109 protein-coding genes, 1 tRNA gene, 1 other RNA gene, 1 riboswitch and 4 other annotated features (2 of these 116 cut by a window edge) are annotated in these 115,343 nt (G+C 42.2%); of the genes, 101 read left to right on the top strand and 10 right to left on the bottom strand.

What is annotated here, in order from left to right; translation table 11 throughout:
- A protein-coding gene (gene pheT / locus AUO94_RS02030) for a phenylalanine--tRNA ligase subunit beta (protein WP_058385694.1) crosses the window boundary here: on the top strand, positions 1-96 show its end. It extends 2,304 nt beyond the left edge of the window; only the last 96 of its 2,400 coding nucleotides appear in the window; its start codon lies off the left edge, out of view; its stop codon occupies positions 94-96.
- A gap of 445 nt (positions 97-541) precedes the next feature.
- On the opposite strand, the gene rnhC is transcribed toward pheT, so the two are convergent.
- Entirely contained in the window at positions 542-1,471 is a 930-nt protein-coding gene (gene rnhC / locus AUO94_RS02020) for a ribonuclease HIII (RefSeq protein WP_058385692.1), read from the bottom strand.
- 81 nt (positions 1,472-1,552) lie between these two features.
- On the opposite strand from rnhC, the gene zapA reads away from it, so the two are divergent.
- The 37 genes from zapA to AUO94_RS01835 all read left to right on the top strand — a co-directional run bounded on the left by zapA (position 1,553) and on the right by AUO94_RS01835 (position 44,631).
- Positions 1,553-1,813, top strand: coding sequence for a cell division protein ZapA (gene zapA, locus AUO94_RS02015; protein WP_058385691.1), 261 nt, complete (start codon positions 1,553-1,555; stop codon positions 1,811-1,813).
- A gap of 5 nt (positions 1,814-1,818) precedes the next feature.
- Complete coding sequence (locus AUO94_RS02010) at positions 1,819-2,355, top strand: CvpA family protein (protein WP_058385690.1); 537 nt, start codon at positions 1,819-1,821, stop codon at positions 2,353-2,355.
- Between the two features lie 56 nt (positions 2,356-2,411).
- The gene (gene polX, locus AUO94_RS02005) at positions 2,412-4,121 is read left to right on the top strand and encodes a DNA polymerase/3'-5' exonuclease PolX (protein ID WP_058385689.1); all 1,710 of its coding nucleotides are present in this window, start codon (positions 2,412-2,414) and stop codon (positions 4,119-4,121) included.
- 73 nt (positions 4,122-4,194) lie between these two features.
- Positions 4,195-6,555, top strand: coding sequence for an endonuclease MutS2 (locus AUO94_RS02000; protein WP_058385688.1), 2,361 nt, complete (start codon positions 4,195-4,197; stop codon positions 6,553-6,555).
- 23 nt (positions 6,556-6,578) lie between these two features.
- Complete coding sequence (locus AUO94_RS01995; RefSeq protein ID WP_058385687.1) at positions 6,579-6,992, top strand: DUF350 domain-containing protein; 414 nt, start codon at positions 6,579-6,581, stop codon at positions 6,990-6,992.
- A gap of 349 nt (positions 6,993-7,341) precedes the next feature.
- Positions 7,342-9,033 carry a long-chain-fatty-acid--CoA ligase gene (locus tag AUO94_RS01990; protein ID WP_058385686.1) on the top strand — a complete coding sequence of 564 codons (1,692 nt, stop codon included), beginning with the start codon at positions 7,342-7,344 and terminating at the stop codon, positions 9,031-9,033.
- Between the two features lie 139 nt (positions 9,034-9,172).
- Entirely contained in the window at positions 9,173-9,757 is a 585-nt protein-coding gene (locus AUO94_RS01985) for a fatty acid metabolism transcriptional regulator FadR (protein ID WP_058385685.1), read from the top strand.
- Positions 9,758-9,774: 17 nt separating this feature from the next.
- Complete coding sequence (locus AUO94_RS01980) at positions 9,775-10,548, top strand: enoyl-CoA hydratase (RefSeq protein WP_058385684.1); 774 nt, start codon at positions 9,775-9,777, stop codon at positions 10,546-10,548.
- Between the two features lie 20 nt (positions 10,549-10,568).
- A complete protein-coding gene (locus AUO94_RS01975) occupies positions 10,569-11,342 on the top strand; it encodes an electron transfer flavoprotein subunit beta/FixA family protein (protein ID WP_058385683.1) in 774 nt (257 codons plus the stop codon).
- Positions 11,343-11,469: 127 nt separating this feature from the next.
- Entirely contained in the window at positions 11,470-12,435 is a 966-nt protein-coding gene (locus tag AUO94_RS01970) for an electron transfer flavoprotein subunit alpha/FixB family protein (protein ID WP_058385682.1), read from the top strand.
- Positions 12,436-12,712: 277 nt separating this feature from the next.
- Positions 12,713-13,027: a thioredoxin gene (trxA, locus tag AUO94_RS01965; RefSeq protein WP_058385681.1), complete on the top strand. Its 315-nt coding sequence runs from the start codon at positions 12,713-12,715 to the stop codon at positions 13,025-13,027.
- Between the two features lie 50 nt (positions 13,028-13,077).
- A complete protein-coding gene (gene uvrC, locus AUO94_RS01960; protein WP_058385680.1) occupies positions 13,078-14,874 on the top strand; it encodes an excinuclease ABC subunit UvrC in 1,797 nt (598 codons plus the stop codon).
- Positions 14,875-14,921: 47 nt separating this feature from the next.
- Positions 14,922-15,096: riboswitch (Lysine riboswitch) on the top strand.
- 126 nt (positions 15,097-15,222) lie between these two features.
- Positions 15,223-16,452 (top strand): aspartate kinase, encoded by a 1,230-nt coding sequence (locus AUO94_RS01955; RefSeq protein WP_058385679.1) that lies wholly within the window; start codon positions 15,223-15,225, stop codon positions 16,450-16,452.
- A gap of 385 nt (positions 16,453-16,837) precedes the next feature.
- Entirely contained in the window at positions 16,838-17,452 is a 615-nt protein-coding gene (locus AUO94_RS01950) for a succinate dehydrogenase cytochrome b558 subunit (protein ID WP_058385678.1), read from the top strand.
- Positions 17,453-17,497: 45 nt separating this feature from the next.
- The gene (gene sdhA, locus AUO94_RS01945) at positions 17,498-19,246 is read left to right on the top strand and encodes a succinate dehydrogenase flavoprotein subunit (RefSeq protein WP_058385677.1); all 1,749 of its coding nucleotides are present in this window, start codon (positions 17,498-17,500) and stop codon (positions 19,244-19,246) included.
- A 22-nt stretch (positions 19,247-19,268) separates the two neighbouring features.
- Positions 19,269-20,039: a succinate dehydrogenase iron-sulfur subunit gene (gene sdhB, locus AUO94_RS01940; RefSeq protein WP_058385676.1), complete on the top strand. Its 771-nt coding sequence runs from the start codon at positions 19,269-19,271 to the stop codon at positions 20,037-20,039.
- 246 nt (positions 20,040-20,285) lie between these two features.
- Positions 20,286-20,753: an acyl-CoA thioesterase gene (locus AUO94_RS01935; RefSeq protein WP_058385675.1), complete on the top strand. Its 468-nt coding sequence runs from the start codon at positions 20,286-20,288 to the stop codon at positions 20,751-20,753.
- Between the two features lie 74 nt (positions 20,754-20,827).
- Positions 20,828-21,280, top strand: coding sequence for a MarR family winged helix-turn-helix transcriptional regulator (locus AUO94_RS01930; RefSeq protein WP_058385674.1), 453 nt, complete (start codon positions 20,828-20,830; stop codon positions 21,278-21,280).
- Positions 21,281-21,296: 16 nt separating this feature from the next.
- Entirely contained in the window at positions 21,297-22,100 is an 804-nt protein-coding gene (racE, locus tag AUO94_RS01925; RefSeq protein ID WP_058385673.1) for a glutamate racemase, read from the top strand.
- Between the two features lie 76 nt (positions 22,101-22,176).
- On the top strand, positions 22,177-22,926 hold the full coding sequence (gene rph, locus AUO94_RS01920) for a ribonuclease PH (RefSeq protein ID WP_058385672.1): 750 nt from the start codon (positions 22,177-22,179) through the stop codon (positions 22,924-22,926).
- Positions 22,923-23,534 (top strand): XTP/dITP diphosphatase, encoded by a 612-nt coding sequence (locus tag AUO94_RS01915; protein WP_058385671.1) that lies wholly within the window; start codon positions 22,923-22,925, stop codon positions 23,532-23,534. Before rph ends, AUO94_RS01915 begins: the two co-directional genes overlap by 4 nt.
- A 138-nt stretch (positions 23,535-23,672) precedes the next feature.
- Positions 23,673-23,746, top strand: a tRNA-Arg gene (locus AUO94_RS01910).
- 218 nt (positions 23,747-23,964) lie between these two features.
- Positions 23,965-25,965: an acyltransferase family protein gene (locus AUO94_RS01905; protein ID WP_058385670.1), complete on the top strand. Its 2,001-nt coding sequence runs from the start codon at positions 23,965-23,967 to the stop codon at positions 25,963-25,965.
- 235 nt (positions 25,966-26,200) lie between these two features.
- Positions 26,201-26,500, top strand: a complete 300-nt coding sequence (locus AUO94_RS01900; RefSeq protein WP_058385669.1) for a TIGR04104 family putative zinc finger protein — start codon at positions 26,201-26,203, stop codon at positions 26,498-26,500.
- 57 nt (positions 26,501-26,557) lie between these two features.
- Positions 26,558-27,568 carry a tetratricopeptide repeat protein gene (locus AUO94_RS01895; protein ID WP_237150166.1) on the top strand — a complete coding sequence of 337 codons (1,011 nt, stop codon included), beginning with the start codon at positions 26,558-26,560 and terminating at the stop codon, positions 27,566-27,568.
- A 102-nt stretch (positions 27,569-27,670) separates the two neighbouring features.
- Positions 27,671-28,957 (top strand): trigger factor, encoded by a 1,287-nt coding sequence (gene tig / locus AUO94_RS01890; protein WP_058385668.1) that lies wholly within the window; start codon positions 27,671-27,673, stop codon positions 28,955-28,957.
- A 174-nt stretch (positions 28,958-29,131) separates the two neighbouring features.
- Positions 29,132-30,403, top strand: a complete 1,272-nt coding sequence (gene clpX / locus AUO94_RS01885; protein WP_058385667.1) for an ATP-dependent protease ATP-binding subunit ClpX — start codon at positions 29,132-29,134, stop codon at positions 30,401-30,403.
- Positions 30,404-30,630: 227 nt separating this feature from the next.
- Positions 30,631-30,867: a hypothetical protein gene (locus tag AUO94_RS01880; RefSeq protein WP_058385666.1), complete on the top strand. Its 237-nt coding sequence runs from the start codon at positions 30,631-30,633 to the stop codon at positions 30,865-30,867.
- Between the two features lie 84 nt (positions 30,868-30,951).
- Positions 30,952-33,279, top strand: coding sequence for an endopeptidase La (gene lon, locus AUO94_RS01875; RefSeq protein WP_058385665.1), 2,328 nt, complete (start codon positions 30,952-30,954; stop codon positions 33,277-33,279).
- Positions 33,276-33,857 (top strand): ribosome biogenesis GTP-binding protein YihA/YsxC, encoded by a 582-nt coding sequence (gene yihA, locus AUO94_RS01870; protein WP_058385664.1) that lies wholly within the window; start codon positions 33,276-33,278, stop codon positions 33,855-33,857. The genes lon and yihA overlap by 4 nt, the downstream gene beginning before the upstream one ends.
- A gap of 400 nt (positions 33,858-34,257) precedes the next feature.
- The gene (hemA, locus tag AUO94_RS01865; RefSeq protein WP_058385663.1) at positions 34,258-35,631 is read left to right on the top strand and encodes a glutamyl-tRNA reductase; all 1,374 of its coding nucleotides are present in this window, start codon (positions 34,258-34,260) and stop codon (positions 35,629-35,631) included.
- Between the two features lie 84 nt (positions 35,632-35,715).
- On the top strand, positions 35,716-36,546 hold the full coding sequence (locus tag AUO94_RS01860; RefSeq protein WP_058385662.1) for a cytochrome C assembly family protein: 831 nt from the start codon (positions 35,716-35,718) through the stop codon (positions 36,544-36,546).
- 17 nt (positions 36,547-36,563) lie between these two features.
- Complete coding sequence (gene hemC / locus AUO94_RS01855; RefSeq protein ID WP_058385661.1) at positions 36,564-37,493, top strand: hydroxymethylbilane synthase; 930 nt, start codon at positions 36,564-36,566, stop codon at positions 37,491-37,493.
- Complete coding sequence (locus tag AUO94_RS01850; protein ID WP_058385660.1) at positions 37,486-38,187, top strand: uroporphyrinogen-III synthase; 702 nt, start codon at positions 37,486-37,488, stop codon at positions 38,185-38,187. The genes hemC and AUO94_RS01850 overlap by 8 nt, the downstream gene beginning before the upstream one ends.
- Positions 38,184-39,167 carry a porphobilinogen synthase gene (hemB, locus tag AUO94_RS01845; protein ID WP_058385659.1) on the top strand — a complete coding sequence of 328 codons (984 nt, stop codon included), beginning with the start codon at positions 38,184-38,186 and terminating at the stop codon, positions 39,165-39,167. The genes AUO94_RS01850 and hemB overlap by 4 nt, the downstream gene beginning before the upstream one ends.
- Positions 39,164-40,450, top strand: a complete 1,287-nt coding sequence (gene hemL / locus AUO94_RS01840; RefSeq protein ID WP_058385658.1) for a glutamate-1-semialdehyde 2,1-aminomutase — start codon at positions 39,164-39,166, stop codon at positions 40,448-40,450. The genes hemB and hemL overlap by 4 nt, the downstream gene beginning before the upstream one ends.
- A 1,274-nt stretch (positions 40,451-41,724) precedes the next feature.
- Positions 41,725-41,947: a binding site (T-box leader), on the top strand.
- A gap of 50 nt (positions 41,948-41,997) precedes the next feature.
- Positions 41,998-44,631, top strand: coding sequence for a valine--tRNA ligase (locus AUO94_RS01835; protein ID WP_058385657.1), 2,634 nt, complete (start codon positions 41,998-42,000; stop codon positions 44,629-44,631).
- Positions 44,632-44,865: 234 nt separating this feature from the next.
- Here the strand turns inward: AUO94_RS01835 and AUO94_RS01830 are convergent, their stop codons facing one another.
- Together AUO94_RS01830 and AUO94_RS01825 are read right to left on the bottom strand one after the other, a co-directional pair.
- Positions 44,866-45,663, bottom strand: coding sequence for an ATP-grasp domain-containing protein (locus AUO94_RS01830; RefSeq protein ID WP_058385656.1), 798 nt, complete (start codon positions 45,661-45,663; stop codon positions 44,866-44,868).
- Positions 45,660-46,523: an ATP-grasp domain-containing protein gene (locus AUO94_RS01825; protein WP_058385655.1), complete on the bottom strand. Its 864-nt coding sequence runs from the start codon at positions 46,521-46,523 to the stop codon at positions 45,660-45,662. Before AUO94_RS01825 ends, AUO94_RS01830 begins: the two co-directional genes overlap by 4 nt.
- A gap of 70 nt (positions 46,524-46,593) precedes the next feature.
- Here AUO94_RS01825 and AUO94_RS01820 point away from each other — a divergent pair, with 70 nt between their 5' ends.
- Positions 46,594-47,781 carry a bifunctional folylpolyglutamate synthase/dihydrofolate synthase gene (locus AUO94_RS01820; RefSeq protein WP_058385654.1) on the top strand — a complete coding sequence of 396 codons (1,188 nt, stop codon included), beginning with the start codon at positions 46,594-46,596 and terminating at the stop codon, positions 47,779-47,781.
- Positions 47,782-47,827: 46 nt separating this feature from the next.
- The gene (locus AUO94_RS01815; protein WP_058385653.1) at positions 47,828-49,531 is read left to right on the top strand and encodes a sensor domain-containing diguanylate cyclase; all 1,704 of its coding nucleotides are present in this window, start codon (positions 47,828-47,830) and stop codon (positions 49,529-49,531) included.
- A gap of 41 nt (positions 49,532-49,572) precedes the next feature.
- On the opposite strand, the gene AUO94_RS01810 is transcribed toward AUO94_RS01815, so the two are convergent.
- The 3 genes from AUO94_RS01810 to AUO94_RS01800 are packed head-to-tail and all read right to left on the bottom strand — an operon-like array spanning position 49,573 to position 52,370.
- Positions 49,573-51,387, bottom strand: coding sequence for a hypothetical protein (locus AUO94_RS01810; RefSeq protein WP_058385652.1), 1,815 nt, complete (start codon positions 51,385-51,387; stop codon positions 49,573-49,575).
- Positions 51,388-51,445: 58 nt separating this feature from the next.
- Positions 51,446-52,018 carry a PulJ/GspJ family protein gene (locus AUO94_RS01805; RefSeq protein ID WP_082707489.1) on the bottom strand — a complete coding sequence of 191 codons (573 nt, stop codon included), beginning with the start codon at positions 52,016-52,018 and terminating at the stop codon, positions 51,446-51,448.
- On the bottom strand, positions 51,966-52,370 hold the full coding sequence (locus AUO94_RS01800; RefSeq protein WP_058385650.1) for a type IV pilus modification PilV family protein: 405 nt from the start codon (positions 52,368-52,370) through the stop codon (positions 51,966-51,968). Before AUO94_RS01800 ends, AUO94_RS01805 begins: the two co-directional genes overlap by 53 nt.
- Positions 52,371-52,684: 314 nt before the next feature.
- Between AUO94_RS01800 and AUO94_RS01795 the strand changes: the two genes are divergently transcribed.
- From AUO94_RS01795 to pheA, 25 genes are all read left to right on the top strand, one after another.
- Entirely contained in the window at positions 52,685-53,092 is a 408-nt protein-coding gene (locus AUO94_RS01795; protein ID WP_058385649.1) for a hypothetical protein, read from the top strand.
- The gene (locus tag AUO94_RS01790) at positions 53,085-54,488 is read left to right on the top strand and encodes a VanW family protein (RefSeq protein ID WP_058385648.1); all 1,404 of its coding nucleotides are present in this window, start codon (positions 53,085-53,087) and stop codon (positions 54,486-54,488) included. The genes AUO94_RS01795 and AUO94_RS01790 overlap by 8 nt, the downstream gene beginning before the upstream one ends.
- A 22-nt stretch (positions 54,489-54,510) precedes the next feature.
- Positions 54,511-56,169: a GspE/PulE family protein gene (locus AUO94_RS01785; RefSeq protein WP_058385647.1), complete on the top strand. Its 1,659-nt coding sequence runs from the start codon at positions 54,511-54,513 to the stop codon at positions 56,167-56,169.
- A gap of 4 nt (positions 56,170-56,173) precedes the next feature.
- Positions 56,174-57,214 (top strand): type IV pilus twitching motility protein PilT, encoded by a 1,041-nt coding sequence (locus tag AUO94_RS01780; RefSeq protein WP_058385646.1) that lies wholly within the window; start codon positions 56,174-56,176, stop codon positions 57,212-57,214.
- 1 nt (position 57,215) lies between these two features.
- Entirely contained in the window at positions 57,216-58,427 is a 1,212-nt protein-coding gene (locus AUO94_RS01775; protein WP_058385645.1) for a type II secretion system F family protein, read from the top strand.
- A gap of 133 nt (positions 58,428-58,560) precedes the next feature.
- The gene (locus AUO94_RS01770) at positions 58,561-59,016 is read left to right on the top strand and encodes a prepilin-type N-terminal cleavage/methylation domain-containing protein (protein WP_058385644.1); all 456 of its coding nucleotides are present in this window, start codon (positions 58,561-58,563) and stop codon (positions 59,014-59,016) included.
- Between the two features lie 39 nt (positions 59,017-59,055).
- On the top strand, positions 59,056-59,982 hold the full coding sequence (pilM, locus tag AUO94_RS01765) for a type IV pilus biogenesis protein PilM (RefSeq protein ID WP_058385643.1): 927 nt from the start codon (positions 59,056-59,058) through the stop codon (positions 59,980-59,982).
- Between the two features lie 2 nt (positions 59,983-59,984).
- On the top strand, positions 59,985-60,716 hold the full coding sequence (locus AUO94_RS01760) for a PilN domain-containing protein (RefSeq protein ID WP_058385642.1): 732 nt from the start codon (positions 59,985-59,987) through the stop codon (positions 60,714-60,716).
- Positions 60,713-61,507, top strand: coding sequence for a hypothetical protein (locus AUO94_RS01755; protein ID WP_058385641.1), 795 nt, complete (start codon positions 60,713-60,715; stop codon positions 61,505-61,507). Before AUO94_RS01760 ends, AUO94_RS01755 begins: the two co-directional genes overlap by 4 nt.
- Before the next feature lie 511 nt (positions 61,508-62,018).
- Positions 62,019-62,774 carry a prepilin peptidase gene (locus AUO94_RS01750; protein ID WP_058385640.1) on the top strand — a complete coding sequence of 252 codons (756 nt, stop codon included), beginning with the start codon at positions 62,019-62,021 and terminating at the stop codon, positions 62,772-62,774.
- A gap of 310 nt (positions 62,775-63,084) precedes the next feature.
- Positions 63,085-63,693 carry a Maf family protein gene (locus tag AUO94_RS01745; protein WP_058386922.1) on the top strand — a complete coding sequence of 203 codons (609 nt, stop codon included), beginning with the start codon at positions 63,085-63,087 and terminating at the stop codon, positions 63,691-63,693.
- Positions 63,687-64,379, top strand: coding sequence for a RadC family protein (gene radC, locus AUO94_RS01740; RefSeq protein WP_058385639.1), 693 nt, complete (start codon positions 63,687-63,689; stop codon positions 64,377-64,379). The genes AUO94_RS01745 and radC overlap by 7 nt, the downstream gene beginning before the upstream one ends.
- Positions 64,380-64,472: 93 nt before the next feature.
- A complete protein-coding gene (locus AUO94_RS01735; protein WP_058385638.1) occupies positions 64,473-65,501 on the top strand; it encodes a rod shape-determining protein in 1,029 nt (342 codons plus the stop codon).
- Positions 65,502-65,514: 13 nt separating this feature from the next.
- On the top strand, positions 65,515-66,399 hold the full coding sequence (gene mreC / locus AUO94_RS01730; protein ID WP_058385637.1) for a rod shape-determining protein MreC: 885 nt from the start codon (positions 65,515-65,517) through the stop codon (positions 66,397-66,399).
- The gene (gene mreD, locus AUO94_RS01725; RefSeq protein ID WP_058385636.1) at positions 66,396-66,926 is read left to right on the top strand and encodes a rod shape-determining protein MreD; all 531 of its coding nucleotides are present in this window, start codon (positions 66,396-66,398) and stop codon (positions 66,924-66,926) included. The genes mreC and mreD overlap by 4 nt, the downstream gene beginning before the upstream one ends.
- Positions 66,927-66,948: 22 nt before the next feature.
- Positions 66,949-67,614: a septum site-determining protein MinC gene (gene minC / locus AUO94_RS01720; RefSeq protein ID WP_082707487.1), complete on the top strand. Its 666-nt coding sequence runs from the start codon at positions 66,949-66,951 to the stop codon at positions 67,612-67,614.
- Between the two features lies 1 nt (position 67,615).
- A complete protein-coding gene (gene minD / locus AUO94_RS01715; protein WP_058385634.1) occupies positions 67,616-68,416 on the top strand; it encodes a septum site-determining protein MinD in 801 nt (266 codons plus the stop codon).
- A gap of 61 nt (positions 68,417-68,477) precedes the next feature.
- Positions 68,478-69,413 (top strand): nuclease-related domain-containing protein, encoded by a 936-nt coding sequence (locus tag AUO94_RS01710; RefSeq protein ID WP_058385633.1) that lies wholly within the window; start codon positions 68,478-68,480, stop codon positions 69,411-69,413.
- Positions 69,414-69,614: 201 nt separating this feature from the next.
- Positions 69,615-69,696 (top strand) — a sequence feature (ribosomal protein L21 leader region).
- Between the two features lie 14 nt (positions 69,697-69,710).
- On the top strand, positions 69,711-70,019 hold the full coding sequence (gene rplU, locus AUO94_RS01705) for a 50S ribosomal protein L21 (protein WP_058385632.1): 309 nt from the start codon (positions 69,711-69,713) through the stop codon (positions 70,017-70,019).
- A gap of 2 nt (positions 70,020-70,021) precedes the next feature.
- Positions 70,022-70,351 (top strand): ribosomal-processing cysteine protease Prp, encoded by a 330-nt coding sequence (locus AUO94_RS01700; protein ID WP_058385631.1) that lies wholly within the window; start codon positions 70,022-70,024, stop codon positions 70,349-70,351.
- Positions 70,352-70,364: 13 nt separating this feature from the next.
- Positions 70,365-70,655 carry a 50S ribosomal protein L27 gene (gene rpmA / locus AUO94_RS01695; RefSeq protein WP_058385630.1) on the top strand — a complete coding sequence of 97 codons (291 nt, stop codon included), beginning with the start codon at positions 70,365-70,367 and terminating at the stop codon, positions 70,653-70,655.
- Positions 70,656-70,801: 146 nt separating this feature from the next.
- Positions 70,802-71,317, top strand: coding sequence for a Spo0B domain-containing protein (locus AUO94_RS01690; protein ID WP_058385629.1), 516 nt, complete (start codon positions 70,802-70,804; stop codon positions 71,315-71,317).
- 1 nt (position 71,318) lies between these two features.
- Positions 71,319-72,608 carry a GTPase ObgE gene (gene obgE, locus AUO94_RS01685; protein WP_058385628.1) on the top strand — a complete coding sequence of 430 codons (1,290 nt, stop codon included), beginning with the start codon at positions 71,319-71,321 and terminating at the stop codon, positions 72,606-72,608.
- A 16-nt stretch (positions 72,609-72,624) separates the two neighbouring features.
- Entirely contained in the window at positions 72,625-73,077 is a 453-nt protein-coding gene (locus AUO94_RS01680; protein WP_058385627.1) for an ACT domain-containing protein, read from the top strand.
- A gap of 15 nt (positions 73,078-73,092) precedes the next feature.
- Entirely contained in the window at positions 73,093-73,956 is an 864-nt protein-coding gene (gene pheA, locus AUO94_RS01675) for a prephenate dehydratase (protein WP_058385626.1), read from the top strand.
- A 93-nt stretch (positions 73,957-74,049) separates the two neighbouring features.
- Here pheA and AUO94_RS01670 read toward each other — a convergent pair whose 3' ends face one another.
- Positions 74,050-74,583, bottom strand: coding sequence for a transcription repressor NadR (locus AUO94_RS01670; RefSeq protein WP_058385625.1), 534 nt, complete (start codon positions 74,581-74,583; stop codon positions 74,050-74,052).
- A 124-nt stretch (positions 74,584-74,707) separates the two neighbouring features.
- On the opposite strand from AUO94_RS01670, the gene ruvA reads away from it, so the two are divergent.
- The 16 genes from ruvA to dtd all read left to right on the top strand — a co-directional run bounded on the left by ruvA (position 74,708) and on the right by dtd (position 91,373).
- On the top strand, positions 74,708-75,304 hold the full coding sequence (ruvA, locus tag AUO94_RS01665) for a Holliday junction branch migration protein RuvA (RefSeq protein ID WP_058385624.1): 597 nt from the start codon (positions 74,708-74,710) through the stop codon (positions 75,302-75,304).
- A gap of 18 nt (positions 75,305-75,322) precedes the next feature.
- Positions 75,323-76,321, top strand: a complete 999-nt coding sequence (gene ruvB / locus AUO94_RS01660; protein WP_058385623.1) for a Holliday junction branch migration DNA helicase RuvB — start codon at positions 75,323-75,325, stop codon at positions 76,319-76,321.
- Positions 76,318-77,400, top strand: a complete 1,083-nt coding sequence (queA, locus tag AUO94_RS01655; protein WP_058385622.1) for a tRNA preQ1(34) S-adenosylmethionine ribosyltransferase-isomerase QueA — start codon at positions 76,318-76,320, stop codon at positions 77,398-77,400. Before ruvB ends, queA begins: the two co-directional genes overlap by 4 nt.
- On the top strand, positions 77,397-78,539 hold the full coding sequence (gene tgt / locus AUO94_RS01650; protein ID WP_058385621.1) for a tRNA guanosine(34) transglycosylase Tgt: 1,143 nt from the start codon (positions 77,397-77,399) through the stop codon (positions 78,537-78,539). Before queA ends, tgt begins: the two co-directional genes overlap by 4 nt.
- 42 nt (positions 78,540-78,581) lie before the next feature.
- Positions 78,582-78,857, top strand: a complete 276-nt coding sequence (gene yajC, locus AUO94_RS01645) for a preprotein translocase subunit YajC (protein WP_058385620.1) — start codon at positions 78,582-78,584, stop codon at positions 78,855-78,857.
- Positions 78,858-78,978: 121 nt separating this feature from the next.
- Positions 78,979-79,287: a post-transcriptional regulator gene (locus AUO94_RS01640; protein WP_058385619.1), complete on the top strand. Its 309-nt coding sequence runs from the start codon at positions 78,979-78,981 to the stop codon at positions 79,285-79,287.
- A 282-nt stretch (positions 79,288-79,569) separates the two neighbouring features.
- A complete protein-coding gene (gene secDF / locus AUO94_RS01635; RefSeq protein WP_058385618.1) occupies positions 79,570-81,846 on the top strand; it encodes a protein translocase subunit SecDF in 2,277 nt (758 codons plus the stop codon).
- Between the two features lie 76 nt (positions 81,847-81,922).
- Positions 81,923-82,312 carry a LapA family protein gene (locus AUO94_RS01630; protein ID WP_058385617.1) on the top strand — a complete coding sequence of 130 codons (390 nt, stop codon included), beginning with the start codon at positions 81,923-81,925 and terminating at the stop codon, positions 82,310-82,312.
- Between the two features lie 84 nt (positions 82,313-82,396).
- Positions 82,397-82,687, top strand: a complete 291-nt coding sequence (locus tag AUO94_RS01625; protein WP_058385616.1) for a hypothetical protein — start codon at positions 82,397-82,399, stop codon at positions 82,685-82,687.
- Between the two features lie 694 nt (positions 82,688-83,381).
- Positions 83,382-83,714 (top strand): hypothetical protein, encoded by a 333-nt coding sequence (locus AUO94_RS01620; RefSeq protein WP_169793153.1) that lies wholly within the window; start codon positions 83,382-83,384, stop codon positions 83,712-83,714.
- 133 nt (positions 83,715-83,847) lie between these two features.
- Positions 83,848-85,962, top strand: a complete 2,115-nt coding sequence (gene recJ / locus AUO94_RS01615; RefSeq protein ID WP_237150165.1) for a single-stranded-DNA-specific exonuclease RecJ — start codon at positions 83,848-83,850, stop codon at positions 85,960-85,962.
- Positions 85,953-86,465 carry an adenine phosphoribosyltransferase gene (locus tag AUO94_RS01610; protein ID WP_058385613.1) on the top strand — a complete coding sequence of 171 codons (513 nt, stop codon included), beginning with the start codon at positions 85,953-85,955 and terminating at the stop codon, positions 86,463-86,465. The genes recJ and AUO94_RS01610 overlap by 10 nt, the downstream gene beginning before the upstream one ends.
- 91 nt (positions 86,466-86,556) lie before the next feature.
- Positions 86,557-88,110 (top strand): glycosyl hydrolase family 28-related protein, encoded by a 1,554-nt coding sequence (locus AUO94_RS01605; RefSeq protein WP_058385612.1) that lies wholly within the window; start codon positions 86,557-86,559, stop codon positions 88,108-88,110.
- Positions 88,111-88,135: 25 nt separating this feature from the next.
- The gene (locus AUO94_RS01600) at positions 88,136-88,660 is read left to right on the top strand and encodes a type 1 glutamine amidotransferase domain-containing protein (protein ID WP_058385611.1); all 525 of its coding nucleotides are present in this window, start codon (positions 88,136-88,138) and stop codon (positions 88,658-88,660) included.
- Positions 88,661-88,740: 80 nt separating this feature from the next.
- On the top strand, positions 88,741-90,933 hold the full coding sequence (locus AUO94_RS01595) for a RelA/SpoT family protein (protein ID WP_058385610.1): 2,193 nt from the start codon (positions 88,741-88,743) through the stop codon (positions 90,931-90,933).
- The gene (gene dtd / locus AUO94_RS01590; protein WP_058385609.1) at positions 90,933-91,373 is read left to right on the top strand and encodes a D-aminoacyl-tRNA deacylase; all 441 of its coding nucleotides are present in this window, start codon (positions 90,933-90,935) and stop codon (positions 91,371-91,373) included. The genes AUO94_RS01595 and dtd overlap by 1 nt, the downstream gene beginning before the upstream one ends.
- Positions 91,374-91,552: 179 nt before the next feature.
- Here the strand turns inward: dtd and AUO94_RS01585 are convergent, their stop codons facing one another.
- Positions 91,553-93,124: an N-acetylmuramoyl-L-alanine amidase family protein gene (locus tag AUO94_RS01585; RefSeq protein WP_058385608.1), complete on the bottom strand. Its 1,572-nt coding sequence runs from the start codon at positions 93,122-93,124 to the stop codon at positions 91,553-91,555.
- Between the two features lie 112 nt (positions 93,125-93,236).
- Positions 93,237-93,475, top strand: a binding site (T-box leader).
- 56 nt (positions 93,476-93,531) lie between these two features.
- Here AUO94_RS01585 and hisS point away from each other — a divergent pair.
- The 4 genes from hisS to AUO94_RS01565 all read left to right on the top strand — a co-directional run bounded on the left by hisS (position 93,532) and on the right by AUO94_RS01565 (position 97,693).
- Complete coding sequence (hisS, locus tag AUO94_RS01580) at positions 93,532-94,812, top strand: histidine--tRNA ligase (RefSeq protein WP_058385607.1); 1,281 nt, start codon at positions 93,532-93,534, stop codon at positions 94,810-94,812.
- A 2-nt stretch (positions 94,813-94,814) separates the two neighbouring features.
- Positions 94,815-96,599, top strand: coding sequence for an aspartate--tRNA ligase (gene aspS / locus AUO94_RS01575; protein WP_058385606.1), 1,785 nt, complete (start codon positions 94,815-94,817; stop codon positions 96,597-96,599).
- A gap of 44 nt (positions 96,600-96,643) precedes the next feature.
- A non-coding RNA gene (gene ssrS / locus AUO94_RS01570) (6S RNA) lies at positions 96,644-96,826 on the top strand.
- A gap of 102 nt (positions 96,827-96,928) precedes the next feature.
- A complete protein-coding gene (locus AUO94_RS01565) occupies positions 96,929-97,693 on the top strand; it encodes a tRNA threonylcarbamoyladenosine dehydratase (RefSeq protein ID WP_058385605.1) in 765 nt (254 codons plus the stop codon).
- A gap of 128 nt (positions 97,694-97,821) precedes the next feature.
- Here AUO94_RS01565 and AUO94_RS01560 read toward each other — a convergent pair whose 3' ends face one another.
- Entirely contained in the window at positions 97,822-99,111 is a 1,290-nt protein-coding gene (locus tag AUO94_RS01560) for a replication-associated recombination protein A (protein WP_058385604.1), read from the bottom strand.
- Between the two features lie 330 nt (positions 99,112-99,441).
- Here AUO94_RS01560 and cymR point away from each other — a divergent pair, with 330 nt between their 5' ends.
- The 15 genes from cymR to mtnN all read left to right on the top strand — a co-directional run bounded on the left by cymR (position 99,442) and on the right by mtnN (position 114,255).
- Positions 99,442-99,858, top strand: a complete 417-nt coding sequence (gene cymR / locus AUO94_RS01555) for a cysteine metabolism transcriptional regulator CymR (RefSeq protein WP_058385603.1) — start codon at positions 99,442-99,444, stop codon at positions 99,856-99,858.
- Between the two features lie 14 nt (positions 99,859-99,872).
- On the top strand, positions 99,873-101,006 hold the full coding sequence (locus AUO94_RS01550) for a cysteine desulfurase family protein (RefSeq protein ID WP_058385602.1): 1,134 nt from the start codon (positions 99,873-99,875) through the stop codon (positions 101,004-101,006).
- Between the two features lie 13 nt (positions 101,007-101,019).
- The gene (mnmA, locus tag AUO94_RS01545) at positions 101,020-102,135 is read left to right on the top strand and encodes a tRNA 2-thiouridine(34) synthase MnmA (RefSeq protein WP_058385601.1); all 1,116 of its coding nucleotides are present in this window, start codon (positions 101,020-101,022) and stop codon (positions 102,133-102,135) included.
- 14 nt (positions 102,136-102,149) lie between these two features.
- Complete coding sequence (locus tag AUO94_RS01540; protein ID WP_058385600.1) at positions 102,150-102,809, top strand: tetratricopeptide repeat protein; 660 nt, start codon at positions 102,150-102,152, stop codon at positions 102,807-102,809.
- A gap of 24 nt (positions 102,810-102,833) precedes the next feature.
- On the top strand, positions 102,834-105,251 hold the full coding sequence (gene recD2, locus AUO94_RS01535) for an SF1B family DNA helicase RecD2 (RefSeq protein ID WP_058385599.1): 2,418 nt from the start codon (positions 102,834-102,836) through the stop codon (positions 105,249-105,251).
- A gap of 294 nt (positions 105,252-105,545) precedes the next feature.
- Positions 105,546-105,755, top strand: a binding site (T-box leader).
- 41 nt (positions 105,756-105,796) lie between these two features.
- Positions 105,797-108,421, top strand: a complete 2,625-nt coding sequence (gene alaS / locus AUO94_RS01530; RefSeq protein WP_058385598.1) for an alanine--tRNA ligase — start codon at positions 105,797-105,799, stop codon at positions 108,419-108,421.
- A gap of 89 nt (positions 108,422-108,510) precedes the next feature.
- Positions 108,511-108,777 (top strand): IreB family regulatory phosphoprotein, encoded by a 267-nt coding sequence (locus AUO94_RS01525; protein WP_058386921.1) that lies wholly within the window; start codon positions 108,511-108,513, stop codon positions 108,775-108,777.
- Between the two features lie 2 nt (positions 108,778-108,779).
- Complete coding sequence (gene ruvX, locus AUO94_RS01520) at positions 108,780-109,196, top strand: Holliday junction resolvase RuvX (protein WP_058385597.1); 417 nt, start codon at positions 108,780-108,782, stop codon at positions 109,194-109,196.
- A 13-nt stretch (positions 109,197-109,209) separates the two neighbouring features.
- Positions 109,210-109,518 (top strand): DUF1292 domain-containing protein, encoded by a 309-nt coding sequence (locus AUO94_RS01515; protein ID WP_058385596.1) that lies wholly within the window; start codon positions 109,210-109,212, stop codon positions 109,516-109,518.
- A gap of 125 nt (positions 109,519-109,643) precedes the next feature.
- Positions 109,644-110,768, top strand: coding sequence for an endolytic transglycosylase MltG (gene mltG / locus AUO94_RS01510; protein ID WP_156423923.1), 1,125 nt, complete (start codon positions 109,644-109,646; stop codon positions 110,766-110,768).
- A 90-nt stretch (positions 110,769-110,858) separates the two neighbouring features.
- On the top strand, positions 110,859-111,464 hold the full coding sequence (locus AUO94_RS01505) for an O-methyltransferase (protein WP_058385595.1): 606 nt from the start codon (positions 110,859-110,861) through the stop codon (positions 111,462-111,464).
- A 36-nt stretch (positions 111,465-111,500) separates the two neighbouring features.
- Positions 111,501-112,124 (top strand): uridine kinase, encoded by a 624-nt coding sequence (gene udk, locus AUO94_RS01500; RefSeq protein WP_058385594.1) that lies wholly within the window; start codon positions 111,501-111,503, stop codon positions 112,122-112,124.
- 76 nt (positions 112,125-112,200) lie between these two features.
- Positions 112,201-112,677 (top strand): transcription elongation factor GreA, encoded by a 477-nt coding sequence (gene greA, locus AUO94_RS01495; RefSeq protein ID WP_058385593.1) that lies wholly within the window; start codon positions 112,201-112,203, stop codon positions 112,675-112,677.
- Between the two features lie 131 nt (positions 112,678-112,808).
- Positions 112,809-113,483: a DUF1510 family protein gene (locus AUO94_RS01490; RefSeq protein WP_058385592.1), complete on the top strand. Its 675-nt coding sequence runs from the start codon at positions 112,809-112,811 to the stop codon at positions 113,481-113,483.
- Between the two features lie 67 nt (positions 113,484-113,550).
- On the top strand, positions 113,551-114,255 hold the full coding sequence (gene mtnN, locus AUO94_RS01485; RefSeq protein ID WP_058385591.1) for a 5'-methylthioadenosine/S-adenosylhomocysteine nucleosidase: 705 nt from the start codon (positions 113,551-113,553) through the stop codon (positions 114,253-114,255).
- Between the two features lie 58 nt (positions 114,256-114,313).
- Here mtnN and pssA read toward each other — a convergent pair whose 3' ends face one another.
- Positions 114,314-114,853, bottom strand: coding sequence for a CDP-diacylglycerol--serine O-phosphatidyltransferase (gene pssA / locus AUO94_RS01480; protein ID WP_058385590.1), 540 nt, complete (start codon positions 114,851-114,853; stop codon positions 114,314-114,316).
- Positions 114,854-114,949: 96 nt separating this feature from the next.
- Between pssA and AUO94_RS01475 the strand changes: the two genes are divergently transcribed.
- Positions 114,950-115,343, top strand: partial view of a phosphatidylserine decarboxylase gene (locus AUO94_RS01475; RefSeq protein WP_058385589.1) — the 5' portion only. The gene runs 380 nt beyond the window's last position; only the first 394 of its 774 coding nucleotides appear in the window; the start codon lies at positions 114,950-114,952; the stop codon falls past the right edge of the window.

Genomic DNA, 115,343 nt, shown 5'->3' with positions numbered 1-115,343 from the left:
GATCCAGAAAAAACATTAACGGATGAAGATGTTATCCGTGCACATGAAAAAGTATTAGCAGCTTTGACAGAAGCTGGAGCAGAGCTGAGAAGTTAACGGAATTTAATTGCAAGGTTAAAAAGGGGCTGTCCCAAAGGTCATGAACAATGACTTTTGGGTACAGCTCCTTTTGCGAGTTAAAGAACAGAATGATATCCATTGTGACGGACGTTTTCCGCGGGCATAGCTTCAACCGATTCGTCTTCAGTACCATCATCCATTTTGAAGCTAAAACAAAAGATTATTTCCGTAAAATGAAAGTAAAGACTAAAGCAGCTCTTGAGGATGAATCTGTAACCCAACTTTACAGCAGACGCAAAATAGATGTAGAAAGTGTGTTCGCTCCTATTAAGCGCAATTGGTTGTTCAAAAGATTTCACCTCTAGGACTTCAAAAAGTAAACGTCGAGTTCGAGATTATGGGATAGCACTTTTTTAAGAACTTTTAAATTGGATATCTACCTTATAAAAATAATAAGCTTCATTAAATGTTAAGTGTAGATTTACTTGCGCCTCTTAGCAGCTATTGCAACAGCTTTCCCCGTATTCGCAAAATGCACCTTCGTCAACCCCTTCAAATACGCCTCACCATGCTTCAGCAAAATCTTCGCCGCTGCTTCATCCACGATTTTTCCAGCGCCTTTTGGCAAAGTCATACCCGCGTCTTGACTCATTCGGTCCATCTCTTCAAGAAATGCAACGCGAGCGATAATCGACGCACAGGCAACTGAAACGTGAAGACCTTCTGCTTTTGTGGAAAACAAGACGTTCTCATGAATGATTTCTGGTTCTTCTTTAATGTGCTTATAATAGATGCCGCGTTCTGCAAATTGATCGATTAAGATAAAGCTTGGTTTTTCGGGTGCAATCTCGTTTAGAACATATCTGAGTGCTTGGTTATGCAACAAGGCTTTGATTTTTCCTTGTGACCAGCCTTGGCTTTGGACTTTGTTGTATTTATCATTTTTTAAAGTTAGCACTTTATGCGCAAATGTTGCTCTAAGGTCGGGGGCAACTTGGCGCATCCAGGCATCGGTCAGTTGTTTCGAATCTTTCACACCGAGTTCGCGTGCAAGTTCAACTTTGTCGGCCGGTACGTAACACGCCGCGACGGTAATTGGTCCGAAAAAATCACCGGTGCCCGTTTCGTCAGATCCGAGAACCGAAAGTTGGGCAAAACCGTCAGGAAGTTTGTCTCCTTTGGTTGAGACGATTTTGTCAGCTGCAGGGGCAATTCCCCATTTTGCTGCTTCTCGTGCAGCTCCATTCCCTTGAAACATGACTTTTCCAGAGGTGTAAACAGTCACGACGGTATCGGAGATTTTAGCGCTAAAGCGAGCATATGGATTTTTGGAAATGATCTTGTTTTTCTCGTAATGAGCAATCACTTTGAGAAGACTGTCTTCTGTAAGTTTTAGAACGACGTTTGACATGAGTAGGTCACCTTTCTTTGATTCACAATCAGCTTGTGTTCATGGTATGATGGGTAAAGAATTCCAAAGGGGGATATTGCATTGTCAGAGCAACATAAAATTCACACGGTCGTTGACATCTATGGCAACACCTATAAAATGGTCGGTACTGAAACATCCGGTCATATGCGCTTAGTTGCATCGATTGTCGATAGCCGCATGCGAGAAATTAATGCGTTGAATCCATCATTGGATCAAGCAAAGCTTGCCGTCTTAACTGCATCAAATGCGGTACATGACTATCTTAAACTGAAAGAGCAAGTTGAACAATTAGAAAATGAATTGAAAAAACTGAAGGGTTGACGTGAATGCTTGATATACTATTAGTCATCTTACTGATCGGTGGTATCATCGTGGGCGCAAAAAGAGGATTTATTGTCCAGTTGATTCATATGATCGGGTTTGTTGTTGCACTAGTCGCGGCTTATAAATACTATAAACCACTGTCCGAATACTTTGTGTTGTGGATTCCCTATCCAGCGATAAATGAAAACTCTCAGTTCACGCTAGTGGTGGATCAATTAGACTTGGATCAAACTTTTTATCAATTATTAGCCTTTGCACTTATTTTCTTTGTTGTGAAGTTCGCATTGCAACTGATTGCATCGATGTTTGATTTTTTAAAGTTCTTACCAGTACTTGGATTTTTCAGCAAAATTCTTGGTGCGATTTTAGGGTTTATCGAAGCCTACATACTGTTGTTTATTTTCATCTATGTGTTCGCGCTGCTTCCGCTTGATGTGGTGCAGAACCAATTGGAGAATTCAGGAATTGCTCAATCCATGATTGAGAATACGCCTTATTTTTCTGAGAAAGTAAAAGAATGGTGGTATATTTATCTATAGTAGGAACTTCTCTCTTACGAGGGAAGTTTTTTTAATCGAAACGAGGAGGGCTTTTGGTGAATAAGAAAATTATCATCAGAACACTTGAAAAAATTGCGTTATACATGGAACTTAAAGGGGAAAACCCATTTAAAGTATCGGCTTTCCGAAAAGCCGCTCAAGCGCTGGAACTCGATCAGCGCAGTTTGGACGAAATCGAAGATGTCACCAAATTAAAAGGTATTGGAAAAGGAACGGGAGACGTTATACTCGAACTAATAAATGACAATAAGTCAACCGTTCTCGAAGAGCTTCAAGAAGAAGTGCCAAAAGGGCTGATTCCAATGATGAAACTTCAAGGATTAGGTGGTAAGAAAATTGCCAAACTTTACAAAGAATTGGGCATTGATTCGATGGAAACCTTGAAGGTAGCTTGCTTGAATGAAGAAATCCAGAAACTTCCAGGATTTGGTCCGAAATCAGAAGAAAAGATACTCAAAGAGATCAATGACTTTGAAACCAAGCCGGATCGTCAGCCAATTTGGAAAACGGAAGAAACCGTGGCGTTTATTCAAGATGTTTTAACATCAATTGCCGAAGTTACTGAGTGTTCAGTAGCTGGAAGTTTTCGCCGGACGAAAGAAACGAGTAAAGATATCGACTTTATTATTGCAACCGCTGAACCTGCGCTCGTGAAAGAGCAATTACTTGCAGCTTTACCTGTAAAGGAAACGATTGCATCTGGAGACACAAAAGTTTCGGTGACTGTAGAAGTATTAGAACCAATTGATGTAGATTTTCGTTTAGTCGCGCCTGAAGAATTTGTCACAGCGCTACACCACTTTACCGGATCGAAAGACCATAACGTGAAAATGCGTCAACTGGCCAAGTCGCAAAACAAGAAAATTAGTGAATACGGTGTCGAGCAGGAAGACGGAACGGTCACTACGTTTGCATCTGAAACAGAATTTTTTGCCCATTTTGGTTTGCCGTTTATTCCGCCATCGGTGCGTGAAGATGGTCGTGAACTCGATCGTTTAGATGAATTGCCAGAATTAGTAACGATTGAAGACATTAAAGGCGATTTGCACATGCATACCACTTGGTCAGATGGTGCCAACTCCTTAACAGAAATGATTGAGGCATGTGTCGCGAAATCCTATCAATTTATGGTTATTACCGATCATTCGCAGTATTTGAAAGTGGCGAATGGCCTAACCCCTGAACGACTGACAGAGCAACACGCCTTAATTCGTGAAACGAATAAAAAATACCCGGAAATCGAAGTGTTTTCTGGAACAGAAATGGATATCTTGCCAGACGCTAGCTTGGATTTCGATGATGACATGCTGAGCCAGTTAGACTTTGTCATTGCCAGCATCCATTCAAGTTTCCAGCAACCACAAGAACAAATTATGGAACGGATTTTAACGGCTATGAAAAACCCAAATGTTCACATGATTGCACACCCGACTGGTAGAATTGTCGGCCAGCGTGATGGCTATAATCCGGATGTTGAACAAATCCTCGATTGGGCAAAAGAATACGGCAAAATTGTTGAATTGAATGCCAGTCCGTACCGTTTAGATCTTGCTGTTCCTTACCTTGTACTGGCTCAAGAAAAAGGAGTTCCTGTCGCAATCAACACAGATGCTCATGCCATTGAAGGATTGGAAGTCATGGAAACCGGCGTCAAGCATGCCCAAAAAGCCTGGCTGAAAAAAGACACGGTCGTCAATACGTGGTCACTTGAAAAATTCAAAGAATTTATCAACAAATCAAAATAACAAATGATCCAGACACTTGCAGAAGAACGACATAGAACCATTTATTTTATATCCAAAGTTAGGAGGTTCTTACATGATCGCAGAACGCGCATTAAGAACACTTGAATTTTACAAAATCCGCGATGAAGTGGCACGTTACTGTACGTCTTCACTCGGAAAAGCCCATGTGGATAATCTGTTGCCATCCACAGATATCAATGAAGTTAATCGCCTACTTGAACAAATGGACGAAGGCGCACAAGTACTGCGTGTTAAAAACAATGTGCCGATGGGGGGGATTTTTGACATTCGACTTCACGCACGAAGAGCACAAATTGGTGGCAGTCTAAGTCCAATGGAACTAATGGAAGTGTCATCGACTGTTCGTGCGAGCCGCATTTTGCGTCAGTTTTTCGAAACCATTCAAGAAGAAACAGTAGTGCAGATTCCGCATTTCCTAGAGAAAAAAGAATCCATGCCCATCCTGACAGCTCTTGAACACGCCATTAATATTTGTATTGATGACAATGGTGGGGTATTGGATAGTGCGAGCACAGAGCTACGGACTATTCGACAGCAATTGCGTACACAAGAAAGTCGTGTCCGTGAGCGTTTAGAAAGTTTGGTGCGTGGCAAAAATGCTTCGAAAATGCTGTCGGATTCGATTGTGACGATACGCAATGACCGTTTTGTCATTCCGGTCAAGCAAGAATACCGCAGCCATTACGGAGGCATTGTACATGACCAATCTTCATCAGGACAGACCTTATTTATCGAACCAGATGCAGTCGTCCAAGCAAATAATGAAGTGCGTCGTCTGAAGATGAAAGAAAAAGAAGAAATCGATCGTATTTTGCTGATGTTGTCAGCACAGGTCCAAGAAGTGGCGCATGAACTCTTCTTATTAGTTGATGTACTCGGTGAAATCGATTTAATCTTAGCAAAAGCAAAATACGGCTCAGCTCATCGAGGTACCAAGCCGACGATGAACACAGAAGGCTATATTAATTTGCGAAAAGCGCGACATCCGTTAATTCCAAAAGACGAAGTCGTACCAAACGATATCGAATTTGGTAGAGATATAACAGCGATCGTCATCACCGGCCCCAATACAGGCGGTAAAACAGTGACGTTAAAGACGGTTGGGTTATCGACGTTGATGGCACAATCTGGTTTGCCGGTACCGGCTCTTGATGGTTCAGAACTTGCGGTATTCGATCAAATTTTTGCCGATATCGGCGACGAACAATCAATCGAGCAAAGCTTGAGTACGTTTTCTTCGCATATGGTGAATATTGTTGATATTTTGACCAAGTTCGATGAAAATTCACTGGTGATTTTTGATGAACTGGGAGCGGGTACAGATCCTCAAGAAGGAGCGGCGCTAGCAATATCACTATTAGACGAGGTCCATGGCAGAGGCGCGCGTGTTATTGCGACAACGCATTACCCGGAACTAAAAGCTTATGGTTATAATCGTCCCGGTGTAGCGAATGCCAGTGTAGAGTTTGACGTGGAGACATTGAGTCCGACTTACCGGTTATTAATTGGAGTACCAGGTCGGAGTAATGCCTTTGAAATTTCAAAACGTCTTGGATTGCCAGATCACATCATTAGCCATGCGAAGAGCTTTACAGGAACAGATAGCAAAGCAGTTGACTCGATGATTGCATCTCTTGAGAAGAGTCGTCGACAAGCAGAACAAGACGCAGAACAAACGCAAGAAGTCTTACTAGAATCTGAGCAATTGAAAAAAGAATTAGCCAAGCAATTAGCAGAATACGAGCAACAAAAAGAACGGCTAGAAGAAAAAGCCAAAGAAAAAGCGCGGAAAATTGTTGACCAAGCAAGAGCAGAAGCGGAAGCTGTCATAACGGACTTGCGCAAAATGCAGCTTAATCAAGGTTCGTCGGTAAAAGAGCACGAACTGATCCATGCGAAAAAGCGGCTTGAAGAAGCGATGCCTCAAAACCGAATCTTGAAAAAAGCAGCAAAAGACAATGCAGAAAAACCGTTAAAACCAAATGATGAAGTTAAAGTCATTTCCTTCGGTCAAAAAGGAACCTTAGTTGAAAAAGTATCGAAAAATGAATGGATTGTTCAAATCGGTATTTTGAAAATGAAATTGCCTGAGTCAGACCTGTCTTATACAAAACCCGAAAAGCAAAAAGAAACCCGAACGATGGCAACCTTAAAAGACCGTGACAGTCACATCAAAATGGAGCTAGACTTACGTGGTGAACGTTATGAGGATGCACTTGCACGTGTTGAAAAATACTTGGACGATGCGTTATTATCAAATTACCACCAAGTATCAATTATTCACGGAAAAGGAACAGGTGCGCTGCGCCAAGGAGTCCAGCAATACTTGAAAAAACATTCACGTGTAAAAAGCTATCGTTTTGGCGAAGCGGGAGAAGGCGGCTCTGGTGTGACCGTCGCCGAATTAAAGTAAGTTTCTAAAAAGGGGAATAACAAATGACAGAGACAGGGTTTTGGACACACCCGCTAGTCGAATCAGCTGGCTATTTTAGTGTGGTAGTATTGTGCTTGATCGTCGCAATGGTAATTTTCGAAATGGTGACCAAGTACAATAATTGGGAACAAATCAAAAAAGGTAACCTAGCAGTGGCAATGGCTACAGGTGGCAAGATTTTTGGGGTCACCAATATCTTCCGCTTTTCCATCGAACAGCATAACTCGTTAGTTGAAATGGTGGGCTGGGGTCTGTTTGGTTTTACCTTGTTGATCTTTGCTTATATTTTGTTTGAGTTTTTGACACCTAAATTTAAAGTAGATGATGAAATTGAACGGGATAATCGCTCTGTCGGCTTTATTTCAATGACCATTTCGGTTGGCTTATCGTTTGTCATCGGAGCTAGTATTCAATAGGAGTTGGATGTTGTGGAAAATCTTATTAAAATTTTGTTTGTTTTCTGTGCGATTTTTATTATTGTCGGAATTATTTTCCTGTTCGTTTTTTAATGGACAGTGCCAGCCTTGGAGCTGGCTTTTTTATATGGATGAAAAGTTCGCAAGTAGAGCTAGTTATCGACAGGTGAGAGCTGTTTCGAATGGGGCTGCTCTAGTGAAAGGTACTCAAAAAGATTGAGTTGGTCATTAGCAAAATTAGTCTTTACTCAGAAGTCCTAAAATAAAGTTTGAAAGCGTTCTCAATCTTCTTTATAATCAAAAGTAGGAATATTCGCGCGATTCTAATAAAAATTAGGAGGTCAAAAGAATGACTGAAAAGCCCTGGCTTGCACATTATCCACCAGAAGTGCCCCATACACTGACTTACCCAAGCATGCCGGTACAGGAATATTTAACAAAGGCTTATGAGAAGTACCCACAAAAAGTAGCAATCCATTTTATGGGGAAAGAACTTTCTTATGAAGAACTTTATCAGTCTTCTATGAAGTTCGCTAACTATCTTCAAAAATTAGGCATTAAAAAAGGCGATAGAGTATCGATTATGCTGCCCAATTGTCCGCAGGCGGTCATTAGTTTTTATGGGATCCTTTATGCGGGTGGCGTCGTCGTGATGACCAATCCGTTATACACCGAGCGCGAAATCGCTTATCAAATGAAAGATTCAGGTGCACGAGCCATCATTGGATTGGATATTTTATTCCCACGGATTTCAAAAGTATTAAAAGAAACAGATTTAGAAAATGTCATTGTCACCGGGATTAAAGATTATCTGGCATTTCCTAAAAATTTAGTTTATCCATTTATCCAGAAAAAGCAGTACGGCATGACCGTTAAAGTGGAACATCGAGGCATTAATCATTTGTTCACTGAAATTATGAAAACCGCACAATCAACTGTCGTGAAACCACCTTTCGATTTTGAAGAAGACCTTGCGTTGTTGCAGTATACAGGAGGTACGACCGGCTCTCCGAAAGGGGTCATGTTAACGCATAAAAACATCATTTCCAACGCAACCATGTGTGATAGCTGGCTGTATAAATGTAAAAAAGGCGAAGAAACTATTATGGGAATCATCCCGTTATTCCATGTATATGGTTTGACGACGGTCATGATTTTATCTGTTATGCTTGGCGACAAAATGGTGCTGCTACCAAAATTCGATCCAGAAACAGCATTGAAAACCATCAGCAAGCAAAAACCTACCTTATTCCCAGGAGCACCAACGATTTATATTGGATTGATGAATCATCCGGATATTGAAAAATACGATCTTTCTTCTATTGAAGCTTGCTTGAGCGGTTCGGCTCCACTGCCAGCAGAAGTGCAAGAGAAGTTTGAAAAACTAACAGGAGGCAAGCTAGTCGAAGGTTACGGATTGACGGAAACTGCCCCAGTTACTCATTCAAACTTAGTTTGGGGAGAACGAACAAAAGGTTCGATTGGTTTACCGTATCCAGATACAGATAGTAAAATTTTTCAGTCAGGTACATTAAACCCGGTTCCTAACGGCGAAATTGGAGAAATTGCGATTAAAGGTCCTCAAGTGATGAAGGGCTATTGGAACAAACCGGAAGAGACGGCTGCAACAATCGTCGATGGCTGGTTATTGACTGGAGATCTTGGCTACATGGATGATGAAGGTCATTTCTTTATCGTGGATCGTAAAAAAGACATGATCATCGCTGGTGGCTTTAATATTTATCCGCGTGAAATTGAAGAAGTATTATATGAGCATGAAGCGATTCAAGAATGCGTCGTAGCTGGTATACCAGATCCGTATCGTGGAGAAACAGTAAAAGCATACATCGTGCTAAAAGAAGGCTATACTGTAACAGAAGAAGAACTCAATACGCATTGCAGAGAAAATTTAGCAGCATTTAAAGTGCCGCGCATTTACGAATTCCGCAAAGAATTGCCGAAAACAGCAGTTGGTAAAATATTACGAAGATCGTTAGTGGATGAAGAAGTCGCTAAACAGAACGAAGCGGTTCCGTCATAAGAACTCGCCCATTTCAAACTTGCAATCTGCTGAGTCAGTAAACAGGATAAAAACTTGACACTCTAGTGAATAAACGATAATATGAAAATATGAATGAATCGCCATTCATATTTTCATATTTTTTTTGGGTGGTGACAGTATGGTAAAAAAAGACAAGCCAAAGTATAAGCAAATTATCAATGCGGCTGTTATTGTGATTGCTGAAAATGGCTATCATCAAGCGCAAGTTTCGAAAATAGCCAAACAAGCAGGCGTTGCTGACGGAACGATTTATTTGTATTTTAAAAACAAAGAAGACATTCTCATCTCTGTATTTCAAGAGAAAATGGGTATTTTCGTCAGTAAGCTAGAAGAAATCATCTCGCGTGAGTTGACTGCATCAACTAAACTGGGGTTAATGATCACGAGTCATTTCGAGTTATTAGCGAGCGATATTCACTTAGCCATTGTGACGCAACTTGAATTGCGCCAATCAAATCACGATCTCCGCCTTAAAATCAATAATGTGCTTCGAGAATATTTAAAGCTAATGGACAAGATTCTCATAAAAGGAATGGAAGATGGAGAATTTGACATTGAAATGGATATTCGTTTAGCGAGACAGATGGTTTTTGGTACAATGGATGAGACCATCACAACATGGGTCATGAATGATCATAAATATGATTTAGTCGAACTCGCGCCACAAGTTCATCGTTTGCTGCTAAAGGGTATGCAAGCTTAAAGAAAGGGGCTCATTGGATGGAATTTATTAGTTGGAAAAAAGAAGATGGAGTTGCCATCGCGACGATTAATCGTCCACCGGCAAACGCACTGTCGCGTTCACTTATTTTGGAAGTCGATGAATTATTAAACCAAGTAGAAAATGATGAGGAAGTTCGCGTCATTGTTTTGCACGGAGAAGGCAGATTCTTTTCTGCAGGAGCCGATATTAAGGAATTCACACAAGTACCTTCAGGAGAAGAATTTTCAAAATTGTCAGCGAGTGGTCAGGAAGTTTTTGAACGTGTTGAAACGTTCCATAAGCCAGTTATCGCCGCGATCCACGGAGCTGCTTTAGGCGGTGGATTGGAATTGGCAATGAGTTGTCACATGCGATTTGTTACTGAAAATGCTAAACTAGGATTACCGGAGCTTCAATTAGGATTGATTCCGGGGTTTGCTGGAACGCAGCGTTTGCCTAGGTATGTAGGCGCAGCAAAAGCAGCTGAAATGTTATTAACGAGTGATCCGATCTCAGGAACGGAAGCAGCGCAATATGGCTTGGCTAACCGTGCCTATCCAGAAGAAGACCTTCTTTCGGAAACGCTTACAATTGCCCGTAAAATTGCGAAGAAAAGTCCGGTTTCTGTAAAAGCAGCTATCCAAATGTTGCAATATACAAAACCTGCTTCGTATCACGAAGGTGTCAATGCAGAAGCACAATCTTTTGGTACAGTTTTTGTTTCAGAAGATGCTAAAGAAGGAATTCAAGCATTTTTGGAAAAACGGGAAGCGCAATTTAAAGGGAAATAATACTTGGGAGGTTTACGTTCATGAACATTTATGTATTAGTAAAACGTACGTTTGACACAGAAGAGAAAATCGTCGTTTCAGGTGGACAAATCCAGGAAGACGGTGCGGAATTCATCATTAATCCTTACGATGAATACGCGATTGAAGAAGCCATCACAGTCCGCGATGCACACGGCGGAGAAGTAACGGTCGTTACAATTGGTAATGAAGAAGCAGAAAAGCAACTGCGTACAGCACTTGCGATGGGCGCCGACAAAGCTGTATTGATTAATACAGAAGACGACGTTGAAGAAATGGATCAATTTACTTCTGCATACATATTGGCTGAGTATTTAAAGGACAAAGAAGCTGATTTGATTTTAGCAGGAAACGTAGCAATTGATGGCGGTTCTGGACAAGTCGGACCACGCGTTGCCGATTTACTTGGCATTAACTGTGTAACGACTATTACTAGCTTGAGCATTGATGGCGAAACTGTAACTATCGTTCGTGATATCGAAGGCGATGCAGAAGAATTAGAAACGTCATTGCCACTGTTAGTGACAGCTCAACAAGGGTTAAACGAGCCGCGTTATCCATCGCTTCCAGGAATTATGAAAGCGAAGAAAAAGCCGCTAGAAGAACTGGAATTAGATGATTTAGATATCGAAGAAGACGACGTAGAAGCGAAAACAGAAACAATCGAAATCTACTTGCCACCGAAAAAAGCAGCTGGCCGTATTCTTGAAGGTGACATCTCAAACCAGGTAACAGAACTGGTTGGCTTACTACGTAACGAAGCAAAAGTTATTTAATGTAACTTGAAGTGACCGAGCATCTTAAGTAAAAGATACAACGACAAGTTTGTTGATGATTTTAAGCGTTCGGTACGTTCATATCACGATAGCATTTTTTCACATCTACTTAGGGGGTAAACAGACTATGGCGAAGAAAGTATTAGTTTTAGGCGAAACGCGCGAAGGCGCATTACGTAATGTTTCATTTGAAGCAATTGCAGCTGCTAAGAAAATTTCTGGCGGCGGTGAAGTAGTAGGCGTTTTAATCGGAGATGCAGTCGCTGATTTTGGTGCTGAACTTGTGGCATATGGCGCAGACCGTGTCGTAACAGTTGAACATCCGCATTTGAAATCATATACATCTGACGGCTATGGTCAAGCTTTCATGGCAGTTGTCGAACAAGAAAAACCAGAAGGTCTCGTTTTTGGTCATACATCAGTTGGCAAAGACTTGGCACCCAAAATCGCTTCTAAATTACAAGCTGGCTTAATTTCAGATGTTACGGACATTGAAGGAGAAGGCGACGAAGCTGTATTTATCCGCCCGATTTTCTCTGGTAAAGCGTTTGAAAAAGTGAAACTAAAAGACGGCATTGACTTTATTACAGTGCGTTCGAACAATATTGCGCCACTTGAAAGACAAGAACGTTCAGGTGAAGTTAATTCGTTGGCTGTGGATATTACAAACCTGCGCACGATTATTAAAAATGTTGTACGCAAATCAACTGAAGGTGTCGATCTTTCGGAAGCGAAAGTTATCGTAGCTGGAGGCCGTGGCGTCAAGAGCACAGAAGGATTTGAACCTTTACAAGAATTAGCTAATCTTCTTGGTGGGGCAGTCGGTGCATCTCGCGGAGCTTGTGACGCAGATTATTGCGATTACTCACTTCAAATTGGACAAACAGGAAAAGTGGTAACACCTGACCTATATATCGCAGCTGGTATTTCTGGAGCTATCCAACATATGGCGGGGATGTCTAACTCGAAAGTCATCGTAGCAATCAACAAAGACCCAGAAGCAAATATCTTCAAAGTAGCAGATTACGGCATTGTCGGAGATTTGTTTGAAGTTATTCCCATGCTGACAGAAGAATTTAAGAAAGTAATGTAATTACAAAAAGTGGCTAATCGCTTACTTTTAAAACTTAAACAGGTGGCGAGAAAAACAAAAACTCGTCATCTGTTTTTGTCTGAGGATTTTTACTAATGAGTGGCTTGAAGAAGTAGCGACTGCTGTAGGAAAGCAACTGTTAGGACGGAAGCAATCTGTTTTTCGTTTAGCCCAATGATCTGCTGGGTAATAGAGGAGTAGGCAAAAAAATAGCTAGTGTTTTTAACGCATGATATACTTTGAATATAGTTTGGTTAATCATAAGGAGGAATTATTCATGACAATTGTACACGGTACAGATCAGAACTTTTCACAAGAAGTAGCAGAAGGACTCGTTTTAGTAGATTTTTGGGCAACTTGGTGCGGACCATGTAAAATGATCGCTCCTGTGCTAGAAGAATTGGACGCTGAAATGAGCGATAAAGTTAAAATCGTAAAAGTTGATGTGGATCAAAACCAAGAAACAGCTGGAAACTATGGCATCATGTCAATTCCAACTTTGTTATTGATGAAAGACGGCGAAACAGTTGATAAAGTAGTTGGTTTCCGACCAAAAGAAGCATTAGCTGAATTGGTTGAAAAACACGCATAATTCTTAACCGGGTCCAGTGATGGTACCCGGTTTTTTAATAGGGTGATAAAATGGCAAACGAATTGATTCGACACAAATTGGCAATATTGCCTGATCAACCAGGCTGTTATTTGATGAAAGATCGCCAGAATACGGTAATTTATGTAGGAAAGGCAAAAGTTCTCAAAAATCGTGTGCGTTCTTATTTTACGGGAAGTCATGATACCAAAACACAACGTTTGGTGAATGAAATAGAGGATTTTGAGTATATTATTACGTCTTCTGATAAAGAAGCATTAATTCTCGAGTTGAACTTGATTAAAAAATACGATCCGAAGTATAACATTATGCTAAAAGATGATAAAAGCTACCCGTACTTAAAAATTACGGGAGAGCGTCATCCGAAGCTGATCACGACAAGACAAGTAAAAAAAGATAAAGGGAAATATTTTGGACCTTATCCTAACGCCTACGCAGCAGCAGAAACAAAAAAACTACTGGACCGCTTGTACCCGTTGCGGAAATGTCATACGATGCCTGACCGAGTATGTCTATATTATCATTTAGGTCAATGTTTAGCACCGTGTGTTAAACCGGTTGAAAAAGAAACCTATCAAGAGATGATTGATGGCATTACAAAGTTTTTAAACGGTGGATTCCGTGAAGTTAAAGTGCAATTGGTCGCAAAAATGTCGGAAGCGGCAGAAAATCTGGAATTTGAACGCGCAAAAGAATACCGTGATCAAATTAATATGATTGAAACGGTGATGGAAAAACAAAAAATGGCGATGAATGATTTTACCAATCGCGACGTTTTTGCGTATGCTGTTGATAAAGGCTGGATGTGTGTGCAAGTCTTTTTTGTGCGACAAGGCAAACTAATTGAACGAGACGTATCGCTTTTCCCCTTGTACCGCGATCCGGAAGAGGAATTTTTAACGTATCTCGGGCAATTTTATGAAAAAGCCAACCATGTGAAACCGAGTGAAATTTTAATTCCTGAAGCGGATGATCCGGATATGTTAAAAGAATGGCTAGGCGTTCGTGTGCTCGTTCCACAACGGGGCAAGAAAAAAGAGCTGGTGGCACTTGCTAAGAAAAATGCGGAAGTGGCCATTAAAGAAAAATTCCAATTGTTAGAGCGACAAGAAGAACGGACCATCGGCGCTTGTACAGATTTGGGTGAGGCGATGAACATTGAAGCGCCTCTTCGCATCGAAGCTTTTGATAACTCGCATATTCAAGGCGCTGATGCAGTATCTGCAATGATTACGTTTATTGATGGCAAGCCTTCTAAAAAAGACTACCGCAAATACAAGACTCGGAATGCGTCAAAGCCGGATGATTACGCGGCGATGCGAGAAGTTATCCGTCGACGTTATTCACGTGTATTGAAGGACGGTTTACCTTTACCTGACCTGATTGTTATTGATGGAGGAAAAGGACAAATGGAGTCGGCACGTGAAATTTTAGAAGATGAACTCGGTTTATCTATCCCAATTGCGGGTCTAGCAAAAGACGCTAAGCACCAAACTTCTCAATTGCTGTATGGTTCACCTGCTGAAATTGTGCCACTAAAGCGGACGAGTGAAGCTTTTTACCTGCTTCAACGGATTCAAGACGAAGTCCACCGTTTTGTTATTACGTTTCACCGTCAGTTACGTGGAAAAAATTCAATTCAATCAGCACTTGATGGGCTTGAAGGGGTTGGCCCCAAACGTAAGCAACAGCTACTGAAACATTTTGGTTCTGTTAAAAAAATCAAAGAAGCATCAGTAGAACAAATCCAAGAGGCAGGAATGCCAGAAGCGCTAGCAATCTCTATTGAACAGCATTTTAAACAAGGCACATTGCCAAGCGAGTCGTAACATGGTATCGTAGAAGAATAAGTAAGAATAAGTAAATCACTTGGAAAAGTGATGATAGAGGCGCGAACGTCAATAGTAAGCATCTGGAGATTTGCAGAATCTACGAAGGATGGTGAAAGGGATGGTCGCCGAAGTGTGCGTATGACTGCTATTACGCATGCTGGTTCTGCATTTAACAAGTGCAGAGCTGTCAGAGTCAATCTCTGGAGGGCTATCTCACATGGACGTTTTTTTCGTACATGATAAGAGGTAGTTTCCCGCGGTTGCGGGGAGCTACCTTTTTTTGTGTCTAGTGGCATGATCGCTAGTCATTTTGAGGGCCACATACTAAATGTGGGAGTGGATGGAATGAAAACGATCGTCATGAAATTTGGAGGAACTTCTGTCGCGACTCCAGAAAAAATTATCGGAGTTGCCAAACGAGCTATTCGTGAAAAACAAGCAGGCAAACGCGTAGTCATTGTTGTTTCGGCGATGGGTAAGACAACTGATACGTTGCTCGGATTAGCGGGAGAAATATCAGCGGAACCGCCAAAGCGAGAAATGGATATGTTACTGGCAACAGGTGAGCAAATTACGATTTCGTTATTGGCGATGGCTTTCAAGAAACTGGGTCATGAAGCTTTATCTTTTACTGGATGGCAGGCAGGAATTGAAACAGAATCCGTACCACGTAATGCACGCATCATTAAAATAAATACAGAACGTCTTGAACGTGTGTTGGAAAATGGTTATCTTTGTGTGGTTGCCGGTTTTCAAGGAGTGGATACAATTGGTAATATTACAACCCTTGGTCGCGGTGGATCGGATACGACTGCCGTTGCGCTTGCTGCAGCACTAAAAGCGGAAAAATGTGAGATTTATACAGATGTTAACGGTGTCTATACGTCAGATCCACGGTATGTAACAGGTGCACGCAAGTTACAACAAATTTCTTATGATGAAATGTTGGAACTTGCTAATCTCGGAGCGGGCGTACTACATCCGAGAGCGGTCGAATTCGCAAAAAACAATAACGTCCCATTATCTGTCAGAGCAAGTTATTCAGACGAGCCTGGCACAATCATACAAGAGGTGATCACTGTGGAGAAAAATTTAATCGTTAGAGGTGTGGCATTCGAACCAGGAATAGCGCGCGTAACTGTGAGTTACAAAAAGCCATTCAACGGATCTCTTGCTACTATTTTTACAAAGCTTGCTGAAAATCACATTGATGTGGATATTATTGTTCAAAGCATCAGTGATGAATTTCCACCGTCTGTCTCTTTTTCTATTAGCCAGGAAAGCCTTGAAGAAACACGCCGAGTTTTAACGGAAGCACAAGATGCCATTGGTTTTCTGACACTGAATGTAGAAGTCGGCTTATCGAAAGTGTCGATTGTAGGTTCAGGGATGGTATCGAATCCTGGAGTCGCAGCTCGGATGTTCGATATTTTAAGAAGCGAAGAAGTTCCGGTGAAGATGGTTAGTACCTCTGAAATAAAAATTTCAGTCGTTGTACCAGAAGTAGATATGAACAAATCAGCGAATGCTTTACATGCAGCGTACGGATTGGCTGCGGTAGAAGTCCACTCATAAATAATGAATTCTTTATGTGATAAAAGCTAGTGAAAAAATTCACAAAATGTTCAAATTCTCAATGCTAATATAGTAATGATGTCTACACAGTGGTTTGTACTAGAATAGTCGGAAGGAGCGATTCTCAATTAGAGAATCGCTCCTTTGCGGAATGCTGTTAAATCGATTCTATTTCGATACATTTCCTCTAGATAGAAGGTAATCGCCTGCGAAATCCATAAGCGCTATCGGTTTAAAGGAGTTATGTTGCCTTGACGCTCCTTGAGGGGGGGAGTACAATAAATATGTCATATTATTGTATCATGATGGTGCGTGGCTTCAGGTACAGTCATACGAAACGTCTGTCTTGGACGCTACCAATTAATGTTTTGAGGGGGGTAAAATTTTGGATAACAATCGTGAATTTTTTATGCGTAGGCTGCACTCATTGTTGGGAATTATTCCTATCGGTATATTCTTAACGCAGCACCTAATTGTCAACCATTTTGCTACACAGGGGGAAGAGGCATTCAACAAGGCATCTTACTTTTTGGCACATCTTCCATTCGTCATTTTCCTGGAGATCTTTGTCATTTACCTGCCGATTTTGTATCATGCGTTCTACGGCCTATACATAGCGTTTACTGCGAAGAACAATCCTGGGCATTATAGCTATATGCGCAATATGTTGTTTGTTGCACAGCGCTATACAGGAGTCTTCCTAGTAGTCTTTATCGCTTGGCACATCTTTGAAACAAGATTCCAAGTTGCAATCGGAGCAGCTGCTGAAGCTGACTTTAACATGATGGCAAACATCTTAGACAATCCTTGGATGATGGCATTCTACATTGTTGGTGTAGTGGCAGCAACTTTCCACTTTGCAAATGGACTTTGGTCGTTCCTTGTTACTTGGGGAATTACACAATCTGCAGCAGCACAAAAAAACGCAACTTATTTCACACTTCTAGTATTTATTGTGTTATCGGTTATTGGTATCAGAGCATTGTTTGCATTCGTTTAAGAATGTTTCAATCATTGGTGAACTAAAAGAGGAGTGAATACTAACATGGCGAAGGGCAAAATTACAATCGTCGGTGGTGGCCTTGCTGGCTTAATGGCAGCAATTAAAGTTGCAGAAGCAGGCTCTCCCGCTGATTTATTCTCAATCGTTCCAGTTAAGCGGTCCCACTCAGTATGTGCACAAGGCGGGATCAACGGAGCGGTTAATACAAAAGGTGAAGGGGATTCTCCAGACATCCACTTTGATGATACCGTTTACGGTGGAGACTTCCTAGCGAACCAGCGTCCCGTGAAAGCAATGGCAGATGCGGCACCTGGAATTATTCGCATGTTCGATCGGATGGGCGTTATGTTTAACCGTACGCCAGAAGGTCTATTGGACTTCCGTCGTTTTGGTGGAACAATGTACCACAGAACAGCGTTTGCTGGTGCTACAACGGGTCAACAACTATTATATGCACTAGATGAGCAAGTTCGTCGCTATGAAGTGGCTGGACTGATCACGAAATATGAAGGTTGGGAATTCCTCGGTCTTGTTCTTGATGAGCAAGGCGTTGGTAAAGGGATCACAGCTCAAAACATGACGACCATGGAAATTAAATCGTTCCGTGCGGATGCTGTTATTATGGCAACTGGCGGACCGGGAATTATTTTTGGGAAATCGACGAACTCTGTTATTAATACAGGTTCAGCGGCTTCTATCGTTTATCAACAAGGAGCTTATTACGCAAACGGCGAATTTATCCAAATTCACCCTACAGCTATTCCAGGAGACGATAAACTGCGCTTAATGTCAGAATCGGCTCGTGGAGAAGGTGGACGTATTTGGACTTACAAAGACGGCAAGCCTTGGTATTTCCTTGAAGAAAAGTATCCAGCATACGGAAACCTAGTACCGCGTGATATTGCAACGCGTGAAATTTTTGATGTGTGTGTCAACCAAAAACTCGGCATTAATGGCGAGAATATGGTGTACTTGGATCTTTCTCATAAAGACCCGAAAGAGCTTGACATCAAGTTGGGCGGAATCATCGAAATCTATGAGAAATTCACAGGTGATGATCCTCGTAAAGTACCGATGAAAATTTTCCCAGCTGTTCATTACTCAATGGGCGGACTATGGGTAGATGATCATCAAATGACAAGCATTCCGGGCGTTTTAGCAGCAGGCGAATGTGATTATTCTCAGCATGGGGGTAACCGTTTAGGTGCGAACTCCTTGCTGTCAGCGATTTATGGTGGTATGGTCGCAGGACCGAATGCTATTGAATACGTAAATGGCTTGGCGGTTCTTGCGGAAGACCTTCCTTCAGTGATCTATGATCAGCATGAAGCTGAGGAGCAACGCAAATGGGAAGAAATTTTGGCATTGAATGGTACAGAAAATGCTTACGTTCTGCACAAAGAATTAGGCGAGTGGATGACAGATAACGTAACCGTTGTGCGCTATAATGATCGTTTACAGAAGACGGATGAGAAAATCCAAGAACTTCTTGAACGTTTCAATCAGATTAGCATTACAGATACGCAACTTTGGAGTAACCAAGGCGCAATGTTTACACGTCAATTGCGCAATATGCTTCATTTAGCTCGAGCAATCACAATCGGAGCGCTTATGCGCAACGAAAGTCGCGGAGCTCATTACAAACCGGATTTCCCGGAACGTAATGACGAGGAATTCTTGAAAACAACGATGGCTAAATTTAATGGCTTTGATGCACCAATCTTCCATTATGAAGAAGTTGACACATCGTTGATTCCACCGCGTAAACGTGATTATTCAGCAAAAGCATAATTATGAAGGGAGCTAATTTACCATGGGTGAAGCAGCAAAAACGGTAATATTTGAAATCGAACGCAGAAACTCTACGGATGAAGATTCGTATTGGGAAAAGTTCGAATTGCCATATAAGATGAACATGAATGTCATTTCGGCATTGATGGAAATTCGTCGTAACCCTGTCAACATGGAAGGGAAAAAAACCACTCCTGTAAACTGGGACATGAACTGTCTAGAAGAGGTTTGTGGCGCATGTTCAATGGTTATCAATGGCAAAGCACGTCAATCGTGTACGGCTTTGATTGATCAGTTAGAACAGCCAATCCGTCTTCAACCGATGAAAACATTCCCTGTTGTTCGTGACCTTGTCATTGACCGCAGTCGGATGTTCGATTCGTTGAAGAAAGTTAAAGCATGGGTGCCAATCGATGGTACACATGACCTTGGAGATGGACCACGTATGCCTGAGCGTAAGCGTCAATGGGCTTACGAACTATCTAAATGTATGACTTGCGGCGTATGTCTTGAAGCATGCCCGAACGTTAATGATAAATCCGATTTTATCGGAGCTGCACCACTGTCACAAGTTCGCTTGATGAACGCGCATCCAACAGGCTCTATGAACCGCGATGCTCGCTTGAATGCGATCATGGGTGAAGGTGGATTGGCAGGATGTGGTAACTCTCAAAACTGTGTGGAGTCTTGTCCAAAAGGAATTCCATTGACAACTTCAATCGCAGCACTAAACCGCGACACAACTGTACAAATGTTCCGTAACTTCTTCGGAAGCGACAGAATGGTTGACTAGTATTTAGTAAAAACCCCGCTACGGCGGGGTTTTTAATTTGTCTTTTTTAATAGACCTGCCTTTCCATAAAAAATTTGGTATACTAATAAAATGAAACAGACAAGTAGATTTTGACTAGAGTGAGTGGTAGTAAAAAACGCTCCAGGCTGAACCCGTTAACAGGCTCATACAAGAGCGATGATCCTCGTGCTATTCAGTGCGTGGAAAAAATGTTCAAGTCATCAAATTATTTAGTGGAGGTTACTTATGACAGCGAATTACATTGGAAATTTGGAGGAGTGGAAGCAGGAATTTATCTTTTCTGCTCCGGTTCAAGTTCGTTTTTCTGAAACTGATATGTTTGGGCATGTTAATAACACCGTGCCGATTGCTTATTTTGAATTTGCCCGAATCGAATTTATGAAAGAAATGGGATTGATGCAGCGCTGGTTAAAAACGGGCAACGAGTTGTTTCCCGTCGTAGCAGATATGCAAGTAGATTTTGTCCAACAAGTATTCTTTGATGAAAAGTTAAAAGTTTACGTCAAAATAGCGCGCATCGGAACTTCTTCTGTCGACGTTCATTACTGGACTGTCAACGAAAAAGAGGAAACTTGTTTTACGGGAAGAGGAGCCATTGTCCAAATATCGAAACACACGGGAAAAGGTCACCCTTGGTCAGACCAAGAGATTGAAATGCTTCAGAGCAAGCAATTGATCAGTGCAAAAAAATAAGGAGCTCTTGCTATATCAATAAAAAACCGTCACTATAGAAATAAGATAGGTTTTTCAAGGAGTGGGATTGATTAATGAATGAAGACAAGCAAAGCGTCAATCATGAATTGGAGCGCATCGCGTTCATGGAAAAAGAGCTACGTTATATTTCGGGGATTATTAAGCAAAAAGGTCGGGAGATTTTAAATTCCTATACGATCACCCCTCCTCAATTTGTCGCATTGCAGTGGCTATTTGAGCATGGGGATATGACCATTGGAGATTTATCGAATAAGATGTATTTAGCGTTCAGCACGACGACGGATTTAGTTGACCGTATGGAGAAAAATGAACTGGTTGTCCGTATTCGCGAAGAACAGGATCGTCGCGTTGTTCGTATAAAATTGTTAAAAGAAGGCGAACGCGTCATTGAAGAAGTGATTCAAAAACGCCAGGAATACTTGAAAACCGTATTAGAGAATTTTACTCAAGACGAGGCTGTGAAATTTGCGGCGTTACTTGAAAAATTGCATACCAACATGAAATAGGATAGAGGCGATGAGTGTGAATGCGCCAATCGGAGTAATCGATTCAGGAGTCGGTGGACTTACCGTCGCAAAAGAGATAATGAAACTTTTGCCGAATGAGCAAATTTATTATATTGGGGATAATGCGCGATGCCCTTATGGTCCGCGTCCGCTGTCGGAAGTACGGACGTATACGTGGCAAATGGCCGATGCGCTGATGAAGAAAAATATTAAAATGTTAGTTATCGCCTGCAATACGGCAACTGCAGCAGCGCTGTACTCTTTGCAGAAGAATTTGCCAATTCCTGTAATTGGTGTTATTTTTCCAGGGGCTCGTGCTGCCATTAAATCTTCAACAACTAAAAAAATTGCCGTTTTAGGCACGTTAGGAACAGTGCAAAGCGGAGCTTATGAAAAAGCAATTTTATCATTAGTTTCTTCTGCACACGTCGTACAACTTGCTTGTCCACGTTTTGTTCCTTTAGTAGAAAGTGATGAATACGAAGGTGAGTTTGCTCATCGAATTGTTCAAGATACATTAGCATCTATTGCCTATGAAGAGTTTGATACGGCAATTTTAGGATGTACGCATTATCCACTGTTACAAGGTTTTATTGAGGAAGTTCTTGGAGATACGGTGAACGTTTTGTCGTCAGCAGAAGAAACGGCCAAAGACGTCGAGCGATACTTGAGCTATAAACAGCAGTTTGCAAATTGGAACAAGCCGCCGGTGCATCGCTTTTATACATCGGGATCTACTCAGATTTTTGGCTCCATTATTCATAAATGGTTAGGCATTGAAAGACCCATGATCTATTCGATTCGATTTCCCAAAACCTGATAGCAGATGCTGTCAGGTTTTTGTCGTTATCAGCGAAATATGGTAAGCTATTTGAGCATATACAAGGAGGATTTTTATGACACGCATAGATAATAGACAAACTAACGAGTTGCGTCCTGTTTCAGTGGACGTAGACTATTTGATTCACCCAGAAGGTTCGGTATTAATCACGGTGGGACAGACGAAAGTAATCTGTACAGCGACGATTGAAGACAAAGTTCCAGGATTCTTGAGAGGTCAAGGCAAGGGCTGGATAACAGCAGAATATTCCATGTTGCCACGTGCAACGAACAGCCGAAACCGTCGTGAGGCTTCAGCTGGGAAAATTGGTGGACGGACAATGGAAATTCAGCGACTGATTGGTCGTGCATTGCGAGCTGTTGTGGATCTTGAGAAGCTAGGTGAGCGTACATTGTGGATCGATTGCGACGTAATCCAAGCAGATGGTGGAACGCGTACAGCATCGATTACAGGGGCATTTATCGCTATGACGATGGCTATTAGTAAGCTAGAGCTTCCGGCATTTCCAGTAACGGACTTTCTTGCTGCAACAAGTGTCGGCGTTACAGCTGAAAACGGATCCATTCTTGACTTGAATTACGTTGAGGATTCTAGCGCTGAAGTTGATATGAACCTAGTTATGACAGGGGCAGGTCATTTCGTGGAATTGCAAGGAACGGGAGAGGAGTCTACGTTTACACGTGCTCAACTCAACGAATTGCTGGACCTTGGAGAAGCAGGAATCCATCAATTGATTGCGATGCAGCGTAGCGCGCTAGGCGATATTGCTGCTCGTATTGGAGAAAAGGTCGTTGTGGAACAATGAAAAAAATTGTAATTGCAACTCAAAACAAAGGCAAAGCTAAAGATTTTGAAGCGTTGCTTGCCCCTCTTGGGTATAAAGTGTTGACTCTACTAGACGTAGCACAAGACCTGGATGTAGAAGAAACGGGTGTCACTTTTGAAGAAAACGCCATCTTAAAAGCAGAAGCCGTTTCGAAAGTATTAGGTATTCCTGTTATTTCCGATGATAGCGGATTAGAAATTGATGCATTGAACGGTGAACCAGGTGTCTATTCAGCACGCTATGCGGGTGCTGCTAAGAGCGATAGCGCAAATATTGATAAAGTGCTTGAGAAAATGTCTGGCGTGCCTGAAAACGGACGTACAGCACGTTTTCGTTGTGTCCTAGCGGTAGCAGCGCCTAACGAGAAGACTGAAACATTTTCGGGCTCTTGTGAAGGAATTATTCTTAGTACGCCTCAAGGCAATAATGGTTTTGGCTACGATCCCATTTTTTACGTTCCTGCACAAAGCAAAGCGATGGCTGAATTGTTGCCTCACGAAAAGGCTGCAATTTCCCATCGCGGCAATGCCTTGCGCGAGTTACAACAGCGCATGCCTAAGTGGTTAAATGAAGAAAAACAAAGCTGAATTCATTTATTTTAATGTTTTTTTAAAATAGCATTGACTTTTCTTCAAATCATTTCTATAATTAAAATTGTCTTTCAATAGAAAAGCAAAGCCGCAAGCGAAATCTTGTGCCACCGTCTAGTCTCTAAGAAAGCTTTCGTCTCAGTAGCTCAGCTGGATAGAGCAACGCCCTTCTAAGGCGTCGGTCGGGGGTTCGAATCCCTCCTGGGACATTATAGGAATGTACATAATTCGAACAAAACCTCCACATCGTTTATTAAACGGTGTGGAGGTTTTGTGTGTAGAAAAAGTATTAAGGACGCTCAACATGTCTGTTTGTAGGTCTATTTCCGACTCGAATAAATCTAATTTACAGAAAAAAAGTGAGAAATTAAGAATATGATACAATTGTATTCAACTATTTATCAATAATAAGGAGTGGCGAAAGTTTATGGAAACCAAAAGGCGTATTCGCCCCGAATTGGAAGGTTTGCGTACAATTGCGGCGATACTAGTAGCCATTTATCATATATGGTTTAATCGAGTTTCAGGTGGCGTAGATGTCTTTTTTGTTGTATCGGGATTTTTGATCACAACATCTTTATTGTCTATGTACCGGAAAAATGGCAAAGTATTGTACTTTTCTTATATTGTCAAACTGATGAAACGATTGTTGCCTACAGCTTGGCTAATTAGCATTACAACTTTAATTGCGGGTCTATACATATTGCCAGTGTTTACAAAGCAGCAAACACTTAACGAATTTTTAGCTTCGGCGTTTTATTTTCAGAATTGGCGGCTTGCCATCGATTCTGTAGATTATTTGGCTCAGAACAACAGTGCTTCTCCGTTTCAGCATTTTTGGGCGTTGAGCATTCAATTTCAGTTTTACTTAGTTTGGTTATTGCTGTTTTTTGTGGCGATTACTTTATTAAGACTTTTCTCAAGCAATCACATTAAACGTATGCTGATCATCGTGATTTCGGTAGTTGCGATCGCATCTTTCGGCTATTCTGTTTACTTAACGATTGTCAATCAGCCAGTTGCTTATTACCATACCTTCACACGTGTATGGGAATTTGGAGTGGGTGGAATCCTTGCGTTAACCATTCATAAAATAGTGATTTCCTCACGTCTTTCCTGGGTTTTAGGGTGGATGGGGTTAATCGGATTGATTAGCTGCGGTATCGTCTTGCAAGTATCCCAGCTGTTCCCAGGTTACGCTGCATTATGGCCAGTGTTATCCGCTGTCCTGATTATCGTTGCTGGGAATTATTCGACCCATTTCAGTGCTTTCCAATTGCTCAGCTGGAAGCCTTTAGTGAAATTCGGAAGTATTTCGTACGCGTTTTATTTGTGGCATTGGCCGCTCCTGATTTTCTATTATGCTTTGTTCGAGGTCGAAACCGTGTCACTTATAGGTGGATTGCTCATCATGACCGTCGCCGCGATTTTTGCTTATGTGACAATTTACGGCTTCGAAGTACCTGTTCGAAACATCCAACTGTCCCTTTGGAAAACAGCAAGTATCATTTTTGTTTTCTCAGGAGCTATATGGCTTTCAACATTTATCTACCAAGAAAGCTCTTTGGCATTACCTGTCGCTGACTCAGAAACATTAAGTGAGAGAATCAACGATCATCCAGGAGCAGCCGTTTATTTGGAGGATGGTCGCTTAACACCTCTAGCTGAATTTGATGAGCCGTTCATTCCGAGACTTGAAGTTGCAGAACAAGACCGGTCGGTTATTTACGAAGAGCGTTGCATGGTAGGGAAAGTCACTACCGCAGCAAAGGTTTGTGAATATGGGGAGCTCATAGATTACGATTACACCATCGCTTTGGTCGGTGGATCCCATTCAGCCCACTGGCAACCAATGCTTGAAGAGTTGGCTAAAACGCATAACTTGAAAATTGTCACTTATCTCAAGAGCAGTTGTCGGTTTACAGAAGAGGACGTGCCCGGTTCTCCAGAATGTGCCGAGTGGTTCACAAACGTGAAAACAAAAATTGCGAAAGATACACCCGACCTTATTTTCACTGTGGGAAATGTAGGCAGCCAACAAGAGGAGTTTGACGAAGTTTCAGACGGCTTTATCGAAGCTTGGAAGTATTTTGAGAAACAAGACATTCCTTTATTTTTGGTGCGCGACACTCCTTGGTATAAACAACATGTTTTAACCTGCCTCAGTCAGAACGCAGATGAACCAGAACAGTGTAAAGCAAAACAAGAAGAAATTGTTAGAGACGTCAACCCGATAACTCAAGCTGATTATATGCCGGAAACTGCTACAACCATTGATTTGACGGATTATTTCTGCGACGGTGAGTATTGTCATTACGTCGTCGGAAATGTTATTACTCATTTTGATGCCAATCACTTAACGGCTACGTTTTCTCGAAGTTTTGCGCCTGTGTTTGAAAAACCAATTCTCGAAGCGTTAGAAAAGTAATGTAGAAACGTTCATAAGCTACTAGCCTGTAAGAGGCTGGTAGCTTATTTTTCTTTGGTTGAAAAACTACTGTACGAGCAGGCAGCGGAAACAAATAGTTAGCGAACAGAAGACCAAGCTGAGAGAGAGGATGGAAAGGATTTGTTTGCTTTTCTATTGTTCCTACTAGTTCCTACATGACGATTAATGAAACCAAACAGTAGTTAATGCGTAGTAATGCTAAGGAGGTGTTTCTGTGCCGACGTGTAAACACTGCAAAAACCAATGGACTTGGAAGCAATCAATGAAGGCATCATGGAAAATGAGTAGCTCGATGCGTTGCCCGTACTGTCTAAGTGACCAATACGCCACTGCAAAATCAAGGCGACGTACGATGATACTAAATTGGGTGGTTTTATTGCCTTTGCCATTGTCTACACTTATGGATCTTTCGTTAACTTCTTCACTTCTTATGATGGTCGGATTGTTCGCTAGTGCTTTACTACTGATTCCCAAGTTGCTAGAGTTGAGCAATGAACATGAAGTTTTTTGGTGAAGTTAGATTGCCCGAGCAATGCTGAGGTTTTTATTTTCTGCGTAAAGGGAATATGATATGATGATGAAACACAAAAGAGGTGGTACTGTGCGAAAGAAATACCGGGAATTGAAACGCAAAGGAAATGTCATTGTTTTTCCGACAACCGTCAATCGGTTATTGTCAGAGGGTATGACGTTCCTAAAAGAAGAACAATACGAAGATGCTCGAGATAGCCTCTACCAGGTGCTGTCTTATGAACCTGATCATGCAGCCGCTTTAGGTGGTTATGCATATTGTCTCTATGAACTTGGAGAGTTTGTAGAAGCTTTAGAAGTGTGTAGAGAACTGTTGCAAATCGGTCCGATCCATTACTTGGAGACGATGGAGCTATACATAAGCATTTTAATGCAAGTCCGTGAATTTGAAGAAGCAGAAAAAATGATTGAAGTCTTAATAGAAGAAAAAGTTTTACCTGAAGAGCGACTTGAGCAGTTTCACCAATTGCGTGAATTGAATGAGCGGATTGCTGCGAATGTAGCGACTGAGAAAGTAGATGCATCGCTTTATGCCATTGAAAACTTTTTGGTGTTGCATCCTTCTGAGCAAGAACAGTTGATTTTAGCTTTGCCGACCACGTCCTACCAGGCGTTAAAGAAAAAATTGCTAGCGATCATCGAGCACCCGGAAGCCGATTTATTGACGAAGACATACATATTATTTATGCTATTTCAAGAAAAAATTGAAGCACAAGTAAAAGTTCAAAAATTCCATTACACAGGCGTATTTAAAACCGAGAGTTTGCCCGATCCATTGAATAACAAGCGTATTAGGCAAATGACGAATCTCTTAGAAGATTCTTTGGCAAAAAATCCGACGCGACTTGAATTGGTTAAAGAATTATTCGAACGTCATATCTATCTCTTGTATCCATTCGTTTGGGATGATTTTAAGGTGGAAGAAGTTGTACAGGCGTATATGGATTATACAGAAGGTTTGTTCAATGGAAAGACGTCATTTAATGAAGATGAAAAGCTACTGGAACTGATTCAGCAAGCTGAACTGTGGTTTGAGATGCGTAATGGGTAGAAATAGTTGAACCTGACAGCATGTGTGCTATAATATGTAGGTTGTCAAAATTCGTATAAAACGTAAAATGACTTTTTAGAAAATGTTTGGAGGGCTTATAATATGTCAGCAAAATGGGAAAAACAAGAAGGTAACACAGGAGTATTAACAGTTGAGGTTCCTGCAGAAGAAGTAAACGCCGGTCTTGATAAAGCGTTTAAGAAAGTTGTTAAAGAAATCAACGTACCAGGATTCCGTAAAGGGAAAATGCCTCGTCAAATGTTCGAAAAACGTTTCGGTGCAGAATCACTTTACCAAGATGCATTAGACTTCATCTTACCGGACGCCTATGCAAATGCAGTTGAAGAAGCAGGAATCAATCCAGTTGACCGTCCTGAAATCGACATCGAAACAATCGAAAAAAACCAGCCGCTAGTGTTTACAGCTAAAGTAGTTGTAAAGCCGATTGCTGAGCTTGGTGAATACAAAGGTCTTGAAGTATCAAAACCTGATACAGAAGTAACGGATGAAGATATCGAAAACCAATTGAAAGAAAACCAAGAACGTTTAGCTGAGTTGACTGTTAAAGAAGACGAAGCGATCGTTGAAGGCGATACAGCTGTAATCGACTTTGAAGGATTCGTTGACGGAGAAGTATTTGAAGGCGGACAAGGAAATGATTATTCTCTTGAAATCGGTTCAAACTCATTCATCCCAGGATTCGAAGAACAATTGGTAGGCGTGAAATCTGGAGAAGAAAAAGACGTTGAAGTTACTTTCCCAGAAGAATACCATGCTGCTGAGCTTGCAGGAAAAGCTGCAACGTTCAAAGTTAAAGTAAGTGAAGTTAAAGGAAAAGAACTTCCTGAACTTAACGACGAACTAGCTAAAGAAATCGATCCTGAAGTTGAAAGCCTAGAAGCACTTCGCACAAAAATGAAAGAAAGCTTAGTTGCTGAGAAAAAATCAGCTGCTGATGCAAAACTTCGTGACGAATTGGTTCAAAAAGCTGCTGAAAACGCAACAATTGATATTCCTCATGCAATGATCCATTCAGAAATGGACCGTATGATGAGTGATTTCGAACAGCGTTTGACTCAGCAAGGCATGAACCTTGAATTGTACTTCCAATTCTCAGGTCAAGACGAAGCTGCACTTCGTGAGCAAATGCACGGTGATGCTGAAACACGCGTACGCGTTTCATTAACACTTGAAGCAATTGCTGAAGCTGAAAACATGAAAGTTACTTCAGAAGATATCGATAAAGAGCTTGAAAAAATGGCTGGTCAATTCAACATGGACATTGAGCAGATCAAAACAGCTTTAGGTGGAACTGAAATGCTTGAAAATGATATCCGCATGCAAAACACAGTGGAGTTCCTAGTGGACAACGCAAAAATTTCTGAATAACACATAAGTAAAACATAAGTAATAAGAAAAACAAGGTGCGGAGACGCACCTTGTTTTCCACTACATAGAACACCGATTTCACAGAGATGAATCCGCTGAATTGACGATAGATCCAATTAGTTGCTACAATTACGATAATCTTGTAAGATAATGGCTTGAATAGGGGTGAATACATTGTTCAAATTCAATGACGAAAAAGAGCATTTAAAATGTTCGTTTTGTGGCAAACCACAAGAGCAGGTTCGTAAACTGGTCGCGGGACCAGGTGTTTATATTTGTGACGAATGTATTGAGCTTTGTACGGAAATCGTAGAAGAAGAGCTTGGTACAGATGAAGAAGTAGAATTCAAAGAAGTGCCTAAGCCAAAAGAAATCTTAGACATTTTGAATGGCTACGTAATTGGCCAAGAAAAAGCCAAAAAATCACTAGCTGTAGCGGTTTATAATCACTACAAACGTGTGAACTCTAATAGCAAGATTGATGATGTTGAATTATCGAAATCCAATATTGTTTTAATCGGACCAACAGGAAGCGGTAAAACGTTACTGGCACAAACGTTAGCGCGTATTCTAAATGTACCGTTTGCAATTGCAGACGCCACTTCATTAACAGAAGCAGGTTATGTCGGTGAAGACGTGGAAAACATTCTTTTGAAGCTAATTCAGGCTGCAGATTATGATGTTGAACGCGCAGAAAAAGGAATCATTTATATCGATGAGATCGATAAAGTGGCACGTAAATCTGAAAATGCATCGATCACACGTGATGTATCGGGTGAAGGCGTGCAGCAGGCCCTTCTGAAAATTTTAGAAGGCACAACTGCAAGCGTACCTCCACAAGGCGGACGTAAGCATCCTCATCAAGAATTTATCCAAATCGATACGACGAATGTATTGTTCATCGTAGGTGGTGCATTTGACGGAGTCGATCAAATTATTAAACGCCGTCTTGGCAATAAAATCATCGGTTTTGGTGCAGATCCGAACAAAGAGGAAATGGATGAGAAATCATTGCTTAGTCAATTGATTCCTGAAGATTTGTTGAAGTTCGGTTTGATTCCTGAATTTATCGGTCGTTTGCCTGTATTGGCAAGCCTTGAACAATTGGATGAAAAAGCGCTAGTCCAAATTTTAACTGAGCCTAAAAATGCATTGATCAAGCAATACCAAAAAATGATGGAGCTTGATGGCGTCAAATTAACGTTTGAGCCTGAAGCACTTGTTGAAATTGCGAAACTTGCAATTGAGCGCAAAACCGGTGCACGTGGACTACGCTCAATTATCGAAAACACGATGCTTGAAGTCATGTTCGACTTGCCTTCACGTGAAGACATTGTTGAATGCATCATTACAAAAGAAACTGTTGCGGACAGCGTGCAACCTAAACTTATCTTAGAAGATGGTTCAGAGTACGTTAACGACAACGATGAGAAAACATCCGCATAATGAGTGGAACTCCACACAGTGCGCAAACTTGCTGAGTGGTGGATAGACCAATCAAAAGGATGATACGGGCTGACTCTGATCGTGCGAATCCGCGCGTTCTGAGTTAGCCTGTTTTTTATTAGAAAAGCGAAAGTGACCGTTTAGCTCCGACAGGCATAAGACGATCTGACGAAGCGGCGTTCTTTGCCGCACAGGCAGAGTGGCTTATGACCCGAGGAGCTGGTCACTTGAGCTGGACAAAGAAAAGCGAAAGTGACCGTTTAGCTCCGACAGGCATAAGACGATCTGGCGAAGCGGCGTTCTTTGCCGCACAGGCAGAGTGGCTTATGACCCGAGGAGCTGGTCACTTGAGCTGGACAAAGAAAAGCGAAAGTGACCGTTTAGCTCCGACAGGCATAAGACGATCTGGTGAAGCGGCGTTCTTTGCCGCACAGGCAGAGTGGCTTATGACCCAAGGAGCCTAAGTGGAGCTAGACAACAACGATAGCAGCTATCAGGTTAGGTGTTATCCACTCACATTGAAAATATCCCCGGAGGTGACTTGCCACATGGCTAAGAGAAAAGTAACAAAACGTGTACCCTTACTACCATTACGCGGACTTCTTGTATTTCCGACAATGGTGCTACATATAGATGTCGGTCGAGAGCAATCCGTAGCTGCACTGGAACAAGCATTGTTAGAGGATAATATTGTTTTTTTAGCAACTCAAAAAGACATGAGTATAGAACAACCTAAAAGAGCCGATCTTCATAAAATTGGAACATTGGCCTACGTTAAACAAATGTTGAAATTACCGAATGGCACGATTCGTGTTTTGGTAGAAGGATTGGAACGTGGCCAGTTAAAAAATTACGAAGAAACGGAAGCCTGTACAATTGTTGAAGTAACACCTTTTGCTGATGAAACAGAAAGAGATGCAGAACAAGATGCGCTTATGCGTTTGCTATTGGAGCATTTTGAGAATTACGTCAAAAGCTCGAAAAAAGTTAGTACAGAAGCATACAACACGGTAGCTGATATTGAAGAGCCAGGTCGCTTGGCAGATATGGTTGCTTCTCACCTTTCGATGAAAGTATCGACCAAGCAGGAAATATTGGAAACTTTTGATGTTAGTAAACGATTAGAGCTACTTATTACTCGGTTACACAGCGAACAAGAAGTAGTCGATCTTGAAAAAAAGATTAATCTGCGTGTGAAAAAAGCAATGGAACAAACACAAAAAGAATTTTATTTGCGTGAGCAGATGAAAGCCATTCAAACCGAACTGGGTGATAAAGACGGCAAATCAGCTGAAGTAGTTGATTTGAAAAAACGGATTGAAGAAGCGGAAATGCCGGAATCTACTGAAAAAATAGCGTTAAAAGAACTTGATCGTTACGAGAAGCTGCCTTCTGCAGCTGCAGAAAGTGGGATTATTCGTAACTATATTGAGTGGCTAGTGACAATCCCGTGGTCAGAAGCAACGGAAGACCGTTTGGATATTAAGTATGCAGAAAAAGTATTAGATCGTGATCATGATGGCTTAGAAAGTGTCAAAGAACGCGTTTTGGAGTATTTGGCTGTTCAACAAATGACCAATTCCTTGCGTGGACCGATTCTTTGTCTTGTCGGACCTCCAGGTGTCGGGAAAACGTCTCTCGCAAAATCGATTGCCGAATCATTAGACCGCAACTTTGTTCGTGTATCACTTGGTGGCGTTCGTGATGAATCGGAAATCCGCGGCCATCGTCGTACGTATGTCGGTGCAATGCCAGGACGGGTTATTCAAGGGATGAAAAAAGCAGGAACCGTAAATCCTGTTTTCCTATTAGATGAAATTGATAAAATGTCGAATGATTTCCGTGGCGATCCGTCTTCTGCGATGTTAGAAGTACTTGATCCAGAACAGAATAATTCGTTTAGCGACCATTATATTGAAGAAACTTATGATCTTTCTAACGTGCTTTTTATTGCGACAGCCAATGATTTAGGGTCAATTCCTGGACCGCTGCGTGATCGCATGGAAGTTATTTCAATTGCTGGTTATACAGAAGTTGAAAAACAGATGATTGCCAAAAATCATTTAGCACCAAAGCAATTAAAAGAACATGGTTTATCAATCGAGCAACTGCAGTTTAAAGATGACGCGTTGCTGAACATCGTTCGTTATTACACGCGCGAAGCAGGTGTCCGTGGACTAGAACGTCAAATCGCTTCTATTTGTCGCAAAGTGACGAAACAAATTATTTCAAAAGAAAAAGAACAGGTAGTTGTTGGAGAAGCAGAGGTCGAAGCGTATCTAGGGAAACGTAAATTCCGTTACGGCATGGCAGAGACGGAAAACCAAATCGGCGTTGCAACGGGACTTGCTTACACGACTGTCGGTGGAGATACTCTTCAAATTGAAGTTTCTTTGTCATCAGGCAAAGGAAAGCTGCAATTGACGGGTAAACTAGGTGATGTCATGAAAGAATCTGCGCAGACGGCATTATCTTTTGTTCGAGCGCGAGCAGAATCTCTTGGCATCGATCCGAATTTCCATGAGTCACATGATATTCACATCCACGTTCCAGAAGGTGCTGTTCCTAAAGACGGGCCTTCAGCAGGTATTACCATTGCGACAGCTTTGGTTTCTGCTTTGACAAAGCGTCCGGTTCGACGTGAAGTCGGCATGACGGGTGAAATCACGCTTCGTGGTCGCGTTCTGCCAATCGGTGGAATTAAAGAAAAAACCTTGAGTGCACATCGTGCTGGCTTAAAGACCATCATTTTGCCACTCGATAACGAAAGAGACCTGGAAGATATACCAGAGACAATCCGTGAAGAGTTGACTTTTAAATTGGTCTCTCAAGCAGATGAGGCATTGGAAATTGCCTTAGAAGGAGAAAATGAATGAAAGTTAATCATGTAGAATTAGTAATTAGTGCCGTTCGTCCGGATCAATATCCAGAAGATGGGTTGCCGGAATTTGCTTTAGCCGGACGATCGAATGTCGGAAAATCGTCTTTTATCAACAAAATGATTGGTCGCAAGAGCATGGCGCGCATTTCATCTAAACCGGGTAAAACACAAACATTGAACTTTTACAAAATTGAAGAAAAATTGTTTTATGTTGACGTTCCGGGATACGGTTATGCGAAAGTATCGAAAAGTGAACGCGAGGCATGGGGCAAGATGATTGAACGTTACATTACGAATCGCGAGCCATTGCGCGCAGTTATCCAAATCGTTGACTTGCGCCATCCGCCAAGCAGAGACGATATCGCGATGTATGAGTTCATGAAACATTTTGAAATTCCGTGTATCATTATCGCAACCAAGGCAGACAAAATTCCAAAAGGCAAATGGGACAAGCATAAGAAAATTGTCCGTACGACGCTGGATATGGATAAAAATGATCCGCTTATTATCTTTTCATCGGAAACGGGACTGGGTAAAGACCAAGCATGGTTGGAAATCGAAAGCAGAATGTAAAAAAGTGCAGCCCTTGGGTTGCGCTTTTTTATTATGTAGGTTGATCATGCCTGCTACTTGTCGACATTCCGCGAAGCTGCTACACTTCACTTGCTGTGGGAGTCATGCCCAAAGCGGTATAGAAAAATTGGTTTTTTTACTTCAACTTATCTAGTAAATTTCAATGTAATCACGGACTTTGTGCGTTAAAGGCTTCTTCATTCAGCTTGTAGTTAACAGTCAATTCCGACTAAGAGCGTTATACTTGTAGACACGAAATTCCTTTGCTAGTATTAGTTTATAATAATTATAAAGAAGCAATAGCGTCATGTCTTGTTCACAAATTTAAAGGCATAAATAAGCTGAAAAGTGATATAATGAATGTAGATGAAATAATGAACGTGAAAGGTGTTTTGTACCCATGCACACATTAGTAGTTGGGGTGAATTATCGTTCTGCACCTGTGGAGATACGCGAAAAGCTATCATTTATTGAAACGGATCTGCCACAGGCAATGCAGGCGTTAAAAGAGCAAAAAAGTATATTGGAGAACGTCATCGTTTCCACTTGCAACCGAACGGAAATATATGCGGTCGTGGACCAGCTTCACACGGGGAAATATTACGTGAAGCAATTCCTCGCCGATTATTTTGGTTTTTCGCAAGAAGCGATTTCTCCTTATTTATTTGTCCATGAACAGGATGAGGCGATTGAACACTTATTCCGCGTTACTGCTGGCATCGATTCGATGGTATTAGGTGAAACGCAAATTCTCGGACAAGTAAAAAGTAGTTTTCTTGCAGGGCAACAGCATGGAACGACAGGCACCCTATTTAACCAATTGTTCAAGCAAGCTGTAACCTTGGCGAAACGAGCGCATTCTGAGACAGCTATTGGTGAAAATGCCGTATCCGTGTCTTACGCAGCAGTTGAACTAGGCAAAAAGATTTTTGGCACGCTTAAAAACAAGCATGTAGTTATTTTAGGTGCCGGTAAAATGGGCGAGTTGGCCATTAAAAACTTGCAAGGCAGCGGTGCAAACCGCGTAACTGTTATCAACCGGACATTTGAAAAGGCTGAACTGTTGGCGGATAAATTTGGCGGCAATGCAAAACCGTTAAACCAATTGCAATGCGCTTTATTAGAAGCAGACATTTTAATTTCTTCGACGGGATCGGCAGATTTTGTCATTGATCTAGAGCTAATGGAATTTGTAGAGAAACTTCGTAAAGGCAAACCTTTGTTTATGGTAGATATTGCCGTTCCGCGTGATATGGACCCGCGTATCAGTGATTTGCCGAATGTCTTTTTATATGATATTGACGATATGCAAGGAATTGTTGAAGCGAATTTAGCAGAGCGTGAACGCGCAGCTGGTGAAATTATGACGATGATTAATCAGGAATCTCTGCAGTTTAACGACTGGCTAACGACGCTTGGTGTTGTTCCGGTGATTTCTGCCCTTCGTCAAAAAGCGCTTGGCATTCAAGCGGAAACGATGGCGAGCATTGAAAACAAAATGCCTGATTTAACAGATCGTGAAAAGAAAATTCTCAACAAGCATACGAAATCGATTATCAATCAATTATTAAAAGATCCAATTTTGCAGGCTAAGGAAATGGGCGGTGCGCCCAAATCTCGTGAGCAGCTGGAGCTATTCATGCAAATCTTTGGAATTGAAGAAGAAGTTGAAAAAGAAATAGAAAAGCAGTCGAAAGCACCACAACAGAAAACGGATAAAGCCGTTCTTCAAACTCAGCAATCAACAACAGAAACTCCCGGATATTCATTTTAAGCTTTCTAAAAGAGGCGTTTTCGAATCTATATGTTAAAATGTAGAGACGGAACGCCTTTAACTATGGAGATGAAGGGGAATGGGATGGCTGATATAACAATGGCAAGGCTGCATGAAGCTATGGTTATTCTATATGCTGTCAGCCTTGTTTTTTATTTTATAGATTACTTATATAAAGAAAAGAAAGCCAGTCGGATTGCGATGACGCTGCTCGGCATTGTTTGGGCTTTGCAAACCATATTTCTAGGACTGTACATTTTCGAAACGCAACGCTTTCCAATATTGACCTTGTTTGAAGGCATTTATTTTTATGCCTGGTTGTTGGTGACGTTGTCGATTGTTCTTAGGATGTTCTACCGCTTTGATTTTGCGGTGTTTTTCATTAATGTGATTGGCTTTATTTTTATGACAATCCACACGTTTGCACCGGTTCAAATCGAGCGTTCACCGGTAGGAGAAACGCTTGTTTCGGAATTATTATTCATCCATATTAGTTTTGCCATTTTGTCCTATGTTGCTTTTTCGCTGTCGTTTGTTTTTGCGGCACTGCATATGATTTTATACAGAATGTTGAAAAAGAAAAAATGGACAAAGCAATGGGCAAATTTGCCGTCACTTGGCCAAACACAGCAATTTATGACCATTTCTATTTTGGTTGGTATTTCGCTTTTATTTGTGTCACTCGTATTGGGTCTGCAATGGGCGTATATTTCGTTGTCGGAGTTTTCATTGCTCGACATGAAGATTGTAGGATCGTTTATTTTGCTAGTGGTGTATAGCTTTATACTCTGGTGGCACCGCAAAGGCTCGTTAAACGGAATGAATTATGCGTTGGCGCATGTCTATGCATTTTTATTGTTGCTCATTAATTTCTTTTTGGGTAGCCGGTTATCTGAATTTCATTTTTGGTATTAAAGAAAGGTAGGATTTAGTTGAGAAAAATTATTGTAGGTTCAAGAAGAAGCAAGTTGGCGTTGACACAAACAAATCAGTTTATTGATAAGTTAAAAGCAGCAGGCGTACCATTTGAATTTGAAATCAAAGAAATTGTCACGAAAGGCGACCGTATCGTTGATGTGATGCTATCAAAAGTAGGTGGCAAAGGCTTATTTGTTAAAGAAATTGAACAAGCTCTTTTTGCTAAAGAAATCGATTTTGCTGTTCACAGCATGAAAGATATGCCTTCTGTATTACCTGAAGGTCTTGCAATTGGGTGTATTCCTGAACGTGAAGACCCGCGTGATGCTTATATTGCGAACGACCATGTAAAATTAATGGAATTGCCAGTTGGCGCAGTTGTTGGAACGAGTAGTTTGCGTCGCAGTTCTCAATTGTTACTAATACGTCCGGACCTTGATATTCAATGGATTCGCGGCAATATTGATACACGTCTTGCGAAATTACATGCAGGCGATTTTGACGCCATTATTTTAGCAGCGGCTGGTTTGAAACGGATGGGCTGGAAAGATGACTTAGTCACTGAATTTATGGAAGTGGACGAGTGCCTGCCAGCAATCGGACAAGGCGCATTAGGGATCGAGTGCCGTGAAGACGACAAAGAATTGATGGCTGAATTAGCGAAACTTAACGATGACAATACAGCATTAGCTGTTAACGCAGAACGTAAATTCCTTAAAGACATGGATGGCAGCTGCCAAGTTCCCATTGCAGGATATGCAACAGTGAACGAGGGAGAAATCACTTTTACTGGACTAATTTCTTCACCAGAAGCTGATCAAGTTTTCAAAGAAGTGGCGATTAGTCGCGATCCAATCGAAGCTGGCCGCATCGTAGCTGAGAAAATTAGTGCACAAGGCGGCTATGAGTTAATTCAGCGCGTCAAAGCCGAAAGCAATGTCTAAAAAAGAAAATTTGCTCGAAGGTCAAACTGTGATTTTTACAGGTTCCAGAGAACCTATAGAAGCGCTTGAACATGCACGGTCGTTTGGTGCCCAAACACGTTACTTGCCGCTTGTAGAAACGATAAGTCGGCAGTCAAAAAAACCAGATTTTGCAGGCTATGACTGGTTAATTTTTACTAGCCGTACAAGTGCTGAAGTGTTTTGTCAACTGGATGAAACCGTTAGCGCTAAAATTGCAGCAGTAGGTGATCAAACGGCTGCTGTGTTGCAACAGCATGGCCACAGCGTTGATTTTATACCGAAAGTTTTTAGTGCCGATCATTTTATCGAAGAATTCCCACCTGTTTCTGGCGTCGCCAAATGCTTGTTTATTAAAGGTCAAATGGCGAAAAACACCATCGCCTCTATGTCGATGCAAGTGGATGAGTGGGTTGTTTACGATACCATTCTCAATATCGAAAACGCTAAGTTGGTCGTTCAACTAAAAGACGTTATTATTCTTTTCGCCAGTCCTTCTGCTGTGTCGGCGTACCGACAAGCAGGTGGAGATTGGTCGAATATTCGCACCGCTGCGATTGGCCACGTTACGAAAAAGGCGATACTAAAAAGCGGCGGAACAGTAGATTACACGCCTAAAAAATATACGTATATAGAAGTTATCAATGAAATAGCGAAAGGAAGTTTGTCGAAATGAAAGAATTAAATTTTAACCGTCACCGTCGTTTGCGCGGTTCTGCTAATATCCGTTCAATGGTTCGCGAAACGAGCTTACATAAAGAGGACTTTATTTATCCGATTTTTGTTGTAGAAGGCGAAAACATTAAAACAGAAATTTCTTCAATGCCAGGCGTTTTCCATTTTTCATTGGACAAATTAGGTGAAGAATTAGATGAAGTGGTGGGCCTTGGAATTCCTTCTGTTATTCTTTTTGGCGTACCGAACGAAAAAGATGCGGTTGGCACACAAGCTTATCACGACCATGGCATCACTCAAGAAGCCATCCGTTTTGCGAAAAATCGTCATCCTGAGTTAGTCGTTATTGCAGATACCTGTCTGTGTCAATATACCGATCATGGCCATTGTGGCGTAATCGAAAATGGTGTGATTTTAAATGACGAATCACTAGATTTACTAGCACGCACTGCGGTTTCTCAAGCAAAAGCTGGAGCTGACATTATTGCACCATCAAATATGATGGACGGTTTTGTTGCTGCAATTCGCTACGGACTTGACCAAGCGGGATTCGAAAACACACCCATTATGTCGTACGGTGTTAAATATTCGTCTGCTTATTACGGACCTTTCCGTGAAGCGGCTCACAGTACACCGCAATTTGGGGATCGTAAAACGTACCAAATGGATCCAGCAAACCGCATGGAAGCGTTACGTGAAGCAACTTCTGATATTCAAGAAGGTGCAGATTTCATGATTGTTAAGCCAGCTTTGTCGTACTTAGACATTATCCGTGAAGTTCGCGATAATTTTGATGTACCGATTGTCGCTTATAACGTATCGGGTGAATACGCGATGGTCAAAGCGGCTGCCGCAAATGGCTGGATTGATGAAAAGAAAATCGTTTTAGAAACTTTATTGAGTATGAAACGCGCGGGAGCAGATATCGTTATGACTTATCACGCGAAAGACGCAGCACGCTGGTTGGAGGGAAAAGAATGACATACGAAAAATCATTAGCCGCATTTACTGAAGCAAAATCTTTAATGCCAGGTGGCGTTAATAGCCCAGTCCGTGCCTTTAAATCGGTCAATATGGATCCGATTTTCATGAAGTCGGGCAGCGGTGCCACAATTACAGATATTGACGGCAATTCGTATATTGACTACGTTTTGTCGTACGGCCCATTAATTTTAGGCCATGCTGAACCAGCAGTAGTCAACGCAATTCAAGAAACAGCAGCGCTTGGAACGTCATTCGGTGCGCCAACTGAACTTGAAAATACGATGGCGAAACTAGTTATGGAACGCGTTCCATCGATTGAAATGATTCGTATGGTATCTTCTGGAACAGAAGCAACGATGAGTGCATTGCGTGTAGCACGTGGCTATACGGGCCGCGATAAAATTTTGAAATTCGAAGGCTGCTACCACGGTCACGGCGACAGTCTATTAATCAAAGCAGGTTCAGGTGTCGCAACTTTAGGTTTGCCAGATTCACCAGGTGTACCTGAATCAGTTGCTAAAAATACCATTACAGTGCCATTTAATGACTTAGAAAGCGTTCGTATGGCTTTCCAAGAATACGGCAGTGAACTAGCGGCAGTTATCGTAGAACCGGTTGCTGGAAACATGGGCGTGGTTCCGCCAAACGAAGGCTTCTTAATGGAGCTGCGCAACTTAACGCACGAAAACGGCACGCTTCTTATTTTTGACGAAGTCATGACCGGATTCCGTGTTGGCTATCATTGTGCACAAGGTCATTACGGCGTTACACCCGACATGACGTGTCTCGGTAAAGTAATCGGCGGCGGTTTACCAGTCGGTGCATTCGGTGGTAAGCGTGAAATTATGCAGCAAGTCGCACCAAGTGGTTCTATTTATCAAGCAGGCACACTCTCTGGAAATCCACTCGCAATGCGCGCAGGCTTTGAAACGTTGTCTCGCTTAACAGAAGAAAGCTACAACACTTTTATCGAACGCGGCGACCAGCTTGAAAAAGGATTCCGAGAAGCTGCAACCAAATACAACATCCCGCACACAGTCAACCGTGCAGGATCGATGATTGGTTTTTTCTTCACAAACGAAAACGTGGTCGACTTTGCAACAGCGAAAACTTCAGATACCGATTTGTTCGCTGACTATTACCGTTTAATGGCGGCAGAAGGTATTTACTTGCCGCCGTCTCAATTTGAAGGCATGTTCCTATCGACTGCCCACACGGAAGAGCATATCGCAAAAACCGTAGAAGCATTCCATAACGTATTTGCTAAATTGGCACGCTAAAAATAGACAGGGCTATCCTGAAAGGTCATAAAAATGACCCTTTGGGATAGCCCTTTTTTTAGAATGATTTTGATCTGTTTAGGTAGTCGCTTTTATCTCAATAGTTAGTAGTGAAAAATTAGCAAGATATAGAAAATCGGCATTGCTGTTCCAAAGCTCGCTCCAAGTTATTCATCTCGTCTCACATTGTTACGCTCAAAACGACCGAAGCAACATAAAAAAGCAAAGCTACCTTAAAAATCTATATTTATTTGTTAAACAAAGTAAGAAAACAACATCAACTACCTACCCCACACGACCGAAGCGATGTATAGAACCTAAGAAAAACGATTATCCCAGTTCAATGCAACCTTACTTAGCGACGGCGCGTGCACCACCGCGGCCGAGCGTCTCCAGAACTTTACACCCTCTACTCCCACATAAAATAGGTGCACTTATGCAACCACCACTCCCTAGCTGAGGCGCGTCGCGGGCTAGGCGAAGCAAAAAGACCGGTGAACTTCCGGGCTTATTGCGAGAGCCATGCCCAAAGCGACCGAAGCGGCATAAGAAAGCGAAGCTACTTTATCGAACTTGCACCCCCACATCAATCTTCATTCACTAGGCGAAGTAACAAAACAACACCAACTACCCACCCTACACCACCAAAGCCATGTCCATTGACTAAGCAAGGAGCGAGCACGGGCTAGGCGAAGCAAAAAGACCGGTGAACTTCCGGGCTTATTGCGGGAGCCATGCCCAAAGCGACCGAAGCGGCATAAGAAAGTGAGGCTACCTTATTTACATCACACTACAAAGCCGAAATTCATTCGTTAAGCGAAGTGAGAAAACAACACCAACTATCTACCCACACTACCAAAGCTATGTCCATTGACTAAGCGAGGCGCGTCCAAGGGCTAGGCGAAGCAAAAAGACCGGTGAACTTCCGGGCTTATTGCGGGAGCCATGCCCAAAGCGACCGAAGCGGCATAAGAAAGCGAAGCTGCCTAACTTACCTCATACCAAAAAATCTATATTTATTTGTTAAGCGAAGTGAGAAAACAACACCAACTACCTACCCTACACCACCAAAGCCATGTCCATTAACTAAGCAAGGAGCGATCACGGGCTAGGCGAAGCAAAAAGACCGGCGCACTTCCGGGCTTATTGCGAGAGCCATGCCCAAAGCGACTGAAGCGACATAAGAAAGCAGAAATAACTACCACCTCAATCAAACCTTACAAAATAAACTTGACGCTAAAACCAAGTATTGAGTACAATAAGAGTAATTAGATATTCATGCGTTGAAGAGGATAGTAAATTGTACGTTGCATTTCAGAGAGAAAACCAATTGGTGAGAGGTTTTCATGAGCGTCCAGTTGAATGTCACCTCCGAGCAGTTGCCGTGAAACGAGTAGCGGGAACCGGACTGAACATCCGTTATGAAACTTGAGAGCCAGGTGTGCAAGTGGACCTGTGTATAAAGGTGGTACCGCGAAAAACTCCTTCGTCCTTTACAGACGACGGGAGTTTTTTGCGTTCTACCAGAAATTAAAGGAGGAATTCCAATGACTGAACAAATGTCCACCAAGTACGATCCACAATCGATTGAAAAAGGGCGTTACGATTGGTGGGTCAACAACAAATTCTTCGAAGCAAAACCTGAAAGCGGCAAAACGCCGTATACCATTGTGATTCCACCACCAAACGTTACCGGCAAGTTGCACTTAGGCCACGCGTGGGATACCACATTACAAGACATCATGACACGCATGAAACGCATGCAAGGCTTTGATGCGTTATGGTTACCAGGAATGGACCATGCCGGTATTGCGACGCAAGCCAAAGTGGAAGGCAAGCTGAAAGAAGAAGGACGTTCACGCTATGACTTAGGACGCGAAGCGTTTCTTGAAGAATCATGGAAATGGAAAGATCAATACGCAGGGCACATTCGCGAGCAATGGGCAAAACTAGGGCTAGGTCTTGATTATTCGCGTGAGCGTTTTACATTAGATGACGGCTTATCAAAAGCAGTAAGAGAAGTATTTGTTAAGCTGTATGAGAAAAAACTCATTTACCGCGGCAAATACATCATCAACTGGGACCCGAACACAAAAACGGCGATTTCCGACATTGAAGTTATTTACAAAGACGTACAAGGTGCGTTTTATCATATGCGTTACCCACTTGCAGATGGTAGTGGTCATATTGAAATCGCCACGACACGTCCCGAAACAATGCTTGGCGATACAGCCGTTGCCGTTCACCCGAAAGACGAGCGTTACCAGCACTTGATCGGCAAGAAAGTAATTTTGCCAATTATTGGCCGAGAAATTGAAATTGTAGCGGATAATTACGTGGATAGAGAATTTGGAAGTGGTGCTGTAAAAATTACACCGGCTCACGACCCGAATGACTTTGAAATTGGAAACCGTCATCATTTAGAACGCGTACTAGTTATGCATGAAGACGGTTCGATGAACGAAAACGCTGGCAAGTATGAAGGACTGGATCGTTTTGAATGTCGGAAGCAAATTGTCAAAGATCTGCAAGACCTGGATGTGTTATTTAAAATTGAAGAGCATTTGCATTCAGTAGGCCATTCTGAGCGTAGCGGAGCAGTGGTTGAGCCTTACCTATCAACACAATGGTTTGTCGATATGAAACCACTTGCTGCTGCTTCAGTTGAGGCACAAAAAAACGATGCGGGTGTTAACTTTGTGCCGGATCGTTTTGAGAAAACCTATTTGCACTGGATGGAAAATATTCGCGACTGGTGTATTTCGCGCCAACTTTGGTGGGGACATCAAATTCCAGCTTGGTATCATAACGAAACAGGCGAAATCTATGTAGGTCACGAAGCACCGGCAGACGCTGAAAACTGGACACAAGACGAAGACGTATTAGACACGTGGTTCTCATCTGCTTTATGGCCGTTCTCGACACTTGGCTGGCCAGAAGAAAACGATGATCTTAGCCGTTACTACCCGACGGACGTATTGGTGACAGGCTACGACATCATTAACTTTTGGGTGTCACGGATGATTTTCCAAGCTTTAGAATTCACGGGTGAAAAACCGTTTAAAGATGTCTTGATTCACGGACTTGTGCGCGATGCTGAAGGGCGTAAAATGTCCAAATCACTCGGCAACGGCGTTGACCCGATGGACGTTATTTCTGAGTACGGAGCCGATTCGCTGCGTTATTTCCTCGCAACAGCTTCGTCTCCAGGACAAGATCTTCGGTACGCAAACGACAAAGTCGAGTCCGTTTGGAACTTTGCCAATAAAATCTGGAATGCGTCTCGTTTTGCGTTGATGAACATGGAAGGCATGACGTACGACCAAATCGACTTGTCAGGCAAAAAGTCCGTTGCGGATTCATGGATTCTGACGCGTTTGAATGAAACCATCGAACAAGTAACGGAACTTGCAGAACGCTATGAATTTGGCGAAGTAGGCCGTTCACTTTACAACTTTATATGGGATGATTTCTGTGACTGGTATATCGAAATGTCGAAATTGCCATTATACGGTGAGGACGAAAGAGCGAAGAAAATGACGCGTTCAGTTCTTGCTTACGTACTCGACAACACGATGCGTTTATTGCACCCGTTCATGCCATTTATTACAGAAGAAATTTGGCAGAACTTGCCGCATGAAGGTGAATCGATTACCATTGCGGCGTGGCCGACAGTGGATAACTCATTAACAGACCAAAGTCAGTCTTCAAGCATGAAGCTGTTAATGGATGTGATTCGTTCTGTACGTACGATCCGTGCAGAAGTACAGTCGCCAATGAGCAAAAAAGTGCCGTTGACGATTTCGGCAAAAGACGCCAATACGCATGCCGTGCTAGAAGCAAATGCCGCGTATATCGAACGTTTCTGTAACCCGGAAACCTTAACGATCGGCGAAAACATGGTAGCTCCTGAAAAATCGATGTCTGCAGTAGTATCCGGTGCTGAATTGTTTATGCCACTTGAAGGCTTGATCGACATAGATGCAGAACTTGCACGTCTCGGTAAAGAACGTGAAAAATGGGCAAAAGAAGTCAAACTCGTGAGCGGCAAATTGTCGAACGAACGTTTTGTGTCTAAAGCGCCAGAAGCAGTTGTCGCCGAAGAACGTGCGAAACAAGCCGATTACCTAGAAAAACACGCAACAGTTGAAAAACGTATCGAAGAATTAAAGAACTTGTAAAACGAAAAAAAACGTTTTCCCAATGGGAGAGCGGTTTTTTGTGGTTAACAAGCTAATAAATTAGACTTAGGAATGGACATTTTGGCATAGCTCTCGCTTCGCTTAGCCCCTGAACACGCCAACGCTAAGAAATTCACTAAATCAGAAATGTCGAATTTTTTCGGTGTTTACATAAAAATAAAGCAGACTCCGGCAGAATATTCAGAGGTAAAAATAGTTCAACTTAACTAGAAATCATTTCGGTCGATCTTCCCGCCCAAACGGTGCATGTTGTTCCAGTGTTCGCAGGTATTCTACTAACAATTCAGCGATGTTTTCTTCGTGTGTTTTATAAAATGACCGGGCCCCAACAGGATCTTCGATTTCATTGAACAGGTGCTGACCGTCTTCTAATAGCAAAAAATCGATTCCGACATAGTCGCTTTTTAAAGCGCGGGCAATACGTAAGACATCCTTTTCTTGAGCGGCAGTGAGGATGTATTTCTCAACAGTACCACCGAGAGAATAGTTCACTTTAAAAGAGTCTTTAGAGCAGCGTTTGACAGCACCAACGACTTTATTGCCGATTACATAAGCACGGACGTCCGCTTGATGCTGAATGACCGGCTGGAAAATCAGTGGCGAAGAGGTAACGGGCATGTCTTGAACGGCTTGGAGCAGCCAAACTTCGGAACCTCCGTGCCCGTCTGCGGTTTTTGCCACACACGGAAATTCAGTTGCTGTTTGGTAGCTAGGAATAACAGGCACTCCAAGGAATAGAAACAATTGATAACTTTGCCATTTGTCATTGGCAATACGGTTGACTTCGGCACGATTTACCAGTCGAACCTGTTGGTCTTCTAGAAATCGTGCAGCTTGCGGGCGCCGCGCACGAAACACCACGGTTTCACTTTTAACGGTTTCCGCGAGTAGCTGGAGTCCGTTTGAACTCCAATCGTCCCACTGGATCAAACGAACATCACCAAAACGCTGCAGTTCTTCTATAAATTCGTGGTTGCGTTTTGCGTCCGCTGTTTCATAGAGAAGTTTCATGCTAAGTCCTCCACTATATAGGCAATCATGGCGTCCGCGACATTAATGCCTGTGACATTTAAAATATTGCGAATGTGCGCGGCGGCATTGACTTCGCATACTAATGGCTGATCGTTGTCACCAAACAACAAATCGACTCCAGCAAAGGTGGCACCAACGGCATCAGCAGCTTCCAACGCTAGTTTTTCTTGAACGGCAGTTAGTTGGATTGGCGACGCCACACCGCCATTTGTTATATTCGCGCGGAAATCTGTTTCAGAATGACGATACATCGCTGCCACAATTTGATCTCCTACAATATTAACGCGAATGTCGCGACCGCGGCTCGATGCGATAAATTCCTGGAATACAAAATCGACACCTCGTAGGCTATCGACTTTTTCGTAAAATTGCGCTTCGGTTTCAATTAAATAGACTTTCATGCCAAAAGAGCCGTGACCTTCTTTAATGATCATCGGCAAGTTCAACTGATTAATAATTTTCTCGAAATAACCAGATTCCATTATGGAGAAGTTCGGATAAACTTTTGGGGCAACAATCGTCCGTGGCATGGGCAAATCGTGCGCTGCTAGTTGGACATATTGAGTCGCTTTGTTGTCGCATAAATCAATCACTGCGGGGTCGTTGTAAACGGGCACCCCTCGACTTTTTAAAAAGTAGCCAAGTAAGATATCTTTATCCAATAACACGGCAAAATCGGGTATACTTAAATTGACTGATAAATCCATTACAACCTCAAAATTTTTCATAATTTTTACATCTATGCCGGCTCTTTCTGCTGCCTCGGCAACCAGCCTAGCTTGGTCTTCAAACTTATCGGAAACTAAACTTCCGTTATAAATAATCCAACAACTTGTCATATCCATTCCACCTTCGGGCTAATATCCTACTTAAAAAGTGTATCATGTTTACTAAGAAAAGAGGCTCTTTATGATCATCGGACTAGAACAATACAAAACAAAATGGAACATACAGACAGACTCAGCCATTCACCCTGGATTAGAGGCCATCACGTCTGCTCTGGAGGAATTAGGCAATCCACATAAAGCAGGCAAGTTTGTTCATCTGGCTGGAACAAATGGCAAAGGATCCACCGCAACGTTTCTGTCAGCGATCTTACAAGCACACGAACACAGTGTCGGTAACTTTTACTCGCCTTGCATTGAAAATCTTCATGATCAAATTCAAATCGATGGAAAACCGGTTAGTTCAGATGAACTTGATCTGGTGATGAAACAGTTAAGTATGGTAACAACACCATTAACGGATTTTGAACTGTTAACAGCCGCCGCATTTATGATTTTTCGAAATCATGCACTTGACTTTACCATTATTGAAGCAGGAATGGGGGGAGGATTGGATAGCACAAATGTGATCCATCCGGAAATTGCGATCATCCCATCCATCTCTATGGACCACACAAACTTTCTTGGTACTACAATAGAAGAAATCGCTTGGCATAAAGCAGGAATTATTAAAAAGTGGAAACCTGTCGTAGTGGGTAAACTGACACATGAAGCATTGGAAATCGTTCAAGCCACTGCGAACGATTTGCATGCTGAAGTAATCCAACCACAAGAGTTAGCTACTGTTCAACTAAAACTTAAAGGACCGCATCAGTTAGTAAATGCTAGTTTGGCATTAGAAGCTGCGAGAGAACTGCTTGGCGCTGGGTTTAGCGAACAAAAAGCTCTACAAAGCTTATCGTTCGCACATATCGCTTACCGGTTTGAAGAAGTTTTTCCTGAAGTTTTTTTTGACGGTGCCCACAATAAAGCGAGCGCCGAAGCCTTAGTTGAGACGATCAAACAACTGTTTCCGAATCGTCCGATTCACATTGTTATGGGAGTACTGAAAGGGAAAGACTACGCGAGTGTGTTGCGTCAATTAGAAACGGTTAGCGATCATTTTACCTTTGTTGACTTTGATGACAGCAGAGCGTTACCCGCAGAAATATTATTTTCAGAAAACTCTAGTAAAAGGAAGACAATTCTAAATTGGTATGATATATTACCTGTACATGATAATGAAGAAGTGACTATAGTCACTGGTTCGATTTACCTGCTTACTGTTCTTAGAAATTCTACTTCTCCATTTTTTCAATGTTATCAGTCATAAGCATAGGTTAAATAATAGATAACTGCATAAGGAAGGGAAGGATGTTATGGCCGGTAACAATAAACGGAAAAAAATTCTTTGGATCCTGTGGGTCTTGTTGGTGCCGGTAAGTTTAATCATCGCTTATCAGTTGTTCCCACCGACCATAGAGGATCCTTGGAACTTGTTTGCTTATGTGTTGTTTTTTGTATTAATGAGTTTGATGCCGATGAATATTAACGGGGCGTCGACTTTTTTAGTGCAATGGGTGACAGTTGCACTGTTCTTAAAGTATGGAATTTTTATTGAAATACTGGTTTCACAATTGACCATGCTCATAGTTTTGTATCGCAGTCGGACAGATGAGGAGCAGTCGCTAAGAATTCCTTTTAACTCCATGATGTTTTTAGCTGTTTCGCTCATTGCTGGCTTAACATATATAGCAGTAGGGGGTGAGTTTAATTCGCTCAACCTGACAACTGTTATTACTTTCGGCCTGATCTTCCAAGTAGCTTCCGTATTGAGCAATCAAATCATTTATTACTTATATGATTATACGACAGGCAATCGCAGCAAGTTCTTTTCGATAGACGCCATATGGGACTTCGCTTTAATGCTGCTGGTTTTTCCGTATGCTATTGCGTTGTATCTATTCGAAGCCTATATTGGAGTCGCCGCACTGGTCTTACTAGGAGTACCGTTTTTGACAATGACTGTGATCATGAAAATGTACAACAATTCAGAGCAAATTAATGTTGACTTGAAAAAAGCAGGCGTAATCGGTCATCAACTCGCTGCGCGTTTAGAGACAGACGAAATACTCGACTTATTTGTGGCACAAGTCGCCAAAATGTTTAAAGTTGAATACACTTATGTCATCGATTACCGTGACGAGTTGCAGCAATTTTTGCGAATCTATGAAAACGATCAATTTGAGCCGCGTAACATTGCTCCAGTCCCTTACAAAAAGGGAGTCGCGGGACAAGCCATTCTGACCGGCGAATCTTCTATCTACAATGAAAAAGCAGATTGGAAAAAATGGGTGACAGGCAATTTTCCAGCAGATACAGAAAGCATCATGGCGACACCTATCGCACGGAACAACAAAATAGAAGGGGTGCTCGTACTGGCATCTAAAAAGAAATACGCCTTCGCCAAGCATCAACTGCAAATTTTAGAAATCCTCAGTACGTATTTTGCCGTGTCACTGGAAAAAGCCGGCTATATGCAAAAAGTTATCGCCAAAAGCGAACGCTGTGGCTTAACCAAATTGTATAATTACCGCTATCTAGATGAAAGCTTAGAAAGCTGCATAAAAGAACTAAACGAGGGGCGATTGGACCAGTTGTCCTTAGTGATGATGGACATCGATCACTTCAAGAGCATTAACGATCGTTATGGACACCAAAGCGGCAATGATATTCTCGTGCAACTAGCGGACATACTAAGAGAAGAGATTGGCGACGAAGGAACGATTGCTCGTTACGGCGGCGAAGAATTCGTCGTATTGCTTCAAAATTACAGCAAAGAGCTCGCTATGTTACTTGCTGAAAACTTGCGTAAGCGCATTGAAAATCATGACTTTCTAATTGAAAATGATTTAGGAGCAGATCGTGAGCAACAAATTGTCCACATTACGATGAGCATGGGTGTATCAACTGCACCTGACGATAGCGATGAAGGAATGACGCTCATTCGAAACGCGGACAGGGCGTTGTATATTGGCGCAAAGCAGGCAGGACGGAATAAGGTTGCGGCGTATGTAAAATAAAAAGAGTTAGCAAGAGGCAACTGCCTTTTTGCTAACTCTTTTTAATAGGACCTTTCTTTTTCGGTAGGTGGGTCAACTGAGTAAATAACAGGTTCTTGCTGTTTTAAGTCTGAATAAGTCGAAATAATTTCTAAGTCGTATACAACTTGGAGACGAGAATTACGCTTACTTTGTTCTTCGACACCCTCAAAATAATCACTTCTACCTGGAATTTTGTAAGATCCGCTGAAAGGATCGTCTTTTGCTCGTCCACGTATGGCGTTAAGAACAATTTTTCTTGCTGAAATGCCACCATCAATTTTCATGTTAGAACCAACTCCAAACATTTCAAAATCCTTTTCGGAGTAAAAGAATCCTTTGATATAACTTGGCTCATCATAATTGACGGAGTTATTGGAAATTTTTATATTGCCTTTCGAGAGAACAATTAAAGAACCTTGCTTTTTATTTGTTAAGATTTTTCCATTCATTCTGGAATGAGAGATGTTTACAGAACCATTGACATAGATTAAAGCATTGCTTCGTAAATCTGCACCTTGGATATTAAGATCTCCATTTACATATATCGGGCCATCTAAGGTTACTGAAGAGTATCTATCAACATCATAAGACGTGCTATTGTTTCCGATTGACAGGTCTCCGTTGACATATAGCCCATTTGTAAACTTAGTATCTGTTCCGGCCATAACGACATTTCCCTTTGTTGAAAATTGCTTGAATGTATTAGTACCTGTAACAGTATAAGTACCAGTTTCGACATAGTAATATTTTTCTTCACTTCTCTTGCATTCACCCTTATTTTTCCCAGAAGTATAATACTCGATGCATTCATCTTGACTATAACGAAAGACTGGAAAAATTTTTGATGTTGTATATGTTTGATTATTAATTATTCTATTTGAACCTGTATATAAACTGGTTACACCACTCCCATTTATTGTATATTCAAAGTTTTGCTTTTGCTCTGTAATTGCTATTGGACTTTGAACTGGCTCTCTTGACACCAAGGTTGGAGCATAACCAGATCTAAACAAATCTGAAATATTGGTTCTCAAATTGTAAGGAGAAGTAGCAAAGTTTGATCTTGCAATATGGCTTGTATAGCTGGAAGTTGTATTAAAAGTATAAGGATTTTTTCCTAAAAATAACCTTGCTGTTTTTGCTCCCTCGAGTGGCAGAGTAGAAGGAGCTAAGCTTGGAATCCAACGGTCTCCTCCTAAAAGTGCGTATCCATTGGTACTAGTTACAATATTGCCATCAACTTTTAAGTCTCCTTTAATCTCGACGCCACCGTGCATCAAAAGATTGCCTTCTCCGTTTTGAAGACCATCGGCTGTATCGATATTTGTTCCAATAGCATAGCGCAAAGCTTCCGGAGCAGTAGCTGCACCAATTTCAATTTTGCTGATCATTTCTCTATTTGCATCACCAGCTGTCCCAATACTTTTAAAGGATACTAGTTTTTTTAAGGGATTAGATTGATTGTCTTTGTCAACAGTATCGACGTAAGATACAATACAAGCTTTATATGTTCCGGTTTCACCTTTGATTGGGATGCTCGAATTCCCCGTACAGAGATACCTATCTAAAATTCTTTCTAGTTGAAAAATAAATTCAGTTCTAGGACGTCCATTGTCACCTAAAAAAGTGATAAGCTCAGAATTAACTTGAGTAGTAACTAAATCAATACCCTTTTGAGATAAGTCGGAAGACCGAGTGATATCTTGTCTTACTTCATTCTTAGAGGAACCATTATTTGTTAACATGAGCAGACTTGCTCCAAGAATAGTAAGTATTACGATTAACCCAAGTGTTAACAACAAGGCATAGCCCTGCTGTTTTTTTATGTGGTTCAAATGAACTTCCTCCAATTCTTAAAAGAATATAAATTTTTTACACTTATTGAAAAAATAATCAGTCATTAATAACTACAATAGTGTTTATAAATTCCTTTTGAATTTTTTTTTGTTTTTTTACTATTTCTAGTGTGAATGAAACAGTATATGCAACGCCATCTATTGAAGTAAGATTAGAATTTAGAATTTCAGATGAACTACCAGTACAAGTAGGATTTACTAACGAAACTGATTGATTGAAAAATTGTACAGACTGATTTTTTATAAGTATTTGTTTATTTTTAAACCCAGTTTCATAGCTAGAACCATCTTTTTTGGTTACTTTTACATACGACTCAACTATCCCGTTTTTGCAGGTTTCAGTTAATTTTAAGTCGGATTTTTTGGAGACAAATAAATCAGAAATTAAACTAGCCATAATCAAATCTGCCTCATCACGCAATTCGGTTTCAACTTTCGTACGCTGATAGTTGGAATAGCCTTGAAAAAGTACTGTATATGCAAGAGTAGCTATTATACTAACGAGTATAATTGTTGCCAACAACTCAACTAATGTAACACCTTTATTGTTATTCAGTTTATTTGATCGACATAACATATGGAACAAACCCTTCAACTGAACTTGATACATTAGAATCTACCGCCTTTACAACAACCACGACACTTAGCAAAGGAGCGGAAGTTTCTTTTTTTATTTTTATAAGAACATCATAATTTTTTTCGTTTATTGTATGGATAAAAGAAGGCTTTTGTTTACTATCAATATTTTTAAGAGGTGGATAACTATCAATAAATTCGTTAGGAGTTAATTTGACTCGTTCTAAATAAGAATCAGCTAAATTAATAACAACTAGCTTCTCACTATTTGTCACTGCCAACCGATTTGTATTCGCAAAAACTACTGTAAAACTCGTCAATACAATAGAAAGAATGACTAGGGAAGCAAGTACCTCGACTAGTGTAAACCCTCTATCGTTATTCATATAAAACCTCATTGTATTTTCACCCGCTTATGTAAAAAGTAGTAGTAATAACTTAGAAAGTTTAACCATCTTGTTATGTATATCATTTTAGTTGTAACTTGACCACATAAAAATGTAATAAATTATACGTTAAATAGGAAATAAGTATTGATAACTATTTTTATGATTCACTACTATTTATACCATTTATCTTGTATTATAGCTATATCAGATGAGATACTTTAACCTATCTTATTACTTTAATTTACAAATTAAAAGGAAAGATCATTTTTAACATTGCAGTATCAAGTACTGACTATACAGGGGGAGTTTTAATGATTCGCATTTTACTATTCATAATTTTTGCTGCAAGTACGTTGTCTATTTTGTATTTTTTTACAAAAGGTGATATTAGAAAAAATAGGATGATCTTACTAGGTGGAGGTATATTCGTGGCTGCCATTGGACTTTTTATGCAAAGTACATTTTCACTAATTCTTTCGATAGCTGGCATACTTGGAGTTTCTTTACTAGTTGCATTGAGTTATACGAAATTCCTTGAAAAAGAACAACTAAAAAATCAGCAACTTATTCAAGAGCGCAGGAACAAAAAAAGTAGCACGTCATTGAAACAACTTAAACATGTGGAACCGATTCAGCAATCAGTGCATGAACCGATAGTTGAGAAGCCATTTGGTATGCAGACAATCGCTGTGATTAAGGAGGAACAGAAAGTTGAATAATCAAGTTTTCGGTAAGACGTTTTTAACAATTTTTTTATCGGGGTTGTTGTTTTTTGGCGTTTCCAATGCAGGAGCTACAGTCATAGACAAATGGCTATTTCCAAAAGAGCAATTTGGTGACGATACGTATATAGGCACAACAAATGTTTCAAACATGGAAGTAGCTGGAGCTATGGCGCAATTTTCTGGAACGCTCGAAAATTGGCATCAGTCTTCCGAATTACTAGTAAGATATCAAGATGCTACTGCAAATTATCCGCTAGATGATGCAGAAATTCTGTTAGAAGAAACAGCTCAGCAGGCACAGTCCGGTATGCAAAATAGTTTCTTATACAACCTTCCAGAAAAGACCACTGAGCGCTTTTTAACTGAGAATTTCCCGCGAGTGGCATTTTCTGAAGCAGAAGTACAAAAAATTAACGTAAAATTAGAAGAAGCACTTGAAGCAGGTCTTGAAAAAACAACCGTAACAATTAGTGATGATTCTCTTGATGTTGAACAAGAGACCGTATCAAAAGTAGCTTTCCCACAAGTATCAATCAATGAAAACACAGTAGCTGTTGTGGCAGCCATCAATGGTATGCAGATTGCTCCTGGTGAAAAATTTTCCTTTTTAACCTTTATCAATGAACTAAAACCTATTGGATTATCAGATTCCGAACTTACTGAAATCGCTTCGGCAATTTATGCGGTAGTACTCAAGACAAATTTCAAAATAGAAGAACGTAGTATTGGAAATCGAATTCCAGAAAAAATTGCTATTGGCGAAGAAGCAACCATTAATCGTTCGCTTGGCATTGACTTGGTTTTTTCTAATCCAAATGCTAGTTCTTTTACATTAAATACAGCATTTACGGATGATTCGTTAACTGTGTCATTAGAAGGCTTTCCCTTTGTATATGACTATACTGTTTCAACTTCTAGTAAAGAAACTGTCAATCCTCGATTGATTAAGCAATACAGTGCTTTTGTTACGACTGGAAAAGTAGTAGAAGAAGAAGGGAGCGAAGGTGTTCGTGTTGAAATAGTCAGGTCGATTATGGATAACGGAGACGAGCTAAAAGTTGAAGCCATCTCTACTGACTTCTATCCACCTATTAATCGTATAGAACTTTATCCATTAACAGCTCCTCCTGCAGAAGTAGTTCCAGAAACAGGATTAGATGGATCTCCAGAAGAAGAACAGGTACCGGGTGAATCAGCAGACGAAAAGAGCGAAGCTGATTCTGAATCAGGAAAAGAGCAAGCGGCTGAAAACGGTAAAACTGAAGCTGATTCTGGTAAGACAGGTAGTTCTACAGACAAAGAGACAAATAATTCAACTCCAAATTCAGACAAGAATTCGGAAACCGATAAACCTATATATGATAAGGGTGGAAATTTAGTTAATCCTTAATCGATGTGAGGGAGGAAAAAGCTTGGCAAAAATACGTAAGCGACTGGGGGATATTCTAGTCGACCATGGCTTGTTAACACAGTCAGACTTTGATGAAGCCCTCAACACCAAAAAACCAGAACAAAAAATAGGAGATGCGCTATTACAACGAGGATTGATTACAGAACAACAGCTGATTGAAACTCTTGAAGTGCAATTAGGCATTCCACACGTTTCATTGTTCCGTTATCCTTTCGATAAAAACTTGTTTAATATGGTGCCAAAGGAAATGGCAAAGCGCAATCAGCTAGTGCCGCTAAAAATAGAAGGTGATAAATTATTTATTGCTATGACAAACCCGATGGATTATATCACGATTGATGATCTTCGATTGACAACGGGGTTTCAGATAGCGCCAGTAATCGCCTCAAAAGAAGATGTTACTAAAACAATTTCTAAGTATTATGACGAAGAATCATTTGATGAGTTTATTGTTGATTTGCCTGAAAAAGAGCAAGGACAACAAGAAGATATGGGAGACTTAGATGCACCGATTGTCCGTTTAGTCAGTCAGATTCTTTCAACGGCTGTATCGCTAAAAGCAAGTGACGTTCACATGGATCCTCAAGAAAACCGAGTATTGATTCGTTACCGAATTGATGGGTCCCTCCGAACGGAACGTATATTGCCAAAAGCGATGCAAGGGATGATCACAGCGCGCATTAAAATCTTGGCGAATCTTGACATTACAGAAAGCCGGATTCCACAAGATGGTCGGATTAAAACAAATGTAGATATGCGACCTATCGACTTGCGGGTTTCTTCATTGCCGACTGTCTACGGAGAAAAAGTTGTCATGCGAATTTTAGATTTAAGTGCAAACTTAACTGATATTTCCAAGCTTGGCTTTAGTGAACTGAATATGGAGCGCTTTATGCGTGAAATTGACAAACCAAATGGTATCATTTTGATTTCTGGTCCTACCGGTTCAGGTAAATCATCGACTCTTTATGCAGCCTTGAACAAGTTAAATAGTGAAGAGGTTAATATTATTACGGTAGAAGACCCGGTTGAGTACCAACTAGAAGGCATTAACCAAATTCAAGTAAATACCAATGTCGGCTTGACTTTTGCGGCTGGACTTCGTTCTATTCTGCGCCAAGATCCCGATATCGTCATGGTAGGGGAAATTCGCGACAAAGAAACAGCTGATATTTCGATACGGGCATCACTTACAGGTCATTTAGTGCTGAGTACGATTCACACGAATGATTCAATTGCTTCGATTACGCGTTTAATGGACATGGGCATAGAACCGTTTCTTGTAACGGCTTCTCTAAATGCGGTAGTTGCACAACGGTTAATCCGTCGTGTCTGTCGAGATTGCCGTGAAATCCATCAAGCGACGGAACGCGAAAAGCATATTTTTGAAAAAAGAGGTTTAACAATTGAAACAATTGCGCGTGGGAGTGGTTGTTCACAATGCAACATGACGGGCTACCGTGGTCGCATGGCGATTCATGAAGTGCTTGTTGTCAACGAAGAGATAAAAGACATTATCAATCGTAACGGAACAGCTGGAGAAATTCGCGAAATTGCACTGCAAAACAAAACGATTTTCTTGATTGACGATGGCCTATCAAAAGTGAAGGAGGGCATGACAACTACAGAAGAAGTTCTGCGCGTTGCCATGATGGATTAAGCCTATGCCTACTACCTATATAGATGAAATATTAACAGCAGCCAGTAAGTTAGATGTGTCAGACATTCACTTAACAGCAGGTATTCCACCGGTCTTTCGGATGAATGGAGAACTTCAGCGATACGGCGAGCAAATCGTAACGCCAGATCAGTCGAGGGAAATCAGTGAAGCGTTGATTCCCAAAAAAGCATGGGACACGTTTGTGTTAAAAGGAGAAATGGATTATGCCTATTCGTTACCTGGTGTTGCAAGATATCGTGTCAATTCGTTTCAGCAGCGAGGCTCTGTATCGCATGCTTTTAGAGCCATTGCTTCAGGAATTCCAACAATTGACCAATTAAAAATGCCAGCCATACTAAAAACACTTGCCGAAACTCATCAAGGTTTGATATTAGTCACTGGACCAACAGGCTCTGGTAAATCGACGACCTTGGCTGCAATGATTCGCCATATTAATGAAACAATGACGAAGCATATTATTACGTTAGAAGATCCAATTGAATACTTACACAGACACGGTACATCAATTATTAACCAACGAGAAATTGGCTTTGACACCAATTCGTTTTCAAATGGCTTGAGAGCGGCTTTGCGCCAAGATCCAGATGTTATTTTAGTTGGAGAAATGCGTGACTTGGAAACGATCACTACCGCCATTACGGCGGCCGAAACAGGACATTTGGTGATGGCAACACTTCATACATCTAGCGCGTCATCTACAATCGAGCGAATTATCGATGTGTTTCCAGCGGGTCAACAAGCGCAAATCCGCACGCAACTGGGTGGTGTATTAAAAGCCGTTGTTTCACAGCGTTTGTTACCAAAAGCAGATGGTAAAGGCCGTATCGCTGCAACAGAAGTCATGATTAATAATACGGCCGTAGCGAACTTAATCCGTACCGAAAAAGTACACCAAATACCAAACGTCATTTTGACCAATCGTGCAGCGGGCATGCACATGATGTCAACGTCGATTCAAGAACTGTTAACGAGTGGGAAAATCACGCGTCAAGTGGCTCACCCTTATTTAAGAGGGGAAGACTAATATGGCACGCTTCAAATACGAAGGACGCGATACCAAGAAAGTAAGAACTGGAATGATTACTGCCGGAAACCGCAGAGAAGCGATTATTAAATTACGTGATGACGGCATCAAAGTAATTGATATTAAAGAAATTGAAACCACGACTCTCCAAAAGGATATTAGTATTGGAAATCCGGTGAAACGCGATCAATTTATTATGTTCTTGCGTCAGTTTTCTACATTGATGCGTGCTGGAGTGACGATTGTGGATACCATTCGTATTCTGTCTCAACAAGTCGAATCAAAAGCATTAGCAAAGACGCTCGCAATGATAGAAGATGAGTTGCGAAAAGGGAATAGCTTATCGGATAGTTTAGCAAAACACCCCAAAATTTTTGAGCCTCTAACGATTAATTTGATCAAAGCAGGTGAAATGTCCGGAAATATCGACGAATCGTTAGACCGTTTGGCGACTCATTACGACAAAGCGTACCAGACGAGACAAAAGGTGGTTTCCGCTATGTCTTATCCAGCGGTTGTTGGTGTTATCGCTATCGGTGTTGTGATCTTTTTGTTAGCAACAATAGTTCCGATGTTTGTTGAAATGTTTGAAGGGTTTGGTGGTGAACTTCCGTTATTAACGCAAGTGGTGATGCAAGCAAGTAACCTGGTTATTCAATATTGGTATGTAATCATTATCGTCGCGCTATTGATCGGTGTTTTGTTTTGGGCGATGAAACGAAGCACAAAAGGCAGAATGCTGCTTGATACGATGTTGCTTCGAATGCCGATATTCGGTAAAATCTTCAAAAAATCGGCGTTGGCACGTTTGACTCGAACGCTGAGTTCAATGTTTTCAAGTTCGGTTCCAATCTTGCAGGCGATGACAATGGTTGAAAAAGTAGTCGGCAATGCGGTGATGTCTAAAGTGTTGATCGCTTCACGTGATTCGCTCGAACGTGGTGGTTCTTTAACAGAACCGATGCGCAATCACTGGGCATTTCCACCACTGATTCCACATATGATTTCAATCGGAGAACAAACGGGTTCGCTGGATCACATGTTATTAAAAGTGGCCGAGTTCTATGAAAGTGAAGTAGATGCAGAAACAGATCGACTGAAAGCGCTAATTGAGCCTTTAATGATTGTATTACTTGCCGCATTAGTTGGTACTATAGTGCTATCTATTATGCTACCGATGTTTGAAATGTTTAATAATGTAGACAGTATGTAGTGTAATATTTACAATTATTTTTAAAATAATTGTAAAATAGCAAGAAAAAGCTATTGCTATAATTGGTTCTATTGTTATAATTGAGACGTACTCAAAGTAGTATATAAAAGTAAAAAAATAGGGGGAAAAGAAAATGAAGAAATATCTTCAAAACAAATTGAATAACGAAAAAGGGATGACTTTAATCGAGCTATTAGCTGTTATTGTTATTATCGCAATTATTGCCGCGATTGCTATTCCTTCGATTGGGTCCATTATTGAAAATAGTCGTAATGGTGCTGTGAAATCGGATTATCAAAATGCATTATCATCGGCTAATATTTATTTTACTGAAAATCCAAGTGAACCTACCGTTTCAGTAAGTGTCTTAGCAGGAAAAGGTACTGGAGTTACAACTTCATATTTAGATGATCAAGGTTCGCTACAAGATGCTGTATTAATAACTAAAACAAAGACAGGTAACACAATATCAGGGTCCGCAATTGCAAACGGTAAAACGTATACCTTGAAAAGTGCTTTAACTAATTCTCAATTGAGCTCAATTAAAAATGCAGACTTTACTGGAGCTGCAATTGCACCAAAAAGTTAAGATACTAACATATTTATATCAATTTTAGGAGCTGAAAAAATGGCCTTATCGTTTTTAACGAAAAAAGCGCGTGTTGTGACAATGACTATAGAAGAAGATGCCATCCGCTATGTGGAGTTCAAAACCACAGAACCGCTTCATATAAGTAAAGCGGAAGAGATGGCTCTTCCGCCTGAGATTATAAAAGATGGTGAAATTGTCGACGTGAAAGCGCTTGGTTCGTTACTCGATGAGGCTGTCCATCAGTGGGGTCTCTCTAAGAAGTCAGTCCGATTCCTCGCCCCTGACGAATTCGTTATTATCCGCAAAGTTACGTTTCCTCAAGGTGTTAAAGTAGATGAGCTAAAAGGCCATTTCTTTATTGAAATCGGTTCGACGCTGTATCTGCCTTTTGAAGACCCGGTGTTCGATGTTGTGCCTTACAACGACAATGCTGAAGTGTTGATCATCGCTTCAAAAGAATCCGTAATCCGTTCCTATGAACAGCTGTTTGACGGAGCGAAGATGAAAGCGGCAGTGGCGGACATTACGCCGCTCGCTTTATATCGCTTGGCGTACGTGCAACACGATTTCGCCGAAGAAGAACATATTATGATGATTGATCTCCAATCGAAAAAAATGACGGTGTCAATTTTTCATGAACATTATCCGCTGTTCATGCGTCCCGTTGAATTCCAGATGGCTGAAGAAGATTTCTTGGACTCCGCTATATTGATAGAAGAGATAGAAACAGAAGCTGAAAAATTGGGTAATTTTTATCGTTATAGTATGAATGCTGGCGAAGCGGGGATTACGAAAGTCATTTTTAATGGATTGGACAATTGGCCAGAACTTCAAGCTAGACTTGAAAACCGGCTATCCGTGCCTGTTTATCCGATCGTCATGAAACCCATTCCGTCCGAATTAAATGATAGCGTTCCCGAACGGTTTAACCGTGCCATCGGTTTAGCCCTGAAAGAGGTGTAAACATGTTAGTAGATATTAATTTATTGCCGCAAAAAGAACGGGAACGTCCCGTCGCCCTTTTTGCGGTGCTTGGCATTATATTGGCGGCTGTTTTAATATGGGCGACTTTTTTCTTTATGGCACAGTCACAGAGCAAGCAGCAAGTCGCAACAGATGCAGAATACACATTGGTCACGGGTCAAAGTGAAGCAATTCGTGCACAATTAGAAGCGTCTATTGGGTTAAATGATGAGCAGCAATTGCAAGCAACGGTTGTGTGGGCAGAAGGCTATCAATTTGATACTGTGCCACTGCTTGGTGACCTTGTTTCCCGTTTACCCAAACGTGGATTTTTTGATTCGTTTTCATTTGTTAAACCGAACTTAGGTACGTTAACCATTCAATTCGATACGTCTCGTGAAGCCGCTTATTACTTGACTCAGTTAAAGGCTTCTGAATTTTTAGAGTCAGCTACACTGGATGCTGTAACGAACGAAGAATTGGATTTGATCGAGGAAGAAGAAGGGTCTATTGAGGATCCAGAAGCGTTAATAGAAAATCCACGTTATTTAGCTACGTATAGTTTGGTTTACATAGATGAACGTTTGCCAGCCGCCGAAGGCACGGTCAATGCTGATGGAACGATAACGGAAGCCCCAACAACAGAAGAGGTTCCTGTTGTAGAAGAACCGCCTGTTACAGAGACCCCGGTAGAAGAAACGGTTCCTGAAGAATCTGAGGGGGATGTTCAATGAGCAACTGGACTAAACGACAAAAAGAACTAGCCTTGATCGTGTTAGCGGCAATTTTTTTAGCAGGAAGTGCAGCGTATTCTTATTTTTCTTTGTATATACCAGCGAAAGATGCACGTCTTCAGTCCGAGCAATTATTAACTACGGAAAAAGAAGTGTTGATGGCTTTAGAAGTGCAGCAAAAAGCAACACCTCCAACTGAGAAAATTAGTGTAAGGGATTTGCAACAAAAAGTTTCTGTTGAGCCATTAACAGACTTAATCCTTTTGCAAATTGAGCAAGCTGAATTGATCTCGCAGACTTTTGTGACGTCTGTAAACTTTGTGGAGGCACCTTTGACATTACTTCAGCCGGTAGAAGGATTAGAGAACGTGCAAGAAATTGTTACGGCTGTTGAATTTAATGCCAGAGATTATAAAAGTATTGCAACTTTCATCAAAGAAATCGAGCAGATGGAACGAATTATGGTTGTAGGAGCTATTGATTTCACTGCAAATCCAGAATTGACAAAAGCCGATCAAATAAGCGAACCACTAACAGTTTCCGTATCCTTTTCAGCATTTTACCGACCGGATTTGGTAGAACTTGCAGATGGATCGTTGAAAGTTGATTCTCCAGCACCAGCAAAAAAAGTAAACCCCTTGCCTCAGAATGACGGCACTAGCTTAGTAGCACCTGAAGAAGAAGCGCTGGAAATAATGCAAGAAGAAACCGGAGTTTCAACCGACGATTCTGAAACCGAAGTAAAGGTAGAAGTAGAAGTGCAAGAAAATGCAGAAGCTGTAAATCGGTAATAAAGAAAAAGAAAAATCAGAGAAATCATTGCGATTTCTCTTTTTTTTTGGTAGAGGTGGTTTGAAGATTTGTGTATAAGTCGAGTTATGAAGTTTCACTTCTAGATATTCCGCAAAGCAACTTCGCTTTCCTGCGGGCTTGCGCCGAACTAACTCGGGCTATCGCCCGAGTGGATTTCGGCACTTCGCTATCCCGCGGGAGTCTACGCTGTTTTGCTCCATATCTCCAATGTGGACTCTTAAATATAAGTTTGTATCTACTCTAAGAAAAATTTATGATCAGCCAAATTCAAGCTGTCTTTTTTGTAGCGTGGAATACAAACTTTTGAATGAAAACTTTAGAAGAAAGAACGTAAGGCGGCGACTCCTGCGGAAAAACGGAGTGGTGAGACCCCGCAGGGCCTGCGACGAGGAGGCTCAGCGCTTCGTCCGCGGAAAGCGTCCGCCTGCAGTGATTTCTTCAACTCTATCACTAACTATCCCCCAAAAAACTAAAGCAAAGAGGGTTTCTATGGTACTGACTTATTCTGTTTTTATTGGCTTGTTTGGTCTTGTTTTTGGTTCCTTTTTTAATGTTGTCGGCTTACGTGTGCCGAAAAAACAATCGATTGCTTACCCGCCTTCGCATTGCACCAATTGCGACCGGCGCTTAACGGCAATTGATTTGGTACCGGTGTTTTCTTATCTGTTTTTAAGAGGTCAATGCCGAACGTGTGGTGCTAAGATTCACTGGGTTTATCCGTTAATGGAAGCAGTGACTGCGGTTTTATTCGTCGCATCATTTTTGGTATTTGGCTTTACGCCAGAATTTGTCGTTGCGATCCTGTTTGTGTCGCTACTGGTCATCATCACCGTGTCAGACATCGCGTATATGCTCATTCCGGATAAAGTGCTACTGCCGTTCGCGGTGGTGCTGCTCGGGCTTCGCATCGCGATTCCGCTTGACCCGTGGTGGGACAGTTTGCTCGGCGCGGCAGTCGGATTTTTACTGTTGTTCCTGATCGCCGTCGTGTCCAAAGGCGGCATGGGTGGAGGAGACATCAAGTTGTTTTTCGTCATAGGACTGGTGCTCGGTACGGCCGGCACCTTGATGACCCTGTTCTTTGCGTCGTTCATCGGCGCCATTGTCGGCATTATTCAATTGCGCGTCACGAAAAAAGGACGCAAGACACCGATTCCGTTTGGGCCGTCGATCGCGTTGGCGGCTGTCATCGTTTGTTTTTGGGGAGACGGGTTGCTTGCGTGGTATATGAATTTTCTAGGGTGAAGCTGAGGCTTCATCCTTTTTTATTTTGAAACGTAATAGGCAGTTCTCCTTTACCGACCGCTTGGCTCCTGCAACAAGCGAGGTAAGCGAACGAACGTCCGGTTTTGCTTAACGACTGGACACACCGGCGCTTGGGAATTTCTGTTTCTCGTAAATCTCAATTATAAACAGCTACAGACAGCGCTTTTTGCAAATCCTATCGGTCAAATCTCATTTTTCAACCGCTTAACACGGCCAAAATTCATTTTTCTTAATTTGTTTTGGAGATTCGTTAGGTGGTATGATTCTTGAAAAAGGAGCGATTCTCATCATGAAGTTTAAAACTGATTTCCCAGTTGTTCTTGCATCACAATCACCGCGTCGTCAGGAGCTTTTAAGGATGCTTGGTGTTGATTTTGAGGTTATCCCAAGCACCAAAGATGAACCGGATCCGCAGCAGTTTCAAACGGCACTTGGTTATGTTTTAGCATGCGCTGCGCAAAAAGCACAGGAAGTTGCGGCCAGACGCACGGACGCCATCGTGATCGGGTCGGATACCATTGTCGTTTTAGGTGATGAGGTTTTATTGAAACCCAAAAATAAAGAACAAGCTACAGGCTACTTGCAGAAATTATCGGGTCGCATACATCAAGTGATTACGGCCGTTACGGTCGTGCAAGGTACCAGTGAGCACACATTTCACGAAACAGTTAAAGTGACGTTTTTTGATTTGCCAGAGGCATGGATTGACGCCTATACCGATACGGAAGATCCGTATGACAAAGCAGGTGCATATGGCATACAAACGCTTTCTGGCTTGTTCGTTAAAGAAATTCAAGGGGATTACAACGCAGTCGTCGGTTTGCCCATTGCTGCATTAACACAGAAACTTGTCAGTGCCGGATTTATCTACTTAGAAGGGAGCAGTGTCAGATGCTAAACGAAACATCGTTAATGATCCGCGACGTCCATGTTTCTGACCGTCCGCGTGAACGACTCATCAATCAAGGTGCAGCGGCTTTGTCGAATCAAGAACTGATTGCGATTTTGCTGCGCACAGGCAGCAAACAAGAATCTGTATTGCATTTGGCTAATCGGATTCTCACTCATTTTGAACAAATTCAAGAATTGAAAAATGCCACCATCGAAGAGATGGTGGCGATTAATGGCATCGGTCAAGCAAAAGCCGTTCAACTGCTTGCCGCGGTAGAACTGGGCCGCCGTTTGTCTTCGAAACAAACGGATACAAAATTCACCATTCGTTCTCCAAAAGATGCGGCTTCTTATTTAATGGCCGATATGACTTCCCTCAAGCAAGAACATTTTGTCGTCTTATTCCTCAATATAAAAAACCAAGTGATGCATCGCCAAACTATATTTGTTGGGAGCCTAAACGCCTCTATTGTTCATCCTCGTGAAATTTTTCGTGAAGCGGTGCGCCGTTCTTCAGCTTCTATTGTCTGTGCGCACAACCATCCTTCAGGAAATCCAGCGCCTTCTCCAGAAGATATCAATGTGACAAAACGACTCGTCGAAGCCGGTAGCATCATCGGCATTGAACTTCTTGATCACGTCATTATCGGTGACCACCAATTCATTTCGTTGAAAGAAAAGGGGTTCATGTAGCACTGTTTATTTTTTTTCTTTTCGTCTATAATGAGTGGTATTGTGTCAACACAATTGCCGAAATACGGCTTGTAATGGAAGGGAAGAAAAAACGTGTTTGGATTTGGTCTAAAAGATGTTGGAATTGATTTAGGTACTGCAAATACATTGGTCTATATTAAAGGCAAAGGAATCGTTCTTCGCGAGCCTTCTGTAGTCATTAAAAATAAAAAAAACGGCGAAATCGTTGCAGTCGGCAACCAAGCTAAAAACATGATGGGCCGTACCGCAAACTCAATTGTCGCGATTCGTCCAATGCGTGACGGAGTGATCGCTGATTACGATACCACGTTGACGATGATCAAGCATTGTTTAGCTGAAGCGTTTAAAGCAGCAGGCGGTAAATGGAAAAGCGGTGTGGTACTGATTTGTGTGCCCTACGGCATTACGTCAGTGGAACAGCGCGCTGTGTTAAATGCTGCTCACGGAGCGGGAGCGCGTGAAGCGTTCACGATTGAAGAACCTTTTGCAGCAGCGATTGGCGCAGATTTGCCAGTTTGGGAACCTGTTGGCAGTATGGTCGTCGATATTGGAGGCGGAACGACTGAAGTGGCGGTTATTTCTTTAGGCGGCATTGTTTCGAGCGAATCGATTCGTGTAGCAGGAGATGCCTTAGATATGGAAATCACGCAGTATATCCGAAAAACCTATAATGTGTTGATAGGTGAAAGAACAGCGGAAGCACTTAAAGTTGGTATCGGTTCTGCACGCATCATGGAAAACGATGACAAGGATGCTTCGATGGAAATTCGTGGACGTGACTTGTTGACCGGTTTTCCAAAAACTTTGCAAGTAACTTCCGAAGAAATTGCCGGAGCCTTGAGTGAACCAGTAGCCGCTATTGTCGCAGGTATTAAAGCGACTTTAGAAAAAACACCGCCTGAGTTGAGCGCAGATGTGTTAGAAAATGGTATTGTGTTAACAGGCGGAGGCGCACTTTTGAAAAATCTCGACCGTGTTATTTCGGCTGAGACGCTGATGCCCGTATCGATTGCCGAATATCCACTGGATTGTGTCGCGCTCGGCACAGGCAAGGCGTTGGAAAATATCGAGAAATTCCGACGTCAGTTATCAATTAAATAAGGAGGATGGCAATATGCCACAGCTTTTTACGAACAAGCGGCTCATATTGCTGCTGTTGGGTGTCATCCTGCTCGTTGCCCTGATTTCTTTTTCGCTCCGTGATCGTGACAATGTGTCGCTTCCGGAACAACTTATAAAAGATGCTGTTGGAGCGGGGCAGTCGGTGTTTTCACGCCCTGCTCATTTTGTCACTGGAATTTTTGAAAATGTGGATTCTTTATTAAATACATTTGAAGAAAACCAGCATCTAAAAACGCGTTTAGAAGAATTTGCAGGAGTGCAGGCTGAAGTTAAGGACTTGCGTTCTGAAAACGAAGAATTGAAAAAAATTACCGGCAAAGAACAATCGCTGCGTGATTACAATCCAATTCAGGCTACGGTCATCGCGCGAAATCCCGATCAATGGGAAGAAAAAATTATTCTTAACCAAGGTTCAAATCAAGGCGTCGGAGTAAATATGGCCGTTATGACGGCGAGCGGTTTGATTGGGAAAGTCACATTGACCACACCGACGACGTCAACTGTCGAGTTAATTTCTACGATCAATCCGAATTACCGTGTTTCTGCAATGGTCGTTGGTGGTGCGAAAGACGTTTTCGGCTTAATCGAAGGGTACGACGCAGAACGTCGCGAACTTCTGTTAAAGCGGATTGACGCCAATATTGAATTGAAAAAAGGCGATCAAGTGATATCGAGTGGACTTGGTGGTATTTTTCCAAAAGGTATTTTAATCGGCACCATCACAGAAGTGACGATTGATGAGTTTGGGTTGACAAAGCTTGCTTATGTTAAGCCCGCTGCGGATTTTTCTCTTTTAAACCATGTAATTATCGCAGACCGATTGATGCCGGAAGTGGACGGTGAAGACAATGGCGTGACAGGAGACGATGAATCATGATCCGTTTTCTTATCCCGTTGATCTGCCTCGTCCTGTTTTTCATGGAACCGGTTTTCGGTCTTTTTTCGCCGCTCAAAATTGACGGTGAATTGAATTACATCGTGCCGCGTTTTTTAATTATGTTCTTGATTTTCTTGACGCTTTATTATGATTTAAAGCATGCGATGTTTTACGGATTATTTTTCGGGCTCTTGTATGATGTCTTTTACATTGATATTATTGGGTTATATTCTTTTTTGTATCCAGCTATTTGTCTGGTAGCGGCGTTCGCATTCAAAAGAATCCCCCGGAATTTATTGACGGCAACCTTGCTGACACTTGTTTTATTGGCATTGTTCGAATTTTTGCTTTACCAATTCTTCCTGCTTATTTCATTAACAGGAATGCCGCTTGGTACATTTATCACGACGCGGTTATGGCCAACGATGATCGCCAACTCCATTTTCTTGGTGATGCTCGGCTGGGTTTTCAAGTCGGTAATGGTCACGCAATTATCTGAGCGTGACAATAAGATAGGGTTATATTAATGAAAGCGCAGGTGACATTTTTTTGAAAAATCTCGTTACGATTAAAGGGAAAAATAAAGGACTTGTGCTGTATCTTGACGATCAATGTGCGTATGCGGATTTATTGGCTGAAGTAGCAGCGAAAGTATCGGATCCTGCGCTTGACAGCGATACCGAAGTCACGGTTCATTTGAACAAACGCTATTGCACAGACAGCCAGATTCAAGAACTAAGCAAAGTGGTGTCAACGAATCCTCATTTAAAGGTAATCGCAACGACAAGTGATATATTGACAGTTCAAGAAAGTGAACAAAAAATTCTTGAAAGTCAGTCGGAAACCTATGTCGGCATTGTTCGGTCGGGTCAAGTGATTAAAGCTGAAGGCGATTTGGTCGTTATTGGAGATGTTAACCCCAATGGTCGGGTAGAAGCAGGCGGCAGTGTCTATGTACTGGGCCGACTAAAAGGCGCGGCGCATGCAGGGACAAAGGGCAATCGTGACGCAGTTATTGCGGCATCGTGGTTAGAAGCAACGCAATTGAAAATTCACGACGAATTGGAAACGATGACAGACGAATTGTCTAGTCTTTCGGAACAACCGGAAATGGAATGCGCTTATTTACATACAAATGGCACAATCATCATTGACCGTTTGCAGGAATTGCGGTTTATTCGTCCGCAAATTTCAACGTTTAAAGGAGGAAGCTAGTGTGGGAGAAGCTATCGTAATAACATCAGGCAAGGGAGGCGTCGGTAAAACGACGACAACCGCCAACCTCGGCACTGCATTGGCTCTTCAAGGAAAAAGGGTATGCCTAATCGACACCGATATTGGATTACGTAATCTAGACGTTATTCTCGGTTTAGAAAATCGCATTATCTACGATTTGATCGATGTCTTAGAAGGCCGTTGCAAAGTGCATCAAGCCCTTGTTAAAGACAAACGGTTTGAAGATATGTTGTATTTATTGCCAGCTGCACAAACGGCTGATAAAAATGACGTCAACCCTGAACAAATGAAAGAATTGGTAACGGAACTGAAGAAAGATTACGATTTTGTTATTATCGATTGCCCGGCTGGTATTGAGCAAGGCTATAAAAATGCCGTAGCTGGAGCAGACCACGCAATTGTCGTGACAACTCCTGAAATTTCAGCTGTTCGTGATGCTGATCGCATCATTGGGTTACTGGAACTTGAAGAAAACATCGACGCACCGCGTTTGATCATCAACCGCATTCGTCCACATTTGATGAAAGCGGGAGAAGCGTTAGATGTCAATGAAATTACAACGCATTTATCGATTGACCTTTTGGGGATTATCGCAGATGACGAGCGCGTTATTTCGAGCTCAAACAAAGGCGAACCGATCGTGATGGATCCGTCAAACACCGCAGCACTTGGCTACCGCAACATTGCGCGCCGCTTACTCGGAGAATCAGTGCCATTAATGAGCATGGAAAAAGCGCCACCAAGCTTGTTTACAAAAATCAAAGCCGTTTTTACAAAATAACATATTCTGAGCCTTCGCTATTGGAGCGAAGGCTTTTTTAAAAACTTTTGGGAGGTGTCGAATGAACGAATTTTTACTGATGCAAATGGTCGCGGCGGAACGTTTGTGTGTAGCGCATGAATCAAAGCAAGTCGTGTTGTCTGAACTGAAAAATTCTTTAGCAGGTGCAAGTGGTGAACAGCGTACTGCAAGTTTATTGAAAAGAGAGTTGGATTTACCAGGAGCGATTTTTCTGAGTGATGTGCATATGCCGTATAAAGAAGGAAATGCGCAAATTGACTTATTGCTCGTACACGCGGCTTTTATTTGTGTGCTGGAAGTAAAGAACATGATCGGCGAATTTTATTTTGACTCAGTGAATTTTCAGTTTCACCGAATGATTGATGGACGCAGAGAAGGAATGCGTAATCCAGAAGCACAATTGCACCGGGCGGTAAAGGCAGCTTCTGGATTTCTCGGCGTTCCCGTACACGGCGTCATCGTTTTGGCGAGTCGCTCAGGAAAAGTAGTGGAGGCGCCAAAACAGTATCCGGTCGTATCGCTCGATTATTTGCCGTTTCATTTAGAGCAACTAGCGCACGGAGCGAAACTTTTTAATGTCGCGACAATAACAGCAAAGCTGCAGGGATTGCCCGTGCGCAATACCAATCGCCACTGGCTCGAGCGCCAGAAAATCACGCTCGATTCACTGCGTCTTGGTGTGACTTGTCCAACATGCCGCAACTGTCCACTTGTCTGGCAAGAACGTAAATGGCATTGCGACGGATGTGAGTTTACTTCGCGCGATGCACACGAAGTCACGCTGCAAGAATACGCAGTGCTGTTTGGCAATAAACTCGACACGCGGGTTGCGTACCAGCTGCTTGGTGTCAAAGACAAATACGTGTTGTACCGGCTACTCGAAAAATCAGCACCCAAGAGTAATGTACGAGGCAAGCGACAGATTATTGAAAATCGTGATTTACTAAGAGCTTATTTTGGTCGCGTTTATAAGTGACCGCACCTCAAACGCGAAAGACCGCACCTCGCGCCGGGATAACCGCACCTCAAACGCGAAAGACCGCACCTCGCGCCGGGATAACCGCACCTCACACAAATAAAAACTCCGAGCCGCACAAGCAATTTCATGAAAACTAACATTGTCTATTGACTCGACTAGTTGCCGCATGGTATTATTCTAATGTTATGTTTGTAGCGCACCGTGCTGCAACCGCTCGAATCAGGTTACATTAAGAAGTTGCTTCGGCAAGTCACCTGAATAGGCGAGTCTTAATCTTAGAGGAGGTGCAAGGATATGTACGCAATTATTGAAACTGGTGGAAAACAAATCAAAGTTGAAGCGGGCCAAGAAATCTACGTTGAGAAATTAACTGGAGAAGCTGGTGACGTGATCACTTTTGATAAAGTTCTATTTGTAGGTGGAGATGATACTAAAGTGGGTGTTCCTTTTGTTGAAGGAGCTACTGTTACGGCTAAAGTTGTTAAAAACGGCCGCGCTAAAAAGATCACAGTTTTCACTTATAAAGCGAAAAAGAACTACCATAGAAAAAAAGGTCATCGTCAGCCATACACGAAATTGACTATCGATGCAATTAACCTGTAAGAATGATACTTGTAACTGTAAAGGAAACGTCAAAACGCATTTCGTCTTTTGAAATGTCAGGCCATGCGGATTATGCTGAACATGGGCAAGACCTCGTATGTGCTGGAGCGTCTGCTGTCTCTTTTGGAGCGGTGAACGCCATCATGGAGCTGACGGGAATCGAACCAGAAATTCAGCAGGCAAACAGCGGCTTTTTAAAAGTCAGTTTTCCGAACAACCTGAATGACAAGACGGACGAGCAGGTTCAACTGCTGGTACGCGCAATGATTGTTTCGTTAAAAACGATTGAACAAGACTATGAAGAATATATTAAAATAACCTTCACAGCTTAGGAGGTGGGACAGAATGTTAAGATTAAATCTTCAGTTTTTTGCATCCAAAAAAGGTGTAGGTTCAACGAGAAACGGACGTGACTCTGAATCTAAACGCCTTGGCGCAAAACGTGCAGACGGCCAAGAAGTTACTGGTGGTTCAATTTTATACCGTCAACGCGGTACTAAAATTTATCCGGGCGAGAACGTTGGACGCGGCGGAGACGATACACTTTTTGCTAAAATCGACGGAATCGTACGTTTTGAACGTTACGGACGCGATAAGAAAAAAGTTAGCGTATATCCAGTTGCACAAGAAGCTTAATACAAAACGAAAAGGGCTGCTTTCGCAGTCCTTTTTCTTTTGAAAATAATAGGCACCGTCTGCGAGACGAGCAGAACACATTATTTTAGGAATTTGCTGCGAATTGTTGGTATACTGAAATAAGAAGCTGAATCGGGACGTGACGTATGAAAAAACCAATGACAGTGGCACAATCGCTTCGGCATGCGCGCCATGATTTTTTAAACGAACTGCAATTAATCAAAATGAATTTGGATCTTGGCCGTCTGCAAGAGGCGCAAGCGATAATTCGTTCGCATGCCGAAGCGTCTATGCATGCCAGTCGGCTGGCCGACATCGGTCTGCCGCTGACAGAAGAATGGCTGTTGACGGCAAATTGGCGCTTTCTGGAATTTGATTTTCAGGTAATGTGTTTAGCGGTTCAGGCACCTGCACAGAAAGACGCCGAATTGCGGTGTTTTCTAGAGGATTTCGTTCAATCAGCAAAACTACACCTGACTCCATATGAGGTGTACAGTAGCGAAATTTTATTGACATCCAGTAGCTCGTTTTTTGAAATAAGCATTACAGGTCCAGGGAGTTGGCTAGATTTAGAACTAGTGGAATCAGCTGGATTCACGGTAACAAAAGAGTGCAGCGAAGACAGCGTTATGATTGTTGTTCGCGCACAGATGGAGGGATAATATGTTTGTCGATCACGTAAAAGTTTATGTTAGAGGTGGCGACGGCGGAGATGGCATGGTTGCATTCCGTCGCGAAAAATATGTACCAAATGGCGGACCTGCCGGCGGAGATGGTGGTAAAGGCGGAAATATCGTTTTTATCGTTGAAGAGGGACTTCGTACGCTAATGGATTTCCGTTACAAACGGATTTTTAAAGCAGAACGTGGAACACACGGCATGAGCAAAAACCAGCACGGTGCTAAAGCAGAAGACACGTTTATTAAAGTTCCACCAGGCACAGTAGTAAAAGACGTCGATTCGGGCGAAACCATTGCGGATTTAGTCGAACATGGCCAAACGGCTGTTATCGCTAAAGGCGGACGCGGCGGACGTGGGAACTCACGTTTTGCGACGCCTGCAAACCCTGCACCAGAACTGTCTGAAAAAGGCGAACCGGGTTATGAGCGTAACGTTATTTTGGAATTGAAAGTATTGGCAGATGCTGGACTAGTTGGATTCCCGAGTGTCGGGAAATCGACTCTTTTGTCCGTCGTTTCTGCAGCAAAGCCGAAAATTGCTGAATACCATTTTACAACAATTGTTCCAAACTTGGGCATGGTTGAAACAGAAGATCAACGCAGCTTTGTTATGGCCGATCTTCCTGGATTAATCGAAGGCGCTCACCAAGGAGTTGGTCTTGGTCATCAATTCTTGCGTCATATCGAACGGACGCGTGTGATTATTCACGTGATTGACATGTCCGGTCTTGAAGGTCGCGACGCTTACGACGATTATGTAACGATTAACGAAGAATTAAAACAATACAACATGCGTTTGACGGAACGTCCGCAATTGATTGTTGCCAACAAAATGGATATGCCCGATTCTGAAGAGAACTTAGCGAAATTCCGTGAGAAATTACCGGAAGATGCACGCATTTTCCCAATCTCTGCATTGTCACGCAAAGGGTTGAATAACTTATTGTTCGCTATTGCTGACGTTATTGAAGTAACGCCGGAGTTCCCATTGATCGACGAAGAAGAAGCCGATTCAGAAAGCACTGTTCTTTACAAACACGAAACGGATGCAGATGGCTTTGACATTACGCGTGGTCCTGATGGTGCGTTCATCTTGACTGGCTATGCCATTGAACGGATGTTCAAGATGACGGACTTTTCTCGTGAAGATTCAATTCGCCGTTTTTCTCGCCAAATGCGCGGTATGGGAATTGATGACGCTCTTCGTGAACGTGGAGCAGAAAATGGCGACACGGTTCGCTTGCTTGAATTCGAATTTGAATTTATGGATTGATGCGGAGGTAGCTTGAATGAAGGATATTTCGGAGCAACGGTATTATTTAGTGCGTGAAGATGTTTTGACAGAAGCGATGCAAAAAACACTCGAAGTGAAAAAAATGCTGCAAAACGATCGCATTTCCATTATGGACGCAGTCAACAAAACAGGTCTTTCACGCTCTGCGTTTTATAAATATCGGGACGCTGTTTTTCCGTTCCATTCGATTGTCAAAGAACGGATCTTGACGGTTTTCTTACAATTAGAAGACCGCTCTGGAACCCTCGCGACACTTTTGCAGGCAGTTGCTGAAAATGGCTGTAATATTTTGACCATCCACCAAACGATTCCAATTCAAGGGCGGGCAAACGTCACTTTGTCTCTGGACGTAACAGCAATGGATGGGGATTTGGACGTATTTTTGCACCAGCTAAAAAAACTCGATTTTGTCGAGTCGGCTGATGTGGTATCAAGTGGAGCATCTTAATGGAGGAATGTTTAAATGACTGGACACGCTGTAAGTAAACGAATTTCATATTTAGGGCCGGAAGCGTCATTTACACACCTTGCGGCAACAAAAGTTTTCCCCGGAGAGACACTGGTACCTTTTACAACCATTCCTGAATGCATAGAAGCAGTGGCAGAAGGCAGCGTAGATTACGCTGTCGTGCCGCTGGAAAATGCGTTAGAAGGATCGGTTCCACTGACTGTGGATTATTTATTCCACGAAGCGCAATTGTATGTGACGGCTGAAGTATTATCTTCAATCGAACAACATTTGTTGGTGCACCCTGAAAACCGCAACGCGGAATCGTTTGAAGCGATTTATTCGCATCCACACGCTTTGGCGCAATGCCACAAATACCTTTTTTATACATACAAAAATACGCCGTTAGAACAATACAGTTCAACAGCGGCTGCAGCTAAAATGGTTTCGGAATTACCGGAACGCAACATCGCAGCGATTGGCAATGAATTCTCTGCGCATAAATACGGGTTGGATATTTTGCAACGGGATATTCACGATTTCCATTTTAACCATACCCGCTTTTTCGTGTTGTCAAAGTCTGATCACAAACTGACAGACCCGGCGCATGACGATCAAATCAAAACAACGTTAATGATTACGCCACCAGATGATGACCGTTCGGGTGTCTTGCACCAAATTTTGTCTGTTTTTGCATGGCGCCGCCTAAACTTGAGTAAAATCGAGTCACGTCCATTGAAAACGGGGCTAGGTGATTATTTCTTTATTGCGGACGTCTTAGCAGAAGAAAAAGATGCGATGATGCGTGGGGCTTTTGAAGAGCTTGCCGCTCTTGGGTGCACCGTTAAAACACTCGGATCGTACTACACGTACAAATGATCAACGACAAGCCCTGTAGCGGAAAATGCTGCAGGGCTTTTTTATGGCAAAACCCGTCTACCTATGTTCAGGTGGACGGGTTGTCACTAAATTTTATTCGCTTTCCTCTAGCAAAAATCCATTGTCTCGCATATCACTGATGGCTTTTTCAAGTGTCACGTGATTTGCTGCTGTAATGGTATGAAGATGTGTGCCGTCTGTTAGCTCCAGCAAATAACTAGCACCGGTGTCATGGACGCGTTGCATAAAGGCCTCGACTTGTTCGACTGTTGCTACGTGAATACCAGCGGTTAGTTCACCGTATACCGGATGCTCAATCGACACATCTTTTACGGTAACGCCTGCTCGGACCAAAAGTTTTAACTCGCGTTCGGTGTCTTCACCTTGGTGGCGGCAAGCGATGCGCCGGGTAGCTAGTTCAGTCACGCGCTCCGCTAGGAACAAATAGCCTTGGCTAGTGGCGATAATTGGCTCGCCTTTTGCTTTGAGCAAGGTCATGTCACCAACGATCACTTGTCGTGACACGTTTGCCAATGCAGCCAAATCACTGCCCGTCATGGGTTCGTTTGACGATTTTATTTTTTCCAACAGAAACTGGCGCCGTTGTTCACCGAATAGTTTTTTCATAAAGATCCCTCGCTTATCAACTTGTTAAGAACATCTTAACATGTGCTGAACAACAGTGGGTTTATTTCGTTTAAGTGTGCGAATATGCTATAATTAGTGAGTTGAATTGGAGGAGAGACTGTCCATGTACGATTACATAAAAGGCAAAGTTACACGCGTAACGCCTGAATATTTAGTGATAGAACAGCAAGGAATCGGCTGGCAGATTTTCGCACCCAATCCGTATTCGTTTGGCACAGAAGATTTGCAAGTGTTCTTGCATCACCACGTGCGTGAAGACGCGCAGTTGTTATTTGGCTTTCCGACATTTGAGCAACGTGAATTGTTTCGTAAGCTAATTTCGGTATCGGGTATTGGTCCAAAAGGTGCGCTCGCTATTTTGGCCAGTGGACAACCGCAACACGTCATCGAAGCGATCGAACGCGAAGATGAATCGTATTTAGTAAAATTCCCTGGAGTCGGCAAAAAAACAGCTCGTCAAATGATTTTGGATTTGAAAGGCAAGTTGACTGAGTTTTTCGGTGATCCATTCGATTCAGAAGAAACTACCACGCTCTTATCAAACGACCTGGTTGAGCTTGAAGAAGCGATGCTAGCACTTGGAGCTCTCGGGTATTCAGAACGTGAAATCAATAAAGTGAAACCACAATTGCGCGAGTTGGATTTAGATACCGAAGGCTTTATGAAAAAAGCACTGCAGCTATTGCTTAAACAAAACTGATGAAAGGAGGCGGACGGCATGGAAGACCGCATTATAGACAGTGAAGTAACAGAGTTTGATGACCGCTTCGAGCAATCGCTGCGTCCCCAATACTTGTCTCAGTATATTGGGCAGCATAAAGTAAAACACAATTTGCAGATTTTCATTGAAGCTGCGAAAATGCGTCAAGAAAGTTTGGACCATGTCTTGTTATACGGGCCTCCTGGACTTGGCAAAACGACATTGGCTGCTGTTATCGCCAATGAAATGGAAGTAAATGTGAAAATGACGAGTGGGCCCGCAATCGAACGCCCCGGCGATTTAGCAGCGATTGTGTCGTCACTCGAGCCCGGAGACGTCTTGTTTATTGACGAAATCCACCGGTTAAACCGAGCAATTGAAGAAGTGTTGTACCCGGCGATGGAAGACTTTTGTATCGATATTGTCGTTGGTAAAGGACCTACTGCGAGATCGGTGCGTTTAGATTTACCACCCTTTACGTTAATCGGTGCGACGACACGTGCTGGTGCTTTATCAGCTCCACTTCGTGACCGTTTCGGAGTATTGTCTCGTCTTGAGTATTACGACACAGAAGCATTGACTGAAATTGTTGTCCGTAGTTCGAAACTGTTTGAAGCCGATATCGATCCGAATGCGGCTGTTGAGATTGCGCGTCGATCTCGTGGGACACCGCGTATTGCCAACCGCTTACTTAAGCGCGTACGTGATTATGCACAAGTTCGTGGAACGGGTTCGATTACGATGGACATGGCGGAACAAGCACTTGAAATGCTGCAAGTTGACCCACTCGGACTCGATCACATTGATCATAAATTATTAACAGGCATGATTGAACGCTTTCGCGGCGGTCCGGTTGGACTGGATACCATCGCTGCAAGTATTGGAGAAGAGTCGACGACCATTGAAGACGTCTACGAACCGTATTTGCTGCAGATTGGTTTTATTCAACGGACACCAAGAGGCCGCACTGTCACCCAACTTGCCTATGAACACTTTAAAATGGAGATGCCTGAATGACAAAACTAACTACACCAAACACAACATTAAACATACAAGATTATGATTTTGACTTGCCTGAAGAATTGATTGCACAAACACCGTTACTTGACCGGACGTCAAGTCGTCTATTGGTGATGAATAAAGAAACAGGACAGACGTCGCACCGCCACTTCCGTGACATTATCGACTATTTGCATAAAGGCGATACACTCGTATTAAACGATACGCGCGTGTTACCTGCACGGTTAATGGGCGTCAAAGAAGACACAGGTGCCAACATCGAATTATTGCTATTAAAGCAAGTGGAGGACGATGTGTGGGAAACGCTGACGAAGCCTGCGAAAAAAGTGAAAGTCGGAACGGTTGTTTCTTTTGGCGATGGCTTGTTGCGTGCTGAATGTACCGGCATATTAGATCACGGTGGCCGTCATTTTAAAATGATTTACGACGGAATTTTTTACGAAATTTTGGATCAGCTCGGCGAAATGCCGTTGCCGCCTTATATCCGCGAAAAATTAGAAGACCAAGACCGTTATCAAACTGTTTTTGCAAAAGAGCGAGGAAGTGCTGCAGCTCCAACTGCTGGACTTCATTTTACCGATGAGTTGCTGGAACAAATTCGTGACAAAGGCGTGAACATCGCATTTATCACACTTCATGTGGGCCTCGGAACTTTCCGTCCGGTGTCGGTCGATTCGATCGAAGACCACGAAATGCATTCGGAATTTTACCGAATACCAAAAGAAACAGCCGATTTGATCAATAAAACCAAACAGAATGGTGGACGAATTGTGTCGGTTGGCACCACGTCCACACGGACACTTGAATCGGTCGCTCAAAAATTTGACGGCAGGCTACAAGAAGATAGTGGCTGGACGGATATTTTTATTTTTCCGGGTTATGAATTCAAAGCGGTAGACGGCTTAATTACCAATTTCCATTTGCCGAAATCGACATTGGTCATGCTCGTTAGCGCATTGTCGAGCCGCGATTATATCTTAAACGCCTACAACCAAGCAGTAGATGAACGTTACCGCTTTTTCAGCTTTGGCGATGCGATGTTTATTGAACCACAGAAAAAGGAGACTCATCCATGACAGCAGCAGTTACGTACGAACACATCAAAACCTGTAAACAAACAGGTGCACGACTTGGAATCGTCCATACACCGCACGGTTCTTTCGAAACACCGGCATTTATGCCAGTCGGAACGCAAGCGACCGTTAAAACCATGTCACCAGAAGAATTAAAAGCCATGAACGCTGGCATTATTTTAAGCAACACGTATCATTTATGGTTGCGTCCAGGGAATGACGTCATTAAAGAAGCGGGTGGATTGCATAAATTCATGAACTGGGATCGCCCGATTTTGACGGATTCTGGTGGTTTTCAAGTATTTTCACTAAGTGAATTCCGCAACATTAAAGAAGAAGGCGTTCATTTCCGTAACCACATGAACGGCGATAAATTATTTTTAAGTCCTGAAAAGGCTATGCATATTCAAAATGATTTGGGATCTGACATCATGATGGCCTTTGACGAATGTCCGCCCTTCCCGGCAACACACGAATACATGAAATCCAGTGTAGAGCGTACGTCGCGCTGGGCAGAACGTTGCCTTGAAGCGCATCAGCGTCCACAAGACCAAGCGTTATTTGGCATTATCCAAGGCGGCGAATTTGAAGACTTGCGTAAGCAAAGTGCACAAGACCTTGTGTCACTGGATTTCCCGGGTTACGCAATTGGCGGATTGTCAGTTGGTGAACCAAAAGACGTCATGAACCGTGCGTTAGAATATACAACACCGTTAATGCCAGCTGATAAGCCGCGTTATTTAATGGGGGTTGGTTCACCCGATTCACTTATCGACGGTGCCATTCGCGGCATTGATATGTTTGATTGTGTCTTACCGACACGGATTGCTCGAAACGGTACATTGATGACGAGCACCGGTCGTTTGAACATTAAAAACGCGGCGTTTAAGCGTGATTTTGGTCCAATTGATGACAAATGCGATTGTTACACATGCACAAATTATTCGCGTGCCTATGTTCATCACTTGATTCGCGCAGACGAAACATTCGGAATTAGGCTTACTAGTTATCATAACCTGCAATTTCTGTTAAACTTAATGGGACAGGTGCGTCAAGCAATTCGTGAAGACCGCCTGGGAGATTTCCGCGAAGAATTTTTCGAAGCGTACGGTTTCAACAAACCCAATGCTAAAAATTTCTGAGTTTGTACGAGAATAGAGAAAGTGAAAGGGGGAAATTGAATAATGGAAACGTTAATTGCGTTATCACCTTTACTATTGATGTTCTTGCTAATGTGGTTTTTCATCATCCGTCCTGCCCAAAAACGCCAAAAAGCAACAAAGAACATGCAGACAGAACTAAGACGTGGCGACCGCATTGTCACAATCGGCGGCTTACACGGCCTTGTGGATGCAGTTGATGATGCGACAATCTTCATCACCGTAGCGGATGGCACGCGCTTGCAGTTTGAGCGTCAAGCAATCGCACGTGTAGTGGATTCAGCAAAAGCAACAATCTAAACCAAATAAAAGCTCGCCTTCGATTTTGAAGGCGATTTTTTTAATTAAACATTCTGTCCTTATTCTAAATTTTCCAGTTACGAGGTACAATGGGTACAGTACATCGGAAAGGAGTATACGCATGACGAGTTATCCCCATCAATTTGAATTCGTTTTGCCGGCACTCGAAAGCAAATGCAGTGAATTCCACCACTTTCAATACGATACATTTACAGAAGCCGATTTATGGGAATTTTGTGTTAAGAAAAAATGGCGAAAAAAAGATATAGAGACGATGCACCTTTACGAAATGATTAATGACATTATGGATATGACTGCTTCGGATTTTTTAGCTTACCACCAAGTAGAAGCGCTAAAAAAAGCGCGTTGGAATGACGTCAGCACACTTGAAAATATCGAACACCTTTTAAGACCGTCTCCGAAAAAATAAACCAGTTTTAGCATGTATATTTTCTTGCTGCGTCTATCGTTTTAAGTGCCGACGCTTGAAAATGTACAAATACATTTACAAGAACCTAAGGCGGCAAATGGCAAAGGGATGCTCCTGCATCGATGCGCAAGCTTAGCCGCAAAGTACTAGCTTGAGTGATTTCATCAACCCAGTCTAACTAGAGAAACAAACTTCAATTCATGAAGTGCAATTTGACAGTATTCGGCAGCTGTTTCATAATGATAGTGCTGTGTTTTACACACCTGAGGAGGAAATTTACATATGAAAGCAAGAGGTCGTATTATTGCCTTTTTCTTACTAGTCATTGCACTGATAGGAATTATTGGCACTACGAGTTTACCCATCGCAAAAGACATTAAATTAGGGTTGGATTTACAAGGTGGTTTTGAAGTGCTTTACGAAGTGACAGCACTTGAAGACGGCCAAGAAATTACAGAAAGTGTGTTGACGGACACAACCGATGCATTGATGAACCGAATCAACGTACTCGGTGTCAGTGAGCCCGTTATTCAGATTGAAGGAGACAACCGCATTCGTGTTCAATTAGCGGGAGTCGAAGATCAATCGTCAGCGCGTGAATTGCTGTCGACTGAAGCAAATTTAACGTTCCGTGATGCGGAAGATAATTTGCTGCTTGCTGGAAATGACTTGAAGCAAGGTGGCGCAACGGGAACTTTTGATTCGAATGGCAATCCTATTGTCACATTGGAATTAAATGACCCAGGAAAATTTGCCGAAGTGACAGAAAGTATTTCGCAAATGCCAGCACCTGACAATGTCTTGGTCATCTGGCTTGATTTTGAAGAAGGTGTCGATTCGTTCGCAGAAGAACGCTTAAAAGCAGATCCGAAATTTGTTTCAGCACCGAGTGTTAGTCAGCGTATTTCATCACCATCTGTTGAAATTTCAGGATCGTTTACTGTAGAAGAAACACAAAATCTATCAGGAATCTTGAATGCAGGTGCTTTGCCGGTAAGTTTGACAGAAATCTACTCGACTTCAGTTGGTGCTCAGTTTGGTGAACAAGCACTTGATCAGACGATGGTCGCAGCTGCTGTCGGTATAGCATTAGTGTTACTATTTATGCTTATTTATTACCGCTTACCAGGAATGGTCGCAGTGGTTACGTTGTCAGCGTATGTGTACTTAATTCTGTTGGTATTTGAATGGATTGGCGGCGTTCTGACGTTACCAGGTATCGCGGCAATCATGCTCGGTGTCGGGATGGCAGTAGATGCCAACATCATCACGTATGAGCGAATTCGTGAAGAAATGCGTGTCGGCAAGTCAGTAAAAGAAGCTTTCAAAGTCGGGGCACGTTCGTCATTCTCGGCAATTATTGATGCCAACGTGACGACCTTATTGGCAGCGATTGTTTTGTTCTATTTCGGAACAAGTTCCGTCAAAGGGTTTGCGACGCTATTGATTATCTCTATTTTGGTCAGCTTTTTAACAGCTGTTTGGGGATCACGTCTATTGCTTGGTCTATGGGTCAACAGCGGAGCACTCGACCACAAACCCGGATTGTTTGGGTTAAAAAAATCAGTTATCCACTCACCAGAAGAAGGTTTAGAAATTACCGATCTTTCAACTCGTTTTGACCGGTTTGATTTTGCAGGCAATCGCAATAAATTCTTCTTGGCTTCGATTGTTTTAATCGTTGCTGGAATGGCTGTTCTTGGTGTGTTCCGTTTGAACTTAGGAATCGATTTCTCGAGTGGAACACGTGTTGAAATTGCTTCAGAAGCAGCATTGACGAAAGAAGAAGTACAAAGCTTCTTAGATGGTGCGGGCTTTGAAACAGACGATATCGTCATTTCAGGTGATGAATCGAATATCGGTGTAGCTCGTTACAATGAAGAATTTAGTCAAGAAGAAATCAATAGCTTGAAAGCGACAGCTACTGAAGAATTTGGTTCTGAACCAAACGTTTCAACGGTATCAGCCACAGTCGGTCAGGAATTGGCAAAAAATGCATTGTATGCATTGTCCATTGCTGCGCTTGGCATAATTATATATGTAGCTTTCCGTTTTGAATGGCGTATGGGTGTGGCATCGGTTGTTGCATTAATTCACGATGCATTCTTTATCGTTGCTATTTTCAGTATGCTCCGACTAGAAGTAGACATTACCTTTATCGCAGCGGTATTGACCATTATCGGTTACTCGATCAATGATACGATTGTGACATTTGACCGAATCCGTGAAAACATGAAACGCATGAAAAAAATTGATTCAGTAGAACAATTGGAAAAAATCGTTAACGTATCGCTTCGTCAAACGCTTGGTCGATCGGTAAATACGGTATTAACGGTATTATTAGTCGTAATCGCGCTATTAATTTTTGGTGCGCCATCGATTACAAACTTCTCCATCGCGTTATTAATCGGTTTGATTGCCGGTACCTATTCTTCGATCTTTATTGCAGCGCAGCTATGGCTAGTGCTGAAAAAAGGGGAGTTGAAGAAAAAAGGACCGATTGATATCGAGAAGAAAGAACAAGAATCTAAATGGGGTTCTGATGAGCCTGTAGTATAAGTTTAAAATAGCAATGGAACAGGGTATAATGACAATGACCTTGTTCCATTTTTTTAAATTTAAAGGGGGAATGGCAATGAAATTACAATGGCTACTTTTAATCGGACTTATTTTCGCAGTAATTATCGCCGTGTTTGCAGTTGTCAATGTGGAGGATGTACCCGTCAATTACGTATTTGGCGAAGCCGAATGGCCGTTGATCTTGGTAATTCTGGCATCAGCATTACTTGGATTCTTACTCAGCAGCGTGCTAGCTATTATGCGCAATTACCAGCTGCAACGTAAAATCAAAGCGCTTCAAAAAGAAGTGGCGGTAAAAGAAACGTTAATCGCTACACAACAAAACGAAATTGGTGCATACCAAAAAGTCGGCATCCAACCAGAACCCCAAATTGTTACAAACGAACCAGTAGTCGATGATTTACGAGAAGAACCAGTAGTTGATACAAGAAAAGATGAAATCTAAAAAAGGAACCTTTCGGTAGAGACGCCGAAAGGTTTTTGTCTGTGATTTTTTGCTGTATAATAGATCGGTGAGGAAGTGATACCAATGATTGAATCTAGAAAAAGATGGCGCTTGACGACGCCAGATGAACAAACAGTTCAAGAAATCCAAAAAGAATTAAACCTATCGTCAGTGCTGGCTAAAATTTTGGTGACACGGGGCTTGAATACAGCTGACGCGGCTCGGACATTTATGCAAATGGACGCAACTTGCATGCACGATCCGTATTTGATGAAAGACATGGATCTAGCTGTCGAGCGTATTCGACAGGCGATTGATAATCAAGAGAAAATTGTTGTCTATGGCGATTACGACGCAGGTGCGACACGTTTCTAACTGAAAAGGTTAGACACTAGGGAGTCGATTAAAATCCCTGGGAGAACTGATTTCTTGATAGGTGGAATGATAGGGTAACGCCTTGAAACGCCTACTCTGATCTTCCGACATGCCTTCTCAATGGTTAAATTGAAAGGTATGAAGCTCGGTGAAGTCGGCAGAGAGAGACCGTAAGTTAGGGAAAGCATAGCGAGTACCTGACACGAAAGCTGTCCAGAGGTGGACGGTGTTTCCTATATGCCGGGAGTCCATAAAGTATCTATGGTTAGAATGTGCTGCAGAAGCACTGACGAATCTCTGAATGTACGGGTCTAGACGTAGTTGTCACAGAAATGTGACAGGTGGCAGTGCCATCGTATGTGTGGGCGAGTAAAAATCTGGCGTTATGAAACCCCATAACTTGTTATAGGCAAGTTCAAGCATACAGGACCATAGGAGAAACCTAAGGATATATGTAAGGATAAAGAAATTGGAACGTGGAAAGCGAAGGATGTGGAGGTATTAATCTACCTACGAAGCAGTTCGGTATATAAAGGGGCAACCTATTAAAACTGATTTACCATTCGTGAGAGTGGAGCCATAGTACCTTTGAAACCATGATAATAATTGGTGGAGGAATAGGCTCTAGTCGGAAATTTCAAAGACTTATAAATGCATAACAGACAAGGACTACTCAGAATTCTTAGGGTTTAAGATGAAGTTAATGCCAAAAGGTGAGAAATGGGTTGTGAAAAGTCATATGTGCGACAAAGCAGTTCAACGCACAAAGAAAAACTTGAAGCAAATCATAAACGGGATTCGATATGATAGCGGTGTTAACGACCAAGCAAGAAAAATAGCACTCTACAACTCGACTGTAATAGGACTTCATCAATATTTCCGTACCGCTACAATGATTTCCGAAGATATGGGGAACATTGCATACGAAGTGAATGCATGCATGAAAGACCATCGTATGAAAAGGCGAATTAAGAAAACAGGTGTGATAACACCTGATTTCTTAAGAAAGAATGCGATGAAGAAATAATCTCAAAGTATCCAATTGGACGATTAGACAGACAAACGAACAAGTGAATTCTGTTAAGTTATGTAGAGTACCAAAGTTTTGAAATTTTTCGATGGAACGCCGTGTGAGGTGAAAGTCTCACGCACGGTGTGAAGTGGGGGAAAAGCTGGCGATAGACTCAAAGGCTTACCTATCACTATATGGTGTCACCAGTACAACCGTCATGATGACCGTATTACAAGATCTAGGGGCCGATGTGTCCTTTATGATACCGAACCGCTTTAAGCATGGGTACGGACCGAATAGTGAACTGTTTCAACAAGCATTTGATCAGGGTACGAAACTAATTGTCACGGTAGATAATGGCATTTCAGGAATCGAACAAGTTGATTTTGCTAACGCTTTAGGGATGGACGTTATTATTAGTGATCATCACGATATCGGTGACCAATTACCAAATGCACTAGCGGTTGTTCACCCGCGTCATCCACAAGGCCACTATCCGTTTGGTGAACTGGCTGGAGTTGGTGTAGCGTTTAAAATAGCACACGCACTGTACGAGGAAATTCCAGACCACTTGATTGAACTAACCGCGATCGGTACGGTGGCCGATCTTGTTCCGCTTCACGGGGAAAACCGAATTTTTGTTAAAGAAGGACTAGCTGCACTTATCGATTCACCGAGTCCTGCGATTGCTGCATTGTGCGAAGTATCAGGCGTTAAACAGCAAGACATTACAGAAGAAACAATCGGCTTTATGTTTGGACCGCGCATTAATGCCATTGGACGTTTGCAAGATGCTGATCCAGCTGTTCGCATGTTCTTAACAGAAGACCCAGCAGAAGCACGTTCACTGGCTTCAGGGTTAGACGTGTTAAACAAAGAGCGGCAAGCGATTGTGAAGAAAATTTCAGAAGAAGCGATGCAGCAAGTTGAACAGCGTTATCCGGACGGTGTGCCGCATGTGTTAGTGGTCGCTCAAGAAGGCTGGAACCCGGGTGTTGTTGGAATCGTTGCCTCGAAACTAACAGAAAAATTTTATCGCCCGTCTATTGTTTTGTCGGTAGATCCTGAAACCAACAAAGCAAAAGGTTCTGCTCGCAGTATTGAAGGCTTTCATTTGTATAACGAACTTGCTAAAAACCGCGACATTTTGCCTCATTTCGGAGGCCATCCAATGGCGGCGGGTATGACGCTTGCGGCAAGTGACGTCGATGATTTGCGTGAGCGCTTAAACAAACAAGCGGAAATTAGCTTAACTGAAGAAGAGTTATTGCCTGTTGTCAACATCGATATTCCGCTCCGTCTTGACGAAATCGACATAACGGCAATCGAGTCCATGCGCTTACTTGCTCCTTTTGGAATGGGCTTTGCTAAGCCGAAATTTTATCTTGAAGGGGTCCATGTGGCATCCATTCGCAAAATTGGAGCTGCCCAAAATCACTTGAAGATGGAACTGACACAGCAAGCAGCTTCTATAGACGCTGTTGGTTTTGGTCTCGGTTCGGTTGGTGATGAATTAACACCGGATGTCAAAATAGATGTTATCGGTGATTTACAGGTCAATGAATGGAATGGTCGGAAAAAACCGCAATTGATGGTGGAAGATGTTCGTACAGATCAATGGCAATTATTTGATATTCGCGGCATTCGCCAAGTATCGCGTTGGTCAAAGTTGATCCCGAAAGAAAATCAAGTATTCCTAGCGTTTAAAGAAGAAACACCCGCATTATTCCAGTCCCTATTGGCTCAACCCATTTGCACTGTTGCTCAAGTAAAAGCCATGTCAGGAAGTAAAGACCACTTGGTGTTATTGGATTTACCGGAATCAGAAGAGCAATTGGTATCTGTTTTAGCAAATATGAAGCCAAAGCGGGTGTATGCTCATTTCCATGCGAAAGATTCTCAGTATTTTGAACAGATTCCCACACGTGAACAATTTAAATGGCTGTTTTCGTTTATTAAAAAACGCGGGACTTTTGACTTTACTAAACATTGTGACGAACTGGCGAAACACAAAGGTTGGACGCGGGAGTCATTATTTTTCATGCTGCAGGTGTTTTTTGAACTCGGTTTTGTTACACTTAACAATGGCATTACCGAGATTGCGCAATCGCCAAGCAAACAGGATTTGTCAGAAGCGCCGATTTACAAACGTCGCGAGCAGCAGATTGCTCTGGAGCAGAAGCTTTTGTATGCGTCTTATAAAGATTTAAAAGAGTGGTTCGATGCGACAGTGTCTGCCAAGGAGGAACAAATATGGATTTAAAACAGTACATCACCATTGTTGAAGATTGGCCAAAACCTGGAATTCGTTTTAAGGACATCACGTCATTGATGGACAACGGAACTGCCTATAAGTATGCAACAGACAAAATCGTTGAATACGCAAAAACAGTAAATGCTGAAGTCATTGTAGGACCTGAAGCGCGTGGATTTATCATCGGCTGCCCAGTCGCTTATGCGCTTGAACTTGGCTTTGCACCCGTTCGTAAAGAAGGCAAGTTGCCGCGCGAAGTGATCACAGCCGAATACGGTCTTGAATACGGGACAGATGTGTTAACGATGCATAAAGACGCAATCAAACCGGGGCAACGTGTCTTGATCACGGATGATTTGCTTGCAACAGGTGGCACAATCGGTGCGACGATTAATTTAGTAGAACAGCTTGGCGGAATTGTCGTTGGCTGCGCATTTTTGATTGAATTGACTTATTTAGATGGACGCAAAAACTTAGGCGGCTATGATGTCACGACTTTAATGCAATATTAATACCGGATCTCTTCGCCTTTTTAAGGTGAAGGGATTTTTTTCTTGAATCAGGGTATGGACAAAGGTAAGGCCATAAATTGGAGGTGACCAAATGAAGCTGAGCAAACAACACAACCCCCGATTAAACGCTACGTGGATAGATCAATTACTAGACGACCGCACCCCTCTTGAAAAAATCACCTGCGAAACGGAACAATTCTTTCAAGCCATCCGAAAAGAGTTCGTCTTTAGCAAGTATGCGAGGCCTAAAAAAAGCATGACTGAAAAAATGTGGTCTTTAATAGCTGAAAAGTATTCGGTAGAAGATGAACGTTCTTCGGAGACCTGTGTTTCTGACAATGAGCTATACCCAGCATGGAAAACGCAACTAGACAGCGAGTACCGAAAACTTGAGTCGACGATTGTACAGTGCGTCAACGTTACTGATTATGGCGCGATAGGTGACGGAAAGACCGACTGTACAGATGCTTTTAAACGAGCACTTGGCAAAGGTCGAGTACAAGTAGAGGTTCCAAAAGGTGTTTATCTCGTAAAGGGACTGCGTTTGCCTTCATGGACACGTTTGACGGGTGCTGGAAAAGGAGCAACTGTTTTAAAGTTGCATCCTAAAGCCTCTCGCAAGACCCGGTTATTGACCAACCGCAATTACTTAATGGGTAACCGCAATATTTCTGTAGAAGGGCTGACGCTTGATTGGCATGTAGAACGTTTGGGAGATGTCGAAAAAACCAGTGCAGGCGGAAATTATTCCAGCTGTTTAACTTATGCCCACGTAACATTTGGGTGGGTCAAAGATGTGGAGGCATTAAATCCAGGTCTGCATTGTTTTGATATTACGTCACCGCTTTATAATTACGCAGGAGATGGATTGCGAGGCAAAAGTGGCAGTCGTTTTGTCTGGCTTGATGGCGTTAGCGGTTCTGGTTTTGGCGACGACGGATTGACAACGCATCATAGTGACTATATTTTTGTCACCAACTCACATTTTAGTGATCCGAGTGGACGCGCGCATCAGCAAGGGTTTTCAAACTCCAATGGCTTTGAAATAGATGATGGATCTCGTTACGTTTGGTTAGTTAATAATTCGAGTGCGCGTTGTTTTGGTGGAATTGAGATTAAAGCGCATGCCAATTCTTCAGCAGCCTCAAATGTCTTTATTTCGGGACATTTATCGGTTCACGATAACCGGTCGTTTAATTTCCGTCACATTGGTCATCATAAAAAAGAGGATCCCGAATCGCGTTCGGCGTTTGCTATTCGTGCACAACGGTTAGTGTCAATTGATCCAATCGAAACAACTTTATACGAAGGTTCTGCGCCGCGCAGTTTAGTTATTTCAGCTTACCGCAATGTGGCGATCAACCGGTTTTTGTTTGTCGGAGATCCAGATTATGATTACAAGCTTCAACCAGCTTCAGCCGTTCAATACCGTGCCGCGTGTGTGTCTTTGAGTAATGGTAAGATTCAAGGGTTTACGACAGCGGAGACGGATCTTTCAATAGCTGGCGGTGAACAACATGCCAGCAGTGTAAGCGTTCAAAACTTGGTCAGCACCGGTTCAGCTGAACAAGCAGTCGTTGTTGGAGCAGGTAGCGAGTTGGTTTACTTAGAAAATATTAGAAAGCGGAGTTCTCATCTGCTTTAACATACATCAACAAGGAGGCAATTACATGAGACTGACAGGAAAAAAAGTGCTGAGTTTTATTCATCATGACTTTGAAGATTTGGAACTATGGTATCCGATTTTAAGATTGCGAGAAGAAGGGGCACAAGTGGACATTGCAGGAGAAGAATCGGGCGTTGAATATATTGGTAAATATGGCGTTCCAGCGACATCTGATTTGACTTATGCACAAGCGCTTGGCAATGAATACGACGCCGTTCTCGTTCCTGGCGGTTGGGCACCAGACAAAATACGACGGTTTCCTGACGTTTTACAGTTGGTTCGCCGTATGGACGAACAGCAAAAACCGATTGGTCAAATTTGTCACGCTGGTTGGGTACTTATTTCCGCCGATATTTTAACCGGTCGAAAAGTGACCAGTACACCAGGAATAAAAGATGACATGATCAACGCGGGCGCCGAGTGGTTTGATGAATCAGTGGTGGTCGATGGGCACTTAGTATCGAGCCGCCGTCCGCCTGATTTACCAGATTATCTCAGGGAATTTATTAAAGTGCTAGAGAACAGCTAACAAAGCTTTACTTTTAACCCCATTGTTTTTTATAATAGAAAGATATACTTTTGGAAAAATTTAAAGCAAGGTGGGCAATTATGGCGAAAGATCTAGTGAGAACAGCTGAAGATGTATTCGAGATGGTTGCGTCTTATATGAATGCCGAACATGTGAAAACAATCAAGAGGGCCTATCAAGTTGCGTACGACGCCCATATGGGTCAGTTTCGCAAATCAGGCGAACCGTATATTGTGCATCCGGTGCAAGTGGCAGGGATTCTGGCAGAATTACAAATGGACCCGGCTACAGTAGCGGCAGGCTTTTTGCACGATGTAGTCGAAGACACGGAAGTCAGCCGTGAAGACATCGTTCGTGATTTCGATGAAGAAGTTGCCATGCTCGTTGACGGCGTGACGAAGTTAAGCAAAATCAAGTATTTATCAAAAGAAGAGCAACAAGCAGAAAATCACCGCAAAATGTTTGTCGCAATGGCACAAGACATTCGTGTTATTTTGATTAAACTGGCAGATCGTTTGCACAATCTTCGTACGTTGAAATACCAGACCGTCGAAAAGCAACGCATTAAAGCTAATGAGACGCTGGAAATCTTTGCCCCGATTGCGCACCGTCTCGGTATCAATACCATTAAATGGGAACTGGAAGATACAGCGTTGCGTTATTTGAATCCGCAACAGTATTACCGGATTGTCAATTTGATGAAAAAGAAACGTACCGAACGAGAAGATTATTTGAATAAGGTCATGAGTGAGATTCGCGTACAACTCGACGAAGTCGATATTAAAGCGGATCTTTTCGGTCGGCCCAAACACATTTACAGCATTTACCGGAAAATGGCAATTCAAAACAAGCAGTTTAATGAAATCTATGATTTGCTGGCAGTCCGCATAACAGTGGAAAGCATTAAAGATTGCTACGCGGTACTAGGAATTATTCATTCTACTTGGAAGCCGATGCCAGGGCGTTTTAAAGATTATATCGCCATGCCAAAGCAAAATTTATACCAGTCGCTTCACACGACGGTTATTGGTCCTCAAGGCGATCCGCTTGAAGTACAAATTCGCACGGAAGAAATGCACCGCATTGCGGAGTATGGTGTGGCAGCGCATTGGGCCTATAAAGAAGGCAAGATTATCGACAAGCCGAAAAGTTCTGTCGATTCACGATTGTCGTGGTTCCGTGAAATTCTGGATTTCCAGAACGAATCGGATAATGCTGAAGAATTTATGGAATCGTTAAAATACGATTTGTTTTCTGACATGGTTTATGTATTTTCACCAAAAGGCGATGTCATTGAAATGCCAGCAGGCTCTTGTCCAATCGATTTTGCTTATCGTGTGCATTCGGAAATTGGCAATAAAACCATTGGCGCAAAAATAAACGGCAAGATGGCGCCCCTCGATACGGAGTTACACACCGGTAATATTGTGGAAATTTTAACTTCGAAGCAATCTTTTGGTCCAAGTCGCGATTGGTTGAAAATCGCGAAATCCACGCAAACCAAAAATAAAATCAAGCAATTTTTCAAAAAGCAATTGCGTGAAGACAATGTCCAAAAAGGTCGAGATTTGATTGAAAAAGAAATAAAAGCGCAAGAATTTGTTCTGAAAGAAGTACTGAGTAATGAAAACATCAAACGTGTTTGTGAAAAATTCAATTTTGCAGGCGAAGACGATATGTATGCAGCTGTTGGCTTTAACGGGATTACAGCTCAACAAGTTGTAAACCGATTAGCTGAAAAAATGCGTAAAAAACGCGAGCAAGAAGAGGCAATTGAAAAAATTACTGTTGAAATGAAATCCAACGTGCCTAAAAAACAAACCGATTCCGGTGTCATTGTTAGAGGAATCGATAATATGATGATTCGCTTGTCTAAGTGTTGCAACCCGGTACCGGGTGACGATATTATCGGGTTTATTACAAAAGGGCGTGGCGTTTCGGTTCACCGCACGGATTGTCCAAATGTCCACTCTGGAGAAAACGACCGACTTATTCCCGTCGAGTGGGAAAATGAAGGATCGCCTGATAACAAATCCTACCAAATTGATATTGAAGTTCAAGCGTACGACCGCAACGGATTGATTAATGAAGTGATGCACATGGTCAGTGAAACGAAAACGACGATTACAGCGGTCAGCGGTCGAGCAGACAAAGACAAAATCGCGACGATCAATTTGTCGATCATGATTCCTCACATCAAGCATCTAAACCGTGTTGTTGAACGCATCAAATCGATTCCAGATGTTTATTCCGTTTTACGGGTGACAAATTAATGAGAGTAGTTCTGCAACGATCTAAAAGTGCATCGGTGACAGTCGACGGCGCGGTAACTGGCGCGATCCAATCGGGTTATGTGTTACTCGTTGGCATCACCCACGAAGATACCGAAAAAGACGCGGATTATTTGGCGGGCAAGATTGCACAACTTCGTCTGTTTGAAGATGAAGAAGGCAAGATGAACCGATCAATTCTCGATCACGGCGGTGAAATCCTGTCGATTTCTCAGTTTACGCTGTATGGTGATGTGAAAAAAGGGCGTCGCCCAAGTTTTATCGCGGCGGCACGACCAGAAACGGCTGAACATCTTTGGTTAGCTTTTAACAAAGCGTTACAAAGGTACGGCCTGGTTGTCGAAACAGGTGTTTTTGGCGCCATGATGGACGTTCAGCTAGTGAATGATGGCCCCGTAACGATTTTAGTTGAATCTAAATAGGCAGTTGAGATAAGTGCAGGCGGAATATGCCTGCGCTTCTTTTTTTGCTGTGGCGGTGTTTGCGCGATAAGAGCGGTCCAGCGGAAAAACGCGCGATCGAGCAGGATACGCGCAGTCTAGTGGGAGGTCGCCAAACATACACAGAAAAAAGCACGGTGGACATGTCCACCGTGCTTTTATTACTCAACAAGCTGTGCATCGAAATAGTTGATTAGGCCAGTATAGAGGCCGAGCGCCGCCTGTTCGCGGAATTGACTGCTAGTCAACACGCGTTCTTCGTTAAAATTGCTCAAAAAGCCAAGTTCGACTAGAACGGCAGGCTGTTTGTTTTCGCGCAATACCAAGTAATTGCCATGCTGAACGCCACGGTCTTGCAAGGTCAATTTTTTGCCAAGTTCTTCATTTAAATAGGCGGCTAGTTCTTTTTGGAAATCGTGTTGGTAGTACGATGTGAATCCGGAGACGCTGCTGTCGTCGGTCGCATCATAGTGGATGCTGACAAAAGCGTCTGCTCCAGCTTGGTGACTTCCAGCGACGCGCGTGCGAAGGTCGACGTAAGTATCTGATTGCCGCGTCATAACAACTTCTGCACCTGCTGCATTTAAATGACGCGATAAAATCTCTGCTGTTTTTAAGGTTAATTCTTTTTCTTGTGTTTTGCGCACGCCCACTGTGCCACCGTCATTGCCACCGTGACCCGGATCTAGAACGATAGTCAGACCGTCCAATGTTCCTTTTCTGCGATCAGGAGAATCAACTTGTTCTTTTTGGGAAAATGTTTCTTCTGTAGATACGACCCACTCTGCTACAAAAGCAGTCTGACCGTCCGCGAGAAGAACTTGATACCATTCTTCTTGCTTATCAACGACGGCTAGCTGATTTCCAGCATCTGCCCGGCTGACTACTTCAGAATCAGTCGAAGCTTGGCTCCGCAAATTGGTGCCATCCGTTAAAATCGTGACAGCTTCTTTGGCGTCACTTGTAACAGTCTCTGCTGTCTGATCTGATAATTGACCGTGAAAAGCATAAACCCAGCCTTTTTTTCCTTTTGCCAATTCGATTTCTACCCAATGGCCTTCCATGGAAATTACAGGAAAGACTTCGCCTTTCGTGCCAGTCTGTTGAATTTTTGAACTGAGGTCAGGCTTTGAGCGAATATTTAATGTGTTGACTGCGATTTCAAAAGAAGAAACTTTGGAGATAGGTTCTTTCTTTTGTTCAGATTCAGCTGAATCTGCCGGTTTTTCTGACGTTGTGTCTTTGTCGCTAGAGACAATATACTGTTTGGAAACAAATCCGCGTGTATTACGGAAATCAATCTCAAGCCAGTCATCCGCCACGCCAATGATTTCAGCGGTATCGCCGGCATCCATTTTGGTGAGCACAGCTGCCGATAAATCAGCTTGCGCACGTACGTTGAGACCATTGACAGAAGAGACGGCTGTTTGCCCAGTGGCTGTTTGGTCTTCGTCAGACGCTGCAGTTAGCCACGAAGCAATCCATCCTTCTTGCCGGTCGACCTGTACTTGTAACCAGTCACCTTGTTTGGAAATAACGGAAGCTGTCTGTCCTTGTTCTAAATCACCCGTGACGCTGTAGGACAAACCAGGACCTGAACGAACGTTGACCATGGTTCCGGTAATTTCAACTGTGCCTGCATCGGCCGAAACATGATTTTTATCTAGCAACGGAAAGCTACTGGATATGAATAAAAAGAATAGAATAATTGCAATTAAGCCCTTGTGTTTCATGCGTTACCCCCTAAGAGAACTTCTCTTCAATAGTATCAAATATTACAGCGCTTGTGTCAAAAAGGTTGACAAGCTACGGGCAAATTATTAAGATTGATTTATTATCCTTATATATTTGCTGACGACAAAGAAAGTAATTGCATGATTTGGCTGAAAAGAGAGGGGAAGTCTCGGGCTGTAAACTTTCCTGCAGACAAGTGCGACGAAAAACACTTTTGAGGCTTTTTTCTGAACTGCGCTTGCCGCTTATTAGGAAAAAACGGAACCGGCCGTTACCCGGAATGAGAGGATGCATTTTTTGCATCAACTAGGGTGGAACCGCGGAAGCTAATACGAGCTCTCGTCCCTTGCGTAAAGCAAGGGGCGAGAGCTTTTTTGTATGGAAAAATAAAGGAGTGAACTAACAGATGAATATTCAAGCGCCACGCGGCACATATGATGTGCTGCCCGATCAATCTGCTAAATGGCAAGAAGTTGAACAAAAAATAAATAACCTCTGCAGACTTTACCAATACAAAGAAATACGCACGCCAATTTTTGAACACACGGAATTATTCCAGCGCGGTGTCGGTGACACGACAGATATCGTTCAAAAAGAAATGTACACATTCCAAGATCGTGGCGAACGTTCGTTAACATTGCGCCCAGAAGGCACAGCTTCAGTCGTTCGTTCTTATGTTGAGAATAAATTATTTGGTATGCCGGACCAGCCGGTAAAACTATTTTATACCGGTCCAATGTTTCGCTACGAACGTCCACAAGCAGGGCGCATGCGCCAGTTTGTCCAATTTGGAGTAGAAGCAATTGGTTCCAAAGATCCAGCAATCGATGCTGAAGTAATTTCACTGGCAATGGAAGTATACCGTGCTGTCGGGCTTAAGCAATTACGCTTAGTCATCAACTCACTTGGTGATACGGAAAGTCGCGTAGCACACAAAAAAGCCTTGGTTATCCATTTCGAACCGAGTATCAATGAATTTTGTAGCGATTGCCAGACGCGTCTCGAGAAAAATCCGTTACGTATTCTAGACTGCAAAGTAGACCGTCAACATCCGTTAATGGCAACAGCGCCGTCACTGGCCGATTATTTAAATGAAGAATCACAAGCTTATTTTGATGAAGTGCAAGCTTACCTTTCAAGCATGGATATTGAATTTGTCGTGGATCCGAATTTAGTGCGCGGACTTGATTATTATAACCATACCGCTTTTGAAATTATGAGCGATGCGGAAGGCTTTGGTGCCATTACCACTTTAGCTGGTGGAGGACGTTACAACGGACTTGTTGAAGACCTTGGCGGACCCGAGTCACCTGGAATTGGTTTTGCGATGAGTATTGAGCGACTGTTACTAGCGCTTGAAATGGAAAAAGTCGAAATTGGTCAATCCAATAATTTAGAAGTTTACGTAGTAGCGATGGACGAAACGACGAAGAAAAAAGCCTTTGCTGTTGTTCGTGATTTACGCTTGAACGGCATTTCGGCTGACATGGATTTCGCCGGGCGCAAAGTAAAAGCGCAAATGAAATCAGCTGACCGTAAAGGAGCTGCATTTGTTGTCGTTATTGGTGAAACGGAACTTGAGAGCGGCAAAGTGGCATTAAAAGAAATGGCGACGGGTGAGCAACAGGAAATGGCATTCGAAGAAATCGCAGCAAGCTTATTGAAAAAGAAATCACTGGAGGAATAAATATGTCAAGAACGCATTATTGTGGAGAAGTGAACGAAACGGCTATTGGACAACGTGTCACATTAAAAGGATGGGTACAAAAACGTCGCGACCTTGGTGGATTAATCTTTGTGGACGTCCGTGACCGTTCTGGAATTGTGCAAGTTGTGTTTAATCCGGAAATTTCAAAAGAAGCCGCTGCCATTGGCGAATCGTTACGTAATGAATTTGTCGTTCATATTGACGGACTGGTTGTCAAAAGAGCAGAAGGCCAAGTTAATACTGCGATGAAAACTGGCGAAATTGAAGTGCAAGTAGATCATGCAGCTGTAATAAACGCTGCGAAAAATCCCCCATTTGCCATCGAAGACAATACAGATGTTAATGAAGATTTACGCTTGAAATATCGTTACTTGGATTTGCGTCGTCCTGCGATGTACGAAACATTCAAAATGCGTTCAGACGTGACAAAATCGATTCGTCGCTTTTTGGACGAAGAAGGTTTTATCGAAGTGGAAACACCGATTTTGACAAAATCTACACCTGAAGGCGCACGTGATTATTTAGTACCAAGCCGAGTTCATGATGGCGAATTTTACGCTTTGCCTCAATCTCCGCAATTATTCAAACAAATGCTGATGGTATCTGGCTTTGATAAATATTACCAAATTGCACGTTGCTTCCGTGATGAAGATCTTCGCGCGGATCGTCAACCTGAATTTACACAAATCGATATGGAAATGAGTTTCCAGTCAATGGAAGATATCATCAGTATGAATGAACGCTTAATGGTTCAGATGATGAAAGATGTGAAAAAAATCGACATCGAACCAACTTTCCAGCGCATGAGCTACACAGAAGCAATGGACCGTTTTGGTTCAGACAAACCAGATGTACGCTTTGGTTTAGAGTTGACGGATGTTTCGGATCTAGTAAAAGATTCAGCGTTCAAAGTCTTTACTGGCGCTATCGAAAACGGCGGTCAAGTAAAACTGATTAATGTTAAAGGGCAAGCGGCAAATTATTCTCGTAAAGATATTGACGCGCTAGGTGCTTTTGCCGCAGTTTACGGAGCAAAAGGACTTGCCTGGTTGAAAGTGGAAGAAGAAGGCGTGAAAGGACCAATTGCTAAATTCTTTGAAGGTCAAGCCGCAACTGCTTTAACAGAACGAGCGCAAGCAGAAGCAGGCGACTTATTATTATTTGTTGCAGATAAAAAATCGGTAGTTGCAGATGCGTTAGGCGCACTTCGCTTGAAATTTGGCAAAGAATTAGCGTTAATCGACAACTCAGTTTATAAATTCTTATGGATTACCGATTGGCCATTACTTGAGTACGACGAAAAAGATGGACGCTACTATGCAGCTCACCATCCCTTCACCATGCCGTTCGAAGAAGACTTAGACAAACTGGCAACTGAGCCACAAAACGTTCGCGCACAAGCTTATGACCTTGTTTTAAACGGCTATGAGCTTGGTGGAGGATCGTCGCGTATTTATCGTCGCGACATTCAAGAGAAAATGTTTGAAGTGCTTGGCTTTAGCAAAGAAGAAGCGAACGCGCAATTTGGGTTCTTGATGGAAGCATTCGAATATGGAACACCTCCACACGGTGGAATTGCATTTGGTTTGGATCGTCTTGTTATGCTACTTGCAGGTCGCACGAACTTGCGTGACACAATTGCGTTCCCCAAAACTGCCAGCGCTAGCGACTTGCTGACAGATGCGCCGAGTCAAGTATCAGGTGCGCAACTTGAGGAATTGAGCCTATCTTTGAACATTCAGAATAATAAAAAAGTAACAGAGTAAAAAGCTTGTTTAAATAAAAAAGGTGTGCTAACATAAGTCTATAGAGAATCCTGATGTGTTCGTTTTAAGCAATTCGATTTTGACCCAACATTATGTCGTCGGGAGATCGAATTTCACCATGGCTAACATGCCTTAACGGGAAGTTATAAGTGGTGAAGAGGTCACCCACCTGCTTTCAGCGGGTTCAAACGATGCGCACCAACAAAGACGGCACGATTGGGATTCTTAATTAAAAAATCATTTTTATCCCTTTGACAATTTATTGTCGGAGGGATTTTTAATGTGTATAATCCCTATTATGCGTATCAACTTTGAAGGGCAGTGACGGAATGCTACACCAATTTTCCAGAAATGAATTAGCTGTAGGAAAAGAAGGAATCAATTTATTAAAAAATGCGACTGTCGCGATACTTGGCGTCGGAGGTGTCGGATCGTTTGCAGCAGAAGCTTGTGCGCGGAGCGGCGTGGGTACGATTATACTCGTTGATAAAGACAATGTAGACATCACCAATATCAATCGTCAACTTGTTGCGAATTTATCAACGGTTGGACAATCGAAAGCAGAGGTTATGAAAACTCGGATTGCTGACATTAATACAGAATGCAAAGTAATTTCATTGCATATGTTTTATACGGAAGAAACGTGCGAAGAATTTTTTAGTTACACTCCTGATTACGTGATCGATGCGTCCGATACAATGATTTACAAAGTCCATTTGATGGAAGAATGTTATCGTCGTGACATAAAAATCATTGCCAGTATGGGAGCGGCCAATAAAACTGATCCCACACGTTTCAAAATTGCGGATTTTTCAAAAACCCATACGGATCCATTAGCGAAAATCATTCGCAAAAAATTACGCAAAAACGGAATTTACAAAGGCATTCCGGTAATTTTTTCAGATGAAAGTCCAATCATTGTTCGTGAAGACGTAGTAGAAACCGTTGGGAAGCCGGATGCAACCATTCGAAAAGCTCAAATGCCGCCTTCATCAAATGCCTTTACGCCATCAACTGTGGGCTTGATTGCTGCGAGTTGGGTAGTTAACGATATTACCAAATCCATTCCGATTACACGGGTACGTATGAATTAATCAAAAAACCGGCTCTTTTTATGAGCCGGTTTTTTCTGTTGTTATAACGGATAATTTTGTAGAAATAGGGGCTGTCTTAAAAGTCACTTTTATGACTTTTAAGACAGCCCCTTTGCTCGATATTCATATCATTTTTTGTTTTTTCGAAAGCTTTTCAGTTTTTCGTAAATGCCTGCAAATTTCTTTTCCTCACCAGCAATGATGGGCTTATAAAACTCGGCTGACCTTATTTCTTTTGGCAAATAATCTTGATCTGCCCAACCACCGAACGAGCCGACGGGCGTGTCGTGTGGATAGCGGTATCCGCCGTGCCCCAGTTCGGCGCTTCCTGCGTAATGTGTATCGCGCAAATGCAATGGAATGTCGCCAACATCGCCTTTATTAATAGCTGCAGTTGCAGCATCAATGGCTTTATAGGCAGAATTGGATTTTTCGGACAAGCACATTTCAGCGACTGCTTGAGCGAGCGGGATGCGGGCTTCCGGTAAACCGAGACGATCAGCTGCTTGGCAAGCGGAGAGAACGTGTCCGCCAACAGCAGGATTGGCAAGTCCAATGTCCTCATAAGCCATAACGAGTAAACGGCGTGTAACAGCAGTTAAGTCACCATTTTCTAATAAATGCGCCAAATAATACATTGCTGCATTGACATCACTTCCGCGCACTGATTTTTGTAATGCAGACAATAAATTAAAAAAATGCGATCCTTTTTTATCACCGAACACGCCGACACGCTTGATCATTTGTTCGACCATCTGATCTTCCACAATGTATTTACCATCGATTTCATCAGAAGCAATGACAATCGATTCAAGCATCGTTAATGCTTTACGGGCGTCACCATTGGTACCTTCTGCAATGCGTTCGACTTGTTTTTTGGAAATCGCAATGTGTTCGCTGCCGAGTCCACGTTTGGGTTCGGCCAATGCGCTATTTAGCAACTGCACAATATCTTCTTGAGACAGCCGCTTTAATTGCTTAATTTCACCGCAACGCGAACGGATTGCCGGATTAACGTCATGAAATGGATTTTCCGTAGTCGCACCAATCAAAACAATCGAACCGCTTTCGACATGCGGCAGCAAAGCATCTTGCTGCAACTTGTTAAAACGGTGAATTTCATCCAGAAACAACAATACTTTACCGGTCATCCGTGATTCGGTCACGACTTCTTCAACGTCTTTCTTGCCAGAAGTTGTGGCGTTCAGCGCGATAAAAGGTAAATTCGATGTCCCTGCGATAGCGTGAGCGATGGAAGTTTTGCCGATGCCAGGCTCGCCGTACAGCAGCATAGAAGGTACATGTCCATTACTAATCATTTTATATAAAGCCGTATGTGGTCCGATGACGTCTTTTTGTCCGACGACTTCATCAATCGTTCGAGGACGCATACGAAAAGCTAAAGGTTCGTTGTGCATAGAAAAAACTCCTTTCGGATATTCGTTCTATCAGTATAGCGTTTGAGGTTTCAAAAGTCATTGCAAGTCCATTCAAGTCAAATTATGATATACTGTTTTGAAGAATAAACGTAGTTAAAACGGCGATTTTATGATGTATTATTAGCATTATTCTGTTAATAAAACTAGTCGCACGTAGGGAAGTATTCGAGAAGAGTAAATTCGATTTTTTATCGAGAATAATTTGTTTTAAACAAGTATGGAGTAAACTAGCGGAGACTCCCGCGGGAAAGCGCAGCTAGTTTACGGAATACCAACCTTATGAAAATTATCAAACTTAGAGGTGTACTCATGAAAATTTCAACCAAAGGCCGTTACGGTCTGACAATTATGATTGAACTTGGCAAACAATACGGAGAAGGTCCGATTCCATTGCGTAAAATTGCGGCAGAAAATGACCTTTCTGAAGCTTACTTAGAGCAACTAGTGGGACCACTACGCAACTCAGGGCTTGTTAAAAGTGTCCGCGGGGCATATGGCGGTTATATGTTGACGCGCCACCCAAAAGAAATTTCAGCAGGAGATGTGATTCGTGTTTTAGAAGGTCCCATCCAACCTGTTGAAGGCATTGAAGACGAAAAGCAACCGCAGCGTGAGCTATGGGTACGCATTCGTGATGCAGTAAAAAATGTTCTCGATACCACAACGATTGAAGATTTGGCAAACGCCGAAAACGGTGAAACTGAAAATTACATGTACTATATATAAAGGGGTCAACAACTATGAATCGAATTTATTTAGATCATGCGGCGACTTCGCCCATGCATCCCGAAGTGGTGGCGACTTTTTCTGAAGCACTCGGAACGGTTTACGGCAATCCTTCAAGTATCCATGGTACCGGTAGAGCGGCACGTAAAAAACTGGACGATGCACGCAAATTGCTAGCTGACAGCATACAGGCTCATGACCATGAAATTATTTTTACTAGCGGGGGTACTGAAGCGGACAATACGGCAATTTTTGGCACGGCTGCAAAAAAAGAAGGAAAGCATATCATCACTACAATGATTGAACACCATGCCATTTTGCATGCTTGTGAGGAATTAGAGCGACAAGGCTACGACGTAACTTATTTGCCAGTGGGTGAAAATGGACGCGTGCGAGCAGAAGACGTGAAAAATGCGCTGCGTGAGGATACAATTCTAGTATCGGTCATGATGGGCAATAATGAGGTTGGAACCATTCAACCGATTGCCGAAATCGGTGAATTGTTAAAAGATACAGATGTGACATTCCACACCGACGCGGTTCAAGCATTTGGTATATTGCCAATCGATGTTAACGTATTAAACGTTGATTTATTATCGGTCTCTGCGCATAAACTAAACGGACCTAAAGGTGTTGGCTTTTTATACCAACGCAAAGGAACGGCGGTAACTCCATTGTTGTACGGAGGAGAACAAGAACGTAAGCGCCGGGCAGGAACGGAAAACGTACCGGCGATTTCCGCATTTGCTAAAGCAGCAGAAATTGCGTTAGCAACGATGGAAGAAAAAACAACAGCTTACGAGCAATACAAAACGATGTTTAAAGACGTTTTGGATAAACAAAACGTCAACTATAAAGAAAATGGCAGTCATTCTATGCCGCATATTTTAAATCTCAGTATTTCAGGTATAGAAATTGAGTCGTTTTTAATCAACTTGGATTTAGCGGGGATATCAGCTTCAAGCGGATCAGCGTGCACAGCAGGTTCAATTGATCCATCTCATGTGCTTGTTGCCATGTACGGCGATAAGGCTGTTGAAAGCCGTAATTCTATTCGATTTAGCTTCGGCTTAGGATTGACGTCTGAAACAATTAAGCAAGCTGCCGAAAAGACAGCTCAAATCAGCCAGCGTTTGGCATTAAAATGAAAAGGTGAATAAAATGACAAAATCATTACATGATACACGTGTTGTCGTCGGCATGTCCGGAGGGGTTGACTCTTCGGTTGCTGCGTATTTATTGAAAGAACAAGGTTACGATGTTATCGGCATCTTTATGAAAAACTGGGATGACACCGATGAAAATGGCGTCTGCACTGCGACAGAAGATTACGAAGACGTCATTCGCGTCTGTAACCAAATTGGTATTCCGTATTATGCGGTAAATTTCGAAAAGCAATACTGGGACAAAGTTTTCACGTATTTTTTGGAAGAATACAAAGCAGGACGTACGCCAAACCCAGATGTTATGTGCAATAAAGAAATTAAATTCAAAGCCTTTTTAGAGCATGCTTTAAGTCTGGGGGCCGATTATTTGGCAACTGGTCATTACGCACAAGTTGAACACGCAGAAAACGGCGAAACAAAAATGTTGCGTGGCAAAGACAACAACAAAGATCAAACTTACTTTTTAAATCAACTAGACCAACATCAATTGTCGAAAGTGATGTTCCCAATCGGCCATATGGAGAAAAAGAAAGTCCGTGAAATCGCGCTAGAAGCGGGACTTGCAACAGCGACGAAAAAGGATTCCACGGGTATTTGTTTTATTGGAGAACGGAATTTCAAAGAATTTTTGGGTCAATACTTGCCAGCACAACCGGGTCAAATGGAAACGTTAGAAGGCGTTAAAATGGGTTCACATGACGGGTTGATGTACTATACAATCGGACAGCGACAAGGTCTCGGAATTGGTGGCGCGGGAGACCCGTGGTTTGTCATCGGCAAAAATTTGAAAAAGAACATTTTGTACGTGGGACAAAACATTCATCACGATGCGCTTTTCTCAGATAGCTTAACTGCGGTAAACTTAAGCTTCACATCAAATACAGCACTAAGCGGGATACTAGAATGCACAGCAAAATTCCGTTACCGTCAGCAAGATGTTGGTGTAACTGTTGAATTCAAAGGCGAAAGAGCCATCGTGACATTTGCAGAGCCGGTCCGCGCGATTACGCCTGGTCAAGCTGTCGTGTTTTATGATGGTGAAGAATGCCTAGGCGGTGGAACGATCGATCGTGTCTTTAAAAATGGCGCACGTTTGGAATATGTCGGTTAATGGGAGAGACAACAATGAATTACAACGAAATCGGGATACAAGCATTACAAGAAGGCAATACTGAAAAAGCCGTTGAAGCTTTCACACAAGCAATCGATGAACAACCGGACAACCCGCTAGGCTATATCAATTTTGGGCATGTCTTAACGTCGATGGACGAAATTGACCGTGCGGAAAGATTTTTCCAAAAAGCCATTACGCTTGATGAAACATCAGCGACGGCTTTTTATGGTTTGGCTAATTTGTATTTTAATTCAGAGCGTTATTCAGAAGCATTAAAGCTATATGAAAAAGCATTGCAATACGAACTTGAAGGCGCAGATGCGCATTTTATGATCGGTAAATGCTTTGAAAAACTAGAGCAGCCGAAACTAGCGTTGCCGTATTTTCAACGCGCGGTAGAACTGGATGAACAGGATGTTCAAGCCCGCTTGAGCTATGGCATCTGTTTGGCATCTATGGAATTATTTGAACTAGCAGAACCTCAATTTCTACAAGTAATCGACAGCGAACCAGATCATTCGGATGCTCATTATAATGTGGGTGTTCTTTACGCAGTCTCGACAAATCGTACAGAAGACGCTATGTATCATTTGAAACTGGCGTATACGCTAGATGAGCGCAATGAAATGGCACGATATGCTTACGATATGATTGCAACGACATTACAATAGCTACGTGAAGAGGAGACGACAGAAATGACCGGACAAATCGATTTATTTCAAGAAGAAAAACAGTTTGTATTAGGGCGTCCTGTCGTCTCGATTTTTCACAATCCTCAAAACTTATTCTCCATAGCCAAAGTGAAAATTCAAGAAACCAACACCCCGTACACTGAAAAAGAAATTATTGTATCTGGCTATTTTCCGATGTTAACGCTCGAAGAACAGTATCGTTTTACAGGCGTCGTGAAAAATCATCCGCGTTATGGTGTTCAATTCCAAGTAGAAACGTTTACGAAAGAAGTACCAGAAACCGAACAAGGAATTATTCATTACTTGTCCAGTGATATGTTTAACGGCATTGGCCGGAAAACAGCAGAAACAATCGTCAAAAAACTCGGCAAAGATGCGATCAAGAAAATTCTTGAAGACCCTGATGCATTAGATAAAGTGCCGCGGTTGTCAGATGATAAAAAAGACACCATTCGCGCCACTTTACAGATGAATCTCGGTCTGGAGCGTGTGATGATTCAGCTCAACGACTGGGGCTTTGGCCCTCAAGTGGGCATGCGAATTTATCAAGCTTACCGCGAAGAAACCATTGAAATTTTGACGAAAAATCCTTTTCAGCTGATTGAAGAAATCGAAGGAATCGGTTTTCAACGTGCCGACGAACTCGGAACCAAGCTTGGCATCACTGGCAGTCATCCGGACCGAATCAAAGCGGCAATTTTGCACATTCTAAACCAAGCTTCTCTGTCTGAAGGCCATGTCTATGTAGACGCTAAAACCTTGATTCCGCTAGTTAAGGAAATGCTCGAATCACGTCAGCAAGGAGAAATTGCGATTGAAGCGATTTCGAAAGCTGCTATCGAATTAAATGAAGAAAGTAAAGTCGCAGGCGAAGAAACGCGGCTTTATTTGCCATCGCTGTATTATTCAGAAGTTGGAATTGCGACGAAACTGGAAACTTTACTGGCCGAACAAGAAAATCGCACAAAGTTTCCAAGTTCAGAAGTTCGTAAAGCGCTTGGTGAAGCAGAGGAACGTCTTGGTGTGAATTATGCAGAAACGCAAGTTGACGCGATTGAAAACAGTATTAATTCATCGGTCATGATTTTAACGGGTGGACCGGGTACCGGTAAGACCACGGTTGTCCGCGGATTGGTGGAAATCTATGCAGAACTGCACGGGTTGTCACTCGATCCGAAAGAATACGCCAAGAAAAAAGAGCCGTTTCCCATTATCCTAGCAGCACCAACGGGACGTGCGGCCAAGCGCTTGAGTGAATCCACTGACCTACCGGCAATGACAATCCACCGTTTATTAGGCTTTAATGGGCAAGAAAAAGACGAAGAAACCGAAAAAGAAATCGAAGGCAAATTAATTATTATCGATGAAATGTCGATGGTTGATACGTGGCTTGCTCATCAATTGCTAAAAGCAGTACCAGAAGACGCACAGCTAATTTTCGTTGGAGACCAAGATCAATTGCCGCCGGTTGGTCCCGGACAAGTGCTAAGAGATTTACTCGAATCAAAACGGATTCCGACTGTTGAGCTAACCGATATTTACCGACAAGCGTCAGGTTCCTCCATCATTGAACTCGCCCATCAAATGAAAAATGGACAATTGCCTGAAGACATCACTGTAAAGACGGCCGATCGTTCATTTATCAAAGCGGGAGCCGACCAAATTCCTGCTGTTGTTGAAAAGGTTGTGAGGAGTGCCTTGTCGAAAGGTCATTCGATTAAAGACATTCAAGTGCTTGCTCCGATGTATAAAGGACCAGCCGGAATCGATGCTTTGAACCGTCTGATTCAAGAAATGGTCAACCCGAATCCGGATGGCAAACGAAAAGAATTAGCATTTGGTGACATTACGTACCGCATCGGTGATAAAGTGTTGCAGCTCGTCAATCAACCAGAAAGCAATGTCTTTAATGGTGACATGGGTGAAATTGTCGCTATTATGAAAGCCAAAGAAACCGTTGAAAAACAAGACATGTTAGTGGCGTCTTTTGACGGCATTGAAGTAACTTATGAACGCAGCGATTTAAACCAACTCACGCTAGCATACTGTTGTTCGATCCATAAGTCACAAGGATCTGAATTTCCAACTGTCATCATGCCAGTAGTTCGGGGCTACATGAAAATGTTGCGCCGCAATTTGCTTTACACGGGTATTACTCGGAGTAGGGATTTTCTTATTCTCTGTGGAGATCCAAGCGTCTTCCGTTACGGAGTTGAACGCACGGACGACGCACAGCGCATGACCACATTAAAAAGCCGTCTAGCGGTCACAACCGAACAACCAAAAACCGAACAACAAACAAAGCAACAAGTCGAGACAGAACAATGCGGTCCCGTCAGTTTAACTGCCGAAAATGTCCACGCCATCCATCCAATGATTGGCATGGAAGGCATTACTCCACAAAAGTTTATGGAAGCTTGAGTAGATCTTTAAAATTTACACAACATGCAAAGGAAACCGTAATTTAGAATGCGGTTTCCTGTTTGTGTTGAAACTAAATTTCATATAAATACTTGTTATGTAAGTTACGAAGTAAACCAACGGAGACTCCCGCGGGATAGCGAAGTGCCGAAATCTACTCGGGCGTTAAGGCCGAGTTAGTTCGGCGCAAGCCCGCAGGAAAGCGGAGTTGGTTTACGCAGTAACACTGCCCAATTAAAGTATCACTATTGACATCACGCAAAGCTTTTTCTATAATTCAAATTAGATTGATAGACAAACACATTGATGGAGACAGTATAAAATCGGATTCGAAAAGAAACGGGACCCTAGGCTGAAAGGCTCCGACGACAGTCGATTTTAGAAAGCTACTCCGGAGTGCAGCTAATTCCTGCCGTTGAACCGCGTTAAGGTGTTCGAGAGACACAGAGCATGCTGCTTTGTGTAACTAGGGTGGTACCGCGAAATAAAGCCTTCGTCCCTTTTTTGGGATGAAGGCTTTTTATTATGTTAAGGAGGAAAAATAGATGAAAAATTTAAAAGCAGAAGACATTAGACAAATGTATATTGATTTCTTTAAAGAAAAGGGCCACGATCAGGAGCCAAGTGCACCGCTTGTTCCTTTTGAAGATCCTTCCTTGTTGTGGATTAACAGTGGCGTCGCTACCTTAAAGAAATACTTTGATGGCCGTGTCATTCCAAACAACCCTAGAATCGTAAATGCACAAAAATCAATTCGTACGAACGATATTGAAAACGTTGGTAAAACAGCGCGTCACCATACATTCTTTGAAATGCTTGGGAACTTTTCAATCGGCGAATACTTTAAAACTGAAGCGATTCACTGGGCTTGGGAATTTTTAACGGACGACAAATGGATCGGTTTTGACGCTGAAAAACTTTCTATAACAGTTCATCCAGAAGACGAAGAAGCATATGCAATTTGGTTAAATGAAGTGGGTGTACCTGCGGAGCGCATTATTCGTTTGGAAGGGAATTTCTGGGATATCGGTGAAGGCCCAAGTGGTCCGAACTCTGAAATTTTCTACGATCGCGGCGAAAGCTACGGCAACGATTTGACTGACCCTGAATTATATCCTGGTGGCGAAAATGATCGTTATTTGGAAATTTGGAACTTGGTGTTCTCACAATTCAACCACAACGCGGATCACACCTACACATTACTGCCTAAACAAAACATTGATACAGGAATGGGCTTAGAGCGCATGGCTTGTGTGGCTCAAGATGTAGCAACCAACTACGATACGGATTTATTCGTACCGATTATCCGAAAAACGGAAGAAATTTCGGGGAAAACATATGGCGAAGACGCGGATATGGATATGGCGTTTAAAGTGATTGCTGACCACATCCGTACGGTTGCATTTGCGATTGGTGACGGAGCCCTTCCATCTAACGAAGGCCGTGGATATGTATTACGTCGCTTATTACGTCGTGCCGTACGTTATGCGAAAAAATTAGGCGTTGAACAGCCATTCTTGTTTGAGCTAGTACCAGTGGTTGGAGACATTATGAAGAGCTTTTACCCAGAAGTTAACAACAAACAAGACTTTATCATTCGTGTGATGAAACTAGAAGAACAGCGTTTCCACGAAACACTTCATGACGGCTTAGCAATTTTGTCTTCGGTTGTGGAAAAACAAAAAGCGAACGGACAAACAGAAATTCCTGGTGAAGATGCATTCCGTCTTTATGACACATACGGGTTCCCGGTTGAATTGACTGAGGAATATGCGGAAGAAGAAGGCATGACCATCGACCATAATGGCTTTGAAGCAGCGATGCAAGCGCAGCGTGATCGTGCAAGAAACGCGCGTCAAAACGTTAATTCGATGCAAACTCAATCTGAAGTTTTGGGTAATATTAAAACAGCCAGTGAATTTATTGGCTATAGCCAGACTGTTTCAGATGCTAAAGTAGTAGTTATTATTAAGGATGGTGAACTTGCTGACCGTGCACATGAAGGCGAAGAAGTTCAAGTTATTCTAGATCAAACACCATTTTATGCAGAAAGTGGCGGACAAATAGCAGATCGCGGAACCTTGAGCAATGATTTGGTTCAAGCGACTGTATTAAACGTTAAAAAAGCACCAAATGGCCAAAATTTACATTCTGTTCGTATTAACACGGGAGAATTAACACTGGCGTCTGTAACAGCACAAGTAGACGCAGCAGATCGTCGTCATACGGTGAAAAACCATACAGCGACACACCTTTTGCACCAAGCGCTAAAAGATACGTTAGGAACGCATGTTAACCAAGCGGGATCTTATGTAGGTCCAGATCGTTTACGTTTTGATTTTTCTCATTTTGGCCAAGTCACGAAAGAAGAGTTAGAGACCATTGAGAAAATCGTTAACGAAAAAGTATGGGAAGGAATCGCAGTTCAAACTGGATACCATAACTTGCAAGAAGCAAAAGATATGGGTGCAATGGCATTGTTCGGTGAGAAATACGGGGATGTTGTACGTGTCGTTGAAATTGGCGACTATTCACTAGAGTTATGTGGTGGCGTTCACGTATTCAATACATCGGAAATTGGCTTGTTTAAAATTGTTTCTGAAGGCGGCATAGGTGCTGGGGTACGCAGAATCGAAGCGCTAACAGGTAAAGGTGCCTATGAAAACTTGAAAGACAGTGAGCACGTATTAGAACAGGCGGCAGGATTATTAAAATCTTCTCCGAAAGAGATGATTCAAAAAGCGCAATCGGTTCAAGCTGAAATAAAAGCCTTTCAACGTGAAAATGAATCCTTGCTTGCGAAAATCTCTAACGCTCAATCTGCGGGCATTTTAGATGCAGCTCAAAAAATTGGAGACATTACCGTACTGTCCATTAAAGTCGAAGCAAAAGACAATAACCAATTGCGTCAAATGATGGATGACTTGAAAACGAAAATGGATAAAGCAGTAATCGTTCTTGGTGCGACAGACGGTGATAAAGTAATGCTTGCAGCAGGCGTGACAAAAGATTTGGCGGGTGGAGATTACCATGCGGGACAAATCGTTAAACACGTAGCAGAACAATGTGGTGGCAAAGGTGGCGGCCGGCCAGATATGGCAATGGCAGGTGCAAAAGATGTCGACAAGTTAGAGTCGGCACTCGAATCCGTTTATAGCTTAGTGAAATAGGTTTAATAAATGGCCGCTATCGGTTATAATAAGAAGCAGACAGCAGGAGCAATTATTCCTATTTAAAATCCGAAAGCGAGGTGCTTGTCGTGAGTTCATTTGATCGAACTATGAAATTCGATTCGTCTGATGAGTCGATGGAGCAAGAAGTGAAGCAAGTGATGCTACAGGTCCATGCTGCACTTGAAGAAAAAGGCTATAACCCGATCAATCAGATCGTCGGATATTTATTATCAGGTGATCCGGCTTATATTCCTCGCCATCAGGATGCGCGAAATATGATTCGCAAACTAGAACGGGATGAAATTCTAGAGGAACTTGTAAAGTTCTATATTAAGAAGAATAACGGAGAATAAGGATGCGCATAATTGGACTTGATGTTGGTTCGAAAACAATTGGAGTCGCGATTAGTGATCCGATGGGCTGGACAGCTCAGGGAATCGAAACCATCAAAATAAATGAAGCCATCGAGGAATTTGGCATGGTCCGTCTCGGTGAACTAATCAAACAATATGAAGTGACTGAAGCAGTTGTGGGGTACCCGAAAAACATGAACAATTCAATTGGGCCACGTGCTCAAGCATCCGAAAGATTTGCAGATTTGCTGAAAGAAGCGTATAGTATACCGGTGGTCCTATGGGATGAACGGCTTACAACGTCTGCAGCAGAGAAGATGTTAATCTCCGCGGATGTCAGTCGCAAAAATCGCAAAAAAGTGATCGACAAGATGGCAGCAGTCATGATTTTGCAGGGCTATCTTGATTTTAAAAAATAATGAGGTGACGCAAATGGAACACGGACAAGAACACATTACAGTCGTTGATGAAAACGGCAACGAGCAATTATTTGAAGTATTGTTTACATTTGAATCAGCAGATTTCGGAAAATCATATGTTTTGTATTTCCCAATTGGCGCTGAAGAAGATGAAGAAGGCGAAATTGAAATTCACGCATCTTCATTCACAGAAAACCCTGAATCAGATGAAACTGAAGGTGGCGGAGAGCTTCGCCCAGTTGAAACTGACGAAGAGTGGGACATGATTGAAGAAATGTTGAACACGTTCCTTGACGAAGAAGAAGAAAACGAAGAGCTTTAAAAAGATGAGGGCGGAATTGATTGCTGATTCCGCCTTTTTCTTTTGTGCACTTTTCTTGTATACTGGTAGAAGTGAGCTATAACTAGCTCAACTTTTGCAGTACAGAAAAGCTGGGGGGAAAACCCGTGGGGAAACCATCAAAAAAAGAAATTATGTTTGAACGTATGAAAGAAAAAAAGAAGGAAGTGAGAGTCGTCCGACGCATCGTATTAATAGTCGCACTGATCCTAGTAATTATCATTGGGATTGCAGGTTTTAAAACCTATAGCTATGTCACTGATGCCTTAGAGCCGGTAGATGCCGACTCAGAAAAAGTGATTACCGTTGAAGTCCCAATCGGTTCGAGTCTGGACAGCATTGCGGCACTGCTTGAAGAAAATAATGTGATTGAAGACGCGCGCATCTATAAATACTATGTCAAATTTAAAAATGAATCTGAGTTTCAAGCAGGAACCTATGATTTGGTGCAGTCGATGACGCTGGATGAAATTACGGAAAGTTTGAAAACGGGTAAGGTTTATCATGAACCGTTGTTTACCATTAATGTTCCAGAAGGTTTAACGGTTGAAGAAATCGCTGAAAATGTTATCGCTAAAAAAACATCGTATACGGCAGAAGAATTTCTGAAACAAATTGATGACCCTGCATATATTGAAGAGTTGATGGTTAAATATCCAGATTTATTGACTGACGAAATACGAGGTGATAATATTCGTCACCCTCTTGAAGGATATCTATTCCCGGCAACTTATCCTATGTATGAAGAAGAGCCATCGTTAACGTTAATTATTGAGCAAATGCTCAATGCGACACAATCCAACGTTGTACCATACCAAGGTGTCTTAGAAGAACTCGAAAAGTCGCCTCATTGGTTATTGACTTTTGCTTCTCTTTTAGAAGAAGAAGCCACAGCACAATCTGATCGCCAAACGATTGCTAGTGTTTTTTACAATCGCTTAGAAGACGATATGCCATTGCAGACAGATCCAACTGTAATTTACGCAATGGGCAAACACAAAGAGCGTTTGTTTAACAAGGATTACGAATTTGAACACCCGTACAGCACATACCAAAACAAAGGGTTGCCACCGGGACCTATCGCAAATGCAGGAGGCTCTTCGATTCAAGCAGTACTAGACCCTGCAAAAACCGATTACCTCTATTTCTTAGCGGACAAGGAAGGCAAGAATCACTTTGCTAAAACTTACGAAGAGCATTTGAAGAATCGAGACGAGTATATTGGAGAGTAAACCACTTAGAAGGAAGCGTCCTCGCTTTCCTTCTCTTTTTATGGTAAGATTTGAAGTAATTTTTGCTGAGTCGAAAAGGAGCTTATTTGTATGGTGACCAATCAATTATCAACGACGCTTAAAGCGATTCAGACGTATGCTGCTCTGCATCACATTCCCATCATGGAGGATCAAGGTATCGGAGAGCTGGTTGAACTTTTAAAAATTCAACAGCCTAAACAGATTCTTGAAATTGGTGCAGCGATTGGTTTTTCAGCGATTAAAATGGCTGAGGCGTTACCTGCTTGCACAGTGGATACTGTAGAACGCGATGACTCACGGTATCAAAAGGCGTTGGAATTTATTGCTCAAACAGAGTTAGCGAGTCGCATCCGTATTTATCATGCAGATGCACTAGAACTGGAACTATCCCAACTGAAACCGCAGTATGATGCAATTTTTATAGATGCTGCCAAAGGTCAATACGAGCGCTTTTTCGACAAATACGAAACATTATTGCCAACAGGTGGTATTATCTATTGCGATAACATGACCATGCATGGTCTTTCAGATATGCCATTGTCGGACGTTCCGAGAAGGAAACGGACGATGATTCGCAATTTGGCGACTTTTAAAGAACATATGCTCAATCACCCGTGCTATGATACAGAATTATTATCCTCAGGTGATGGCATACTGATTTGCAGAAAGAAATAAATACACTAAAAAGAGATTTACAGGGAGCTAACTAATATGTCTACTAAACGGCCGGTCGTTATTGGAATCGCAGGGGGTTCGGGCTCGGGAAAAACGAGTGTAACGAATTCAATTTATGAAGTCTTTAAAGAAAACTCAGTCGTCGTCATCGAGCAGGACTATTATTACAAAGACCAAAGTCATTTGGCTTTTGATGAGCGCTTGGAAACAAATTACGACCATCCATTAGCATTTGATACGGATTTGTTAATTGATCATATCAACGAATTGCTTGAGCGTCGTGCAATCGAAAAACCGGTTTACAATTATGCTTTACATACACGTGCAGAAGAAACTGTAGTAATCGAGCCAAAAGATGTTATTATACTGGAAGGCATATTAGTACTTGAAGATCCGCGTTTGCGTGAATTAATGGATATTAAATTATTCGTCGATACAGATGGTGATTTGCGCATTATTCGTCGTCTATTGCGTGACATTAATGAACGCGGGCGGACAATCGATTCTGTTATTGAACAGTATTTAACGGTTGTTCGACCGATGCATAATCAATTTATTGAACCGACAAAACGGTATGCCGATGTAATTATTCCTGAAGGTGGCCAAAATGAAGTGGCAATCGATTTAATGGTTACAAAAATTAAAACTATTCTTGAATAGATAGTGAAACTATAATATGATGATACGAGACTGACGGATGTAGGCATCCAGGTCAGCAGTTGAAGGAGTGGTAACAATGGCTAACGAAAAACAATTTCCAATGACAGCTGCAGGAAAGCAGAAGTTGGAAGATGAACTGGATTTTTTAAAAACAATTAAACGTAAAGAAGTAGTCGAACGAATCAAAATCGCTCGTTATTTTGGTGATTTATCTGAGAACGCTGAGTATGACTCTGCGAAAGAAGATCAGGCTTTTGTAGAAGGTCGCATCTCAACACTTGAATCGATGATCCGTAACGCAGTTATCATAAATGAAAATGAATCAAACAAAGATGTCGTTCGCTTAGGGACGACTGTAACATTCATAGAAGTTCCAGATGGCGATAAAGAGTCTTATACAATTGTTGGATCAGCAGAAGCAGATCCTTTAGAAGGTCGCATTTCAAACGATTCTCCAATTGCGAAAAGCATGATTGGCCGCACGATTGGTGAAAATGTTAAAGTATTAACACCAGGCGGAGAAATGGAAATCAAGATTCTTTCAATCACGTGATCAAGCGGCCATTCTTTAAAAAGGATGGTCGTTTCTCATTAGTTGAACTGTAAATGAAACGTATTTAACGCTGAAACGTCAAATTTGTCATAGTGTATTAATGGTAAACTATTAAGAAAGGGGGACATTCAATGAATAACGAAGAAAAGCCGTATCCCTCTCGTTTGAAGAAAAAGAAAAACCGATCAAATTCGATTTTGAACATTTTGATTGGCTTGGTATTTGCATTGATTCTCATAATTGGAGTTTCCATGCTTTTTGGCGGAGGGAACGAACAAGCTCAAGATCCGGATCAAGTAGCGAGTTCGCCTGAAATCGACGAACAAACGAGTGGCACTGAAGACAGCGAAGGCACTGAAGAAACAGCTAAAGAAAAAGAAGCTGCTGAAAAAGAAAAAGAGGCCGCTAAAAAAGCGGAAGAAGAAAAAGAAAAAGAAGAGTCTGCCATTAAAGGTGGAACAATTACACGGGAAGACTCGAGCGATCCAATTGTCGAAGAAACCGTGATTAACACCAGCTGGGAGCCGATTGGCACGAAGCAAAAAGGCGATCATGTTTCTGTCTATCAAAAAAATTCAGCTGACTGGAACGAAAAAGTTCAAGCCGTTTCTTATGCGACGGGCCTTGATCCGAATAATATGTATGTCATGATGATAAAAAATGGCGGTGGTCCGCAGAAATCGATAGCGACTGTTCAGTCGAAAGATGAATCTGAAAAATACCGCGTCCATATGGAATGGGTCGATGGCGAAGGCTGGAAACCAGTAAAAATGGACGTCTTAAAAACGCTTAAAGGCGCCTATTAATAAAGGCGTCTTTTTCTTTTATCAAGTGAAATTGTAATGAAATTAAGATGAAATGAGGAATGGCAAGATGAGAATCGGTGTAATCGGTGCAATGGAAGAAGAAGTTCAATTATTAAGAAGTAGACTGGAAAATCCGCAAACGGAAGAAATTGCAAAATGCGAATTTACTTTAGGTACATACGAAGAACAGGAAATTATATTGTTAAAAAGCGGGATTGGTAAAGTAAATGCGGCCATGTCAACGACGATTTTACTTCAACAATATAAACCTGATATTGTTATCAATATTGGCTCAGCAGGCGGTTTTGATGAGGAACTAGAAGTCGGTGCAGTCGTGATTTCAGACGAAGTTCGTCACCATGATGTAGATGTAACTGTCTTTGGTTATGAAATGGGCCAAGTACCTCAATTGCCAGCAGCTTTTACTTCTAATAAAGAATTGATTGAGCTAGCCGTTAAAGCAGTTAAGGAAATGGGACAGCACGATTATGCGGTTGGATTGATCGCTACAGGAGATTCATTTATGAACGATCCAGAGCGTGTCGCAAAAGTGCGGGAACATTTCCCGTCGATGAAAGCAGCTGAAATGGAAGCGGCGGCAGTTGCGCAGGTGTGCTATCAATTTGATGTTGCTTTTATTGTCATTCGTGCATTGTCAGATATTGCCGGAAAAGAATCATCGGTATCGTTTGAAGAATTCTTGCCTGTAGCGGCTAAGCATTCAACAGAAATTGTTTTCAGTGTCATCAGCCAGCTAGCCGCACGTATCTGATTTTGTGAAGACAAAATAAAAAAGCTGGGGACGTTTTCTTAACGTCACTCAGCTTTTTTTAAACTTTTTTCAAGGTAAAGGTACTGATCATTAACAAAGAACAAAGAACAAATAAAAACATATAGACGACCGGTGAAAATACCGACAACGCAAAATACGATAAAGTGATAACTGTACCTGCAGCTGTAATAGGCAACCCAGTAAAGTATCCAGTCGAGTCTGAAATGTTAAAACGCGCCAAGCGAAAAGCGCCACATGACAGATAAAGTACAGTAAAAACCATTCCAATAAAACCGAAGTCTGACAAGACAAGTTGATAAATTAAAATTGCGGGTGCGACACCAAAGGACAACAAATCGCTCATTGAATCGAGTTGTTTGCCTAAATCAGATTCTTGATTAAACTTTCTTGCCACCATACCGTCAAAGCGGTCTAAAAAAGCTGCAATAAATATAAATAGCACGCTATAGCTATAAGATCCATTTAAAGTGGCCATAAGAGAAGCCCCGCCAAACAACATATTACCGATCGTAATGGAGTTTGCGGCCTGTGACTTCAGCTTTTTTATGGTGTGATCCATTCTTTCGATTATTAACAATGGAAAACACTCCTTCTTTTTTTGTAAACTTGTTCAATCTATTATACTGCGAAAGGTAAAATAATGGTAGACTATTTTAGCAACGGAGGCATCTCGATGAAAAAATATTTGTACCAGCGTTCAATAGAACTAACGAACGGAGCTTTTACTTCTAATTTAATTCGCCAATTTGCCGGTTCTCAAAAAAGCCGCAGATTTATACCGAGCTATATAAAAACATATCAAATCGCAACGGATGAAATCGAAAAACCTTTAGAAAGCTTTCAGACACTTCATGATTTTTTTGTTCGTAAACTTACTGGCAGTAGTCGGCCAATTGCTGAAGTTTCTGTCGTGTCTCCAGTGGATGGGAAAATTGAAATCATTGGGGACCTACGAAAAGATAGTCGTTTTTTTGTGAAAGGACACGACTATTCATTAGCCGACTTGTTAGGGGATAGCGATTTAGCTGATTGCTACCAAAACGGGAAATACGCAGTGCTGTATTTAT

This window comes from Planococcus kocurii (assembly GCF_001465835.2).
GTDB classification, from domain to species: domain Bacteria; phylum Bacillota; class Bacilli; order Bacillales_A; family Planococcaceae; genus Planococcus; species Planococcus kocurii.
Note: the sequence above shows the minus strand (reverse complement) of the source record. Positions and strands in the feature narration are given on the sequence as shown.

Coding starts and splice junctions, on each gene's coding strand:
- AUO94_RS01970 (WP_058385682.1), top strand. CDS start 11,470: ATGGCGAAGAAAGTATTAGTTTTAGGCGAAACGCGCGAAGGCGCATTA.
- tgt (WP_058385621.1), top strand. CDS start 77,397: ATGACAGCAGCAGTTACGTACGAACACATCAAAACCTGTAAACAAACA.
- AUO94_RS01995 (WP_058385687.1), top strand. CDS start 6,579: ATGACAGAGACAGGGTTTTGGACACACCCGCTAGTCGAATCAGCTGGC.
- rplU (WP_058385632.1), top strand. CDS start 69,711: ATGTACGCAATTATTGAAACTGGTGGAAAACAAATCAAAGTTGAAGCG.
- AUO94_RS01505 (WP_058385595.1), top strand. CDS start 110,859: ATGGTGACCAATCAATTATCAACGACGCTTAAAGCGATTCAGACGTAT.
- mtnN (WP_058385591.1), top strand. CDS start 113,551: ATGAGAATCGGTGTAATCGGTGCAATGGAAGAAGAAGTTCAATTATTA.
- AUO94_RS01820 (WP_058385654.1), top strand. CDS start 46,594: ATGATCATCGGACTAGAACAATACAAAACAAAATGGAACATACAGACA.
- AUO94_RS01760 (WP_058385642.1), top strand. CDS start 59,985: ATGTTAGTAGATATTAATTTATTGCCGCAAAAAGAACGGGAACGTCCC.
- aspS (WP_058385606.1), top strand. CDS start 94,815: ATGTCAAGAACGCATTATTGTGGAGAAGTGAACGAAACGGCTATTGGA.
- AUO94_RS01595 (WP_058385610.1), top strand. CDS start 88,741: ATGGCGAAAGATCTAGTGAGAACAGCTGAAGATGTATTCGAGATGGTT.
- AUO94_RS01755 (WP_058385641.1), top strand. CDS start 60,713: ATGAGCAACTGGACTAAACGACAAAAAGAACTAGCCTTGATCGTGTTA.
- AUO94_RS01935 (WP_058385675.1), top strand. CDS start 20,286: ATGACAGCGAATTACATTGGAAATTTGGAGGAGTGGAAGCAGGAATTT.
- AUO94_RS01955 (WP_058385679.1), top strand. CDS start 15,223: ATGAAAACGATCGTCATGAAATTTGGAGGAACTTCTGTCGCGACTCCA.
- sdhA (WP_058385677.1), top strand. CDS start 17,498: ATGGCGAAGGGCAAAATTACAATCGTCGGTGGTGGCCTTGCTGGCTTA.
- AUO94_RS01750 (WP_058385640.1), top strand. CDS start 62,019: ATGGTACTGACTTATTCTGTTTTTATTGGCTTGTTTGGTCTTGTTTTT.
- mreC (WP_058385637.1), top strand. CDS start 65,515: ATGCCACAGCTTTTTACGAACAAGCGGCTCATATTGCTGCTGTTGGGT.
- AUO94_RS01980 (WP_058385684.1), top strand. CDS start 9,775: ATGGAATTTATTAGTTGGAAAAAAGAAGATGGAGTTGCCATCGCGACG.
- alaS (WP_058385598.1), top strand. CDS start 105,797: ATGAAAAATTTAAAAGCAGAAGACATTAGACAAATGTATATTGATTTC.
- yajC (WP_058385620.1), top strand. CDS start 78,582: ATGGAAACGTTAATTGCGTTATCACCTTTACTATTGATGTTCTTGCTA.
- AUO94_RS01895 (WP_237150166.1), top strand. CDS start 26,558: ATGATGATGAAACACAAAAGAGGTGGTACTGTGCGAAAGAAATACCGG.
- ruvA (WP_058385624.1), top strand. CDS start 74,708: ATGTACGATTACATAAAAGGCAAAGTTACACGCGTAACGCCTGAATAT.
- yihA (WP_058385664.1), top strand. CDS start 33,276: ATGAAAGTTAATCATGTAGAATTAGTAATTAGTGCCGTTCGTCCGGAT.
- AUO94_RS01585 (WP_058385608.1), bottom strand. CDS start 93,124: ATGAAACACAAGGGCTTAATTGCAATTATTCTATTCTTTTTATTCATA.
- AUO94_RS01605 (WP_058385612.1), top strand. CDS start 86,557: ATGAAGCTGAGCAAACAACACAACCCCCGATTAAACGCTACGTGGATA.
- AUO94_RS01860 (WP_058385662.1), top strand. CDS start 35,716: ATGGCTGATATAACAATGGCAAGGCTGCATGAAGCTATGGTTATTCTA.
- AUO94_RS01985 (WP_058385685.1), top strand. CDS start 9,173: ATGGTAAAAAAAGACAAGCCAAAGTATAAGCAAATTATCAATGCGGCT.
- AUO94_RS01815 (WP_058385653.1), top strand. CDS start 47,828: ATGGCCGGTAACAATAAACGGAAAAAAATTCTTTGGATCCTGTGGGTC.
- tig (WP_058385668.1), top strand. CDS start 27,671: ATGTCAGCAAAATGGGAAAAACAAGAAGGTAACACAGGAGTATTAACA.
- AUO94_RS01700 (WP_058385631.1), top strand. CDS start 70,022: ATGATACTTGTAACTGTAAAGGAAACGTCAAAACGCATTTCGTCTTTT.
- hemA (WP_058385663.1), top strand. CDS start 34,258: ATGCACACATTAGTAGTTGGGGTGAATTATCGTTCTGCACCTGTGGAG.
- hemB (WP_058385659.1), top strand. CDS start 38,184: ATGAAAGAATTAAATTTTAACCGTCACCGTCGTTTGCGCGGTTCTGCT.
- mnmA (WP_058385601.1), top strand. CDS start 101,020: ATGACAAAATCATTACATGATACACGTGTTGTCGTCGGCATGTCCGGA.
- hisS (WP_058385607.1), top strand. CDS start 93,532: ATGAATATTCAAGCGCCACGCGGCACATATGATGTGCTGCCCGATCAA.
- AUO94_RS01630 (WP_058385617.1), top strand. CDS start 81,923: ATGAAATTACAATGGCTACTTTTAATCGGACTTATTTTCGCAGTAATT.
- AUO94_RS01600 (WP_058385611.1), top strand. CDS start 88,136: ATGAGACTGACAGGAAAAAAAGTGCTGAGTTTTATTCATCATGACTTT.
- hemL (WP_058385658.1), top strand. CDS start 39,164: ATGACATACGAAAAATCATTAGCCGCATTTACTGAAGCAAAATCTTTA.
- AUO94_RS02010 (WP_058385690.1), top strand. CDS start 1,819: ATGCTTGATATACTATTAGTCATCTTACTGATCGGTGGTATCATCGTG.
- AUO94_RS01780 (WP_058385646.1), top strand. CDS start 56,174: ATGCCTACTACCTATATAGATGAAATATTAACAGCAGCCAGTAAGTTA.
- cymR (WP_058385603.1), top strand. CDS start 99,442: ATGAAAATTTCAACCAAAGGCCGTTACGGTCTGACAATTATGATTGAA.
- rph (WP_058385672.1), top strand. CDS start 22,177: ATGACACGCATAGATAATAGACAAACTAACGAGTTGCGTCCTGTTTCA.
- AUO94_RS01620 (WP_169793153.1), top strand. CDS start 83,382: ATGAAGTTAATGCCAAAAGGTGAGAAATGGGTTGTGAAAAGTCATATG.
- AUO94_RS01915 (WP_058385671.1), top strand. CDS start 22,923: ATGAAAAAAATTGTAATTGCAACTCAAAACAAAGGCAAAGCTAAAGAT.
- mreD (WP_058385636.1), top strand. CDS start 66,396: ATGATCCGTTTTCTTATCCCGTTGATCTGCCTCGTCCTGTTTTTCATG.
- AUO94_RS01990 (WP_058385686.1), top strand. CDS start 7,342: ATGACTGAAAAGCCCTGGCTTGCACATTATCCACCAGAAGTGCCCCAT.
- AUO94_RS01830 (WP_058385656.1), bottom strand. CDS start 45,663: ATGAAACTTCTCTATGAAACAGCGGACGCAAAACGCAACCACGAATTT.
- AUO94_RS01640 (WP_058385619.1), top strand. CDS start 78,979: ATGACGAGTTATCCCCATCAATTTGAATTCGTTTTGCCGGCACTCGAA.
- AUO94_RS01825 (WP_058385655.1), bottom strand. CDS start 46,523: ATGACAAGTTGTTGGATTATTTATAACGGAAGTTTAGTTTCCGATAAG.
- AUO94_RS01770 (WP_058385644.1), top strand. CDS start 58,561: ATGAAGAAATATCTTCAAAACAAATTGAATAACGAAAAAGGGATGACT.
- AUO94_RS01690 (WP_058385629.1), top strand. CDS start 70,802: ATGAAAAAACCAATGACAGTGGCACAATCGCTTCGGCATGCGCGCCAT.
- AUO94_RS01515 (WP_058385596.1), top strand. CDS start 109,210: ATGGAACACGGACAAGAACACATTACAGTCGTTGATGAAAACGGCAAC.
- AUO94_RS01670 (WP_058385625.1), bottom strand. CDS start 74,583: ATGAAAAAACTATTCGGTGAACAACGGCGCCAGTTTCTGTTGGAAAAA.
- AUO94_RS01490 (WP_058385592.1), top strand. CDS start 112,809: ATGAATAACGAAGAAAAGCCGTATCCCTCTCGTTTGAAGAAAAAGAAA.
- radC (WP_058385639.1), top strand. CDS start 63,687: ATGCTAAACGAAACATCGTTAATGATCCGCGACGTCCATGTTTCTGAC.
- AUO94_RS01540 (WP_058385600.1), top strand. CDS start 102,150: ATGAATTACAACGAAATCGGGATACAAGCATTACAAGAAGGCAATACT.
- trxA (WP_058385681.1), top strand. CDS start 12,713: ATGACAATTGTACACGGTACAGATCAGAACTTTTCACAAGAAGTAGCA.
- udk (WP_058385594.1), top strand. CDS start 111,501: ATGTCTACTAAACGGCCGGTCGTTATTGGAATCGCAGGGGGTTCGGGC.
- lon (WP_058385665.1), top strand. CDS start 30,952: ATGGCTAAGAGAAAAGTAACAAAACGTGTACCCTTACTACCATTACGC.
- AUO94_RS01680 (WP_058385627.1), top strand. CDS start 72,625: ATGAAGGATATTTCGGAGCAACGGTATTATTTAGTGCGTGAAGATGTT.
- rpmA (WP_058385630.1), top strand. CDS start 70,365: ATGTTAAGATTAAATCTTCAGTTTTTTGCATCCAAAAAAGGTGTAGGT.
- queA (WP_058385622.1), top strand. CDS start 76,318: ATGACAAAACTAACTACACCAAACACAACATTAAACATACAAGATTAT.
- AUO94_RS01745 (WP_058386922.1), top strand. CDS start 63,085: ATGAAGTTTAAAACTGATTTCCCAGTTGTTCTTGCATCACAATCACCG.
- secDF (WP_058385618.1), top strand. CDS start 79,570: ATGAAAGCAAGAGGTCGTATTATTGCCTTTTTCTTACTAGTCATTGCA.
- AUO94_RS01805 (WP_082707489.1), bottom strand. CDS start 52,018: ATGTATCAAGTTCAGTTGAAGGGTTTGTTCCATATGTTATGTCGATCA.
- recD2 (WP_058385599.1), top strand. CDS start 102,834: ATGACCGGACAAATCGATTTATTTCAAGAAGAAAAACAGTTTGTATTA.
- AUO94_RS01550 (WP_058385602.1), top strand. CDS start 99,873: ATGAATCGAATTTATTTAGATCATGCGGCGACTTCGCCCATGCATCCC.
- sdhB (WP_058385676.1), top strand. CDS start 19,269: ATGGGTGAAGCAGCAAAAACGGTAATATTTGAAATCGAACGCAGAAAC.
- rnhC (WP_058385692.1), bottom strand. CDS start 1,471: ATGTCAAACGTCGTTCTAAAACTTACAGAAGACAGTCTTCTCAAAGTG.
- AUO94_RS01795 (WP_058385649.1), top strand. CDS start 52,685: ATGATTCGCATTTTACTATTCATAATTTTTGCTGCAAGTACGTTGTCT.
- uvrC (WP_058385680.1), top strand. CDS start 13,078: ATGGCAAACGAATTGATTCGACACAAATTGGCAATATTGCCTGATCAA.
- ruvX (WP_058385597.1), top strand. CDS start 108,780: ATGCGCATAATTGGACTTGATGTTGGTTCGAAAACAATTGGAGTCGCG.
- AUO94_RS01610 (WP_058385613.1), top strand. CDS start 85,953: ATGGATTTAAAACAGTACATCACCATTGTTGAAGATTGGCCAAAACCT.
- obgE (WP_058385628.1), top strand. CDS start 71,319: ATGTTTGTCGATCACGTAAAAGTTTATGTTAGAGGTGGCGACGGCGGA.
- AUO94_RS02000 (WP_058385688.1), top strand. CDS start 4,195: ATGATCGCAGAACGCGCATTAAGAACACTTGAATTTTACAAAATCCGC.
- greA (WP_058385593.1), top strand. CDS start 112,201: ATGGCTAACGAAAAACAATTTCCAATGACAGCTGCAGGAAAGCAGAAG.
- AUO94_RS01930 (WP_058385674.1), top strand. CDS start 20,828: ATGAATGAAGACAAGCAAAGCGTCAATCATGAATTGGAGCGCATCGCG.
- AUO94_RS01775 (WP_058385645.1), top strand. CDS start 57,216: ATGGCACGCTTCAAATACGAAGGACGCGATACCAAGAAAGTAAGAACT.
- ruvB (WP_058385623.1), top strand. CDS start 75,323: ATGGAAGACCGCATTATAGACAGTGAAGTAACAGAGTTTGATGACCGC.
- AUO94_RS01835 (WP_058385657.1), top strand. CDS start 41,998: ATGACTGAACAAATGTCCACCAAGTACGATCCACAATCGATTGAAAAA.
- AUO94_RS01905 (WP_058385670.1), top strand. CDS start 23,965: ATGGAAACCAAAAGGCGTATTCGCCCCGAATTGGAAGGTTTGCGTACA.
- AUO94_RS01565 (WP_058385605.1), top strand. CDS start 96,929: ATGCTACACCAATTTTCCAGAAATGAATTAGCTGTAGGAAAAGAAGGA.
- AUO94_RS01710 (WP_058385633.1), top strand. CDS start 68,478: ATGAACGAATTTTTACTGATGCAAATGGTCGCGGCGGAACGTTTGTGT.
- AUO94_RS01560 (WP_058385604.1), bottom strand. CDS start 99,111: ATGCACAACGAACCTTTAGCTTTTCGTATGCGTCCTCGAACGATTGAT.
- pilM (WP_058385643.1), top strand. CDS start 59,056: ATGGCCTTATCGTTTTTAACGAAAAAAGCGCGTGTTGTGACAATGACT.
- AUO94_RS01975 (WP_058385683.1), top strand. CDS start 10,569: ATGAACATTTATGTATTAGTAAAACGTACGTTTGACACAGAAGAGAAA.
- AUO94_RS01625 (WP_058385616.1), top strand. CDS start 82,397: ATGATTGAATCTAGAAAAAGATGGCGCTTGACGACGCCAGATGAACAA.
- AUO94_RS01850 (WP_058385660.1), top strand. CDS start 37,486: ATGTCTAAAAAAGAAAATTTGCTCGAAGGTCAAACTGTGATTTTTACA.
- pheA (WP_058385626.1), top strand. CDS start 73,093: ATGACTGGACACGCTGTAAGTAAACGAATTTCATATTTAGGGCCGGAA.
- AUO94_RS01800 (WP_058385650.1), bottom strand. CDS start 52,370: ATGAATAACGATAGAGGGTTTACACTAGTCGAGGTACTTGCTTCCCTA.
- dtd (WP_058385609.1), top strand. CDS start 90,933: ATGAGAGTAGTTCTGCAACGATCTAAAAGTGCATCGGTGACAGTCGAC.